Here is a 115,343-nt window from a genome sequence, read left to right on the forward strand (position 1 = left end):
GTCAGGCTAGTTGTCCGCTGCTCTACTTTTCTCTATTTTTCAGGTGGGCGGGATAGGACGATGACGTGGGATATTCGCAGGAACGCAAGACTGCGGTGCTGAAGCGGATGCTGCCTCCGAACAACATGGCCATTCGGCGCTTGTCGCAGGAGGAGGGGATTTCGGAGGCGACGCTGCACAAGTGGCGTGCTGAGGCGCGTGGCAAGGGCCAGCTTTTGCCCGATGCCGATGCCGGCCCTTCCGGTTGGGCATCGCGCGACAAGTTTGCGGCGGTGCTGGAGACGGCGGCGCTGAATGAGGCCGATCTGGCGGAGTATTGCCGCAAGCGCGGGCTGTTTCCCGAGCAAATCAAGGTATGGCGCGGGGCGTGCGAGCAGGCGAATGACTGGGACCGTACCAGCACGGCCAAGGTGAGCCAGGCGACGAAGGAAGAGAAGAAGCGGATCAAGGAGTTGGAGCGCGAGCTGGCCCGCAAGGACCGCGCCCTGGCCGAAACTGCGGCGCTTCTGGTGCTCAGAAAAAAGCTGGCGGCGATCTGGGGGGGCGACGAGGACGCATGATCAGCACCCCCACATCGCCAAACCGCCACGCTGCTGATCGAAGGGGCCGTCACCGCTGGCGCCCGCCGCGCCAAAGCCTGCGCTGAGGTGGAAATCAGCGAACGGACCTTGCGCCGCTGGACCAAAGGCGGTCAGGTTCACGCTGATCAACGTCCCTTGGTCCAACGGCCGGAGCCTCCTAACAAGCTCAGCGACGAGGAACGCGCCGCTGTTCTAAGCATCTGTAATTCTGCGGAATTTTCCAGCCTTCCACCCAGCCAGATCGTGCCGAAACTAGCCGATCAGGGGCACTATCTGGCCTCAGAATCCAGCTTCTACCGTATCCTGCGCGCAGATGGGCAACAGCATCATCGTAGTCGGTCCAAGTCGCCCGTCCGGCGCAAGCCTCCAACTAGTTACAAAGCCAGCGCACCCTGTCAGGTCTGGACCTGGGATATCACTTGGATGCCGGGGCCGGTCGCGGGCATGTTCTTCTACCTTTATCTGATCGTGGATATCTTCAGCCGCAAGATCGTGGGCTGGGAAGTCCATGAGCGCGAGGGTGCGGATCTTGCGGCGATGTTGGTGCAAAAGGCGGTCTGGTCGGAGGCCCGCATCGCGCGGCCCTTGGTGCTGCACGCCGACAATGGGAGCCCAATGAAAGGCGCTACGATGAAGGTGACGCTGGAAAAGCTGGGCATCATGGCGTCCTACAGTCGCCCGCGCGTCAGCAACGACAACCCCTTCTCCGAGGCGCTGTTCCGCACCTGCAAGTATCGCCCGGACTGGCCAACCAAGGGCTTCGCGACAAAAGCCGAGGCGCAGGCTTGGGTGAAATCCTTCACCAGCTGGTATAACGGGGAGCACCTTCACAGCGCCATCCGCTTCGTCACACCCAGCATGCGCCACGCAGGACAAGACCGCGATGCCCTCGCAAACCGGGCCTTGCTCTATGCAAATGCCCGCGCACAAAAGCCGGAACGGTGGTCAGGAAAAACCCGCAACTGGCAACCCGCCGGACCCGTCTGGCTGAACCCGGAACGCGATACCAGCGCCTCCGAAATCAGAGACGCCGCTTGAAATCGGCGGACAACTTGTTTGACAAACACCGCTGTTGAGATTCATCGAGAGTTGATGATAGCGGCGGCCAGATAGATTATTGAAGCGAAGCTCTGGTCTGTTTTACAGGCCCGCAGGGCTATACGTTTGAATTCCTTCAGTTTTTGAAAGTAGTTCTCAATCAGATGCCGCCATTTGTAACTATGGTTGTCGAACTCTGGCGGGAATTTTCGGTTGGATTTTGGCGGGATGACCGGAATAATTCCTGAAACACTCAGTGTTTCGCGCAGCCAGTTGGCGTCAAATGCGCGATCCGCAAGGAACATTTTGCAGGAAATACCCTCAATGATCTCCGCCGTTTCGCGCAGATCATGGACTTGCCCCGGCATCAGACGAAATGAAACCAGATTGCCGAGCGCATCAGTCAGGCCCAGAATTTTTGTGGTAATTCCACCGCGAGATCGCCCTATAGCCTGGCTTTGAGTCCCCCTTTTGCGCCCTGTCCGTGGCGGTGAACCTTGCAGATTGTGCCATCAATCATGACGCATTCCATGTCAGGATCACCCGACACGGCGTCAAATATCCGTTTGAAAACATCGGCTTTGACCCAATGTCGGAAGCGTTTGAAAATGGTGTTCCAGTTGCCAAATTCAGCTGGAAGATCACGCCACGGGGCACCGGTTCGGGCAATCCACAAAACCGCCTCCATGAAAACGCGACTGTCCCCACCCGTGCGACCGGGGTCACCTTTTTTGCCAAAACAATGCGGCTCCATCAAAGCCCACTGGGTATCGTTGATAACAAAACGCTCGCTCAACATCCAAACCTCCTTTTTTGAAGGAGTGAATCAGAAGTCAGCCAAATTGTGAATCCTGAATCTCAACAAGCCCTAAGAAAATAAAAAAATATTTCGCCAAGTCAAAATCGTACTCTAGAAGAGTAGGTATCAGCAAGAATCGTCCATCGCTAGACAACGGTGTATTCTCAAGCGCATAGCCTTGCTCGCGGAAAAAAAATAGGCAAATACCATGCTGTTAATGCTCACAAAGATCAGAGCAGCAACAACAGCCATTCTAATATTTTTGACGCCTCTCGTCCCCATACCAGAATCACCTTGTAAAGCCAAAATATAACATCTTTTTGAAGTATGGGGGGGCTGTCAAGTCCCTTTCGCGATCGGTGGGGTATTACTAACCGTGGAACACAACCCTCGGGCGTGTGTCGGCGCCGCGTAACAGGGCATTGTCTTAGCTTCCACCTTTGAGCCAACATGGCTCGATGTGGGGTCGAAAGCGTCTAGTCGACACCATCCTGTCTGTTTGCGGTCAGGACGTTTCACAATAGCTGTGTCAGCTTGGAGTGGGGTCAACCACGATCTTTCGCCTGCGCTGTTTGGCACGGTGAACATGGCCTTACCTCGGCCTGGAGCTGCGATTCAGATCCAGCTCAGTCAGCCGCTAATCCAACGACCGCCATCCCCGTCAAATGCCAGACCGCCGCCATCATGATCCCCACATTAAAGGCAAACTCATTGGCGCAGGACTGCGCAAAGAAGTCGCCCTCGAGGAACATGCAGGACCCTTTGCAGAGCTGGACAACCGGGCAGGACATGCATTCGGGCCGGAAAGCAAAATGCATCGCAGTGTTGATCGCGATGGCGTCGAAGTCATCGACATGACCAATCTTGTGCGCCCCCTTAGCACCGGTGTTCTGACAGGTCATAACATTGCCGCGCAGGTCGACCGCTATGGTATCTTCGCGGTCCATGCCGCATTTTTGGCCGAGGGCCTCGATGGGACGGCGGCGCTGGATGGAGGCGTAGAATTCGTCGATGCGCTCGCCTAGGCCGAAGGCGTTCGGATCTTCAACCAGGGCCTCGAAGATCGACCGGGTCAGACTGTTCAACCGCGTGGCGTCCGACGCCATGGCCTCGAGATAGAAGGTCATCTCCTGTTGGCTGACGCCTGCTTTTTCGAGTGAGGATACATAGAGCTGCAAAGCGTCGGCCCCCGAGAGCCGGGCGAACTGATCGGCGGTTACGCCCACGCGTGGGGCAGTGTTTTCGAAGAAGTCGGCCATAGGGCCGCCGCCCGTTTGCAGGAAGTCCCCCACCCGATCGTTCACGTCCTTCAGGATATCTGCGAGCTTTTCTTGTTCGATGCCCACTGTAGCCGACGCCGCCGACCAGCGTTGGAAGGCCTCAGGACTGGCATTGGCCACTTGGGAGAGCTGGCCGATCTCATTGGCTGCCGCAATAGTGGAGCGGGTCATTGAGGCGACGGCGGCGGCGAGAGCCGTGGCGGCAGCCGTTGCGGCAATCTTCGCCCGACACGCAAAACCCGCCATCCGCGCGTTCGCCAGTTCCATCTCGCGGCTCAGGCGGCCAAGACCACGCGCGCCGGCGTCGCCGACACCTTCCAGTTCCGCGCGCACCTGGCGTCCGCCGGTGGCCGACAGTCGGACGGAGACTTTCTTTTCAGCCATCGAAGTTCCTTGCAAGGCGTATCACGGCGTGATACATAGAATCATGATTGTCAGCACGCGTGGAAAGCTTGCCGCAGGAGCGGTCCAGGACCGTTTCGGAAAAGGCTTCCCGGCTGACTTGGTCAAACGAACGCGCGCTATGCTTTCAGCTTTGGACGCAGCAGTTGTATTGGAAGATTTGCGGTTTCCGCCGGGCAACCATTTGGAAGCCTTGAGCGGTGACCGTGTTGGACAACATTCGGTGCGCATCAACGGACAATGGTGCATCTGTTTCATCTGGACAGATATTGGCCCCTCAGAGGTCGAGATTCTGGACTATCATTAGGAGGGCCTGACATGAGCCTCATGACCAATCCATCCCATCCCGGCGAAGTGCTTGCCGAACTTTATCTCCAGCCAATGGATATGAGCGCGATTGCATTGGCGTCGCGGTTGGACGTGCCGCGCACCCGCGTTGAACGGCTTCTAAAGGGCCAGACCGCCATCACAGTTGATACGGCGATGCGTCTAGCCCGCTTTTTTTCAACCACCCCCGAATACTGGATGAACTTGCAGCGCGCCTGGGATCTGGCCCGCGCCCGAGAGACGACCGACGTCTCAAGCATCAAACCCCTCGAGGCCGCCTGAACCAGATTGCGCGGCCAACTTGCGCACCATCATGGCCTCAATGGGCGGCAGAAGTTCTGCGATGACGAGGGGTGACAAGCCCAAGGCGACACCCAGTTGCAAGGCCGCTCCCATATCCCAGCCGATAACGGCACCGCCGCTCATGCCGCCAGTGATGCGCATTTGCCCGCCAAGGCGCTGGACCAAATCCCAGACCTGCCAGCCCTCAAAGGTCGTTGGTGCATTCTGCTGTCTTGGACATTCTGGGCAAATGGAGGGACAGGCCGCGCAATAGTCACCGCCCCCGCCGAAGTCCCAATCGGCGAGAGCGGTCAGACGTTTTTTTCCGCGTCCAGGACAAGGGCGCCTGCGATGTAACGCGTCTGGAAGGCCTCGAAGATTGGCCAGATATCCAACAGGGCATCTATGCCGTCGGATGTCACCGAAAGCGGTTTGCCCTCTGCATCGCCAACGCCTTCCCAGGCTTTCACGACAATGCGCGCAACCGCCTTTGCCACGACAAGGGCAAGATCATCGTTTGAGAGAGTACCCTCGCTCTCAGCAGCCTGTGTGGCGACCAAGATTGTGGGATCGTTACGCGCAGCCAGCATAACGGCGGTCGTCAGAGGCTCGACAAACAGGCGAACACCGTGGCCGAGATCAAGCCATTGCGGCTCATTGGATAGGTTCAGGCGCAGCATTAATAGGTTCCTCTGTCATTGGTGAGCGTGACGGTGCACATGCGCCCCAGGCCTGCGTCGCTGGCCGCTTGCCAATCGAAGGTCGCCTGCACGCCTTGGGGTCCTGAGATTTCGATCCGAGGCCGAGGCAGATAAACTGAACCGCCCCGGTTTTACCGGAGGGTGATTTGTTCAACGACTAGGCGACCATATCGAGTGTGTTCAGGTTTGCATAGAAGGCCTCCTCTGCTTCTGCGGGCGGGATGTATCCGATGGGGCCGAGAAGGCGGCGGTTGTTATACCAGTCGACCTGTTAGCCGGTAGTCGATGCTTGCATCGACGTAAGGCCATTTCAGTGTTTCCCATTCGACTTCGCGCATCGATTTCCATGGCCCGATTTGGTTGATAACTTCCGTTTTGAACAAGCCGATGACGCACTCAGCCAGCGCATTATCATAGGCGTCGCCCACGGTTCCGACCGAGAGATCGATGTCGGCTTCAGCCAACCGCTCGGTATACTTTATCGACAGGTATTGCGACCCGCGGTCAGAGTGGTGAACCAAATCCTTGTTATCAGGCGTTTTTCTTTGCCATATTGCCTGCTCAAGTGCATCAAGAACAAATTGGGTCTTCATGGATGTCGAGGTGCGCCAGCTGTTACCCGAAAGGGATTTGCGTGCAAATCACGCAGGGCTACGATCCGCCTTGCGAAAACGTCGATGACAAACGCCACGTAAACTGTGCCAGACCATGTGGGCACATAAGTGAAGTCGCTCGCCATTGTTCTTGAACCAATGGCGTACAATTGCTCGCCCTACAGCTTGTTTGGCCGATCCGCCTTGAACAAGCGGTTCACCTTATCGTCTGGGCACGGCTGTGACGTGTCTGGCTGGGTCGTGATGACCTTTTTGCCCCCCACCACCCCTCTGATACCTAAGTTGCGCATCAAACGCTCAACGGTGCAGCGGGCGACATCTTCACCTTCCCGCCGCAAGACATGCCAAATCTTCCGCGCGCCATAGAGCTTGCGGTTGGCATCCCAGGCAGCGTCGATCTTGACGCTCAGGGCAGCATCGGACTTTGCCCGGGGCGATGCTCGCTCCGGATCACGTAAGATTGCGCGCCGGTCATAATAGGTGGAAGGGGCAAACTGCGTTCGCCGGTTCTCTCGAACCGGTGGCGTTCACCGGCTCACCCTGCAGATTGGCTCGACCCCGAGAGATTCACAGCTTTCCTCAATGAAAGCAATCATTTGCGAAACGGGCGGTCGAGCTCCCGCTGCCCGGCAGCGGTTTGACTTCAAACCGCGAGAGGGGCCTGGGCAAAATACGCTGATGCCTTACGCAAAATCTCATTGGCCTGCCGGAGTTCGCGGTTCTCGCGCTCCAACTCCTTAATGCGCGCCTTCTCTTCACTCGTCGGCCCCGGTCGTTCGCCGCCGTCGCGCTGGACCTGGCGGGCCCAAACGCGAAGGCTATCCGGCGAACAACCCAATTTGCCTGCAATCGCCGTCAGCGACGCAGCTTCGCTTTGATATTCATCGCGGTGTTCCATAAGCAGCCGAACCGCACGCTCGCGGAACTCAGGTGAATACGGCTTCGAGGTCTTCTGCTTTTGTGTCTGTTCCATAACGGGCAATTCTCCGAGAGTTTTGCCCTCCGGTAAACCCGGGCGGTTCACATCGCCGTTAGGCTCCCGATCTACGCCGGGCTGTCGTAGCATCTTCGCCTGCAGCAAGCGGAAGGGGTCGGGCATCTCAAGGAAGGGCGCACCATTGCGCAGCGCCCCTGGTTTGCGCTGAACGACCGCCAGATAATGCCGCCAATCATAGATGATGCGCCCAGGCTGACGATGGGATCGTTCAATGATCCGCTCATGCGTGCAGATCACATGCCCCTCGGCGACGTCACGCCAAAGGCGTGCTTCCAGCACGACGACCAACCGGTCGGGGTAAATGCGCAGGCTCACCGGCCGGTTCGCAAAGCTGGCGGGCACGGAATAGCGGTTGCGATCAAAGGTGATCAGGCCCCCTCTCGCGCATGCAAGCATGCGCTGCCGGGCAGCGGGTCGGTGAGACGCGCTTTCTCTCTTCGACAAAGCCATCAACATCGTGGGCAGGGGCATCAGGGCAGACCTCTCGGCCTCCCAAACGTCAGCAATGCTGCCAGGCAGTGCGCCATGTGCCGTCTCCGCCCACAGCAGCTTGCAACGATCTTCCAGCCATTCATTCAGTGCGAGCCAAGGTCTGGGAAGACAGGAGCGACCTGCCATAGGCGATGTCGGGCATCACGCACGCTCTTCTCAACCTGACCGCCGCCATTGGGCTTGAACCAATGGCGCACCAATGGCTTGCCCCAGCCCGCCGCCGGATTGCAGAACTCGGGATCGAAGACGTAGTGGCTGGTCCCTCCCGGCAGCATGCTGTGCATGCGCCTGCCGGGCAATGCATGGCCAGGAACCGCGCATTCACATCACGCTGTTTGCCGACGCCAACCCGGTCGACCGCGGTCTTCATGTTATCATAGATGCCACGCCCAGGGACGCCTTCGAAGACGCGGAATGCATGCCAGTGGGCATCAAACAGCATCCATTGCCCGGCAGTGCATTTCTGCAGGAAATGTCACGAGAGGGTCATGCGTTTGCAACAGATAGGCCCGCACCAAAAATGCCCGGCTGTGCGACAGCTTGATATGCGCGACCTGCAGCTTGATACGCTCGCCGCCGACATAGGCCCAGTCCTCGCTCCAATCGAACTGGAAAGCCTCGCCCGGCGCGAACACCAGCGGCACGAAAGTCCCACGATCTGTCGTGTGATGCGCACGCTGCCGGTCACCCTTCCATTCCCGCACAAAGGCCGCAACACGTTCGTAGGAACCGTCATATCCAAGCTTTACAAGATCGGCATGCATCAGCTTCGCCGTTCGGCGTTCCTTGCGTGATTTGCGCTGATCAGTCGTCAGCCACGCAGTAAGATGCTTAGCATAAGGGTCCAGCTTGCTGGGGCGATCTGGCACCTGAAATGCAGGTTCAACAATCCCCTCCCGCAGATACTTCTTGATCGTGTTGCGAGATACGCCCGTCCGCCGCGCGATCTCGCGAATAGGCATCTTATCCCGCAGTGCCCATTTCCGAATTACCCTCAAAAATCCCATGTCTATCACTCCATGCGCCCCCAGCTGATTCAAGCCGGGGCAAGGTTACACATGGGTCAATTCTCAATGACAATTTCTGCTGGTGCCGGGTCAGTTCTCAATGACAATCAACAGCATGGTTTTTTCCCGATTGCCCCGTGACACTTAACACTGGCCCTGCAGATCGCCGCCAAGATCCTTTTTTATCAATTCACTCGCTGTCTTGAGCAGGTCATGCTCAATCTGGAGTTCGCGGATGCAGCACTGCAGGGCTTCACGCTGACGTTCCAATTCTTCGATCTCTGGATCCAAGGGCGCCCTTTTCTTGCGTTTCATTGTGGCAGGAGCCTCCGGATCAAGGAACTGGGCCAAGGAGCTGGTTTTTCCAAGCATACAGCGTCGGCCTGCTAACTCCGACCTTTTTTGCCAAAGCCTGCGCACTTTCTTGACGACTATAAAGCCCAACCACAGCAGCTTTCTTCACGGCGTCAGAGTGATTTCCTGCTCCATATGCGACCGTGGAAACTGTCCCCGTCTCAGGAAAGGCCTCGCGCACCCAAGCAGTCAGCGTGGCCCGGCCAGGATAGCCCAAGGCACGCAGCGTCCATGAAATGCAGCACCCTTGGCTGGCATAATGCTCTACCGCCACCCGCCTTTGTGCCGTCGAGAATTTAGGCGGGCGCGGCACTGAACATATCGGCAAATCCTGCCGACGCTCATATTCTCGATGCCAACCCTTCAGGGCGTTCTTCGTTGCATACCCCAACTCACGGATGGTCGCCCGCAAGCGCTTGCCGAGCTTGATATAAAGCTCAACCGCGCGCATTCGTTCTTCGTAGCTACCCAGCGACCGCTTACCATTCATCGTCGCACCCGGCTTTAACGTCTTGGCAATGATCAGCGCCTTGACCTCGTCGGGCCAACGCCGCTGCCCATTCCCTCGTATCTCTATGCCATAATCCCTGAGAAACTCACCCGTAGTTGCCATCGCGAACCCCCCGCAGCAATCTTTGTCAGGTGCGGCATCGCAGGTCAGACTACAGGCTGGAAGGTGGGGGCAGGCGCCGCTTACCAGACTCATCGCTATTTCCTTCATTATAGCATGAGCAGGTTTTCACTGGGTCGATACAGACCCAGCACAGCGATGATCACATCGCCTTATGTGCAGGCGGTGGGCTGTACCCCCCTGTCCGAGAGGTAAGGAGCCCCAATTTGACCATGGCCTCGGCCAAGCCAACGGCGCAGGTCACCCCGTCAAGCACCGGCAAACCATGTTCTTTTGCCAAGGACTCGGCCAGATCGGCCATGCCGGCGCAGCCCAGCACGATCGCCTCGGCGCGATCTTCTGTCACGGCGCGGCCAATTTCGGCGCTGATGCGGTTGCAGGCGTCCGAGCCAGGATGCTCCAGCTCCAGCACCGCCACTTCGGATGACCGCACCCGGGCACAGCGCGCGATCAGGCCGTAGCGGTGCAGGTTATGTTCCAATGCCGGAACTGATCGTGCGAGGGTTGTGACCACCGAAAACTTGTTCGAGATCATTGAGGCCATGTGATAGGCGGCCTCACCGATCCCCAGTACCGGCTTGTCCGTCAGGCAGCGCGCGGCATCAAGACCGGTGTCGTCAAAGCAGGCGATGACCACTGCATCAAAGTCGGGGGTGGTTCGGATCACCTCCAACATCCCCGCCAGCGACATGGCCTCATCATAGAAACCCTCGATCGAGGCAGGGCCATTGGCTGAGTTCACGGCGATGATCTCGGTCCCCGCTGAGGCAACGCGCCGCGCCGCCGCGCCAATTTTTTCGGTCATCGAGGCCGTCGTATTGGGGTTCACAACCAGAATACGCATTTACATATCCCCCCCAAGATAGGCGGCCTTGATCCGGTCATCGTTCATCAACTCTTTGGAATTGCCGGTCAAAACCACCGATCCGGTCGACATGGCATAGGCCCGGCTGGAGATTGACAGCGCCATGCGGCTGTTTTGTTCCACCAGCAGCACGGTCACGTTTTCATCGCGGCTGATCGCCACAATGGCGCGGGCGATATCTTGCACCAGCTTGGGGGCGATGCCCAAAGACGGCTCATCCAGCAGCAGCAGCTTGGGTTTGGCCATCAGCGCGCGGCCAATCACCATCATTTGCTGCTCACCGCCCGAAAGGGTGCTGGCCTGCTGGCTGTAGCGTTCTTTCAGACGGGGAAAGCGGGTCAGGATGCTGTCAAGCGTTCTGGCGATATCGGCCTTGTCGGTGCGGGTAAACGCCCCCATCAAAAGGTTGTCCTTGACCGACATGAAGGGGAAAACCCTGCGGCCTTCGGGCACCATGGCGATGCCTTTTTTGACGATATCGGCTGCCGGGGTGCCATCCAGCCGTTCGCCCATGAAGGTGATGGACCCGCTCTTGATTTTGCGCAACCCGGTAATGGCCCGCAAAATAGACGATTTCCCGGCCCCGTTTGCCCCGATCAGCGCCACGGTTTCGCCCTGTTGCAGGTTCAGCGACACGCCTTTCAGCGCGTAGACATGGTCGTAATACAGCTCGACCTCTTTGAAGTTCAACATCTCGGTCATGGCCTACATTCCTATCGCTGCATCTTCGGAGCCGAGATAGGCCTCGATCACCTTCGGGTTGGCCTGAATTTCGGCCGGCGTGCCTTCGGCGATCTTTTCGCCAAAGTTGATCACCACGATACGGTCCGAGATTTTCATCACGGCAGGCATGTCATGTTCCACCAACATCACGGTCACGCCGCGCTCATCGCGCAAACGGCGCACTTGCGTCACCATTTTCATGGTTTCGTCATGGTTCATCCCGGCAAAGGGTTCATCCAGCAGCAAGACTTTTGGATTTGTCGCAAGCCCGATGGCCATGCCCAAGGCGCGCAGATGCCCCTGTGGCAGGTTTGATGCCAGCTCATGCCGGATCGCCTGAAGGCCAAGGAAGTCGATGATATCATCGGCGGATTTGCCAAACTCTGCCTCATCCGCGCGGGCCTGTTTGCTGCCGATGAAAAAGCCGAACAGCGATGCCTTGGACCGCAGGTGATGCGCTACAACGATGTTTTCACGCACCGTCATGGATTTGAAGATCGTGGTTTCCTGAAAAGTACGCACCACCCCCATCCGCGCCACGGTATGCGGGGCAAGGTTGCTGATCCGTTTGCCGCGAAACAACACCTCACCGCTGGTGGTATGCACAAAGGATGCAATCTGCTTGAACAGCGTTGATTTCCCGGCGCCATTCGGGCCGATCACCGATAGAATATCACCTTCATTCACATCAAAGCTGATGTCGTTATTGGCGGTCAGGCCGCCATAGCGTTTGGTGACGCCTTTGATTTGCAGAATGGGGCTCATTTTCCACCGCCTTTCTTGTCAAACAGGCTCAGCACGCCGTTCGGCAGCACCAGCATCAGCGCGATCATGGCGCTGGAGTAGATCAAAAGCTGGTATTCCTTGGCAACCGACAACAGGTCCCAGCCAAAGTAGAGCAGGAAGGTGCCCACCATTGGCCCGGTTACAAACCCCAGCCCCCCGACAAAACAATACAGCATGAAGTTGACGCTATCGGCCACGGCAAAGGACGACGGATAGATGGATTGTGAAATCGCCACAAACACCGCCCCCGCCAACCCGCCGAAAAACGATGATATCGCATAGGTCAGCACACGCAGATAGGCCGTGTTGACGCCGATGGACGAGGCCAGCTCCTCATTTTGTTGCAAGCTGCGGCATAGATGGCCAAACCTTGAATTCACGATCCGCCACAGCGCCGCATAAGACAGCACCATCAAACTCACCGCCAACAGGTAAAACCCCAACTTTGGGTTGGCCATGGTTGCAAAATCGGGGATGATGGTGATGCCAAATATCGACAAGGTGCCGGGCAGCGGAATGGATGTGATGCCTTTGGCCCCGTTGGTGATGGGCAGCGCCAGCGCGGTAAGGCGCATCACCTCGGTCAAGACCAGGGTGATCATAGCAAAATAAACCCCGCGCAGCCGCAAGATCGGCAGGCCGATCAGCACCGAGGTTGCGGCACAAAACAGCCCGGCCAAGGGCAGCGTCAGCCAAAACGACACGCCGAATTTTGTCATCAACACGGCTGATACATAGCCACCCATCAGGGCATAAGCCCCCTGACCGATATTGATCCGCCCGATGTAGAATGTCAGCCAAACCCCGGCAGAGGCGATCGACAAAAGCGCTACCGAAGTCAATGTGTAATACAGGTCCCAGCGCCCGCTGACGGCGATGAACACCGGCACCAGCACAAAGACCGCGATCAGAAAGGCCGCAAGGCCCAAGGTTGTTTTGTTCATGATTTCAACCCCAGGGCTTGCCCATCAACCCTTGCGGGCGGAAGGCGAGGAACACCATCAGCGATGCAAAGATGACAAGATATGTGATGTCGCCATAAACGGCCAAGACGGTAAGCCCTACGCTTTCCATCATGCCTAGAATGAACCCGCCGGCGATGGCCCCGGAAATGACCCCGGCCCCGCCGATCATGATCATCATGAATGCCTTGATCGAGGTTGGCCCGCCCATCCCAAGGTTAATTCCGGTGATCGTGACCAAAAGCCCGCCAACCAAACCGGCCAGCAACGCCCCCAGCGCAAAGCCCACCATCGAATACCGATCCACATCAACGCCCATCAACTGCGCCGCCATGCGGTCTTGTGCCAGGGCCCGCATGGCGCGGCCCGTCTTGGAATATTGCATGAAGGCGATAAAGCTTGCGATGATCGCAATCGCCAGAACCCCGATCAGGATACGGTCATAGGGCATGATCAGGCGGAAATCCCAGTTGAACACCCCATCCACGATTTTCGGCACGCCGCGCTGCTTTTCGCCAAACAGCAACAAGATCACCGCATCCAGAAAGAACGCGATCCCGGCGGCCAGCAACATCGTGCTTTCATCGCGTTTGGATTTTCGGATCACCGGGCGGAACAGGAATTTCTCTATCAAGGCCCCCATCACGGCCAGAATGATCGCCGAGGCGAACAGACCAACGATGAAAGGAAAACCCCATTGCGCAACAACGGTATAGGTTACAAAGCCGCCAAAGACATACATCTGTCCATGCGCAAAGTTCAGCACATTCATCAGTGAGAAGATCAGGGTCAGCCCCAGCGCAATCAATGCGTATTGGGCGCCAAGATACAACCCGTTTGCAAGGATCTGTTCCATCCAGGGCTCTCCGGTTTGTTGGGAAAAGGGGGCCACCGTTCCGGGCGGCCCCAAGCTAACGCCAGGGAGGAAGCGTCAGTCGACTTGTGCGACGAAAAGCGTCTCGAAAGCACCGTCTTTGTAGGTGTTCACCACCAAAGGCACCGAAACCTGACGCTTTTGGCCGAATGAGGCGGTTCCAACATATTTCAGCTTGGCGTCGCCCACCATATAGGGGTTTGCGGCCTCGAATGTGTCCATGGTTTTCTTGAACTCATCAATGTTGTCGATCGCGGCCGGATCGGCGGCCAGCGTGGCAAGGATATATTCCAACGCATAGACCTTGGTGTTCGATTCGTCGTTATATTCGCCGAACATCTTGGTATAGCGTTCAACGAATTCGCGCATCGCGTCCGAGGCCAGTTCAGGTGTCGAGGCGCCGCCAACAGAAATAAAGCCATTCGCCAGATCGCCCGCGCCTTCTTGCAGCACCGCGGCATCTTGCGCCGTTTCGGTCGAAATCAACCCGGTATAGCCTAACTCGCGCGCCGAACGGATCAGTTGCGGTGCGTTTGCCGGCGACACACCCGACAGCACCAGCAGATCCGGCATCGTCTTGATCACCGGCAGCAAAACCGGGGTGAAATCGGTGGTATCAACCTGATAAGTCACCGAATCCGATACCACCTCCAGCCCAAGGGTCTTGGCGGCCTCTACACCACCATCGCGCTGTGACAGCGGGTCGGATTCGTTGGCCGCGACAAAGGCGACTTTTTTGATTCCATTGTTTTCCATCAGGTATTTATAGATCGCGGGGCCGGATTGATAGTTTGCAACCATGCCCAAAATGGCATTCGATGCAGGGGCGACATAAAGCGATTTCGGAAAGGCATAGGGGAAATACATGATGTTGTTCTGCTCGGCCACCGGGCGAACGGCGGCGGCACCATCATCGACATTGGGGCCAACGACGTAATGAATACCCGCTTGCGCCATTTGCTCCATGCCGGCAATCGCGCGTTTGGGGTCTTTCTGGTCGTCGAACGATACGATTTCAATATCGTACTTTGTGCCGCCGATGTCATAGCCGCCGATCTCATTGATCCAGGCGGCGCGGGTTTCCATCGACCGCTGGTTCGAGGTGCCCCAGGCCGCAGCCGGGCCCGAAGTAACGCCGACGAAACCGATTTTCAGAACCGGGTTTTCGGCAAAGGCGGTGCCAAACATGGCAAGGCTTGCAACGGCGGCAAGCGCGGTGGTTTTCAACAATGAACGGCGAAGCATATGGCGAACTCCCTATGAGTCAAAAGGGTTGGAATCTCTGCCCCACTTGGCTGGGGCTCCTTGCGCACCCTGATCTGACAATACTGTTAACAATCCTGTCAACATAAATTTAGGTAATTATTAACAAAACTGCCGCTTGCTGCTGCAACAATTGCTAACTATCTTAGCCGGAATGCTCACAATCAGAACGGTTTACCTTAGATGCCGGCCACGCCCAACCAGATCCAAGAAATCGTTTCCGGCGACGAGGTGGCGGAAGAAGACATCGTGGAACGTATTTTCAACGCGGTTGTCGAGCAGAGATTGCCCCCAGGCACAAAGCTATCCGAATCGGCGCTTTGCGAGGCCTTTGGCGTGGGCCGTATGCGCATTCGCCGGGCGTTGCTGCTGCTGTCGAGCCGCGAAGTGGTGGAACTCCATGCAAATCGCGGGGCCTATGTTGCCTCGCCCACCGCCAAACAGGCCCGCGAGGTGTTCGAAGCACGGTTGACGATGGAACCGACAATCGCGCGCCTGGCGGTCGAACGCGCGACCGAGGCCGAAATCGTCAACCTCTCGGCGCATCTTGAAAGGGAACACGCTGCCCATCACCATGAAAGCCGCAATGAAGCCATCCGCCTTTCAGGCCAATTTCACATTCTGCTGGCGCAAATTGCATCGAATGCGGTGATGCTGCGGATGATGAAAGAACTCGTCACGCGCACGTCGCTGATTATCGGCATTTTCGGGGCGCCTAGCGTTACCAACTGCCGCGATGATGACCACGAAGCCATCCTTCATGCGTTCAAGGCGCGCGATGGACAGGCCGCTGCCAATCTGATGGCCGAGCACCTGCGGGTGATCGAAGAGAGTCTCGACCTTGGCAACAGAAATAGTGGTGCTGTTGATTTGGTAAGCCTTTTTTCAAAGAAACCTGCCTAGACGGCCATGCAAGGCTGTTGCGTTTGGTGGCATGAGGCGACCAAACTTTGTTGCGGGCTGCGGCTAGCCGCGCTTTGGTTACTACAGGCAGGGGGCTGTCAGGGCAAAACCAGCAGGGCGGTTTCTTAGCGTGGTCGGATGACAAAACCCAGCCCGAAGGCCATTATAAGTGAATGGCTCATCCAACATCCTCGCAAGGGTGATGAATCAGAAAAAAGCGCCCGTGGAAATTCGCAATGATTCAATCGGAAATGGTAACGCTGTATCGCCGCTTCCCAAGTAAAAACCACGCCTGCACTGGTGATCCGGGCGTTGGACATGGCTTTGGCCTTACAACAGCAGCGGCTTGGCGGGCCTTGGAAAAGGCGCACAGTCGTGTAAGGCCCTCTTTGAAGTCAGCGGATCGGCTTGTCATGCGGGCAACCGTTTGCACATGGACACCAACTGCCTGGTCGTATCACTCCTGATATTCGAGCCTCTTTCTTGCCACGAATTCTGCAAGCGCAGCAGCCTGATCACCTGGCATCGGGGGCTGTACATAATTGTCCAGAATGCGCGCGGCCTCAATCCGGCCGATTTCGTCGGCGGTTTTGGCCCCGTCTTCGAACCATTGTTCAAAGCTGTCATTGTTTTGCAGCGGGTTGATCTGCATCGGATTCTCGCGGGTGTGATCCGTGCCGAGGAAGTGCCCGCCCGGGCCGATCTGCGCCACATCCCCCAAAAGCGCATCAAGGTTTTCTTCTTTCAGTCCTGAAAAGAAGCGGTGGTAATTTTCCAACTGGCGCGCGTCCTGCGCCCATTTGGAATAGCTTACGGCAAGGGCCCCTTCCAAAAAGCCCGCAGAATGAACGATGAAATTGCAACCGGCCAGCAGCACCGGCCACATGCTGTTTGCGCTGTCGAAACCTGCTTGCAGATCAGGGGATTTAGAGCCGGTCCACATCGTACAGGAGCGCCACGGCAGTTTGTAATGCCGCGCCATTTGCCCGACCAGCAGGTTCATCAAGCCCGGCTCGGGTGAACCCATCATCGGTGCGCCGGTTTTCATCGACACCCCCATGATTGCGACACCCAGCACCATCGGGCAGCCTCGGCGGATAATCTGGGAATAGGCGATGCCTGCCAGCAATTCCGCAATCAGCAGGGTCACGCCGCCTAGTGGGCTGGCCGGCGCACTGGCCCCCGCCAGAACAAAGGGCGTCAGCAGGCACGGCTGGTTGGCGGCTGCATAAACGCGCAGCGATTCCAGCATCGTCTCGTCCCAGACCAATGGTGTGTTGCAGTTCAATAAAGAGGTCAGAACCACGTTTTGATCGACGAAATCCTCGCCAAAGACAATGCGCACCATGGCCAATGTGTCACGTGCGGCGGTCTGGTCAAGGACCGAACCCATAATCGGTTTGTCGGTCAATATCAGGGCCGATGAGACCAGATCCAGATGGCGCTGGGGGACCGGGATATCCTGCGGCTCCACGGGCAGGATGCCGGGGACATGCATGGCCTGGCTCATCTGCGCCATCTTGAAAAAATTATGCGCGTCGGCCAGTTGCGACGGGCGCCGCACACCGTCCAGCCCGTAAACAAATGGTGCGCCATAAGCGTTGGCAAAAATCGAATTGCGCCCGCCCACATCAATCGTGTGGCGTGGGTTGCGGGCATGCATCCGGTAACTGGGCGGCACGGTTGAGATTAAATCCATCAGCATGTCACGGCCGATGCGCACGCGGCTGCCCTCTACCTGCGCACCTGCCCGTTTCCAATCTGCCAAGGCGATTGCGTCGCGAAATTCAATCCCTGTCGTTTCAAGAATCGTCATCGCCGCGTTATGGATGCGGTCAACCCCGTCTTGGTCCAGCAAGTCTATCGGGCCAACATGCCGATCAAGCGTTGGCAGATAGATTGGTGCCGGATTGGTGCGGGCCAGTACCCGCGCGTTCCGACCGCTGCGGGCGCCTGCTGTTTTGATCTCGTTCATCGGAACTGCTCCTGGTCAGGCGCGCGCCCTTGCGCTGGTGGGATCGTAAAGACAGACGTCGACAACCTGCGCCTTGCGCATTTCGTTATGGACCTTGACATGCATTTCGGTGCCTTCGGTGGCAAGTTCCTGCGGAACCAACGCCATGGCAATGTCGTGGTTGCAGTAATAGGAAAACCCGCCAGAGGTCACCCGCCCGATCAACGCGCCATCCTTATAGACGCCTTCATCAGCGATGACCGAGGTATCGCCATAGGGCAGCCGCAACGTCACCAAGACCAAATGGCCGCCCGCCACTTGCTGTTTTTTCAACGCCTCTCGACCGATGAAGTCACGGCCTTCCATCGCGATAAAACGGTCCAGACCCGCCTCCAGCGGTGTGATGTCTTTGCGCAGTTCGCGATTGATCGCGCGATAGGATTTTTCCAGTCGCATCGATTCCAGCGCTTCCGCGCCAAAGGGTTTCACCCCCGCTTTCAACAGCAAATCGACCAGGTGACGGTTGTACCCAATGGGGTGATGCAATTCCCAGCCCAGCTCACCCGTATAGCTGACCCGCAAAAGATGAACATCTTTCGCATAACCCACCTCGCCTTTGCGGGCCGAGAGCCATGGGAAGGCGGCGTTGGACAGGTTCGTATCCGTCAAGGGTTGCAGGATGTCGCGCGATTGTGGGCCTGCAAGCGCAATGACGCCCATCTGCTCTGACACATCCGCCATCACCACCGAGCCATCCTGCGGCAGCAACCGGGACAGTTGATCCCAATTATAGACCTGCCCATTCGGCGTGCTGACCAAATAAAAGTCATTCTCGTCGTAGCGGACAAGCGTATATTCAGCGTCGACGCCGCCGCGTTCGTTGCACATGACCGAAAGCGTCATGCGCCCGATCTTGGGCAGTTTGTTGGCCATGAGGCTATCCAGCCATGCGGCGGCACCGGGACCGCGGACGGTAAACTTGGTCATCGGTGACATCTCGATGAAACCCGCTGTTTCGCGCGTGGTTCTCACCTCGGATTGCACATATTCCATATGATCGGTGCGGCGGAAACTGTGTTCAGGGACCGCCAGTTCGGGCGAGGGCGCGAACCAGCGGGGAAACTCGTACCCGTTGAATGTGGTCCAGACCGCACCTTGCGCGCAAAGCAGATCATAGGAGGGGACTGTCTTCATCGGGCGGGCGTGGGGCATATCCTCGCCCGGCGTGTGCGCGTCCATATGGGTGCCCCAGGTTCCGCGCACCTTGTCCATGGTCCAGCGCTTGGAGGCGAAATCACCAAACCGGCGCGGGTCTATTTGAGACATGTCCATTCCCGGATCACCCGTGACGATCCAGCGGGCCAGACGTTCGCCCATGGTGCCGCCCCAAAGGATACCGCCCGGCACGCCTTCGGCCAGCCACAGGTTTTTGTGACCGGGGGCCGGACCGCAGAGCGGCAGCTCGTCCGGGGTCATCTGGAACGGCCCGCGGGTGTTGGACTTGATCCCGACTTCGCCCAAGGCTGGAACCCGCTCAATCGCGCGCTCCCACTGGGTTTCAACCGCTTCGAAATCCTCGGGCAAAAGATCGGCACCGAAGGTTGGCGGCACGCGGTCCTCGGCAAACAGTTTCAGGTCTTTTTCGAACTCATAGGGCCCGAACTGAAAGCCGCCCACATCCTCGCGCAGATAGGCGCCGTAATCCTCGTCACGCAGGATCGGAAATTCCGGCAACCCCTCTTTGCGGCGGCGGATCAATTCGGGCACCGATTCAGTGGTCCAGTATTGATGCACAATCGGGATGCAGGGCAGGTCAAGCCCGACGCGCCGCGCATTCTCGCGGGCGTAATTGCCGGTGGCAAAGATCAGATGGTCGCAGGTGATCTCACCCTGATTGGTGACAACTTTCCACCCGCCGTCCGCCAGCGCCTCATAGGCGGTCGCTTCGGTGTTTTGATAGATGCTCGCCCCTTGATCGCGCGCCAGCTTTGCCATGCCCATGGTGATGTCGGCCGGGTTGATATAGCCATCCTGATCGTGCAAAATGCCGCCGCGGATATCCTTGCTTTGCACCAGCAGCGGGTGAATCTCGGCGACTTCTTGCGGCGTCAGCAGGCGGCATGGCACCCCGGCCGCCTCTGCAATCGAGATATAGCTTTGAAATTCGTCCCAGCGCTTTTCGGTATTGGCGACGCGCAACTGGCCCACCTGTCGCAACCCGACAGAGGTACCCAGCTTTTGTTCCACCTCGCCATAGATGCGGATCGTCTCGAGCGTCATTTTCGAGATGTTGTGCGACCGCACGAAGGTCACCAGCAGCCCCGCCGCATGCCAGGTGGAACCAGCGGTCAGTTGCGACCGTTCCAACATCACCGCATCGGTGCAACCATGCTGCGTCAGGCCATACAGGATCGACGCCCCGACACAGCCCCCCCCAACAACAACCACTTTTGCATGTGACTTCATTTTGCGATTCCCCTGAAACTCTCGTCGCAATCCTATCAAGTCGGTTGGCGTTTTGCCCTTCAAATAAATTGCTGGCTGGCATAACCTGTGGTTATGTTAAAGTTGCGCCGCATATTTCCATCCCTCAACGGTCTTTACGTGATCGACGCCGTTTCGCGGCACCTGAGCTTTACGGCTGCGGCCAATGAACTTGGCATCTCACAGCCTGCGGTCAGCAAGTCATTTCGGCAGCTTGAACAAAATCTGGGCGTTGATCTGGTCATGCGGCAGCACCGGGGTTTGTCGCTGACGCCCGAGGGAGAGGTTTTCGCCCTGCAGGTTCGTGCCGCCTTGACAGCGATTGATCAGGCGGCACAGCAGATTCGCACAAGCAGCGGTGGACAGAAGATCAGGATCAACGTCTCATCCAGTTTCGTCTCGATGTGGCTTGTCCCACGCATAGCCGAGTTCCGCGCGCAAAATCCCAGCATATTGTTCGAGATTACGGAAAATAATGGCGATCTTGATCCACAGACCTTTTCGCTATGCGATTTTACAACGCGGATCGGAAGGGGTGGCTGGGTTGATGCCACAAGCACGCGCCTTGCGCGCGAACGGCTTTTCGCGCTGGCGTCACCTGAATATGTGCGGGCGCATCCTGATTGTCTGCGCCTGGAGACGTTGCAGAAGACAAACTTGTTGCATGCGACCGAACCAAAACGCTCTCGGATGGGGTGGAAGGAATGGTTTCGGGCAACGGGCACATCTTTTGCCAGCGAACCGGACGTGCTGTTCTCGGACCATCATTCAGCGATCCACGCAGCTTTGGTTGGTCAGGGGGTGGCGCTTGGTTGGCAGCATCTGGTGGGTGGGTATCTGAAAAAGGGGCAGCTGGTCCGGGTCACAAACGCGGTGGTGCAGACCAGACAGCATGTTTACCTTGTTTCGCCGCTGGGCAGGGCGCTGCAAAACCACCACGATCTGTTCCGGACCTGGATTGTGGAGCAATTTCGCCAGAACGATCAGAGGCTGGGTCTTGGTGAGGTTTTCGAAAGCGACATCAGGTCGGGCGAATAGCAACGCAAGCTTTCACGGCAAGAAAGCAGTTTGCGATAGCCCTGTCAGTTTGGGTCAAGCCAGATTTGCACGGCATCGGAGCGATGAATCGGTTTATGCCGGTCACCGGTTGCCAATCGGGCGGCCCGAAATCCGACTGTGGGTAGTCGTTTCCCGGAAATTTAGTTCGCAAAAGTGACTGCTGCCGGGCCAAAAGATGTCCAAAGTTCGAGTCGAACCCTCATTCCAGCGGAGATTATTGATGAGCGACCCACAGCCGCGCCAAGGACGTAGCGGGGGGCGTAGCGCCCGCCAGGCCATCCGCTCTGCACCAGATTTCGGAATGCTTCCTGCGCTCAAGCGTAACCTGCCGTTATGTGAGCCAATGGACCCCGATCAGATCGCCCGCATCGACGATGCCTCTATGTCGATCCTTGAAGAGGTCGGCGTGGTGTTTCGCGATGATATTGCGTTGGCAGACTGGCGCAGGGTCGGCGCCGATGTCAGGGGCGACCGGGTGCATCTGGACCGCGCGCTGGTGCGCGAGCTGATCGCCAGCATCCCCGCAAGCTGGGCTTACCGCGCCCGCAACCCAGTGCAGAGCTTGCCGTTCGGCGGGGCGCATTCGATCTTTGTGCCGATGACAGGTGCGCCCTTTCTGCGCGATCTGGACGATGTGCGGCGCTGGCCCACGATGGCCGATCTGAACATGTTTCACAAACTGGCGCATATGTCGCCGGCGCTTCATTCCACTGCCCACCATATCGTGGAGCCGATGGACCTGAAGGTCAGCCATCGGCACCTGCATATCACCTATTCGTCGATGAAATATTCGGACAAGACCTTCATGGGCATGACCACCAGCGGCAAGAATGCCGAGGATGTCATGGACATGTGCGAGATCCTGTTCGGCGCGGATGTGATGGAGCAAACCCCCGTCGTTACGGGCAATTGCAACGGCAACTCACCGCTGGTCTGGGATGAAACCATGCTGAGCGCGATGCGCGCCTTTTGCAAGCGCAACCAGCCCGTGCTGTGTTCGCCCTTTGTGTTGGGCGGCGCGAATACACCCGCCTCTGTCGCCGCTTCTGTCGCGCAGCTGAATGCCGAGGCATTGTCGGCGCTGGCCTATACACAGGTCGTGCGCAAGGGCTGCCCCGCGATTTATGGTCACTACCTGTCGACGGTTTCCATGAAGTCGGGCGCGCCGATGGCAGGAACGCCGGAAATCAGCCTGATGAACTTCATGATCGGCCAGATGGCGCGGTTTTACGGCGTGCCGTGGCGCACCTCGAACACCCTTGGCGGGGCCAAGACATTCGACGCGCAAGCGGGGTATGAAAGTGCCACAACGCTGTCGGCGGTGCTGCATGCGGGCGCGAATTACATCTGGCATTCGGCGGGCTGGAATGAGGCCGGGATGCATTGTTCTGTCGCCAAATTCGTTGTCGATGCCGAACAATGCGCCATGGGCTACCGCATGGCCGAAGGTGTGCGCTGGGATGATTTCGATGAGGCGTTGAAGGCCGTGCGTGACGTGGGGCCGGGCGGGCACTATCTGGGCCATCCGCACACGCTGGAGAACTTTCAGCAGGCCTATTTCATGCCAAAACTGTTCGACAACAATTCGATTGAGCAATGGCAGGCTGGCGGCTCGGTCGAGATCACCGCGCGGGCGCTTGGGTATGCCCGAAAGCTGCTTGGTGAATATCAGGAGCCAAAGCTGGATGCCGGTATCAACGAGGCCTTGCTGGACTACATCGCCAGACGTGAACGCGAGATTCCGGCCGAAGATGCCTTGAATACCGAATATTGACAGTATCCGGGGCTGCTCCAGCCGTCGCACCGGTTCACATTGCAGGCAGAAGGAAAAAGTGCCGAAATGACCGTGCCGAATAAAATGGCCGCTGTGCAATTGACCGGCCATGGCGGATTCGACAGGCTCGAATACCGTACAGACATAGCGGTGCCGCAACCGCAGAACGGCGAGGTGCTGATCCGCGTGGCCGCCGCCGCTGTCAACAATACCGACATCAACACGCGAACGGCGTGGTATTCCAAACAGGTTTCCGGCGGAACCAATACCGCCGGAAACGCGGGTTTTGAGGCCGCCGATGCTGCGGATGGCAGTTGGTCGGGCTCCCCGCTGCACTTTCCACGCATTCAGGGCGCAGATGTCTGTGGCTATATTGTCGCGGTCGGTGCGGGCGTTGATCAGGGGCGGATCGGCGCACGCGTTCTGGTGCGCAACATGCTGCGCAGCTATACCGGATACCGGCCCTATGAATGTTGGACCATCGGTTCGGAATGTGATGGCGGTTTTGCGCAATTCGTGGTCGCGCCATCGCGAGAAACCTACAGGGTCGATTGCGACTGGTCGGATGCAGAATTGGCCACCATCCCTTGCGCCTTTTCCACGGCCGAGAACATGCTGCACCGCGCCGCTGTCGGCGCGGAAAAAGTGCTGGTCACCGGGGCCTCGGGCGGAGTGGGGTCGGCGGCGGTGCAGCTCGCCAAACGGCGGGGTGCCACTGTCATCGCCATCGCGGCCGCAGCCAAGGCGGAGGAGGTGCGCGCCCTTGGCGCAGATCGGGTGATAGAGCGGGACGCGAACCTGATTGCTGAACTCGGTGAGGGCAGTGTTGATGTTGTGGTCGACCTTGTTGGTGGCCCCGGCTGGCCGCAGTTGATGGCGGTGTTGCGCCGTGGCGGGCGTTACGCCGTTGCCGGTGCGATTGCCGGGCCATTGGCCGAAATCGACCTGCGCACGCTTTACCTTAAGGACCTCAGCCTTTTTGGCTGCACCTTCCAAGAGGATGAAGTGTTTGAAAACCTCATTTCCTACGTCGAGGCCGGAGAGGTTCGCGCCATTGTCGCAGGCACCTATCCGTTGAAAGATATTGTGCGGGCCCAGCAGGATTTTCTGGCCAAGAAGCATACCGGAAAACTGGTGCTGATTCCCCCGCAGGAGCCGGTCTGATGAAGTGCGCAAGGATCGAGCCTTGTCAGGTCGAACTGCCCTGTTCCGGCGGTGTTTACCAATTGTCGGGCGGGCGCGCATACCGCAGTTTTGACGCGCTGCTGCGCAATGGCGGCGTTCTGCTCCCGGCGGTGCCGGGGATCGGCACTACCTTCACACATGATACACTAGGCGAAGCCATCGCCGTCAGGAGTCACTGAATGAAAATCACCGAAATCCACGTCTATGCCCATGCGCTTCCAGTTCGCAACGGCCCCTATACCATGGCGAATGCCGAGGTCTGGTCGCTGGATACCACGCTGGTTAAAATTGTTTGCGACAACGGCCTGATCGGCTGGGGTGAAACATGTCCGGTTGGTCCGACCTATCAGCCGCAACACGCCAAAGGCGCGCGGGCCGCATTGGCCGAGATGGCGCCGGGGTTGATCGGGGCCGACCCGTTGCAGCCGGTGCTGCTGCGCCGCCGCATGGACAGCCTTTTGAATGGGCACCGCTATGCCAAGGCCGCGATTGACATTGCCGCCTATGACCTGATGGGCAAGCATTACGGCGCGCGGGTGGCCGATCTGTTGGGCGGGGCGGTGACGGACAGGGTGCCGTCCTATTATGCGACAGGCGTGGGGGCGCCCGATGACATTGCCCGCATCGCCGCCGAAAAAGCTGCCGAAGGCTATCCCCGCCTTCAGGTCAAGATCGGTGGCCGCCCGGTAGAGATTGACATCGAAGTGGTCCGCAAGGTCTGGGAACGGATTGGCGGCAAGATGCGACTGGCAGTTGATGGCAATCGTGGCCTGACAACCCGCGACGCGCTGCGCCTTAGCCGCGAATGCCCCGACATTCCCTTTATCATGGAACAGCCCTGCAACACGATCGAGGAAATCGCCGCAATCCGCCACCAGCTGCACCACGCGGTCTATATCGACGAGAGTGGCGAAGATCTGGCCACCGTTCTGCGCGTCGTCGGTGCGGGGCTTTGTGACGGGTTCGGGATGAAGGTCACGCGCATCGGTGGCTTGCATGCCATGGCCACATTCCGCGACATCTGCGAGGCGCGCGCGATGCCCCATACCTGTGATGACGCCTGGGGTGGCGACATCATCGCCGCTGCCTGCACCCATATCGGTGCCACCGTGTCACCCCGGCTGATGGAAGGGGTCTGGCTGGCCGCGCCCTATATCGAGGGCAATTATGACCCCGAAAACGGCCTTACGATAGAGGCTGGCCATATTCAACTGCCCAAAGGCCCCGGACTGGGCATCACCCCAGACGAGACATTGTTCGGCGCAGCCGTCGCCTCATACTGAAGGAAGACCCGAATGACCCGATTTCATGGAAAAACTGCGCTGGTGACAGGGGCGGCGGGCGGTATCGGCAGCGCCATTGTGCGGATGCTGCGGGCTGAGGGCGCGCGTGTGGCCGTTGCCGACCGCGATGTGTCGGGGGTAACGGCAGATGCGCATTTGCCCGGCGATCTTACCGATGCCCTCTATGTTGATGGTCTGGCACAGGCGGCATTTGATGCCTTGGGTGCCTTGGATATTCTGGTCAACAACGCCGGAATCATCACGCGGGGTGATATCACCAAGGCCAGTGACGAAGATTTCCGCCGCACCATGGCGGTCAATGTCGAAGCGCCGTTCCGCCTGTGCCGCGCGGCGGTGCCGATCATGGCGGCGGCGGGGGGCGGGGCCATTGTCAACACCTCGTCTTGCTGGGGCTTGCGTCCGGGGCCGGACCATCCGGTCTATGTGATGTCCAAAGCTGCCATCGCGTCGCTAACGCAATGTCTGGGCCGCGATCACGCGCATCAAGGTATCCGCGTCAATGCCGTTTGCCCGAACGAGGTGGACACCCCCATGCTGCGCACCGGCTTTGCCCTGCGCGGCTTTGACCCCGCGACGGCGATTGCCGAGCTGGACCGAACCGTGCCGCTTGGCCGGGTTGCCCAGCCCGAAGATATCGCCGAAGTGGTGCTGTTTCTCGCCTCGGACGCGGCACGGTACATGTGCGGCGCGCTGGTCGAGGTGAACGGCGGCAAGGCCGTGTCATGACCCGCTTTGCGGGCAAGGTGGCGCTGGTCACCGGCGGTCGCAGCGGCATTGGCCGGGCCATCGCCCTACGCCTGCGCGATGAGGGCGCGCAGGTCTTTACCGCGCAGCGCGGCGCGGATGCCACCTTTGAGGCGATAGCCGCTGATTTCGCCGATCCTGACTGCCCCGAACGGGTGGTCGCCGAGGTGATCACCCGCGCGGGCCGGTTGGATGTGCTGGTGAACAATGCGGGCGTGATGCAAGAGGCGCGCGTCGAAGACATGCCGCTGGACGATTGGCAGCGGAGCATGATGGTCAATCTGACCACGCCGTTTTTGCTGATCAAGGCCGCTTTGCCGCATCTGCGCGTCACACAAGGATCAATCGTCAATATCGGGTCAATCGAAGGGTTGGGCGCGAACCCGGGCCATGCGGCCTATTGCGCATCAAAGGCCGGGTTGCACGGGTTGACGCGGGCGGTAGCGGTGGATCACGGGGCCGAAGGCATCCGCTGCAACGCGGTTGCGCCGGGCTGGATTGACACCGAGTTGAACAATGATTTCATCGCCGCAATGCCCGACCCGGCAGCGTTCCGCCAGAACATTGGCCGCATCCACCCGGTAGCCCGCACCGGGCGCCCTGACGAAGTTGCAGCACTGGTGGCCTGGCTGGCCTCGGCTGAGGCCGGGTTCGTCACCGGGCAGGTCTGGACAGTGGATGGCGGGCGGATGGCAAAGCTCAGCCTGCCCTGAAGACCCCCGCCGCCCTGATAGGAGAACCGCCGATGGACCCCCTGCTGCAACCGTTTTCCCTGCGCCATCTGCATTTGCGCAACCGCATCATCAGCACGGCGCATGCACCCTCATTCGTCGAAGAAGGCCACCCGCGCGACCGATACCGGTTGTATCATGAAGAAAAGGCCTGGGGTGGCATCGCGATGACGATGGTGGGCGGTTCCACCAATATCGCGCCCGATAGCCCTTCGGTGTTCGGCCAGCTTTATGCGGGCGATGACAGCATCATCCCGTGGTTCCAAAAACTGACCAGCGGGGTGAAATCACATGGTGCGGCGGTGATGTGCCAGATCACGCATATGGGCCGCCGTACCGCCTGGGATGATGGCCATTGGATGCCGGTGATTGGCGCTTCGGGGCGGCGTGAACGGGCGCACCGATCTTTTCCCAAGGTGATGGAACCTGAGGATATTGAGCGCGTCATCGGTGATTTTGTCGCCGCAGCCCGCCGCTGCCAGGAGGGCGGTTTTGACGGAATCGAGATCCTGTCACATTCGCATCTGTTGGGCCAGTTTCTGTCGCCGCTGATCAATGACCGGACCGATGCCTATGGCGGCCCTTTGGAGAACCGTCTGCGGCTGACCTTTCAGGTCATCGAGGCGGTGCGCCGGGCGGTGGGGCCTGAAATGATCCTGGGCATGCGCATGACGGGCGATGAGTTGACGACAGGCGGGCTGACCGCCGCCGATTGTGTTGCCGCCGCGCAAGCGGTTGCCGCAACGAGGCAGGTCGATTTTCTGAATGTGCTGGCCGGCGCCCCGTATGATGATCTGGGTTTGACCTCTTGGGTGCCACCGATGGGTATTCCTGCGGCGGCGCATCTGAGTATTGCCGGGCAAATCCGGCGTTCGGTTTGCGTGCCGGTCTTTCATGCGGGCGGCATTGCCGATCTGGCTACCGCGCGCCATGCGATTGCGGATGGGCTGGTTGATCTGGTTGGCATGACGCGGGCGCATATGGCCGATCCGCATCTGGTGGCCAAATTGCAACGCGGGGATGAGGCCCGCATCCGCCCCTGTGTCGGCCTTGGCTATTGTGTCGATCGGGTCAATCAGGGCAAGGCCGCCGTCTGCGGCCATAACGCCGCCACTGGCCGCGAACAGGTCTTGCCGCATGTCATCCCGAAGGCCGCAAAACGCCGCAAGGTGGTGGTGATCGGCGGTGGCCCCGGCGGTCTGTCGGCCGCCCGCGTCTGCGCCGAGCGGGGGCATCAGGTTGTGCTGTTCGAGGCAGCGGATCGTTTGGGCGGGCAGCTTGTGCTGGCCGCAAAGGGCGGATTGCGCCGCCAGATCTGGGGCATCGCCGATTGGCTGATTGCCGAGGTCACGCTTCTGGGCGTCGATCTGCGGCTGAACAGCTATGCCGAAGCCGGTGACATTCTGGCCGAGGCACCCGATGCGGTGATCGTGGCCACGGGCGGCTGGCCCGAACCGCCGCAGATACCGGGGGGCGCGCTTGCCGTATCCAGCTGGGATGTGCTGTCGGGTGCGGTACGGCCCAAGGGGCAGGTGCTGCTGATTGATGAGATCGGCGATCAGCCCGCCGCCGTCACCGCCGATATGCTGGCCGAGTCAGGCTGCGCGGTTGAGATGGTCACGCCCGACCGTACCGCCCTGCAAGAGCTTGGCCCAACCACATCTGCCGTGGCGCTGCGCCGTCTGGCACAGGCCGGGGTCGGCCTGACCTGTTCGCAAGAACTGGCCGAAGTCAGTGCCGAAGGCAATCGCCTGCGCGCAACCTTGCGCCATGTGCTGACCGGGCAAACCCGGCAGCGACTGGTTGATCATGTGGTGGTCGAGCAGGGGCTGGTTCCGAATGACGCGCTGTATCACGCGTTGAAACCGGGGTCGGTCAATCTGGGCCAGTTGGATCAGCCTGCGCTGATTGCCGGGCAACCGCCTTTCGCGCAGCGCAACCCGGCAGCAACCTATGTGCTGGCGCGGATCGGTGATGCCGTTGCGGGGCGCAATATCCATGCGGCGGTGCTGGATGCCTTGCGGATCTGCAAGGATCTCTAGGCACTATTCCTTGCCGGCGCGGAATTCCTTCCACCGCAGAACCACATTGGCACCGATGGTTGAAATAGGCGGTGGCGGCAGCTTTTGCGGCGGGGGCTCGGCGGCGAAATGGCGGGTGATCGTGGTCTGCACCCCGCTGGCCAGTTCGGCCGCCCCCATGCCGGTCAAGGTGCCGCGCACGGTGCCAAGGCCGTTCTGGCAACAGGCGGCAAAAAGCCCGTCTTCCAGCTCTCCCGTGACCGAGACGCTGTTGCGGCTAAGGCACAGATGCCCGGCCCAGCTGTATTCCATCGCCGTGCCCGTCAGTGCCGGAAAACGATCGGCGAATTTCTGGTGGTGAATACGGGTGGCACGGCGCAGCGCGGCCGCGCTGGTTTCCATGTCGGGGCGAAAGCTGGCGCAGGTGCGGGTGATGATCCGGTTACCGCCCTGCGCCGTGTCGATCCGGCGCATGGTGGTGCCCATCGGGTCCGAAGGGGTGATCCCCCAGCGGGGGGCGCCGCCCAGCCGTTGCAACGCCTCGGCCCCCAGATCGACGGTCATCGAGGCGAAAAGGAATACATGCATCAGCCGGTTGCGGGCAAAGCCGAAGCTTTCCAGATGCCCGTTGGTTGCCATGATCACCCGCGCCGCGGTTACGTCGCCGCCAGCGGTGGCCAGCACCCAGTCAGGCCCCGCGCGGCGGATCTCGTGCACGGGGGTATTTTCACAAATCCGGATGCCGTCACGGCGCAGGCCCCGGCCCAAGCCGCGGATATAGCCCGCGGGCTGAATCATCACCGTGCCGGGGGTGAACAGCCCCGAGATGTAGTGCCGGCTTCCGGTCAACTGATGCATGGCGGTGGCGTCCAGCATCTCACTGGCCTCGCCCAGCGTGGCAAGATGGGCCGCATAGCTGCGGTTCAGCGCATCGCCACTTGCGCCAGCAGCGCCGTTTACTTTGCCTGCGGGGTCAAAATAGGCAGGGTCGATCGCATAATCCCGCACGGCATCGGCGGCGAAATCAATCGCAGACCGGTTCAGGGCAATGACCATATGGTCAGACCCGCCATGGCCCGCATAATCGCTGGATGACAGATCATGCGGCAGGTCGATCATGAAGCCGGAGTTGCGCCCCGATGCTGCCTCGGCCAGCCGCCCTGCCTCTAGCACCACGATGCGCGCGCCGGGGTTCAGTTGCGCCAGCCTTCGTGCGGCAGACAGCCCGGCAAAGCCGCTGCCGATGATGGCGAAATCGGCAGTTGCCGAACGCGTCAGCAGGTCAGGCGCATCTTGCCCCGGCAGGATGGCATTCCATGCTGCCGGGCCACGATGAACCGGAATCCTGCGGGCGGTGTGCGTGGTCAATCGACTGCCTCATCCGTGTCGTCGGTCAGGTCCACCCAGATGGTTTTCAACTGGGTGTATTGATCATGGGCGTGAAGGCCATTGTCGCGCCCGCCAAAGCCAGAGGCCTTGAAACCCCCGAACGGGGTAGAGATGTCGCCCTCGCCAAAGCTGTTTACCGTGACGGTTCCCGCCCGGATCGCCCGCGCGCCACGGATTGCGCGTTTGATATTGGCGGTAAAGAGTGACGCGGCCAGCCCGTATTCGGTGCTGTTGGCCAGTGCAATCGCCTCATCGAAACTGTCCACGGTCAAAACCGACAGCACCGGGCCAAAGATTTCTTCGCGGGCCTGCGGTGAGTCGCGCCCCACCTCCAGAATGGTCGGCTCGACAAAGCCATCCTTTGCCAGCCCCCCCAACAGCACCTTCGGCCCCTTGCCCAGATATGACGCGACCTTGTCGAAATGCGCCTTTGATACCAGCGCACCAACGCGGTTCGCCGGGTTCAGCGGGTCGCCCATCGGCCATTCGCGCGCATGGGCGATGATGCGGCCCAGCAGCGCGTCCTTGACCCCTTTTTGCACGATCAACCGAGAGCTGGCCGAACAGTTTTCGCCCATGTTCCAAAACGCACCATTGACGATATGGGCAGCGACGCGGTCAAGGTTTTCGGCATCATCCAGCACCACGGCAGGGTTCTTGCCGCCCATTTCCAACGTGACTTCCTTCAGGTTCGAGTCGGCAGCATAGCGCAGAAACCGCCGCCCCGTCTCGGTCGATCCGGTAAAGGAAATCATGTCCACATCCATGTGGCGGCCAAGGGGTTCGCCCACCTCTGGCCCAGTGCCGGGCAACACGTTGAACACGCCGGCGGGCACGCCCGCCTCGGCCGCCAATTCGGCCATGCGCAGGGCGGTGAGCGAGGTTTCCTCGGCCGGTTTCACGATCACCGAACAGCCCGATGCCAGCGCCGGGCCGATTTTCCAGGCCAGCATCAGCAGCGGAAAATTCCACGGCAGCACCAGACCGACAACGCCCACCGGCTCACGCACAATCATCGCGATATGGTTGTCAGAGGCGGGCGAGACCTGATCATAGATCTTGTCGATCAGTTCTGCGTGCCAGATCAGGCAGTTGATCGCATCGGGAATATCGACGGTTTCGCAATCATAGATGGTCTTGCCAGACTCGAGGCTTTCCATCACCGCCAGCTCACGCGCGTTGCGCTTCATCAGCTTGGCCAGCCGGATCAGCACCGCCTTGCGCTGCGCGGGATGCAGGCGCGACCAGCGGCCATCTTCAAACGCATCACGCGCCTTGGTGACGGCGAAATCCACATCCTCGGCGCCGCAGGCTGCAACCTTGGCCAGCACTTTGCCGGTCGCCGGATTGATTGTATCAAACGTCGCGCCTGAGGCGGCGGGGCGGAACGCGCCATTGATATAAGCCTGTGTCGGGAATTCCAGACCGGCGGCGATGGCCTTGTATTCCTGGGTTGTTGACAGATCGCTCATGCTGCTTTCCCTGCTTCGATATTTGCAATCGTTTGTTTCAGCACCCGAACCACCTGTTCCAATTGCCGCTTGTCATCCTTGTTCAGCGCCTTCAGGGGCGGGCGCGGGGGGCCGGCGTGAAAACCGTTCATCTCACTGCCATGTTTGATGCATTGAACAAATTTGCCGCCCTGTTCCAGCACCCGCATCAGGGGCAGCAGGGCCGACATGATGCGGCGGCCCTTGTCAAAATCGCCCTCAACAACGCAGGCACGATAGAGCGCCAGATGTTCGGCAGGCAAGAAGTTCGACCCACCACAAACCCAGCTGCGCGCCCCCCATGCAAAGAATTCCAACGCCTGATCGTCCATCCCGCAAGACATCTGCACATGCGGATAATCGCGTGCCAAAAGATGCACGCGGTTGATATCGCCAGAGCTTTCTTTGATCGCACAGAAATTCCGCGACCGGCCCACCCGGTCAAGAAATTCCTCGCCCATGTTGATGCCCATGCGGCCGGGATAGTTATACAGCATGATCGGCAGATCGGCGGCGCGGTCAATCGCCAGCGCGTTCAGCGCATTCTCCCGCTCGGTCGGCACGGCATAGGGGGGCGAGCCGACAAGAATTGCATCCGCCCCGACCTTGGCGGCCACCTCGGCCATGTGAAGGGAATCGGGCAGGCGGATTGCCACGGTCCCGATGATCAGGGGCACGCGTTTGCCGATAACCTGCGCGGCCAGCTGGGCCATTTCAACCCGCTCCTCCATCGACTGGGCATAGTATTCACCCGTCGAGCCGCCATTGATCAACCCATGAACGCCCGCGCCGATCAGATGCTCGATCAGCGCGGCAAAGCCGTCGCGGTCAATCGAGCCATCGTCGTGATGCGGGGTGATGACAGGTGTGTAGATGCCCTCGAACTTCATATGGCCTCTCTTTTGATGGCAGTGCCCGGTGCGCGGCCAAGCGAAATGTCTATTCCAATGGGGGTAACGAAATTTTCAATTTCGGCCCGCGACAATTCCCAATGGTCAATGGCAAGCGCGGCTGCGCCATCTTCGTCATGGGCTTCAATCAAGGCGATAAACTGGTCGTGCTGGTCGGCGGCCACGGCGCGTTGTCGGGCCATTCCTTGTTGGTGCGGGCTGTAAAACGTCATGCCGATTCTGGTGTGATCAATCAGCAGCCGCCGCAGGCTGGGGATCAGGAATTCGTTGTCGGCCATCTCGCCAATCACGGCGTGAAAGCGTTCATTCAAAAGGGCGCGCTCGGCCACATCGCCACTGACAATTGCGGCGCGAAATAGCCTCTGGGTGTTTTTCAGTTGCGTGACCTGCAGCTTGGTCGCGTGTTGCGCGGCAAGGCGGCTGACGGCGGCATAGATCATCGGGGCCGCCAGAAAGAAATTGCGCAGGGTCTTGTGCGTCATCGGCGCGACCTGCACGCCGCGATTTTCGTGCAAGACGACATATCCTTCGCCCGCCATCTGGCGCAGCACTTCGCGCAGCGGTGGACGCGAAATGGCGTAGGTCTCGGAAATCGAAACTTCGTCCAGATAACTGCCCGGCTCCAGTGCCTGTGTCAGTATCCGGCGCTTCAGATCTTCAAGACAAATGGCCTTTTTGGTCCTGCTGTCATCAGTCACGCGTCACCCCCTACATCGTTCGCGCCGGCCCACCCAGTCGCCCTTCAAGCAGATCTGATCTCATAGTGCTGGATAAAATACATATTGTCTATAATAAAAATATGTGCTTGTCTTTTGTAGCGGGAGGGCTAGATGGACAAAAAAAGCAAAGAGACCGTTATCTCGTGCGAGGGGATTTGGAAAATCTTCGGCGAAAAATCGCGCCATGCAATGGAGGCTGTGCGCAGCGAAGGCCTGTCCAAGGCCGAAATACACAATAGGTTCAACTGCGTAGTCGGCGTGCGGGATGCCAGCTTCAGTGTGGCGCGCGGTGAAATTTTTTGCATCATGGGGTTGTCGGGTTCGGGAAAGTCGACCTTGATTCGCCACATCAACCGGCTGATCGAACCCACTGCGGGCACAGTTTATATCGAAGGCCAGAATGTCAGCGCCATGTCGCAACGCGACCTGCGCGCCCTCAGGGCTGAAAAAATCGGCATGGTGTTTCAGAATATGGCGCTGATGCCGCACCGTTCGGTTCGCGACAACGTGGTCTTTTCGCTGGAGGTGCGCGGCATTGCCGAACAAAAGCGGGTCGAGGTTGCCCGCCGCGCCATTGATGCCGTTGATCTGACCGGATGGGAGATGAAATACCCCGATGAGCTGTCAGGCGGCATGCAGCAGCGGGTTGGCCTGGCCCGCGCCATTGCCGCTGATCCGACCATTCTGTTGATGGACGAACCGTTTTCGGCGCTGGACCCGCTGATCCGTCGGCAGCTGCAGACGACGTTCATGGCGCTGTCGGCAGAGCTGCAGAAAACCACCGTCTTTATCACCCATGATCTGGATGAAGCCATCCGCATTGGCGACCGTATTGCGATCATGAAAGATGGCGTTCTGGTGCAGACCGGCACGCCTGAACAAATTGTCACCGAGCCCGCCGATGATTATGTGGCTGATTTCGTTGCCGGAATTTCCAAGCTGGATCTGGTGACCGCAGCGCGGGTGATGCAGCCTTTTGCGCAGTTCCGCCAGATGAACGGTGAGACGGATATTGCAAGCTGGCCGATCGCGCGCCCCGAAGACAAGCTGAACGCGCTGGTTGATCTGGCGATCGGCACCGATCACCCCATTCTGGTTCAGGCAGATGGCAATAATATCGGCGTCGTGACCAAGCGCGCGCTGTTGCGCGGCATCCAAGGGCGTGAAGACGCCGTGAACGGAGGATTGTGATGGCCGATACACCTGCCTTCAGCCTGTTGAACCCTTTTGCCGCGATTGATCTGAATATCGACGGCCAAGCTGATGGGATCAAGCAATGGGCGATCAGCAACCGCGCCGCGATTCAGCCGATCAAGAACTTTTTCGATGCTATGATAACGGGGATCGAGAATGCGTTGCAGGCGGTGCCGCCGGGGATCATGCTGGTGCTGGTTGTGCTGCTTGCCTGGCAGGCGGCGGGGCGGCGTGTCGCCATTCTGGTCGCAGCCTGCCTGATTGCGCTGGGCCTGCTTGATCCGATTGCCTGGCCACTGGCGATGACCACGCTGGCCATTGTCATGTCTGCCGTGATCCTATGCGTGGTCATCGGCCTGCCGCTTGGCATCATTGCGGGCAAAAGCGACCGGTTCGAGGTGGCAATCCGCCCGGTGCTTGACACGATGCAAACCATCCCGGCCTTTGTTTACCTGGTGCCGGTGGTGATGCTGGTCGGCATCGGAAACGTCTCGGGCGTGATCGTTACGATCATCTTTGCGCTGCCGCCCCTGGTGCGGCTGACCTCGCTTGGTATTCGCGGCGTCAACCCCAGCGTGGTCGAGGCCGCCCGCGCCTTTGGGGCCACGCCGAACCAGATCATGTTCAAAGTTGAATTGCCGCTTGCAACCCCCACCATTCTGGCCGGGTTGAACCAGACCATCATGCTGTCACTGTCGATGGTGGTCATCGCGTCGATGATCTCGGTCAAGGGGCTGGGCAACGAAGTGCTGCGGGCCATGGGCCGCCTTGATGCCGGAAAAGCCATTGTTGGCGGTTTGGGCATTGTCCTTTTGGCCATCGTTCTGGACCGTATCACGCAAGGGCTTGGACGCTCGGCGCGCGAACGCGGCCATCGCCATTGGTGGCAGGGCGGCCCGGTTGGGCTGATCCTGCGCCTTTTCAAAGGGCCCACAAAAAGCCCGGTACAACCCACCTTGGAGGAGACGGAATGAAACACTTTATGATAACGACCGCGCTCGTGCTATCTTTTGGCGCGACACCGCTTTTGGCCAATGAAAAGCCGGGCGAGGGCGTGACTGTGCGCCCCGTGATCCAGCCCGCCTTGGAAGAGATGTTTCAGGCGCGCATCCTGTTCCGCGCCCTGCAAGATCTTGGCTATACCATTGCAGACCCACAAGAAGTGCTGGCGCAGACTGCCCATATCGCTGTGGGCGCAGGCGATGTCGATTTCTTCACCAACAGCTGGAACACGCTGCATGACCCGTTCTATCAAGAAGCTGGCGGCGATGCTGTGATGACCAAGGTCGGCACCCTGGTCGAAGGTGCTTTGCAGGGCTATCTGGTTGACAAGGCCAGCTATGATTCCGGCATCACCGATCTGTCGATGCTGAAAGATCCGGCGATTGCCAAGCGGTTTGACGCAGATGGCGATGGCAAGGCCGATCTGGCCGGTTGCGTGCCCGGCTGGGGCTGTGAGCGCGTGATCGAGCATGAGTTGACCGAATATGGCCTGCGCGACACCGTCAACCACAATCAGGGTGAATACAACGCCATCATCGCCGACTCGATTGCGCGTTTCCAGAACGGCGAGCCGATCTTTTATTACACCTGGACGCCCTATTGGGTGTCGGGTGAGCTGGTCCCCGGCCGCGATGTGGAATGGCTGACAGTGCCCTATACCTCGTTGCCCGATGGGGCCACTGGTGAGACGACGTACAAAGGCAAGAACCTTGGCTTTGCCGTCGATAACCTGCGCGTCGTTGCCCGGAATGATTTCCTGGAAGCGAACCCGGCGGCAAAGGCCCTGTTTGAGCTGGCCAAGGTCGACATCATCGACATTTCGGCTGAAAACAAACAAATAGCCGAGGGCGAAGACAGCTCTGCCGCGATTGATGGCCATGTTGATGCCTGGATCACAGCGCATCAGGCCGAATATGATGGTTGGCTGGAAGCCGCCCGCGCTGCTGCCAACTGATCCGATCCCCAAGGGGGCGGCACCCCGCCGCCCCCATTCTTTTTCCCAGATCGAAAGCCATGACCCAGACCGCACATTTCGTCTTTCTGTTGATCGAGAATTTCTCGCATCTCGCATTCTCATGCGCATTGGAACCGCTGCGCATCGCGAATCTGGTCTCGGGCAAACCGCTGTATCGCTGGTCACTGGCCTCGCCCGATGGCATCTCGGCGGCCTGCTCAAACCGCGCGGTCACCTTGGTTGATCGCGGGCTTGATCCGGTTGACCGCCACGACCGATTGTTTCTGATTTCGGGCATCAATGTTCAGAACCATGCAACGCCTGACATATTGTCCTACTTGCGCCGCGAACGTGCCCGCGGGGTTCGGCTGGGCGCGATCTGCTCGGGGGCCTATGTGCTGGCCAAAGCCGGTTTTCTTGATGGGGTGGAAGCCTCCATTCATTGGGAGTTCCACGATCTGTTTGCCGAAAGCTTTCCCGAAGTTGCCCTTGTTCGGAATGTTTTCGTTGCCAACCAGAAAATTGTCACCGCCTCAGGGGGCACGGCGGCCGCCGACCTGATGCTGCACCTGATCGCGGTCGAGCATGGCACGGATCTTGCCGTCGCAGTCGCTGACCAGATGGTCTATAATGCCGTCCGCGAAGGCACTGCCGCGCAGCGCGTCTCATTGCAGTCGCGGTATGGCATGCGCAGCGCGCACATGACGCGTGCCATTGAAATGATAGAGGAAAACATCGAAACGCCGATTGCACCCTTTGCAATTGCCGCCTGTTTGGGCATCTCTACCCGCCAGCTAGAGCGGCTATTCGGAAAGTATCTGAATACATCACCCAAGCGCTATATCGTCGAAAGGCGCCTGCATCGCGCAAAAAATCTGATTGCGCAAACCGAATTGCCCATCGCACAGATCGCTATGGCCTGTGGGTTCAATTCAACATCGCATTTTTCAAAGGTGTTCCGCAGCCAGTTCGGAAACTCGCCACTCAGCCGTCGCACGACGCTTGCGTGATTGATACAGGATAGCGGCAAGATCGCAGCGCGTTTGCTTCTGGCGCCACGTCTTTCCGGGTTTTCATTCTGCTCGTTCGATTGGGGCTTTATGCGCCTGAAGATCAACGATGTGATGCCGGGAAAACATGGTTTTTTCGGCTTTGATGATGCAACCGCCCCCGGTGGCATCTGTGCGCCAAGGCGGGGCACTTGGTATCCACAAAGAAGAGCGGCCATGTCAGAGATTGTCACGGTCGGGCTCGATCCGTTGGCTGACAGGCGAAGGCGACGCAATCGCCGACGGGCTGGCAAAGAATGTGCTTCAGTTTCATGGAGCGGGTGGTGCGGTGCTGCGCAGGAAGTGACGGCGGGCGCTGAAATCCTTCTTGCGCTTGGGGCTGTTGCACATGTTGCACAAGGGCTGACCGGGCTAAAACGCCATGGTCGCGGCCACGGCACGTTTCCACGCAGCATATTTCTCGGTTCGCAGGGCGACATCCATCGTAGGCTCAAATGTTCGCTCCAGCATCCAGTTCGCGGCAAATTGGGCCTGACCCGGATAAATCCCTGCGCGGTGACCGGCCAGCCATGCAGCCCCAAGTGCAGTTGTTTCCTGCATCACGGGGCGGTCCACCTTGGCGCCGATGATATCGGCCAAAAATTGCATCGTCCAATCCGAGGCCGTCATCCCGCCATCAACCCGCAGCGTCGGTTCCGTGCCGGTCGTCGCCCAATCGGCCTGCATCGCCTCCAGCAAGTCGCGGGTCTGATAGCCCACGGCCTCTAATGCCGCGCGCGCAATCTCTTCCGGGCCGGAACCACGGGTCAGGCCAAACATCGCGCCGCGACATTCCGCATTCCAATAGGGCGCGCCAAGACCAACGAAGGCCGGCACCAAAACCACGTTTTGCGCAGGGTCGGCGCGTTCGGCCAGTGGCTGCGTTTCCTTGGCATCGCGGATCATTTTCAGCCCGTCGCGCAGCCATTGCACAACGGCCCCCGCCATAAAAATAGACCCCTCCAGCGCATAGGTCGGCTTGCCGTCCAGTTGATAGGCAATCGTGGTCAGCAGGCGGTTCTTTGACACCACGGGCGTATCGCCGGTGTTCAGCAGCGCAAAGCAGCCGGTTCCATAGGTCGATTTCATCATTCCCGGTGTAAAACAGGCTTGCCCAACGGTCGCCGCCTGCTGATCACCGGCGACACCCAGAATCGGGATCGGACGGCCGAAAAGATCGGCCCGCGTCATGCCGAAATCAGCGGCGCAATCCTTGACCTCTGGCAGCATTTCCATCGGGATATCAAAGAGATCACAGATGGGCTTGCTCCACCGTCCCTTGTGAATATCATACAGCATGGTGCGGGCGGCATTGGTGGCATCGGTCACATGCGCGGCGCCGCCTGTCAGCTTCCAGATCAAAAAGCTGTCCACAGTGCCAAATGCCAATTCTCCGTTGCGCGCCCTGGCCCGCGCGCCATCCACATGGTCCAATATCCATTTCAGCTTGGTGCCGGAAAAATATGGGTCGGCCAGAAGCCCGGTGCGGGTGGTGATCAGTTTATCATGCCCTGCCTCGCGCAATTCACGGCAGTATTCGGCGGTTCTGCGGTCTTGCCAGACAATCGCGCGGTGCAGCGGTTCACCGGTTTTGCGATCCCAGACCAAAGTGGTTTCACGCTGATTGGTGATGCCGATTGCAGCGATGTCATCTGGCCCCAGACCTGCTTTTTCAATCACCGCCCGGCAGGTGCCTGCGGTCGTCGACCACAGATCACAGGGGTCATGTTCAACCCAGCCGGAGTTGGGGAAATGCTGGGGGAATTCCTCTTGTGCGATGGCTTTGATCTTCATCGCCGCGTCAAACAAAATTGCCCGGCTGGACGTGGTTCCTTGATCAATCGCCAGAATATGGCTCATCGCATCCTCCCTTGGCGCACGCAGTCTGATAAATCGCCAGAATAATGCCGGAAAACAGCATTTGCCGCCCCAGCGCATCCCACATCCGTTGGGAATGTAGCATTTCGTCAAACCATTCGAGGCCGGCCCAGAAAAACTTGTTGTGGCCAAGGGCATCTTGAACGGAATAATTCACCACTGTCATCAGGGGGATAACAGCCGAAAACGCGACCAGTAAAAGAACTGGCAGCACTAGAAACCACGCTTTTTGATTGACGGTCTTGTTCATGCCGCATCCTTTTCGCTTGGGGTCACGCGCCAATCGTCGGCGTAAATATTAATGCCTTCCGGGGCAAATTGAACGGCGTTTGCATCGGCAGGGATCACAGCACTTTCGCCCACGATGGCCGAGATTTCTTGGCCCTCTACATCCAGCCGCACAATCTTGTGGCGGCCTACATCCTCAACCCGGCGGATGCGCGCGGGAATACCGCCAGTGGTCGACAGGGTGACAAATTCGGGCCGCACGCCCAGTTCAATCTTGTCTTTGGCGGTATAACTGGCATCAAGATCAACGCTATGCCCCGCAACTTGCGCGACACGCCCCGCTACAGACGCGGGCAATACATTCATCCCCGGCGAGCCGATGAAATAGCCGACAAAGGTATGTGCAGGCCGTTCAAACAATTCCTGCGGCGTGCCGATCTGCACCACGCGCCCGTCATACATCACGACCACCTTATCGGCAAAGGTCAGCGCCTCGGTCTGGTCATGGGCGACATAGATCATCGTATGGCCGAATTCATGGTGCAGACGTTTTAACTGGGTGCGTAATTCCCATTTCATATGCGGGTCAATCACGGTCAGCGGCTCATCAAACAGCAGCGCATTCACATCCTTGCGCACCATCCCGCGCCCAAGGCTGATCTTTTGCTTTACATCTGCCGTCAGGCCGCGCGCCTTGCGCTTCAGCATATCCTCCATGCCGATCATCCGGGCGATTTCCTGCACGCGCTCGGCAATGTAGGCCTCATCCCGACCGCGATTGCGCAGCGGAAAGGCAAGGTTGTCGCGCACGGTCATGGTGTCATAGACCACAGGAAACTGGAACACCTGCGCGATGTTGCGTTCGGCTGTCGGGGCGTGGGTTACATCTTTGCCATCAAACAGAATACGCCCTTGGCTGGGGTGCAGCAGGCCGGAAATGATATTCAGCAAGGTAGATTTGCCGCAGCCAGATGCGCCAAGAAGGGCGTAAGCCTCGCCGTCCACCCAATCGTGATTCAGCTCTTTCAACGCATAATCATCTTCAGATTTTGGGTTGGCCAAATAAGAATGCGCGAGGTTATCAAGTGTGATCTTTGCCATATCTTATGCCGCCTTTGCATCGGAGGCGGCTGGTACCAGCGCGCCGTTTTCCGAAAAGATGTACACATGCGACGGGTCCAGATAGACGCGCAGGTTTTGCCCCGGTGTCAGGTCATGCACGCCATGCACCAACCCGACCCAGCGCGCGCCGTGGTGGGCCAGATGCACAAAGGTTTCCGACCCGGTGATTTCGGTCACTGTCAGTTGCGCATCGAATTCCATGGCCCCCCCCCCCGCCACATAGCGCCCATCGGCCAGGTCGGTCATGGCGCCGCGCGCCTCTACCGACTGATCGGCGCCAAAGTTCGATTTGCTCCCGGCCTTGACGACATCCAGAAAATTCATCGGCGGGTCAGAAAATACCCGTGCGGTGGTGGCGTCTACGGGGTGGCGGTACACCTGCGGCGTCAGCCCGAATTGCGTTACCCGCCCTTCCCACAGGGTCGCAGTATTGCCGCCCAGCAGCAGCGCTTCCTCTGGCTCGGTGGTGGCGTAGACAACGATCGACCCGGCTTCCTTAAAAATCTTGGGAATCTCGCTGCGCAATTCTTCGCGCAGTTTATAGTCAAGGTTGGCCAGCGGTTCATCCAGCAGCACCAGCCCTGCATCTTTCACCAAAGCCCGCGCCAGCGCACAGCGCTGTTGCTGACCGCCCGAAAGCTCTAGCGGTTTGCGATTCAGCAGCGACATCTTATTCCCCCGCCTTCATCAATTCCGTTTTATCGGCCTGCATCCACGCATCCAGTGCCGCGATTTGCGCTGCGTCCATTCGCAGCCCCAATTTGTTACGCCGCCAGACCACATCTTCGGCGCGGCGGGCATATTCGTGGGTCATCAGCCACGCCACCTCGCGTGCGGTCAGGGTTGCGCCAAAGTCGCGGCCCAGATCACCAGCTTCGCGGGCATCGCCTAAAACCTCAGCCGCCTCGGTGCCGTAGGCCCGTATCAGGCGCCGCGCCCAAAAGGCGGTCAGGAACGGATAATCCTGTCGCAGCCTGTCAATCAAATCCGGCACCCCGTCATGCGGAAAATCCCCGCCCGGCAGCGCCACCCCCGCCGTCCATTTTGCGGGCAGGCCAGGAAAGTGATCTGCAATCTTGTCCATCGCGCTTTCGGCAAGGCGGCGATAGGTGGTGATTTTACCGCCAAAGATGTTCAGAATGGGCGCGCCGCCATTGGCATCCACTTTCAAAGTATAATCCCGGGTCGCGGCTGTCGCGCTGCTGGCGCCGTCATCATATAAGGGCCGCACGCCCGAATAGGTCCAGACCACATCCGCGGCCATGATGTCTTGCTTGAAATACCTGTTCGCGAAATCAATCAGATAGTCGCGTTCCGCATCGGTGCAGACAGGCGCGTGATCGGGGCTGTCATGTTCGGCATCGGTCGTGCCGATCAGGGTAAAATCCTGCTCATACGGGATTGCAAAAATGATGCGCCCATCGGTTCCCTGAAAGAAATAGCATTTGTCATGGTCATACAGCCGTTTGGTCACGATATGGCTGCCGCGCACCAGGCGCACGCCTTCGGTTGAATTGATCCACAGTTTTTGCTGTATCACATCGCCCACCCAAGGGCCTGCCGCATTCACCAATACCCGCGCGTGACGCGTTTCGGTTTGGCCATCCCGGTCCAACGTGATTTCCCACAGGCCGTTTTTGCGCAGGGCCGAAATGACTTTCGTGCGAACCATGATCTTGGCCCCGCGCGCCTCGGCGTCGCGCGCGTTCAGGATGACCAGCCGGGAATCCTCAATCCAGCAGTCGGAATATTCATAGGCGCGGGTAAAACGATCCTCAATCGGGGCACCTTCCGGCGTGCCGGGCAAGGACAGGGTAACCGTTCCCGGCAAAATCTTGCGCCCGCCCAGGTTGTCATACATGAACAAGCCCAACCGGATCAGCCAGGCGGGCCTGCGCCCCTTCATCCAGGGCATCACAACACCCAACAGCCTGGATGTGGGCGTGTCGCCTTCAAACCGCATATCCTTATGATATGGCAGCACAAAACGCATTGGCCAGCTGATATGGGGCATGGCGCGCAGCAGGGTTTCACGTTCGATCAGTGCCTCACGCACCAAACGCACCTCCCAATATTCCAGATAGCGCAACCCGCCATGAAACAGTTTGGTAGAGGCGCTGGAGGTGGCCGAGGCGAGGTCGTTCATTTCGGCCAGGGCCACGGTTAACCCACGCCCCGCCGCATCGCGCGCAATGCCACAGCCATTGATGCCACCGCCGATGATGAACAGGTCCGTTACCGGATAAGATGGAGGTTGGGCTGTCATCCGGCCTCCCCGCCAAATGAATATTTGATACCCCTAACGAAACACGGAATGCGCGTTACTGCAAGAAATTTCTTCGAAATTGTTCTTTCTTTGCCTTGCGGCTGAATGGCGGCGCTAGGCCATTGATTTTCCATCGAGCCTTGAGCGGGCAAGGCCGCTTGCGAAGCCGCGGCGCAGCAATTAAAGCGAAGATTTACATCAAAATCATGGTTGTTCTTGAAAAAGCGAACATAAGGGAACAGTCTTGGGCAAGGAGGATTCGCAAGCGACCCTGCTCGTCAAAGCCGGTGGGTCTTATCGTTGATTGTTACGAAGATCTCGCCTGGGTGCCAGCACCAGTTTAAGGATGCAGGTATGGCGTTGCACAAACGGTCTGATTTAATAGGGGTAGTCCTTTCATGGTGGGCACAATAAACTAAAAAGACTTGAAGTCGGATACCAAGATTGCTTTTCAGCTCAATCCCGTTTGTCTTTGTGTTCTTGCCGATCAGCCTGATCGGCTTTTTTGCCATATCCACAATCGCCGGGCCAAAGGCGCGGCTTTGGTGGTTGGCGGCCTGTTCACTTTTATTTTATGGTTATTGGCGGATCGACTATCTGCCGATCCTGGTCGGTTCTGTCGCTGTAAACCATGTGCTGGCGCGGATCGTCCAATCACTGATCGCGCAAAATACCATGAGGAAACGGCGCGCATTTATGGCGCTTCTGGCCGGGATTACCCTTAACCTCGTCTTGCTTGGCTATTTCAAGTACACCGATTTTTCGATTGAAACCTTCAATGCCGTGACTGGCTTTTCGGTGCCGACGCTGAATCTTGTTCTGCCGCTGGCAATTTCGTTCTTCACGTTTCAGCAGATCACTTATTTGGTCGACAGCTACAAAGGGTATATCAAGCGCAGCGATTTTCTGGATTATCTTGTTTTTGTGACCTTTTTTCCGCAGTTGATCGCCGGGCCAATTGTTCACCACAAAGAGATGATGCCCCAATTCCAAGCCCGGTTTTTTGGCTTTGTGCGTTGGAAGTTCCTGCTTAAGGGCGCAATGGTGTTTTCGATCGGTTTATTCAAAAAAATCGTCATTGCGGATCATTTTGCAACCTATGCTGATCTTGGCTATGCCAGTGCAGAAGCGCTGACCATGGCGCAGGCTTGGATCACTACGCTGTCCTATACATTCCAGCTTTACTTCGATTTCAGCGGCTACAGTGACATGGCGATTGGCGCGGCGCTCATGTTTGGCGTTCGCTTGCCGTTCAATTTTTTCTCTCCGTACAAAGCAACCTCTGTGCGCGATTTTTGGCGGCGCTGGCATATGTCGCTTTCACGGTTCTTGCGAGACTATGTTTATATTCCGCTTGGTGGCAGCCGCCAAGGCGAGGCGCGCGTGGCCACCAATCTGATGACGACCTTTGTGCTTGGCGGTCTTTGGCATGGGGCGGGTTGGACCTTTATTGTCTGGGGGGCGATCCACGGCACGGCTTTGATTGCAGAGCGAGGGCTGTCCAAGCTGCGCGTGCCTCTGCCCAGGGTTTTGAAATGGGCGATGACCTTTTTGATCGTGCATTTGGGATGGGTCTTCTTCCGCTCTGCCGATCTGGCACAGGCAACACAAATGCTAAGCGCCATGTTTGGCGGGGCGGCAGAGGGAACAGGGATAATCGCAAGCAAGAATGCCGCGCGGAATGAGTTGCTATTGGCCTTTGTCGCTGTTCTTTTCTTTCCAAACTCTATTGAACTCACGCGCAATATCAATGCGCTGTGGAAAACCGTTGCGGCGGGCCTGCTCTTTGGTTTCGCCTGCATTGCTATGGTTGCCTCACGCAGCGAAGTTTTTCTCTATTTCAACTTCTGACAGGACGATCCATGCACCGCGCGCGCTTTATCTTATTTCTTCTCGTCGGGCTTAGCGTCTTTTCAAGTTTGCCGTTGATCAAGCTTTTGCCCCGCATCCTCTCGGGCGATAGTCTGGCTGCGGCGCTGTCAGCAGAACCCATCCGTTCGCTGTGGTCGGTTGATGGGCTGGAGGGGCGCCTGGCGTATCATTTGATCGACTGTTGCGAGATTTCAGTGAAGCCCAATGTCGTCGTCGCTGGCAAGCAAGGTTTTCTCTTTCTTGGCAACGACAGCGACCGTGTTATCGACAAGACCATCGGCATCTTTCGCCAACCTCGTCAAACAATTGACGCATGGACGCAGTCGGTTGCGCGCCTGCGCGACTTTGCCAAAAGCAATGGCGCAGAGTTTGCAATGATTATCGCTCCGAACAAACATTCGATTTACCCGGAGTTTCTGCCAACCCGCTATGTACCTGCCAAAACGAACGTGACCGATGACTTTTTGACGAGCGCCGCCGAAACAGGCCTGTCAGTCTTGGACTTGCGACCAATCTTACGCACCCACAAGGCCGATGGTCCACTTTATTATCGAACCGACACACACTGGACCCATATCGGAGCGGCAATAGCCCATGAAAATACGATGGCACATCTTGAACGACAAACAGGTTGGGTCCTTGAACGCCCAACCTATATCCAGCATGCCATCAAAGTCGGCTCTGGCGATTTGGCGAGACTTTTAAAGATCACGAGCAGCTTTGATGCCGAACATGAAGCGGATAGTAACTATGATTTTGGGGCATCATCCATTTGTCAGGGACAAATCAACACTGCAACTGACGAGCAAACTTCTTGCGAACCCACGCATTTTGGCGACATCTGGGTTAACTCTTCGGCCCTCATTGTAACGCGGGTTCCTGACGCCCCGAACCCGCAGTCGGTTTTGGCCTTGTGTGATTCATTTTGCACCGCGACATCGTCACTGTTGAACGCGAGCTTTCAAACTGTTTATCGCATTCCATGGGCCAACCTCAGCGAAACAGAATTGCGCGATGAAATTAAGCGCCTTAGCCCTGATATCGTGATGCTACAGGTCGTGGAACGCTTGTTGCTGTCGCCCCAAATTGGGCTGGCGTACCGGTTCAAAAGCTGACGCGGTCATAAGGTCGTTTATTTGCCAGAACCTATCCGACAATGCCGTGGCGGTGTCGGGTGAAATGGGATCGGTCAGGATCTACGCCAAGTCATAGATGACATCGCGCGGCGTTGCAGGCCAACCGGGTGTGCCAAGTCCACGGACAGTAAAGCAAATCCCAAATTCGATGCGCCGAATTTGTACGGTAGCGTTGCGCGGGCTGGCGGCGTTTAACTGGTGATATTGCGGCGGTGAAAATGCGCGCCGGGTTGCAGGCGCCATTGCCCGCGGCGCGACATTGGGGGGTGATACCGCCGGCGATCAACATGATCATCTATGGCGCGATCACCGACACTTCGATTGGCGGCCTGTTTATCGCGGGCATCATTCCGGGGCTGGGCCAGTTTGTCGGGCGGTATCGGGCAGGTGAGGGGCTTGTCATTCGGCCCGTCCAAGCTCACGAATTCGACAGGTGAATCGCTCAGGCCCAGGGTTGTGCAGCAACGCCTTGTTCTTGGCTGAATATTTTGTTTGCAGATTGACCTGATATTGATCAGATTTGTAATCATGACAAATTGGATGCCCGACCCTGCCTTGCTTCGCCGCCCCGCCTACTTTTCGTTGGCCGAACAATTTGCGCGTGCCATAGAATCGGGCGTGTTGCCGACAGGTGCGCGGCTGATGCCGCATCGCAAACTGGCTGACGGGCTTGGTCTTTCGGTGCAAACCGTCAGCCGTGCCTATGAAGAGTTGATACGCCGTGGTCTGATTGTCGGCGAAATCGGGCGAGGGTCATTCGTGTTGGGATTGGGGGCCGAAGCGCGCCAGCCCTATTTGCCAGAGCGTCCCGGTCAGGTGGTCGATTTGTCCATCCTCAAGCCGGTGGTCGAAGATATGCATCTGCTTCGAATACGAGAAGGGTTTGCGTGGCTGGCCGAGAATATGGCCGCAAGTTCAGCCCTTTCGTTCCGGCCGAATATGGTGATGCCATATCACCGACAGGTGGCGGTGAATTGGCTCGCCGGGCAGGGGATTGAGACAAACCCTGTCAATATTTCCATTACCAACGGCGCGACACCTGCAATAACGGCGGCATTGATGAGCGTGGCGCCCATGGGCGCAGGCATCGCCGTCGAGGCATTGACGCATCACTCTATCATGCCGCTTTGTAGCTATCTCGGGTTGCATCTGGAAGGGGTGGCAATTGATGCCGAAGGGATGCGCCCCGACGCATTGGATGCGGTGGCCCGGCATGGAGCGATCAGGTCAATTTACCTTCAGCCTAATGTTATCAATCCATTAGCGGCCCAAATGGGCCAGGATAGACGCAATGAGTTGGTTGAAGTCGCACGGCGCTATGACTTGATGATCATCGAGAATGATATTTTGAATGTGATGATCGCAGATCGGCCGCCCGCTTTTGCGACCCTTGCCCCTGAGCGGGTGCTGCACATCTGTGGTTTTACCAAAATCACACTTCCGGGCCTGCGACTGGCCTATCTGACCGCGCCGGCGCGTCTTGCGACAACTGTGGCAAACCGACATCTGGTTTCCAACTGGATGGCTACGCCGCCCATGGTGGATCTGCTGAGCCATTGGATCACCGACGGAACGGTAGCGCAGCTTGCCGCGTGGCAACGCACCGCCCTGGGCCAGCGGCATGCTGTGGCCAGCCAGGTTTTTGGCAAGGCCATGCCGCCCTGCCACCCTCACAGCCTGCATCTTTGGCTGCCACTGACGAACAACTGGGCCGAAGACGGCTTTGTTGCAAAGGCGCGCCAGCAAGGCGTTGCGATTGCCTCGGGTGGGTCATTCCGGGCAACCGAAAAAGGGCGGTATGAAGCGGTCCGAATCTCGCTTGGGTCAGCAGGTGAAGAGGAATTGCGCCGAGGATTGGAAATTGTCGCAACAATACTGGCGGATGAGCCAGAGGTGCTGATGACGCCTATTTGAGGCCTGCAAAGGGGATCAGATGGATTAATATTGTCATGATACTATTTATGAATTGACATGATTTATAGTCATGACAATGCTGTGGCCAACCAGACTTGGGAGCCGGAATTTTGACCTCGCCAATCATTCGCGTAAATGGCCTTGATAAATCCTTCGGGAAGCTAAAGGTGTTGGACGGCCTTAGTTTCGATGTCATGCCGGGTGAAAAGCTGGCGCTCATCGGGCCATCCGGTTCCGGCAAGACCACGATTTTGCGGATATTGATGACGCTGGAAACCATTTCAGGCGGCCATATCGAGGTTTGCGGTGAACAGCTTTACCATATGCAGAAGAACGGTCGCGAAGTTCCAGCCGACGAGGCGCATCTGCATCACATGCGCAATTACATCGGCATGGTGTTCCAGCATTTCAACCTGTTTCCGCACAAGTCGGTGCTGGATAATATCTCTCTTGCACCGATCCTGACCAAGGGAGAAACGCGGGCCAAGGCCGAAGCGCATGGCATGGAACTGTTGGAAATGGTTGGGCTTGCAGACAAGGCCGGCGCCATGCCCGCCCAGCTTTCAGGCGGCCAGAAACAGCGTGTGGCCATCGCGCGTGCATTGGCGCTCAAGCCTCGGATCATGTTGTTTGACGAAGTGACCTCGGCGTTGGACCCTGAACTGGTCGAAGAAGTGCTTTCAGTGATGAAACAGCTCGCGGTGGAAACCGATATGACGATGCTGCTGGTCACCCATGAGATGGGTTTTGCACATGAATTCGCGGATCGGGTGCTGTTTTTTGATCGCGGACAAATCGTCGAGCAAGGCCCGCCCGCACAGATTTTCACCAATCCAACGCACGAACGAACCCAAGCCTTCCTGCGCAAGATCATTGCCGCAGGGCACCGCGTTTGACCTTAACCAATAGAGAGGAACCACAGCTATGAACAAGACCCTTTTGACCATCGCTTTGCTGGCCATGCCGTTGCCTGCACTGGCCGACAAACTGGACAGCCTAAAAGAGCAGGGATTTGCGCGCATCGCCATTGCTAACGAGCCCCCCTTTACCGCTGTTGCCGCCGACGGTTCGGTTTCGGGTGCGGCGCCGGACGTGGCGCGAGAGATTTTCCAGCGATTGGGGGTGCCGGAGGTTGTTGCATCCATTTCGGAATATGGTGCGATGATTCCGGGGCTTCAGGCCCGTCGCTTTGACGTTATCACCGCCGGGTTGTTCATGAAGCCAGAGCGTTGCGCCGCCGTTGCCTATTCCGAACCGGTGCTTTGCGATGCCGAGGCGCTTTTGCTGCCCAAAGGCAACCCAAAGGGGTTCAAATCCTACGCGGATATTGCCGCAGACAGCACAGCCAAAATCGGCGCGCCGGGGGGCGGTACCGAAGAAAAGCTGGCCCTGGAAGCGGGCGTTCCGCGTGACCGTGTCATCGTTGTGCCGGATGGCCAATCAGGTGTGAAGATGCTGCAAGACGGTCGTATCGACGCCTATTCGCTGCCGGTTTTGTCGATTTCAGACCTGATGGCCAAGGCCGCCGATCCCAATCTTGAAATGTTCGCCCCGGTTGTTGGTGCGCCGGTTTATTGCGATGGGGCTGCGTTCAACAAGGATGATACAGCCCTGCGCGACGCGTTTGATGTGGAATTGGCCAAGTTGAAAGCATCCGGCGAATTCGCAGCGATTGTAGAGCCTTATGGCTTTTCGGCCGCCGCCGCGATCTCAACAAGCCGCGCCCAGCAATGCGGCGAGTGATCTGACCAACGGGGCGGTGCAAACCATGTGCCGCCCATATTGCTTTCCCAACAAGGGCGAAACCCGATGGCCGATTCAATCGGATATTTGACCCTGATCCTTCAGGGGGCGCTGGTGACGATCCAGCTGACGGTGATGGGGTCTGCCCTTGCCTTGGTGGTGGCCTTTACGGCAGGTTTGGGCCGGGTTTCGCCCTATTGGCCGCTGCGCTGGCTCGCGACCATCTACATAGAGTTTTTCCGCGGCACCTCTATTTTTGTCCAACTGTTTTGGCTGTATTTTGTTTTGCCCTTCGCAGGCATCACATTCTCACCGTTACAGGCAGGGGTGATGGCGCTGGGGCTGAATGTTGGCGCCTATGGGGCAGAAGTGGTCCGAGGCGCCATCCTGTCGGTTCCGCGCGATCAATATGAGGCCTGCATCGCCGTCAACCTGACCCGGTTTCAGCGCATGCGCCATGTGATCTTGCCGCAAGCCTTGCCGCTTATGATGCCGACGTTTGGCAATAACGCCATCGAGTTGCTTAAGGCGACCGCCATTGTTTCGCTGATTTCACTGTCGGACATGACCTTTCAGGCACAGGTGGTGCGGGCGCAAACCGGCGATACGCTTCTGCCCTTTGTTGCCATTCTGGTGCTGTATTTCGTGTTGTCATTGCTGATCTCCGCCGGGGTGCGTGCGATTGAACGCCGCCTGACGCGCGGCCTTGATGGGGTGCGCTAGGGTATGGATTGGGATTGGAATTTTGTTGCGCAGATCATGCCGACCTTGCTTTCAGGGTTGAAGCTGACGCTGATCATTTCCCTTTTGGCGGCAATTGTCGCGGCGGTGCTTGGGTTGGCCTTTGCCATTGTGCGCCGCTCGAAGGTGAAGGCGATATCGCTTCCGGTTTCGTGGTTTGTGGAATTCATTCGCGGCACGCCATTGCTGGTGCAGCTCTATTTCATTTTCTATGTGCTGCCGGATGCCGGCATTGTGCTGTCGCCTCTGGTGGCGGGAGTTATTGGAATGGGCTTGCATTACGCCACCTACACAGCCGAGGTCTATCGCGCCGGTATTGAAAACGTCGCCCGCGGTCAGTGGGAGGCTGCACGCGCCACCAACCTGACGATGCGGCAGACCTGGGCGCATGTGATCATCCCGCAGGCGGTGCCGCCAATGATCCCGGCGCTGGCGAATTACCTGATCGCAATGTTCAAGGAAACGCCGCTCTTGTCTGCGATCACGGTGTTGGAACTGATGAATCAGGCCAAATCGGTGGCCAATTCCAGCTATCGCTATGTTGAGCCGATAACGATGGTGGGGGTGATCTTTCTTGCGATGTCACTGGTTTCTGTGGTGATCCTGCGTTGGCTGGAATACCGTTTCGGGCAGGTCGCGCGATGACTGAAATTCAACAGAGCTCGCGTAAACCTCGACTTGATGATCGCCCGGTGGCGCATCGCATCGGCCTTGTGGCGCTTTCGACCGATCACACCAGCGAGGTGGATTATGCCCGCATGCTGGCCCCGCGCGGCATTGGCGTTTATGTCAACCGCATCCCCTATGCCAACCCTGTCACCCCCGCCACACTGGCCGCGATGGAGCCTGACTTGGCGCAAGGCGCCGCATTGATCTTGCCGGACGAAAGCCTTGATGCGGTGATTTACGGCTGCACCTCTGCTTCGGTTGTGATTGGTGAGGCGGCGGTGCAGGCCGCGATTTGGCGTGGCAAGCCGGGTACGCCTGTGGTGACCCCGATTTCCGCGACGCTGGCCGGGTTGCGTGCGATCGGCGCAGGGCGGATTTCGGTGCTGACGCCCTATTCGGTCGAAACCTCGACCCCGATGGCACGGCTGTTTGAGGCGGAAGGCTTCAGCGTTGATCGTTTCACCTGTCTGGGCATGGATGATGACCGTGCGATGGCCCGGATTGCACCGGATGAAATCGTGGCATTCGCCCGTGATGCGGCGGCCAAAACCTCTGACGCGTTGTTTGTTTCCTGCACTGCTGTACGGGCGGCAGGGATTATCGACGTGATCGAGGCAGCTACTGGCGTGCCGGCGCTTTCGTCAAATTATGCCGCTGCATGGAATGTGCTGCGGCTATTGAATGATCAGGGTGCTGCTGCTTCTGGGCATCTGATGACTTTGCCTTTGGGGGGATGATGGAACAGCTTGCCGTCACCCTTGCCGATATTCGGGCCGCTGAAAGCCGCATCAAAGGTTTGGTTCGCCACACGCCAATCCGGGAAGACGCGGTTTTGTCTGGGCGGCTTGGCGTGCCGGTCTTGCTGAAACAAGAGTATAAGCAAGACACCGGCGCGTTCAAACTGCGCGGGGCGACCAATGCAATATTGTCCCTGCCAGCAGAGGTTCTGGCGCGGGGCGTTGTCACCGCTTCCACCGGAAATCATGGCCGCGCGCTGGCCCATGCCGCAAGGGCGGCGGGCGTGCGGGCGGTGGTTTGCCTGTCGCGATTGGTGCCGGAAAACAAGATTGCCGCAATCCGCGATCTTGGGGCCGAGGTGCGCATCATCGGGGCCAGTCAGGACGAGGCGATGCAAGAAGTCGTGCGCGCGGTGCAGGCCGAAGGCCTGAGCGAGGTGCCTCCCTTTGATCACCCGGCGGTGATTGCGGGGCAGGGCACGTTGGGGCTTGAGATCGTGGCGGATTGTCCGCGTGTTGCGACACTTCTTGTGCCGCTGTCGGGCGGTGGCCTTGCGGCGGGGGTGGCGCTGGCGGCCAAAGCATTGCGGCCAGAGCTGCGCGTGATCGGCATCAGCATGCGCCGTGGCGCTGCAATGGGGGCAAGCCTTGCCGCAGGGCATCCGGTTCAGGTTTCCGAATTGCCCACGCTTGCTGACAGTCTTGGCGGTGGCATCGGCTTGGACAATCGCATCAGCTTTGATTTGTGCCGCGCCTTGCTGGATGAGGTGATCTTGCTGTCCGAGGCCGAGATTGCCGCTGGTATGCGCCATATCCACGCGGCAACCGGCGACCCCGTCGAAGGCGCCGCAGCCGTGGGGGTGGCGGCCCTGCTGGCGGGCAAGATAAAACCGCACGGCCCGATCGTCGCAATCTTGTCGGGGTGCAATGTCGCCCCCGATCTTTTCGCCCGCGTTCTGTGCCGCGACCCCGAACTGGAGGCCTGCTGATGCGCAACCCGATCACCATCCTGACCGAGACCGATCTGCGCCAACTGGTGCCGCTTGATCTGCGCGCAATTGACTGTATCGAGGATGCCTTTCGCGCCTTGGCGACAAAGCCCGTGGCAATGCCGCCGATCTTGCGGCTGGATATTCCCGAACATCGCGGCGAAGTCGATGTGAAAACCGCCTATATTCCGGGTGTGGACAGCTTTGCCATCAAGATCAGCCCCGGCTTTTTTGGCAATCCGGCGCTGGGCTTGCCTTCGACCAGCGGGCTGATGGTGGTGCTGTCGGCGCAGACCGGATTGGTGCAGGCGTTGCTGCTGGATAACGGCTATCTGACCGATCTGCGCACGGCGGCGGCGGGGGCGGTTGCGGCGCGGCATCTGGCGCGGGCGGATGCACAGGTGGTGGCAGTGCTGGGCGCAGGGATGCAGGCCGAAATGCAACTGCGTGCGCTGGCGCTGGTGCGGCCTATCACGGGCGCGCGGATCTGGGCGCGTGATGCAGCCAAGGCGGCGATGCTGGCGGCGCGGCTTGATCTTGGGTTTGCGGTAAGCGTTGCGGGCAGCGTGGCCGAGGCGGTTGATGGCACTGATATTGTCGTGACAACCACACCGGCAACGGCGCCGATCCTGCCCGCAGGGCGTATCGTGGCGGGCCAGCACATCACCGCGATGGGTTCGGACGCAGAGCATAAGAACGAGGTGGACCCACGGCTGATTGCCCGCGCGCGTTATGTGGCAGACCGTCTGGCGCAAACCCGCAGCATGGGCGAATTGCACCATGCCATTGCAACCGGAGTGATCGCGGCGGATGCGGTTTTCCCCGAACTCGGCGCGGTTATTGCCGGGCTTGCGCCGGGGCGATCTGGACCAAACCAGATCACCTTGGCCGATCTGACAGGCACCGGCATTCAAGATACTGCCATTGCTGCCCTTGCCGTCGCGCGCGCGAAAGATGCCGGGGCGGGACAGAGTTTTACCGTTTAATCGGGGCCAGGAACCCCAAGGAGGCAATGCTATGACTGATGTTCACCTAAGGTTCAGCCGTGCGGAGTTTGATGAACGGCTGCGCAAAACCCGTCTTGCGATGGAAAAGCAGGGGCATGATCTGTTGATCGTTACCGACCCGTCCAACATGAACTGGCTGACGGGCTATGATGGCTGGTCGTTCTATGTCCATCAATGCGTGGTCATTCCGCCGGTTGGCGAGCCGATCTGGTTCGGGCGTGGCCAAGATGCCAATGGTGCCAAGCTGACCGCCTATTTGCGGCATGAAAACATCATCGGATACCCTGACCACTATGTGCAATCCACCGAGCGTCACCCGATGGATTATCTGTCCGGTATCTTGGCAGACAAGGGCTGGGGCACGTCCCGCATTGGCGTCGAGATGGACAATTACTGGTTCACCGCGGCTGCTTTTGCCGCTTTGGTCAAACACCTGCCAAACGCCAGGTTCAGCGATTGCAACAGCCTTGTGAACTGGCAGCGCGCGGTGAAATCGCCGCAGGAAATCACCTATATGCGCAATGCCGCGCGCATCGTCGAGGCGATGCACGCGCGCATCGTCGACAAGATCGAAGTGGGCATGCGCAAATGCGATCTGGTCGCAGAGATTTATGATGCAGGCATCAGGGGTACGCCGGAAATCGGCGGGGATTACCCTGCGATTGTGCCGCTGTTGCCTTCGGGCCGCGATGCCTCGGCACCGCATCTGACATGGGACGACAAGCCGATGCAATCGGGTATGGGGACGTTTTTTGAAATTGCGGGTTGCTACAACCGCTATCATGTGCCGCTGTCGCGTACTGTGTTTCTGGGCAAACCGACACAGGCGTTTCTAGAGGCAGAAAAGGCCACGCTGGAGGGAATGGAGGCAGGCCTTGCTGCCGCCAAACCCGGCAATACCTGCGAAGATATCGCCAAGGGCTTTTTTGATGTGCTGGCCAAATATGGCATCCTCAAAGAAAACCGCACCGGCTATGGCATCGGCGTCAGCTATCCGCCCGATTGGGGCGAACGCACCATGAGCCTGCGCCCCGGCGACCGCAGCGTGTTGCAGCCGGGTATGACCTTTCATTTCATGACCGGTCTCTGGCTTGAGGATATGGGGCTGGAAATCACCGAAAGCATCCTGATCACCGAAACCGGAGTTGAATGCCTTGCCAATGTGCCGCGCAAATTGTTTGTGAAGGATTGAGGCGATGATGCATCAACAACTGGTGGCCTCGCCGATTTCGGCAACGGTGGATTTTGGCGCCGAGGGGGTGAATCACGGCTTTTTACGCTTGCCCTACAGCCGCGACGATGCGGCTTGGGGGTCGGTGATGATCCCGATCACCGTGGTCAAGAATGGTGACGGGCCGACCGCCTTGTTGACGGGTGCAAACCACGGCGATGAATATGAAGGCCCGATCGCCCTGTTCGATCTGGCCGCGCGCATCCGTGCCCAAGATGTCACGGGGCGCATCATCATCGTGCCCGCCATGAATTATCCTGCCTTTGTGGCCGCGACCCGTACCTCTCCGATTGATCGCGGCAATATGAACCGCGCCTTTCCGGGGCGGCCAGATGGCACGGTGACGCAAAAGATCGCCGACTATTTCCAGCGCGTTCTATTGCCGATGGCGGATTACGTTCTGGATTTCCATTCGGGTGGCAAGACGCTGGATTTCTTGCCATTTTGTGCCGCCCATATCCTGCCGGACAAGATGCAGGAGGCGCGGTCTTTTGAATTGGTTCGGGCCTTTGGCGCGCCCTATTCGGTCAAGATGCTGGAGATTGACGCGGTTGGCATGTATGACACCGCCGCCGAAGATATGGGCAAGATATTTGTCACAACCGAGCTGGGCGGCGGCGGCACCGCCAGCGCGCGCACGGCTGAAATCGCAATCCGTGGTGCGCGCAACTTTCTGATCGCCACGGGTGTTCTGGCGGGTGAGGTTACCCCGCAACCCTCGCAATGGCTGGATATGCCGGATGAGGATTGCTTCACCTTTGCCGAAGATGGCGGCATGATCCAGTTTTTGGCCGATCTGGGGGATGTGGTTGAAAAGGGTCAGCCAATTGCGCGCATCTTCCCAGTTGCGCGCACCGGTCTTGCGCCGGTCACACTGGCGGCACGGCGCAGCGGGCTTTTCACCGCAAGGCATTTTCCGGGGCTGGTCAAACCAGGCGATTGCGTTGCGGTGATTGCGGAGCAAGTTGAAATTTAGCGCCTTTCGGGGGGGGGGGGCTGCGGCCCCCCGAAAGGCAATTTCAAGATCGGGCCAAGCTCAGGCAAGCGCGCTTTTGACAAGCGCTACAAACATCGCGATCCCGCTTTGCAGGATTTCATCGGGGAAATCATAGTCCGGGTTGTGCAGATCGGGTCGGTTTTCCCCGGCCCCCAGACCAAACATCGCGCCGCAATGCCTTTGGGTAAGCTCGCCAAAATCTTCGCCCCACCGAAAGGGCGTCGCCTTGTCGATAAAGCCAAGGCCAAGCGTGGCGGCGGCCTGTCGGATCATATCGACCGGGATCTGCCCGTTGATGGTTGCCGCGAACTCTTCGTTGGTTTGAAGTTCCAGCGCCAACCCATATTGCGCCGCCTTTGCTTGTGCAAAATCGGTCAAATCACGCCACATGAATTCCACCGTTGCGCTGTCGGATGCGCGCAAAGTGAAATGGGCTTCCCCCTTTGCCGGGCTGATCCCCGAGGCTTGCACACCCATTTGGCAATAGACCGGAACAACAAGGGCATATCTGTCGGGCTGATCGTATTTCGCCTGAATATCGCGGGCCTTCAGCGTCACCTCTGCCAAGGCAAAAGCCGGGCTGGCCCCGGTTTCGGGCTGGGCGCTATGTGCCTCTTTACCGCTCAGTTTGATCGCCGCGTATTTCACATGCGAGGCAAAGGTGCCAAGGCGGCAGATCACCTGATCCTTTGGAAACCCCGGCAAGTTGTGCAGCGCAAAGACAAAATCCGGGGCTATTTGGGTAAAGTTCTCGTGCAAACAACATTGCCGCGCACCCGTTCCGGTTTCTTCATCGGGTTGAAACAACAAAACAACACGACCGCTTTTCGGCCGGATCGCAAGGCTTTGCGCGACGCCAGCCAGAATCGCCATATGCCCATCATGCCCGCATTTATGGCCGATTCCGTCACGGGTCGAGCGATAGGGCAAATCGGTGTTCAGCTCATGGATTGGAAGCGCGTCTAGCTCGCAGCGCAACAGCACGGTTTTTCCGGGCAGGGCTCCGTCATAAACAGCGGCAAAGCCGGCGCCGTCCAGGGGAATAATCCGGTCGGGCTTGGCATGCTCGGCCAGAAATCGGCGCATGTGCTGGGCGGTTTCCGTCTCATCGCGAGACAGTTCGGGATGGGCATGAAGCCAGTGCCGCAGGGCAATCAGCCTATCAAGATCAATGTCCACACGCAGCCCCTTTGCCCGATAGGCATCGCGCAGGGTGCGACCCCGCGCGATGCGGTTGTTCAGCCCAAGGTTTCGCGAACGGCGGTCTCGGTGTTAGAGATCACAATGTCGGCCTCGGCCTTGCTTAGACAGAAGGGCGGTGCAAAGCCAAGAATATCGCCCTGCGGCATCGCCCGCCCGATAACGCCTTTTCCGGCCAGGCAAGTCGCCACCTGACCGCCGATCCCCCTGGAGGGGTCAAAGAATGTGCGCCCGTCTTTTTTCTCTACGAATTCAATCGCAGCCAGCATCCCGACGCCACGAATATCACCGACATTGGGATGATCACCCAACCGCTCGCGCAACCCGGCGCGAAGATATTCGCCGGTAACTGTGTTGTTTTCAATCAGGTTCAAGTCGTCGATCAGCTTGAGGTTGGCAACACCCGCGGCGGCACCGATCGGGTGCGCGGAATAGGTCCAACCGTGGCCGATTGCGCCAAACTCATCGGTTCCCGCCTCCAGCACCTTCCAGACCCTATCGGAAATAATGGACCCCGACAAAGGTGCATAGGCCGAGGTCAGGCCCTTGGCGATGGAGATGAAGTCGGGCTCCATCCCGTAATGGGTTGACCCCATCATACTGCCAGTCCGGCCAAACCCGGTGACAACCTCATCGGCGATCAACAAAATATCGTGCTTTTTCAGAACCTTCTGAATGGCGGCCCAATAGCCTTCGGGCGGGGGAACAATGCCGCCCGTACCCAGGAGGGGCTCGCCAATAAAGCCTGCGATATTCTCTGCGCCCGCTTTCTCGATCAGTTCCTCAAGCTTTTGCGCGCAATGAGCGGTAAAGTCAGCCTCCGACATGTCAAGATCATCGCGGCGGAAGTAATAGGGCGCTTCGGTGTGAATCACCTGTTCAAGCGGCAGATCAAATTTCTTGTGAAACAGTTCCAGCCCGGTCATCGAGCCGGTCATAAGGCCAGAACCATGAAACCCGCGCCACCGCGAGATGATCTTTTTCTTTTTCGGGCGGCCCAGAATATTGTTGTAATACCAGATCAGTTTGACATTGGTTTCATTCGCGTCAGAGCCGCCCAACCCAAAATAGACCTTGGACATATTCGCGGGCGCGCGGTCCATCACCATCTTCGCCAGCGTGATAGAGGCTTCGGTGCCGTGACCGACATAGGAGTGGTAATAGGCCAGTTCATGCGCCTGCCTGGAAATCGCCTCGGCAATTTCGGTGCGGCCATAGCCGACATTCACGCAATACAGCCCCGCGAACGCGTCCAGCAGCTTTTTGCCGTCACGGTCCTCGATATACACGCCCTTCGCGCCAGAGATAACACGGGTCGGCATTTCGCCGCGGGCATGTTTGGCAAGATGGGTGGACGGGTGGAAAAAGTTTTCGCGATCCCATTTGCTCAATTCATCATTATACAACATTTTGTGCTCCTCAGCTCCAGTCGCGGCAGACATATTTCAGCTCGGTGAATTCTTCCAAGCCGTGGCGCGCCCCTTCGCGCCCCAGCCCGGATTGTTTGACCCCACCAAAAGGGATCGGCGCCCCGGTTATCGAGGTGCGATTGATCGCCACCATTCCGAATTCAAGCGCCTTTGACATCCGGTAAATGCGCCTGGGGCTTTGGGTATGGACATAGGCGACCAGCCCGTATTCGGTCTCATTGGCGCGCGCGATGACTTCTTCTTCGGTATCGAAAGGCAAGATGGCGGCAATCGGGCCAAAGGTTTCCTCAGAAACTATGACCGCATCATGCGGAACGTCAATCAAAACCGTCGGTTCAAAAAACAAGGGGCCGGCGGCGTGGCGCTTGCCGCCCAATGCCAGCTTTGCGCCTTTTGCCAGTGCGTCGGCAACTTGGGCTTCTTGCTTTTGGACCAACCGTTCATGCATCAAGGGGCCAATGTCGGGGTCATTCTTGCCCGCACCCACGGTTAGTTTGCGTGTCGCGGCGACAAATTTCTTGCAAAAGGCATCATAGATTTCGCGGGCGACGAAGATCCGGTTTGCCGCAAGGCAATCTTGCCCGCTGGTCGCAAATTTTGCCGAAATCGCCTCAGTCACGGCGCGGTCCAGATCGGCGTCACTGAACACTATAAACGGGGCGTGGCCGCCAAGTTCAAGAACCAGATGTTTCACAGTCTGCGCGCTTTGCCGGTAAATTAGTCGCCCGACTTCGGTTGAACCGGTAAAGGAAATTGCGCGAACCCGCGTGTCTTCGCACCACGGGGTAACAATCGTTGCAGCATCGCCAGCCAGCACGTTGAACACGCCCGCCGGAAAACCCGCATCATGCGCCAATTGCGCCAGCGCCAAGGCCGAAAGCGGCGTTTCGATTGACGGGTGGGCGACAACCGTGCAGCCTGCCGCAAGCGCCGCCGCAGCCTTGCGCGTCAACATCGCCGAGGGAAAATTCCATGGCGTGACAAGGGCCACAACGCCAATCGGTTCGCGCCACAGCTCCATCTCGGCGTTTTTCTTGTGACTGACAACGCCTTCGACGTTGCTGCGCTTGGCCTCCTCGGCATAAAATTCAACAAAGCTGGCGGCGTAATCAATCTCGCCGCGCGCCTCGGAAAGCGGTTTACCCTGCTCTGCAACCATGATTTGCGCCAACGCCTCATGATTTTCAACGATCTTTTCATGCCAGGTTTTCAGGATCAAAGACCGCTCTTGTGGCAGCAGATTTGCCCAGGGGCGAAAGGCTGTTTGTGCCGCTGTCACGGCATCGCAAGAGGCTTGCGCATCCATCGCATGCACCGATGTGATCCCCTCGCCAGTGGCCGGATCGGTAACGAGCATCATGTGGCCAGACTGTTTCCAGTTGCCATTGATATATCCCTTCGTCCGAATAAGGCAGGTCTGATCATGCTCTGCTGATGTCATGATATCGAGTGTTGACTGCATAGTGTTTCCCCCAGCGACAGGCTCAAACTTAAAAGGTTGTCGCAGAAGGTGTAGCTGAAGTTGCCCGCATTTGAGGATGATGCGTCTGCAAATCTCACAAAATCAAGATGATTCACCCAGAGTTTCAAAAAGTAGATGCAATGGTGGCCCTGGACGGCGCACGGTTTTTGTCACCACATAAGAGTAGTATCGTGCGACGTCGCCCGTTTTCTCAAGCACCTCCTCAATTAAATCCTGATAGGCTTCAATTGTCCGCGCGACGACCTGTATCAAATAATCATACCCGCCGCCAATTGCCCAACAGCCGGTAATTTCCGGATGCTCCGAGACGGTTTTCTCAAAAGATTGAAACCGTGCAACGGCATGGGAATCCAGCTCAATGGTGACAAAAACGGTCACAGCACCGGGCAGTTTGCGAAGGTTGATTTCGGCACTATACCCCGAAATCAACCCCGATTGTTCCAGCCGGCGCAACCGTTCCCAGCATGGTGACGCAGATAGCCCAACCTTCTCTGCAAGCGAAGCTTTTGAAATTCGTCCATTGCTGGACAAAACACGAAGGATCTGAAAATCAAGCTTATCAAGTTTTAACATAAAATACCGGCTCATTGAGTTGGGCATGGGGTGGCAGTAAACGCCGGACTGTCCGTCGTCAGGAATTCCGGAACCAATGGCCGCTGAATTCATGCGAGAGTTTGGCTCATCTGGATGGTTTCATTATGCAGCGCGCTGGCGGTGTTGCAAGCGGTGCCTTTGGTTTGCTTCTTGCCCTTTGTTTCAGAATGGCTTTGTCGCGGCCGAAGTCGCCGTTTGCGGCTGTGACGGTGTTCAGGCTCTGGTGGCCACCCGCTACGCCAACACTTCCTGCGAGAAAGTCATTGATGTTTCCATGACCGCCAAGTTCCAGATCGACGCCAAGCTGAAGCGCCTGAACGTGCTGCGCGACGACCATTTCGAGACCCACACGGATGAGATCAACCGGGGTAATGTCGGCACGCTGAACCACTGCGCCAGCCTGCTGCGCCAGACCAAGGGCAGCGCGGATCATGCCCCTTGATCCTGCCCAGCGCCATCAGACCGAACAAGACGCCCTGACCCTCACCGCCGCATGGAAGGCCGAGCGCCTTGCCGCCCCTGCTGCACGCGATTACCGATCTGGACTGCGCCGACCCGACTGCGCCGACCCGGACTGCGCGCCCGATGCGCGCAACGCTGGCTTTCACATCATTCCCATCTGTCCCTACATGTGCAAACAATCTGCCCATTATCGCACCGGGCAAAGGCCGGCAGGCCTTGTGCCGTCAAAGCGCGCCGATGAAGCCGGCAACGAAGGCGGCAAGCTGTTCGCGTGTTTTGGCATCCGTCAGATTGCCATCACCGTCAAAAAGTGGAGTCGCCCGCGAGACCATCAGCCGCCCCTCGACCCATGGCCGCATGCGCAGCGTGCGCAAAACCGGCATCCAGTGGTTTTGCGCAAGTATGGTGCCGAACCCGCCGGGCGAGACGCCGATCACGGCCACTGGTTTGCCCACAAACAGCTCCAACCCCGGCCCACGCGACATCCAGTCGATAGCATTCTTGAACACGCCCGGAATCCCGTTGTTGTATTCTGGCGTGACCAGCAACAATCCATCGGCGGCTGCCAGTTGTTCCTGCAAAGTCTGAACCGCTGCGGGAAGGCCTGATTCACCTTCCATATCGGCGTCATAGAGCGGCACGTCGCGGATTGAACCGATCTGGATTTCCACGCTATCGGGTACGCATTCAGATGCGGCGCGCAACAGCCCGGCGTTGAAGGACGCGCGGCGCAGGCTGCCTGAGAGGCCAAGAATAGTGGTCATAAGGTGCTTTCCTTTATTTTCGGTTCAATCGGCAACGGGTCAGCGCGGTCGCTACAAGAAGCATGGCGATGAATTCCATCGCCATTGGCATGGTCAATCCGATTAGCAGGATCAGACCGGCAATGACCAGCAGCAACCAGCCAGACAGGGCCAGCCAGATCCGCTGATGGTGAAACACCGCGCCGATGCCTGCAGCGCGCATGAGCGCGCCGAACATGATAAATATCGTCAGGATGCGGAAGGCCGGGGAACCATCGTCATAGGCCAAGGCGACCCACATGTCGGTCAACCATGCCAACCAGATCATGAAAAAGCTGGAAAGAAACCCGATGATGCCCGGAACAATATGCGCTTTTTGCACCGCATGCCAAAGACCATGTGCCGCTGCCGCGATGGCGATGACCGAGGCCAGATCGAAGATAAGCTCCTGTGACGTCGAGGTGCGATGCGTCGCGACAGGGTTGCGTGGCGTAAAACCGATGTGGAAGGCGCGTGTCATGCGAGTCCGTTTTGTGACTACGGCGGCTTTTTCGGAGTTTGCACCACGAATGCTGAATTGAACAGGCCTTCTCGCGCGCGTTTGCGACCCAACGGCAGCGCGCTGACTGGTCGGCTTACCGCTAAAACCGGCACGCTGCTTTTCGGTCATCACCCGGTAATGCTGGCTTTCACATCAAGCGACAGGCAAAACTTTGGCGTCGGCACCGCGATCCATGAGGTGATCGCGGTGCCGACGCCGTTTTTCAACGCGCTTTTAGAACCGGTAAATCGCGGCGATGCCTGTCTCTGTCGGCATCCGCTCTGGCGGAACGATAACCACGTCGCCGCCGGTTTTCAGCGTGTGCTCACCAAGATCATCAAGCACATCGTCGATGCCGGGTTCCTCGAGTCGGGCAAAGGTAATGGTGCCGGCCTTGGCGTCAAAGCGGCCGGGGACCACGCGGTCTGCGTCGATCAGCAAGGTTGCGATACGGCCAGCGGCCGCGGCTTTGGCGATCTCGGCCAGATCGGCGCTGCTGCGACCATCCGTTTTCGATGCGCCATATTGGTCAATCAACCCTTCAAGACGCTTCAGATAGAACGGCAACACCAGTTCCCAAGCGCGCGCGCGCAATTCATCGGGCGATATGGCTTTCGGGTCCACATCAATCGCCTCGGTCATCAAAAGCGGGTTACGGCTGACCTCTCGGAACAGATGATGGTGCTCTGGCAGGGCTGCCAACAAAAGCGGCATGCCCGAGGGGCGAGAGTATTGCGCAAGGACAGCCTCGTCCACCGCCCGAAAAAAGTGTTCGGTGTCGTTTTCCATGGCGTCTTGACGCACATTCATGCCGTGACGCGTGGTATGGCCTGCACCGGCCTTGCCATGCGCGCGCTTTGTCCGCTCCGGCTCTCCGTCATTGGCGTCAACCACGTCGCTCAGGATTTGTGGGAAGTCGTCGCCAGTCTTGACCTCGTCCAACGCATCGCGATTGCCCTCGAAAAGAGTGGCCTCGTGCCGGTTGATCCCAAGCACCTGATAGCGAGCCGCCGATTGCAAAATCCGCATAAGCGGTTTGGTGTGGAAGCTGTCAGCGGCGATTGCCAATTCGCGCACCGGGCGCTGCAATCTATACACTTTGAAGATATCCGGTGTTGCAAAAATTGCAAGACCGTCGAGGGAATGGTTCCAGAACTGGGCATCCTCGGCCAGCGCGTGGAACGGGCGCAGGATGGCCGCATTTTCGCGGTTGGCATATTGCCGACCCAGCGATTGTTCCAGTTTCTTCAGCAGATTGCCAAAACGGATCGGGTCCTGCTGCCTGTCGGGATAGGTGCGATGTGTCGGCTGGTAGAGCGAAATACACGGGCCGTTGTGATTGGCCAGCAGTACCGTATTGAAGTCGTGTTCTAGTGTATTCATGGTGTTCCTCTCATTCCGTACTCATCCGGCCTGCCCTGACGGGGCGGGCCGGTGCTGTTTTAAAACATTTTATATCAGGCGCTTGGCGGTGTGGTGCGTCTATTGGAATTCGCTCCAACGCGCATCACGCCACTAGGACGGTGCCCTGACCAGAATTTTGACCTGGGATTTTTCTGACGACAAAACGTCGAACCCCTCAGCAACGATATCATCAAGCTCGATCCGTTTGGTCACCAGCTTTTCCGCCTGAAAATACCCGCGCGTCATCAGTTCCATCACCGCGGGATAGACGTTGCGATAGCCGATGGTGCCCTTGATCTGGCGTTCGCTCAGCACAACGGTATTGGGCTGGAACGAGGCTTCGGTTTCCCAGATCGACACGATCAGGGCTTGCCCTTCGTGGCGCGTGGAATCGATCACCTGCGCCAGCACTTGCGGTACGCCCGTCACCTCGAACGCGACGTTGACGCCGCTGCCGGTTGCGGCGCGGATCTCGGCCACAACATCGGTATCGGTCGGGTCCATCGCGCGGGTTGCGCCCAGTTCCATCGCCTTGGCGCGGCGTTCCTCTGACGGCTCTACCACATAAATCTGCGCAGCCCCGGCGGCGCGCAAGGCCTCGACCACCAAAAGCCCGATGGGGCCTGCGCCAAAGACAGCGGCGGTATCGCCTGCCTTGATGGTGCTGACCCGCACGGCATGCAGGGCAACCGCGGCGGGTTCAACCAACGCCCCTTGTTCCAGCGACAGCCCGTCCGGCATCTTGTGGACCATGCGCGCCGGCACAACCGAATAGGCCGCAAAACCGCCCGCGCCACCCGACAGGCCAACAAAGCCCAGATCCTTGCACAGGTTGTAAATATCTTCGCGGCAGGCGTCGCATTTTCCGCAGCTATAGATCGGCTCGACGGCGACTTTATCACCGATTGCGAAACCCGTGACATCCTTGCCCAGTTCGACGATTTCGCCGCTATATTCGTGGCCCATGGTGATCGGGGCCTTGTCATGGCTGAGCGGATGGTTTTCGCCAACGGGAATGAAAATCGGGCCAGCAAGGTATTCGTGCAGATCGCTGCCACAGATACCTGTCCAGGCAACCTTGATTTTAACGCCATCGGGCGTGACCTGCGGCTCGTCGATCTCTTCGACACGAATGTCTTTGGCAGCATGCCAGCGTGCAGCTTTCATGATATTGCTCCTTTTTTGTATTCAAACATGTATCGCTTGAATGTTTTTCGGGGCAGATTGACGCCAGTGCCCCGCTTGGAACCGAACTTGATACATAGGTACTGCGGTGACCCGGATCAATGAGGCCGCCATTCGCATGGCAGCGCCCGCGCCAAACCCGCCTGGGTTGACGCGACAATCCGGTCACCGACGCAAAGCGTGGGGTGGGGCAGTGTTTTGCCAATACAAGCGGCAAATGACCTGGCCACATCCGCGCAAGCTGGACATCGGGTTTCATAATCAGCCATAAACATGAGTTCGGTGAAATAAGCAGACCTGCTACGGGCTGATCTTTGCCAAATGTTTGAAAACGCGTGTTTCGTTGAACATTCTGGATGCCAGAAAATCTTGAACGGAGGGATTGATGACCAAAACCAGCTTCGCGGACGTTTTGTTCAGGGCATTGGTAGACGATCCAAGCGGCGCAGGTGGCCTGTCAGCGGCACAAGCGCGGCATGAGCCTGCGAATTTCCTGCGTCACGCCGGGTCACTGTCGATGAGCAAGATCGCCGACGGGTTGATTGACCCCAAGCTGGTTCTGGCCTGGCTGCTGGCCCATTTGGGCGCGTCCTCGGTCTTTGTCGGCTTGCTGGTTCCGATCCGCGAGGCGGGCGCATTGCTGCCCCAGTTGTTTACCGCGCCGCGTGTGCAGGCCATGGCGCGCCGCAAATGGGCATGGGTCGCGGGCAGTATCGGGCAGGGCGTGGCCGCAGCGGGAATTGTGCTGGCCGCGCTGACGCTGACCGAGGCGATGGCGGGGGGTGTCATCTGCGCGCTGTTGGCGGTGTTGGCTGTTGCGCGCTCCATCTGTTCGGTCAGTTACAATGACATTTTGGGCAAGACCGTGGGCCAGTCGCGGCGAGGGGCGGCGACCGGGCTGGCCAGTTCGCTGGGCGCGGGCGCGGTGGTGATCTTTGCGCTGGTGCTGATGACAGGGATCGTGGACCGGGCAACGCTGGTGGTGGTGGCGCTTGCGCTTGCGGCAGTGCTGTGGCTGGCGGCTGGATTGATCTTCTCATCCCTGTGGGAGGAGCGCGCTGCGGGAATGGCGGGTGCCGCAGCATTGGGTCAGTTGAAGCTGCTGCGCGCTGACCCGCAATTGCGGCGCTTCATCTGGGCGCGCGGGCTTTTGACGTCAACCGCACTGGCCCCGCCTTATATCGTGCTTTTGGGGGCGCAGGCGGGCCATGGCACGTTTGACCGGCTGGGCGCGCTGGTTCTGGCCTCGTCGGTTGCGTCCTTGCTCAGCTCATGGGTTTGGGGGCGCATGGCCGACAGATCCAGCCGCAAAGTGCTGATGTTCTCTGCTGTCGCGGGATTTGTGGCCTTGCTGTCGGCGGTTGTGCTGGATTTGGCTGGCGCATCCGGCACGGTCTGGGCGCTGCCGCTGGTGCTGTTCGTGCTGATGATTGCCTATCATGGCGTGCGGCAGGGCCGATCAATCTATTTGGTCGATATGGCACCGAAGGATAACCGCGCCGCCTATACCGCCGTGTCAAATACGGTGATCGGTATCTTGCTGCTTGGGTCGGGCATTTTTGGCGCTCTGGCCTCGCTGGCAGGTGCCAAAGTAACATTGATGATCTTTGCTGCGATGTCTTTGGCCGCGATCTGGGTCACGAAAGGCCTGAACGAGATCGAGGGGTGAGTGCTTTCTGGTCTTGCCTGAACTTTGACTTCGAAGGCTTCTGCGCATGAGGCCCGAAAAGCGCAAGCGGCGGCTGGACGTTGCCTTTCACCGGGCTGTTGATGTGGCGCCGATCCGATCCGCGCACGGAGGGCCATGAGGGTGAAGGCAGGAGCATGCGGGGTTGAAGATGCGCTTTTCGACGCGCCCTTTGGTGGCGGCAAGCCCATGCTTTTCCCACGCAAAAGGCCCATTCCCGCGTTGCTTGCACGCCCTGCGCCTGTTTTGTCTGCCCGCATCATCAGAAACTTCAGGTGCGCGCACTGTCATGCTAACTATCGATTCTATGGGCGCCAATCAGGGGTAGGTTGTGACAAGAGAGGTGGGTTGCTGCAGCATCAGCGCGAAAATGGCCGGGCCGGGCGATAGCCAATATGAACGCGCGGCGCTGTCAATTCCGCCTGCGCCGCCCAAAGTGCAAAAAGAACTGCGTGCTCAACTGAAAGCAATTCCGGGCGGATTTTTTGAAATGGGTGCGCGAAAATCCCGATTTCCTGCAGACTTGGACAGCCCGCGCCACAAGGTGAAGCTTTCGCCCTATCTGCTGTCACCATATGCCATCTCCAATGCCGATTTCGCCCGTTTTGTCATGGCTACCGGTTATGAAACCGTGGCTGAGGTCGAAGGCTGGAGTTACGTTTTTCACCTATTCCTTGGAGATAAAGCGCAAAATTGGCGGAGCCCGCCGGGGCTTGATTGGTGGCGCGCGGTTGACGGTGCCTCATGGGCACAGCCCGAGGGCGCAGGGTCGGATTGGCGCGACCGGCAGGCCCACCCCGCCACGCATATTGCATGGTATGATGCCTTGGCATATTGCACTTGGGCTGGGCTTCGCCTTCCAAGCGAAGCTGAATGGGAACGCGCTGCCCGCGGTGGGCTAGAGCGGCGAAAGTTTCCGTGGGGCGATGTGCTTTTGCCTGAGGGTGCCTATCGAATGAACACATGGCAGGGCAATTTTCCGCATGAAGATACCGGAGATGACGGCTTTATCGGAACGGCCCCCGTGGGCGCATTTCAACCGAATGGCTTTGGGCTTTACAACATGACCGGCAATGTCTGGGAATGGGTGGCGGACCGTTTCGGCCGGTATCCCGCCAGCAAACGGCCTTTGGTTGACCCTCAAGGGCCAGCAGAGGGCCCAAACCGCATCCAGCGCGGTGGCTCTTATCTGTGTCACGACAGCTATTGCGACCGGTATCATGTGCATTCGCGTATGCAAAATCCGCCTGACACATCTTCGGGAAACCTTGGCTTTCGAGTTGCTGCCAGCGTTGAATGATACCGCGACGGCGAGCATTTGCCGTTTCAAGACATCCTGAAACACGCGGCCCGATGCCATCGCCATGGCTAAATAAACACTTATGAATCAATTTATTGGGTCGTTTCGTAACGGGTGCCCTTCCAACATGCTTGACCGAAGTCGATATTCATTTACTAAGTAAGGAAATAAAGGGGAATCAAATGACGTCCATCGGCGAAATCCTCAGTCTCTTGCGGGAAACCGGAGAGCAATCGCGCGCAGATCTTGCGCGCATGACGGGGCTTTCCTCTGCTGCGGCAACCAAAATCACGGCCAAATTGATTGAGGGGGGGTACATAGAGGAACGGCGCGCTGAGGCGTTTTCTGGCCTTGGCCGTCCGCCGGTCATGTTGGCCCTGCGCCCTGACGCGCGGCTGGTTTGCGGTATTCACCTTTCTGCCGGGCGTGTTGGCGTTGCGCTTGCCGATTTGCATTTGAATGTGGTTGCCGAGGATCGGTTTGAGTTTCCGCTTGATCAAGCTGCCGCAGAGGTGACGGCAAAAACCATTCAAGCCACGAACCGGCTGATCGAGCGTCACGGCGTCGCCCGTCAAGATATCATCGGCGTTGGCGTCGGTGTGCCGGGCCGGGTGGATACCGCGCAGCGCGTCAACACCCATGCTGTCGTGACTGGCTGGTGTGATGTACCCTTTGCTGATATGTTCGAGTTGGCTTTGGGCCTGCCTGTCGTGTTGCAACACAATGCCACGGCAATTGCGCTGGCCGAAAGCTGGTTTGGGGCGGGGCATCGGGCCCAGAGCACCTTGCACGTCTTTATGGGGCACGGCACCGGCGGCGGCCTCGCCTATGGCTTCGGGGCGCAAGGGCCCGCGCGGATCGGCGGCCCGATAGAGCTTGGCCATATCGTGATTGACCCGCAGGGTCGCCCCTGCGCTTGCGGCGGCCGCGGCTGCCTTGAAACGGTGTTTTCGGAAATGCCTTTGCTGGCCGTGCTGCACAGCGATACCGTTCCAGCCGAAGGGTTGATTGCGGCTGTCATGAAAACGCCGCAATGGCCCGAAATCTATGATGCATTTTTACGCGTCCTTGCCACAACCATCACTCTGATTGCCCCCGAAGCGGTGGTCTTGGGCGGGCATTTGCAAGCGGCACCGCCCGAGTTTCTGGCAGCATTACGCCATGATCTTTTTGCCCGGATCATGCCGCAACAGCGCGTCAGCCTGACAATTCAACCAACGCAGCTTGGCGCCAATGTCGGCGTGCGCGGGGCCGCCTGTGCGGGTTTGCAAAAGTTCTTTTATGAAGCTGGCCCAGAGCGCCAGCGCGTTGCCCGCCGCCCGATGAACGCCTGAAAACACCGACACCCTGCCCTGATGGAAGAGACGCCGATGACAATCGCCTCAGCACGCAAAACAGAACCGCAAAAACGCGCCGGCCAGCCGATGCACGCGTTGGTTTTGGGGACACTATCTTTTGTGTTCGGCATCGGGCTTTGGTGGCTTGCCACAAGTTCGGGCCTGTCCATCCTGCCCAGCCCGCCAGCGGTGGCGACAAGGTTTGTCGAGGTTTTGCTGAGCGGCCAGCTTTTGCACGATGCGGGCGCGTCGCTTGCGCGGGTTCTGACCGGCTTTGCGCTGGGGGTTCTGGTTGCGGTTCCAGTGGGCTTTTTGATGGGGTGGTATAAAACGGCGCGCGGGTTGATTGATCCCTGGATCCAGTTTTTCCGTGTGGTGCCGCCGCTGGCAATCATTCCTTTGGCAATTGTGACCATGGGCATTGACGAAACGCCAAAGATATTTGTCATCTTTCTTGCAGCCTTTCTGTCGTCGGTCGTGGCGACCTATCAGGGCGTTATCAGCGTCGATAAAACCTATATCAACGCGGCACGGGTGCTTGGGGCCTCGGATGGGGTCATTTTTACCAAGGTTGTGATCCCTGCATCTACGCCTTTTATCCTTGTTGGTTTTCGTATCGGTCTTGGTGCTGCCTGGGCGACGGTGGTCGCGGCGGAACTGATCGCAGCGCAATCGGGGCTTGGGTTTCGGATGCAGCAAGCGCAGCTCTATTACGATCTGCCGACGATCTTCGTCTCGCTGATCATGATCGGGGTTTTGGGATTGATCATGGATCGAATTGTGGTCTGGGCTGACACACACCTGACCTCATGGCAGGAAAGGATGTAATCATGGCCGCAACCGAGCCCAAAGTTCGCTTTGAAAAAGTGACCAAAGTTTTTGGCGATGGAGAGAGCGCTTTCACCGCCCTTCAGGCCCTTGATCTGGATATCGGCGATGGTGAGATTGTCACTGTTGTGGGCCCTTCAGGCTGCGGTAAATCCACGGCGATGAATATTGTCGCGGGCTTGCAAGACGTGACTTCAGGGCGCTGCCTTGTGAACGGGGTCGAGGTGCATGGCCCCGGCCCTGACCGTGGTGTCATCTTTCAGCAATATGCGCTGTTCCCGTGGCTGACCGTGCGCAAGAATGTTGAATTCGGGCTGAAGTTGCAAGGCATGAACAGCGTTGAACGCCGCAAACGGGCCGAACATTATATCGGCCTTGTTGGCCTGTCCGATTTTGCTGATGCTTTGCCCAAAACCCTATCGGGGGGCATGAAACAACGCTGCGCCATTGCACGCGCCTATGCGGTCAACCCCAATGTTTTGTTGATGGATGAACCTTTTGGCGCGTTGGATGCGCTGACGCGGGTGCGGCTGCAAGATCAGCTTTTGGAAACATGGTCGCGCGACAAACGCACCATCATGTTCATCACCCATGACGTGGATGAAGCGGTGTATCTGGCGCATCGCGTCGTGGTTTTGGCTGCCCGTCCGGGCCGGTTGCAAGAGATTATAGAGGTAGATCTGCCGTTTCCGCGCAATGACGAGATTCGCCTGTCGCAAAAGTTCACCGAAATCCGCAATCGGGTCTGGCATGCTGTCTATACCCGATCCAGCGAACAAACCGCATGATAAGGAGGAATCTCATGCACACAACCAAACGCAAGTTTCTAGGAATGGCCGCAGGCGTGTTTGCCCTGACCGCAAGCCTTGCCACATCCGCATTTGCCGAAGAGATGACGAAAATCCGCATGGGTTATATCGCTGATTATTTCGGGACCTCGATGGTCGCTATCGCCACCGAAAAGGGGCTCTGGGCCAAGAATGGCCTTGATGCCGAGCTCAAGATTTTCACCAATGGCCCGATTCAGGTGCAGGCACTCAATGCCGGTTCGTTGGATTTTGCTTATATCGGGCCGGGCGCTTTGTGGTTGCCTGCCAGCGGTCAAGCCAAAGTGATCGCTGTCAACGCCTTGGGCTATACTGATCGCGTGATCGCACAGCCGGGGATTGCAGACATGGCCGGGCTGAAGGGCAAAAAGGTCGGCGTGCCCGAAGGCACTTCGGGCGATATGCTGATGCGCCTTGCGCTGGAGCGTGCAGGCATGACGATGGATGATATTGAGGTGGTCAAGATGGACCCCAGCACGATCGTCACAGCGTTTGCTTCGGGCCAGATTGACGGTGCGGGGATCTGGTATCCTTTTGTTGATGTGATCAAGCAGCGGATCCCCGATCTGGGTGAGCTCAGCTCTAACGAGGATTTCTTTCCAGATATCGCTTTCCCGTCGACTTTCATCGTCAGCGATGCAAAATCCGGGGATGATGCGATGATCCTGAAGGTCAATGCCGTGATCAAGGAAGCCCTGGATTTTCGCCGCGACAATCTGGATGAGGCGGTCAGCATAACCGCGAAATTCCTTGGCGTGCCAGAAGGCCCGCTGAAGGCCGAAGCAGTGTTGGCAAAATTGCCGTCCAGCAAAGAGTTCGAAGACCTGACGCGCGAAGGCAAAGTTGATAATTGGCTCGACACGCTGGCCAAGCTTTATACCCAGTTCGGCAAAATCGAAAAGCCGCTGCCCGCGTCTGAATTTTATCTGGGCAAGCTTTACGCACAGTAATTCGTAAGGCCAGCCGCATCGTTTGCGGCTGGCCCCAACCACATCTCAGCCACGAGGATCGCATGACCCGCCCCAACATCCTGTTTATCATGTGCGACGATCACGCCGCCGCTGCAATTTCCGCCTATGGTTCGGGGCTGAATTCCACCCCACAAATTGACCGGATCGCACAAAACGGCATGCGCCTTGACCGCTGCTATGTGACCAATTCCATTTGCACACCCAGCCGCGCCTCTATCCTGACGGGGACATATAACCATGTGAACCTTGTCACTACGCTGGATACGCATTTGGACAATCGCTTGCCCAATGTGGCAAAGCATTTGCGCGCCAGCGGCTATCAGACCGGCATGTTTGGCAAATGGCATCTTGGCGAAGGGGCGGCGCACCAACCATCCGGGTTTGACCAGTGGGCGGTTTTGCCGGGTCAGGGTGAATATTTCGATCCTGTGATGATCAGCCCCAAAGGCGAGACGGTTGAGCCGGGCTATGCCACCGATATCATCACCGATAAATCTGTCGATTTCATCAAAACGCGCGACAAGGATAAACCGTTCTTCCTGATGTGCCACCACAAGGCCCCGCACCGGCCTTTTGTCCCACACCCACGCCATGCGCATCTTTATACCGAAGATCTGCCGGTTCCTGCCACCTTTGATGACAATTATGAGAACCGTGCCGCCGCCGCCGCCGCCGCTAAAATGCGGGTGCGCAGTGATATGAGCTATACCGATCTTGGCCTTTCGCAACCCGAAGGCGGGGCAGAGGTTGGTGAAATGGTGATGCCCGGCGCCGATCTGCGCAAGATACCCGACAATCACGAAGGATTGCGCTTGATCGACCGCGCAACGGGTGAAAACTATACCTTTGCCACCAAACGCGAATTGGATCTGTTCAAATACCAACGCTATATCAAGCGCTATCTGCGCACGATTGCGGCGATTGATGATAGCGTGGGGCGTTTGCTGGATACGCTGGATGCCGAAGGGCTGACCGACGATACCATCGTGATCTATACCTCGGATCAAGGTTTCTTTTTGGGTGAACATGGTTGGTTCGACAAACGCTTCATGTATGAGGAATCGCTGCAAATGCCGTTCCTCGTACAATACCCCAAGGCGATCAAGGCGGGCAGCAGCTCGGTTGATATTGCGATGAACGTCGATTTCGCGCAAACCTTTCTTGATTATGCCGAAACGACCGCGCCCAGCTATATGCAAGGCACCAGCCTGCGCCCGGTGTTTGAAGGCGCGGCAGGGCAGGATTGGCAAGAGGTGGCCTATCACCGCTATTGGATGCACAAGGACGATATCCACAATGCCTTTGCGCATTACGGCATCCGCAACCAGCGCTATAAGTTGATCTATTGGTATAATGAGCCGTTGGACCAGATTGGGGCCAATGCAGGTGATGAGCCGCCGGAATGGGAATTGTTCGATTGCGAGGCCGACCCGCATGAACTGCACAACCGCGCGGATGATCCTGCCTTTGCCCAGATTTTTGCCGATATGCTGGCAAAGCTGGATGCAAAAATGGCCGAAATCGGCGAAGAACCTCGCCACGATAGTCTGGCAATCCTTGCGTGAGATGCGCGGGCCTGGGGTGACGCGGATGCGGCTGTGAAACGCCCCCCGCGCGCCTTGCTATCCGTGGTTTTGTACCCGGTATGAAGCTTGGCAAGGGGCGCGCCCGACCGACGATGTGCCAGACCCGCGGTGCCTTTTTCCACCCCAAGGAAAAGAATGCACCATCAAGGGCCGGGGCTGAACTTCTGGCCTGCGCTGGCGGGGGGCAGGCCCAATTGATCAAAGGCGTCGTCCAGCCCTTGCCACGCCTCCAGGCGCAGCCGCACGGGAAGGGTCAAGACCCTGGGCCGAAAGGCGGGCGGCAGGCGCACGGCGTCTTTCTCGGTGGTGACAAGCTGCGCCCCCAGGTTTGTCGCTTCATGGGCCAATCGCCGCAACAAAGTGTCGGTCAGCGGCTGATGGTCGCTTAGCGCCTCGGTGCGCAGTACGTTGGCGCCTGTCGCGCGCAGGGTTGCAAAGAATTTTTCGGGGTGGCCGATGCCTGCAAAGCCCAGCACATCTTGGTTGGCCCAATCCATTCCCATCTGCAAAACCTCTAACTGGCCTTTTAGATGCGGCAGGTGCAACGCAGCGCCCCATAGGTTTGCAAACTGGTCCTGGGCTGCGGAATCGCCGATGGATAACAGCATATCCGCACGGGCAAGGCCAACGTGCACCGGTTCTCGCAGCGGGCCGGCGGGCAGGCAGCGGCCATTGCCAAAACCGCGCTGGGCATCAACAACGATGATCGACAGATCCTTGATTACCCCAGGGTTTTGAAACCCGTCATCAAGCAAGACCACCTGCGCGCCCGCATCTTGCGCGGCCTGCACGCCTGCCGCACGGTCGCGCGCGATCCATGTGGGGGTGAAGGCCGACAGAAGCAAAGCCTCATCGCCGGTGTCGGCCGCAGAGTGCTGGCGTTCATTCACGCGCAAAGGGCCAGAAAGCCGCCCGCCATGCCCGCGCAAGACGACATGCACGCCCAGCCCCCGCGCGGCAAGCCGTTCGATCAGGGCGATGGTCGTAGGGGTTTTGCCGGTGCCCCCGGCATTCAGATTGCCGATGCAGATGACTGGCACATCGGCCTTGAACGCGCCGGGCCTTCGCAGACGGCGGGCGGTTGCTGCGGCATAGGCCCAGCCCAAGGGCGCAAGCAGACGCGCGCGAAAACCGGGGCTGTTTGGGGGGGTATACCAAAAGGCCGGGGCCTGCATCATGCCTCCGCATCCAAAATCTTGCACAGTGCCGCAACGGTCTTTTCGGTCGCCTCGGCCCCGTCGGATTCTACCGCCCAGGCGGCCTGTGCAAACCGCGCTGCACGATCAGGTTCCATCAATTCACCCAAAGTGCTGGCAAGGTCAGCCGCACCCTTTACAAGGCTGGTCGCTGATCCTGCGGCAAGCCTGCCAAGGGCCGCGCCAAACTGCCCGCCGTGAGGCCCGTGAATGATGGCAGAGCCAAGGGCAGCCGGTTCCAACGGGTCGCGCGAAAGACCGACAGACCCCAGACCGCCACCGATATAGGTAATGGGGGCAAGCCGATACCACAGCCCAAACCGGGTATCGGGGTCAGCAATAAGCACCTGCACATCGGGGTCGGGTTTTTCGTCACAATTGCAGCGTGCGGTGGTCCAGCCTTCCTCTTGTTCCATCCGTGCGGCCAGCGCGGTTATGCGAGAGGGGTTTTTGGGGGCGATGATCAACAGCAGCCGATGCGCCAGTTTCATGCCTGCGCGATGCGCGCTGATCACGGCCGTTTCCTCGGCCTCGGGCACCCCCGCGGCAAACCAGACCGGGCGCGTGGCCAGTCGCGAGGCGAGGGCGCCACGTTCCGCCTCATTGCAGGGCAGCACGGCGCTGGGGTATTCCATCCGGCCTGTCACCTGCAGGTTTTTCATATCGGCCCCGGCGCGGCGCAGGGCGCGGGCAGCGACTTGATCGACAGCAAGTATCATGCTGAAACTGCCCAGAAGACCGCGCAGCAGCCCCGGCCACCACCCTTCACGCCCGCGCAAGATTGCCGGGCTGCGCGCACCTACCAACGTAACAGGGATGCGCCGTTCATGGCTTTCATGCAGCAAGGCTGGGCGCAACTCGCCTTCGGCAAAGGCGATCAGATCGGGCTTCCAATGGTCCAGAACGGCGCGCGCCTCGGCTGGATTATCCTCGGGCGGGGGTTGCCAGATGACGCCGGGGTGGGGGACGGCAGGCTTGGACGGGGTTGTCAAAAGGATGTTGAGGTTGTGGTCTTCCTCCAGCCTGGCGGCAAGACCCATCATTTGGGCAGCACTGTCCGGCCCCGGCGCATGCAGCCAGACCAGCGTGCCCAGCGGGCGCGCCGGGCGGTCTGCCTTGGTGGCGACCGCCGCACGGTTTGCAAGATTATAGAGCGTCAGGCCAAGTGAATAGGCCATGATACGCGATCAGGCGCCCAACTCTTCGGTTGCCGATGCCGCTTTGCTTTCATCACGCAGACGGTGAATATGGGCGATGAAATAGCGGGTCTGTGCCTCATCGACGGTGCGCTGGGCCTCGGCTTTCCAAGCCTTGAACGCCGAGTCGTAATTGGGAAACATACCGACGATATGGATGTTGTTGGGATCTTTGAATACGGTGCCTTGGGTGCTGACAAGCTCCCCTCCGAATACAAGGTGAAGGCGCTGGGTCATGGAAATCTCCGGTTAGGGTCGTTTAGGGTCAAAAACTGCGACTGGCGGCAATCTAGCCTGACTGGCGGGGCGGTGAAAGAGGAGTCTCGTCCTGCGCCATGATGCCGCGCGAAGGAAAAAAGGGTTCAGAACTGTGCGTTCTGTTGCGCGCTGTCAGGGTCTGTGCCGTTTGCAGCCGTGGGTTTGGTTTCAGGCGTGTAGATGCGGCGAACGTCATCGGCCCCACCGTATAAATCAAGCGGCCAGGTGCCGCGCGGCCAACGCAGCTCCATCTTGCCAAGACGGGGGCGGTAGACAGCCGTGTAGAGCGTGCCAAAGCCGCGATCAAATGCGATGGAATACAGCGGCGGGCGCAAAAAGGCCGAGATGAATTTTTCTTGCGGTTCAATATGGCCTGTCAGGCGTTGCAGCAAGAACCGCTCACGCTCTACCGAGGCGGTCATGCGGGCGTGTGCATCCCATTCCACCTTTTCCTGATGGTTGGTGGCAACGGCCGCATGGGTGATGCTTGTGGGGCGGTCGGGGGCCATGAAGGCGGTAAGGTAATTGCGCTTGGCATCGAGTACGGTGACATTATAGCTCATATGCGTGGGGATACGCGCAAGGGCGCGGCCGGCCTGTTCGGCTGTGGTGCAGGTTTGCAGCACATAGCGCAGGATCAGCGGAACGCCAAAACCATCCCCCACCACGCGCCGCCCGCCAAAGGTCAGGGATACGGCAAGGCCCGCGTCATTCATGCCATCAACCAACCCCCACAGCCCATCAGAGGAGCCGATGACGTTGCGGCCCTGCCAGCGGGTCTGTAGTACCACACGTTCAAACGCTTCGGGGTTATAGTCGTAATTGCGCACCAACATCGGCTCTTTGCCGGGCCAGATCGCCTGGCTACAGCCCGACAGATACGGTGGCGGGCGATAAAAGCTGAGGAAACGCGCGGCCAGATCCCCGCCACCGGCAAGGTCGCAAAGCTGCTCATACAGCGGTAAAATCTCGGGCATATGGGTTTTGATGGCAGACCAGCTTTGCCAATAGGTCGGGCGCGCGTCGACCCCTTCGCGCATCCACCAGGTTTTGTACGCAGGCCAGAGTTCAGCGAATAGCCCGGCCCATTTCGGGCCGGGCTCTGGCTCGGATATGCTGCGCCAGATCAGTTCCATTACATGATCTTGAAAGCCGGGTCCGCAAAGGCCGGACCTGCCTCGGACACGGGCAGCGGATCTGCCTTGAAGGCCGATTTGATGCCATGAATCCAACGTTTTGCCCGCTCATTCAGCTGGAAACTATTGGTCATGGACCGGCCACGCGTGACGAGGATGCCAAGATCAGCGCCTTCATAACGGTAGTCGCCGGTTTTGAGAATGCGCAGGAAAAACGCTTCATTTTCGGATTCAACTGCCCGACGGTGATAGTCAAAACGGTCAAAGACCACGCTGCCATCTTCCTTCATCTTGTAGATGCCGGTTTGCGGCGCCTCTGTCAGCCGGTCAACGCTGTCATCAGTGTGCTTGATGACCATCTGGCTCCAACTGTCGATCATGTTCGGGTTGGCCCAGCGGCTGTTCAGCTCATTCACGTCAAGCGTGAATTCTGCCTTGGAAAATTCCAGCAGGTGAAACAGGAACAAGGGCGCATCGGCATGGGCAAAGGCGGCGTGGTTGGTCATGGAACTGGCGCCGGTGATGCGGGGGTTCAATTCGCCCAGCCAGATATCGCCGGTCTTGCGGTCTATCAGGAAATCGAGTTCGAAATAGCCGCGATAACCTTCCTTGCGCAATTGCTCGCCGAATTTGAAGGTAAGGTCGCGGGCTTTTTGGCGGACTTTGGGCGGGAAGGCGGTGGATAGAATTTCATTGCCACACCAGCCGCCACGGTAAGGCGTCAGTTGCTTGAAGCCGACAAGCTCGGTCATCAGCGGGCCAACAATGGTGCCTTCTTTGGTGGCGCAGGCCTCAATGGCAGAGCCGCGGCAATCAATCCGCTTCATGATCTTGATCTCACCCTCGCCGATGATCTCATGTTCATGGCGGCGGAAATCGGCCTCGGATTTGATGAAGAACGTGGTGTGGCCGCTGTCTCCATATGCCGATTGCAACACAAGGTCATGGCCGATACCGGCCTTTTCACAGGTTTTGCGCAGATCGTCGTAGGATTTCACCTCGGCCAGCACGTTCGGCACCGATGGCACGCCCGCCTTGTTGCCGATGCGCACTGTCTCAATCTTGTTATCCATCTTGTTGCGCAGCTTGGCCTTGGGGAACCAGACATCGGCACCCAGTTCCTTGGACAGACGCTCGGTTTCCTCATCAAACATCAGGAACACAAACTTGGGCTTGCCGCCGCGGCGTTTTACAAGGTCGATGACATCCTTGTGCTGCAGCAGATAGTTGTTGATGTCTTCGATGCTTTGAAATTCTGCGTGCGGCTGCTCGGACGGGCAAAACACGTTGGGGTGACGGCCATCATAGCAATCCAGATAGCAGATATATTTGAAGTTTTTGCACCATTCATCAATGCCCAACAGGTTAAAGTTGGTCGCCGAGATGAAGTAGATCGGGTCTTCGTTGCGGTGAAAAAAGCGACGGATTTCGGAAATGTTGTTCAGTTTTTTACTGTTCATTTTTCTCTCCCTATTTTTTCATTTTTTCGCAGTATTTTTTGCAATCTGCTTGGCCAAGGCCTCGTCGGTGAACACGCGCAGGCCCAGATCGGCGCGATAGCCGTGGATTTCGCTGACATCCAGCGCCCGCATGAAGGCCAGGATTTCACGACTGACCGCCTGACCGGGCACCAGAATCGGGAAACCGGGCGGATAAGGGATGATGAAGGAAGCCGAAACCACCTCTCGGCCCTTGTCCAATTCCGCTTCTATATCGCCATCCAGTTCAAGGTAATCGCAGTTGTTTTCATCGTAAGACAAAAAGAACGGGGTACGAATATCGCCCTCGCCGGTGGCCGCATCGGGGCAGAAGGCCGCGTGGAAATGCGAAAAATCAGGCAGGGGTGGCAAATCCTGCATCAGGTTCTTGACGCGTTTCTCAAACGACAGACGTTCCATTTTCGACGCGTCATCCAGCTTTTCATCCAGATTCTTCGCGATTTCAACCAACACTTCAATCAGATAGGCGACCGAGGAGCGGGTGGTGCCGATATTGGTCATGAACAGCACGGTATTGCGCGAGGTCTTGTTGATCTGGATACCGTATTTATCCATCAAGATATCGGTTTTGAACGTGTCGCCATCCCACCCCGTGCCGCCAACCGCAAGGGTGACGCGGGTGGCATCCAGCACAAATTCGTCTTTTTCCCAGCAATGCCAAGTATCGGTCCAACCCTGTTCGGGGTCGTAATAGCTGGTCACACCACTTTCGCGATGTTCTTCGGGGATCATGTCACCCGCCGTCAACACCTTGAAATATTTCTGTAAAAGCGGATGGGTGGAAATCGCGCGGCGCATCGACATCGCCGCCTCGACCTGGCGCTGCACAAATTCAAAGCCTTCAAGTTCGACCTGACGGCGGCCAACATCAAGGCTGGCGATGATCTGATAGTTCGGGCTGGTCGAGGTGTGGGTCATATAGGCTTCGTGAAAGCTTTCCTCGACCTCGCCTTTGAAATCCTGATCGTTGACATGAATTCATCGACCCCTGCCGCAGCGACGTCAGGGTTTTATGCGTGGATTGCGTGGCATAAACTCGCACGCGGGCCTTTGGTGAGGGAATGAGTCGGGTTTTCAGCAGGGTCGCCTCATCGGCATCTTTCAGCTTTTCTTGCTGCTTGGCATAGGCCTTTTCGTGGTCGGGCGTCCGCAGTTTGGCCCGCAGATTATTGGCTGCATTCATGCCGGTGCGTTGGCGGTAGGTTGGGCCAAAGCGGGCAAAGGCAAACCACGCCTCATCCCACAGGAAAATCAGGTCGGGTTTGATGGCAAGGCATTCTTCCATCACACGTTCAACATTATAGACAATGCCGTCAAAGGTGCAGTTGGTCAGCAGCAACATGCGCACCCGGTCAAGTTTGCCCGCCGCCTTGAGTTTCAGCAGTTGCTTCTTGATGTCCTTCAGCGGCACCGCGCCATACATGGAATATTCGTTCAGCGGATAGCTGTCGAGATAGCAGACCTGCGCCCCCGAAAGCACCATGCCGTAATGGTGCGATTTGTGGCAATCGCGGTCAACGAGCACAATATCATCGGGGCGCACCAGCGCCTGCACCACGATCTTGTTACAGGTAGATGTGCCGTTGGTTGCGAAAAAGGTTTGCTTGGAGCCAAAAGCACGGCTGGCAAGCTCCTGCGCCTCTTTGATGGTGCCATGCGGTTCCAAAAGGCTGTCGAGCCCGCCGGATGTGGCCGAAGTTTCGGCCAGAAAGATATTGGGGCCGTAAAACGCCCCCATATCCTGAATCCAATGGCTGCGGGTGATGGATTTGCCGCGACTGATCGGCATGGCGTGAAAAACGCCCGTTGGTTGGCGCGAGTATTCCTTCAGCGCCGTAAAGAACGGGGTTTTATACCGGGCCTGAACGCCGCGCAGGATGTTCAGGTGCAGCTCCATGAAATCTTCCTGATTATAGAACACGCGGCGGCAGATGCCGAGATCAAGGCCCGCGATATCTTCGACCGAGCGATCCGTGACCAGATAGGCGTCAAGCTCTGGTCGCACCTTGGCGATCAGACGGCAGAGTTCCGGGCCAAGGTCTTGCGGTGAGATGTCGTCCATCTCCTCGGCGCTGGCTGCGGGGTTAAGATAGCGGGTCAGGATCGGCATTTCGACATCGGATTCGCGCCGCAGGCCGGGGCGCACGATAATCGCCTGAATGTTGTGGTTGAACAGCACCCCTATCAGCGCATCTTGCAGGCTGGGGACAACCACGGGTTCATAGATGAAATCATCCTCGGCGCGGCGCATCGAGGTCATATTGGCCTTTAGCCAGCGTTCCTGATGTTCATTCACATCATCAACGATCAGCACCTCAAAATATGGCTTGGCAAGCGCGCGGGCCTCGGGCGGCAACAATGACACTTCGTCCTGATCATCGTCGCCGCGCCCATCACGGTCCAGCGGAATTGTGCGGCGGCGGTAGGCCCCCGTGCTTAGCGCGCGATTGACGCGGCTGACGGAATGGGACAGTTCGTTCAGATGCTCGTTTTCGAACTGGCGGCGCATGGTTTCAAACGCTGCGGTCCCGGGAAAGGCCCAATAGCGTTCAATCAGTTGCAGCGATTCAAACAGTTTCGCGGCCTCGGCATGCACGGTTTTGATGCGGCGGCCATTGGGGTTGCTCACCAGAAATTCCAGCTTTTCGCGCAGACTGCTCCAGCGATCAGCGCGAAGCTGCACCGCGGAATAATAGTCATTCATTGACTGCATCGTATCGTCCCTTTCTTCCGGTAGCGTTGCAATTCAGGCAGCAGGCCTGCGCGTCGGTCAGCCGGTTATTGTTTTGCCCGATAGCGGGATATGAACCCCGTTCAGGGCCTGAGCTTCCATTTTTCCTCTGGCCAGCGGGATGCCAAGATTTTCATCGGCCTCGGCGGGCGCCGGCGGGTTTTTCTGCAAATCTGATCGCGTGCCCTGCTGCTGCTTTTTCAGCGCGCCCAGGCTGTGCAAATAGGCATCCGTGCCACTGGCCCGGTCATAGATCGAAAAATCGACAGGCCGGTCGCGGAAACTTTTCAAAACCTGCCCCAGGCCGCGCATACCCGCCGCACGCTGGCGGCGCACTTGGTCAAGATCAACCTCGATCGGGAACATATCCTCTTGTCCGGCGGATTGATGAATCACGGTCGAGGTCGGGTCCACAACGCAAGAACGGCCATTGCCGCCCGCACCCAAACCATTGACGCCAAAGACATAGCACTGAAACTGTGCGGCGGTCGCGCGGGCTATGGCAATCTCGGCGTCACGATCTGCGGTGCCTGTCAGGATCGGCAACAACAGCACCTCAACCCCTTGCGAGGTCAGTTGGCGCGTGGTTTCGGGGAACCAGACATCATAGCAGATCGACAGACCAAAGCGGCCCACATCCGGCACGTCAAAGATGCAAAACTCGGTTCCCGGCGATACGCCAACCTCATAGGGCAGGAAGGGAAACATCTTGCTGTAGGATTTGATGATCTCACCTGCCGGATTGATCACGACAGAGGTGTTCAAAATTCGCCCGTCTTCGGTTTTTTGGTACATGGAGCCGGGGATGAGCCAGATATGGTGCCTGGCCGCCGCCTGAAACCGCTCTATATGCTCATTATACAGGGGTTGGGCATGTTTGGTCAGCGGCCCGAATGCCGCCAGCTCGCTGAACATCACCATCTGGGTCCAGGGATAGACGTTCATCAGCACGTCAAGCCGCTGCAACATGCCATCGACATTGGGTTGCAGCGCATTGACGTACATTTGCACGCCGGCGATTGCGAATGGCGTCATTTGGCCTCCAGACCGGTTGTTGGCCGCCGTGCCATTCCCACATCGCCGTTCCGCTTGCGTGCCTTCACCGCACCACCAAGACAGAAACAGGTGAGTTGCGGACAACCCGGTCAGCGTTGGACCCTATCAGAAAATCACGCATCCGGTCGGGTGGGTGGCTGGCCATGATCACCATATCAGCGCCTATGGATTTGATGGCGGATAAAATCTCGGAATGAACCACGCCAACGCGAACATGGGCCTCGGCGTGCCGATCATCTGGCAACAGGGAATCAAGCAGGGTTTTCAGCGCCTCGCCGGTTTTGCGGATCGCCTTCTTCTCAAAATCGGGGGGAAAGAAACCTTCGACAATGGGCATGCGATAGGTTGGAACAACGGTCAGGACATGAAGTTTTGCGCCGCAATCGCGGCACAGTTCCAGCGCGGCGGGCAAGGCCCTTTCCCAGCTTGCCGGGTCGTTGATATCAATCGTCAAGAGGATGGATTTATACATTCTGCCCTCCTCAGGCGTTTACAGGGCGGTTTTTGGGTTCGCGCCGGCGTTGTAACATCACAATCAAACCTAACAGCAGCAGGGCGGGAATGAACATCCAGTATTTTGACGGAACCGAGATCGGGCGCAGCACGCGCAGCACCTCTTGATCCCAGTCAAGACCGGCAGTCTGGGCGGCGGAATTGTAAGCCACATCATCAATCAGCATGCGGTCGCCATCGGTGCGGAAGGCAAGGCCAGCGGCGGCCAGTTTCTCTTCGCCGGTGGCGGCATTGGTCATCGGGATCAGGGCGACAAATTCGATCGGGTCGCCCAGATCGTTGACGCCTGACACGCGGACCCGCAAATTTTCACCTGCCGGGGTGTTGTTTGCGGCTGCGGTGATTTCAGACGGGGATTCCTCTATATAGGGCGGGAAAGCCATATCCATCCAGAAACCGGGGCGGAACAGGGTAAAGGCCACAAGGATCAGGGCAGCGGATTCGTAAAAGCGGTTCTTGACCAGAAACCAGCCTTGCGTTGCCGCCGCAAACAGCAGCATGGCGATGGTCGCGATGCAGAAGACGAAGACGCCTTGATACCATGTCACATTGATCAGCAACAATTCAGTGTTGAAGATGAACAGAAATGGCAGCGCTGCGGTGCGCAGGCTGTAAAAGAACGCAATCACCCCGGTTTTGATCGGATCACCGCCCGAGACGGCGGCAGCCGCAAAGCTGGCAAGGCCGACGGGGGGCGTTACATCGGCCATGATGCCGAAGTAGAACACAAACAAATGCACGGCGATCAAGGGCACGATCAGCCCGTTTTGCTGGCCCAGGGTCACGATAACCGGGGCAAGCAGGGCCGAAACCACGATGTAGTTGGCGGTGGTGGGCAGCCCCATGCCAAGGATCAGCGACAGCACGGCGGTCAGCAGCAAGATTGCCATGATATTGCCACCCGACAACACCTCAACCACATCGGCAAGGGCAGAGCCGACGCCAGTTTGGCTGACCACGCCGACGATGATACCGGCGGTTGCGGTTGCGATGCCGATACCGATCATGTTGCGCGCGCCAGTTTCCAGCCCGTCAAGCAGATCGGTCACGCCTTGGCCAATGTCGTGCAGCAAATCGCTTTCGCCGCGCATGATCGCCATGATCGGACGTTGGGTCAGCAAGATGAACACCATATACATCGTCGCCCAAAACGCCGACAGCCCGGGGGATAGGCGATCTACCATCAAGGCCCAGACCAGCACGACCACGGGCAGGATAAAGTGCAGACCCGAGCGGATTGTGGGCCCCGGAAGCGGCAGTTTGGTGACGGGCGCGTTCGGGTCATCCAGCCCCAGCGGTTCCTCTTTCGAGGCGATGTAGAGCAGGCCGACATAGACCGCGGAAACGAAGGCAAAGATGATATAGCCCGCAACATTCGGGAAGGCCGGGCGAATCCAGCCCATGCCGTAATAGACGCCCAGCGACACGGCACAAATCACGGCGATGGTGAAGGCTATACCGATCAGGCGTTGCACGATGGGCTTGGGCGTATAGGCGCGGGGCAGGCCCTCCATCCCGGCTTTCATCGCCTCAAGGTGCACGATATAGACCAGCGCGATGTAGGAAATCACCGCAGGCAGGAAGGCATGTTTCACTACGTCAAAATAAGGGATGCCGACATATTCCACCATCAAAAAGGCTGCGGCCCCCATGACCGGCGGCATGATTTGCCCGTTGACGGATGACGCCACCTCAACCGCGCCGGCCTTTTCAGCCGAAAAGCCGACCTTTTTCATCAGCGGAATGGTGAAAGTGCCGGTCGTGACGACGTTGGCGATGGAAGAACCCGAGATCAGGCCGGTCATGGCCGAGGAGACAACGGCAGCCTTTGCAGGCCCGCCGCGCATATGGCCCATCAGGGAAAACGCCACCTGAATGAAGTAATTGCCAGCCCCCGCCTTATCCAGCAAAGAGCCGAACAGCACGAACAGGAACACGAAAGAGGTGGACACCCCAAGCGCGATGCCAAATACGCCTTCGGTGGTGATCCACTGGTGGTTCACAATTTCCGACAGGTTGTTGCCCTTGTGCGCGATGATATCGGGCATTTGCGGGCCAAGGACGGTATAGACGAGAAAGACCGAGGCCACGATCATCAGGGCTGGCCCAAGCGCGCGGCGCGTCGCCTCTAGCAAGATCATCAGGCCGATGACAGCGACCACGAAATCCTGGGTAATCGGTGCGCCAACGCGGGATGAAATGTCGCGGTAATAGACGAAAAGATAAAGGGCGGTTGCGGCCCCCAAGATGGCCAGCGCCCATTCCCAAACCGGAATCCGGTTTTTGGGCGAACCGAGTAGGACAACGCCGACCATGGCAAGCGAAACCAGCGGAATCCACCAAATCGTCGACCCGTCTTTAGCCGAAGAATAAAGCAGCGTGCCAAGGATAACGGGCACAGCAACGCCGAGCATGGTTTGGAATTTGGTATTGACGGCGGGAAAGGCCGCAAAGGCAAGGAACAGCGCGAAAGCCAGATGGATAGACCGCGCCTCGGTATCGTTGAACACGCCAAAGCCAAGTATGAACGGGATCGGCGAGGCAAACCAAAGCTGGAACAAGGACCAGATCAGCGCCACGATGGTAACAAACACGCCAACCGAACCTGTTGTGCCGCGCGCGCCGGTATCCGAGGCGGCGACGATTGCGTCAAGCTCGGTCTGGCTTAGCCCTACCTTTTCAGCGGCGGTCTTTCCTTGGTCAGTTTGTGCCATTGCATATCCCTGTTGGCCGCATGGCGGCGCGTCTTGTTGTTTGTTATATGTGCAATTCCGTCCGGCTGTATCTGGCGCGTGCCGGAAGCCGCGTAAAAATTGCCCGCGCGCCGGTGGCGCACGGGCAAGGGCCGGTTACATCCAGCCGCGCTCTTTGTAATATTTGATCGCGCCGGGATGCAGCGGGGCCGACAGGCCGTCCTTGATCATTTCTGCTTCTTTCAGCGTCTCAAATGCCGGGTGCAGCTTTTTGAACCGGTCAAAGTTGTCGAAAACGGCCTTGACCACCTCATACACCACGTCATCCGGCACATCGGCCGAGGTGACGAAAGTTGCCTTTACGCCAAAGGTTTCGACGTCATCGGGCGTGCCCGGATACATGCCGCCCGGAATAGTGGCCTTGGCGTAATAGGGGTTCTCATTGATCAGCTTGTCGATCTCTGGCCCGGTGACCGGCACAAGATGCGCCTCAACAGTAGAGACGGCCTCTTGGATAGAGCCGTTGGGGTTGCCAACGGTATAGATGATCGCATCGACCTTGTTGTCGCCCAAAGCTGCGGCCTGCTCGGCTGGCTTCAACTCGGATGCCAGAGCAAAATCGCCCATCGTCCAGCCTTTGGCCGCCAGCACAACCTCCATCGTGGCCAACTGGCCAGAGCCAGGGTTGCCGACGTTGACGCGCTTGCCCTTCAGATCGTCAAAGCTGTTGATATTGGCATCTTTGCGCGCGATGACGTTGAACGGTTCAGAGTGCACCGAGAACACAGCCCGCTCTTTGTCAAACTTGTCGCCTTCGAATTTGGCGGTGCCGTTGTAAGCGTGGTACTGCCAGTCAGACTGGGCAACACCCATATCCATATCGCCGGCCTTGATGGCGTTGATATTGGCGATGGAGCCGCCGGTCGATGGCGCGGTGCATTTCAGCCCGGTCTTGGGTGTGTCACGGTTGACGAGCCGACAGATTGACTGCCCGACAACAAAGTACACGCCGGTTTGCCCGCCTGTGCCGATGGTGATAAAGCGCTCTTCGGCGGTTGCTGCGCTGGCAAGCGCCATGGCCCCTGCGAATGTCAGGGTTTTAAGATAGCTCATGTGATACTCCCGTCACGTTATTTACGTTTTTATTTCCGCAGCTTTGCAGGCCGCAGTTTGCTGGTTTTCGTCGGATGGCCGAACACTCTGCACGCCTTGGCGGCGCAATGGCTCGGATCGTGGTCGCCTTGGCTGGGGCATAACCCGCAAGGCCCGGCCTGTTTGGCCCCCGTTCGGGCCAAGCAAAACCTTATCAGGCCGCTACAGTTTCCACTGCGCCCAAACGGTTGGAATTGGCGCCGTTGGCAGGTTGGTGGTCCCAACTTGAACGAAAGAAAGCTGACAGCCACGTGGCGCACCGCTGATCCCCTCCTCTCGCAAGGGTAAGCTTAGGCAGGATAATTACGATATTCAATAGGTATGATTCAAGAGAAAGAGGAGATGAATTAACATTCATAATCAGTTGGTTACAGGGCTTGGTGCGGAAAATGACGAATTTTTGGGGCTTTCCGCCTTGCCCATCAACCCGCAGAAAGCGCGGTGGTGCCTGCACAACTCGGGCGCCCAGAATTGGCGGTTGTCCGCGCTGCGGGGGGGCGTTGGTCAAGGTTTTCATGGACTCTGTGCGCGTTTGCGGGTAAGCAGCGCGCTTGGCCCAGAGAATTCCGGTGCTGGTGGGCGAGGAGGCCCATACCAGTCAGGGGTGAGCGGCCTTTGAACGGGCAAGAAAAACGCCCCCTGATAGGTAGAATATAATGGAAAAAATGGAAATCGCTGGGCCTTTGGCCGCGGCGCTGGAAGCCAAGGGCTATGCGTCCCTTACCCCCGTACAAGAGGCAATGCTGGCCCCCGAAGTGGATGGCCGCGATTTGCTGGTGTCGGCGCAGACGGGTTCGGGCAAAACCGTTGCCTTCGGGATAGCGATTGCGCCTGATCTGCTGAACGGGGCCGATCGGTTCTTGTTCGCCGATGTACCGCAGGCGTTGATTATTGCGCCAACGCGCGAACTGGCGCTGCAAGTTGCCCGCGAACTCGACTGGCTTTACGGCGAGGCGGGCGCGCGGATTGCAACCTGCGTGGGCGGCATGGATTACCGCACCGAAAAGCGCGCGCTGGACCGTGGAGCGCATATCGTCGTTGGTACGCCGGGCCGTTTGCGCGACCATATCGACCGCAAATCGCTGGATCTTTCGGGGCTGAAAGCCGCCGTGCTGGACGAAGCGGATGAAATGCTTGACCTTGGGTTCCGCGATGATCTGGAATATATTCTGGGCCAGGCCCCCGAGGAACGCCGGACCCTGATGTTTTCGGCCACCGTGCCAAAGGCGATTGCGGCACTGGCCAAGGAATTTCAAAACGACGCGCTGCGCATTCAAACGGCAGGCGAGGCCAAGCAGCACGTTGATATCGAATATCGCGCGCTGTCGGTGCAGATGCGCGACCGTGAAAACGCGATCTTCAACCTGCTGCGCTATTATGAGGCCCCCTCGGCGATTGTGTTTTGCAAAACGCGGGCGGCTGTTACCTCACTTATGGGCCGCATGGGCAACCGTGGGTTCAAGGTTGTGGCGCTGTCGGGTGAGCTGAGCCAGGCCGAGCGCACGAATGCCCTGTCGGCGCTGCGCAACGGGCGGGCGAATGTGTGTATCGCCACCGATGTGGCCGCGCGGGGCATTGACCTTCCGGGGCTGGATCTGGTGATCCATGCCGATCTGCCAAGCAATTCCGAGGTGCTGCTGCACCGTTCGGGGCGTACAGGGCGCGCAGGATCGAAAGGCGTTTCGGCGCTGATCGTGGTGCCGTCTGAATTCCGCAAGGCGCAGCGGTTGGTGCAGGGTGCCAAGCTGGTGGTCGAATGGGGCTCGGCGCCCTCGGCCGAAGAAGTGCAGGAGCGTGATGATCAGCGCATTCTGGAACACCCCGCCCTTGGACCCAATGACGGCGAAGACGGTGCCTTGGCCGCAATTTTGCTGGATCGTTTTGGCGCGGATCAAGTGGCGCAGGCCTTTGTGACGATGTGGCGTCAGGGGCGGTCCTCGCCCGAGGTGCTGTCGGACGTGGCAAAACCGGGCGAGCGGCCAGAGCCGAAACCGCGCGCAGAATTTGGCGCGTCGGTTTGGTATACGATTTCGGTGGGCCACACAGGCCGCGCCGAAGCGCGCTGGCTGTTGCCCAAGATTTGCGAAGCGGGCGGCATTACCAAGGACGGTATCGGGGCTATTCGCGTGCAAACCGACCTGACCTATGTGCAGATCGGCAAGGATGTGGCCGATAAGTTTGGTGCAGGTCTTGCGCTGGAAGAAGGCGTTGAAATGAAGCGGATGGACGGCGAGCCAGTCTTGGATCGCCCCGATCGCCCGGCCCGCGCACCCCGTGCCGAGCCGCGTGCGGAAAAGCCCGCGTACAAGCCCAAGCCTTCGCGCTTTGTCGAAGATGACGCCCCTCTCCCCGAGCGCAAACCCTATACCAAGCGCGAGCCTGCCGCAGCCAAGCCTGTGTGGTCTGCGGATGATGGTGCAGCCAAAGGGTTTGAGGCGCGCGATGGTGAAAAGCCAAAATATGCGCCGGCCAAGAAAGCCTATGCCAAAGCTGAAGGCGGCAAGACGCCTTATGCCAAGGCCGACACCGAGAAAAAACCCTATGCCAAGAAACCTGACGGCGAGAAAAAGCCTTGGGTGAAGCGCGAAGAGGGCGATGGCAAGCCGTGGGAAAAACGCGATACCGCCCCGCGCAAGCCCTATGTGAAAAAGGCCGAGGCGGTTGAGGGGGCAAAACCCTATGCCAAACGTGACGATAGTTCCAAGGCCTATGCGCCACGCGGCGCAAGCCCCGAAGCGGGCGGCGATCGTAAACCGCGCTGGAAGGCCGATGATGCCGGTGCCAAGCCGCGTTCGGCCGGGTTCAAGTCGCATGGCGGCAAGCCTGCTGCGGGTGGCGAAGGGCGGCCTGCGCGGTCGGCCGGGTTCAAATCGCATGCCGGTGAAGGCAAGAGCTTTGGCAAGCCGGGGGGCAAACCGGGGGCGGGTAAGCCTTTTGCCAAGCCTGCGAAGCCAAGGGCGAACCCTACCGACACCAGCAAACGCTTTGTGCCGCCGAAAAAAGGCTGAGGCGCGCTTGTCTTTGGGAATGATCGGCCCGGCGCAGTTGCGCCGGGCCTTTTTCATGCTGGCCAGGGCAAAGACCAAGTGCCCGCGCGAACCCCGGCTGTGCCGAGGCCGCCCGCTGCATTGATTTCGCCATGGCATCCCACGCACTATGCAACCTCGTCAGCCTGTGGCGCAGAGAGGCGCGCATTTTCAGGGCAATGGGCCAGTAAAACGGCTGTGATTGCCGATTTGCGCAAGGGCTTGGTCAGATATTGGTCGATTCCTGCGGCAAGGATTGACGTATCATCGCCATCCATCGCATGCGCGGTCAGCGCAACGATGGGTACATGGCCGCCGTTGGTGTTCTCATAGACGCGAATCGCGCGGGCGGCCTCTTTTCCATCCATTTCCGGCATTGAGATATCCATAAATATCAGATCAGGTTTGAGCTGTTTGAAATGATCAACAGCCTCGCGGCCATTGTCGACAAAGGTCAGGTCAAGGTTCAGGTCTTTGACCATTTTGCGAAACACCAACTGGTTTGTCCGGTTGTCTTCGGCGGCAAGCACGCGCATGGCGCGGTATTCTTTGGCCGGGGGGGGGCAACGTAGGGGCGGGGGGCGCCGGGACGTGCAGATCGCGCAAGCGGCGGTAAAGCTCTGATCGCAGCAGGGGTTTTTGCAAAACCGCTGCAAGGTTGGCATAGCCTTTGCCATCGCGTGCCGCGGCCGGATTGGATGAAAACAGCACGATCGGCAGATCATGCCCAAGCTCGCGTAGTTTTTCCGACAGCTGCAGCCCGCTCATTTCCGGCATTTCATGGTCGGTGATCAGCACATCATAGGCATTGTCGCGCGCCAGTTCGGTGATGACATCGGCGCCAGAGCGGCAGAGCGTAACCTGCATGCCGCACGTCACCAGTTGGCGTTCAAGGATGGTGCGGTTGATGAATTGATCATCGACCACCAAAGCCCGGCGCAGGGAAACGGGCACTTGAACCGGGCTTTGATCCTCGGCCACCGGCAGCAACAGCCGAAAACCAAAGCAAGATCCCTTGCCCAGCTCGCTATCCACCCAGACCGAACCTCCCATACGCTCAATCAGGCTTTTGGTGATGGCAAGGCCAAGGCCGGTGCCTTCGAATTTCCGGTTTGCCGCAGTTTCGACCTGATTGAACTCGCCGAAAACATGGTCAAGCTGATCCGCTGCGATGCCGATGCCGGTATCTTCCACCGAGATGTGCAATTGCTGGTTGCCCGGTTCGGTCTCAAGCCCGACGATCCGAATGAGGACATAGCCTTTTTCGGTGAATTTCACCGCATTGCCGACAAGGTTGGTCAATATCTGCCGCAATCGGCCGGCATCACCGATGAAACGCGTCGGCAAGAACAGGTCGTAGTCGATCATCAGGTCAAGCCCGCATTCGCGCGCGCGCGGTTGCAAAAGCATCGCAACCTCATGGATAAGGCGTTCCAGATCAAAGGGTTCCGGGTGAAGCGTCAGCCGCTCGGCCTCTATCTTGGAATAATCAAGGATGTCGTTGATGATAACCAAAAGCGCCTCACCCGAGGAGCGGATGGTTTCGGCAAACAGGCGCTGTTCTTCATTCAGGCCCGTATCGCACAACAGTTCGGCCATGCCGACCACACCATTCATCGGGGTGCGAATTTCATGGCTCATGTTTGCAAGGAAGGCGGATTTGGCGCGGTTGGCGGCCTCGGCGGCCTTGCGCGCCTCATCCAATGCGGCCTGTTGTTCCTTTTGATGGGTGATGTCAACGCGCAGGCCGACGCGGCCACCGTCAGGGGTCGGTTGCTCTAGAACGCGCAGCCAGCGGCCGTTTGCGAGGTGTTGTTCACGCTCTTCCGGGCCGTCAAGGGGTTGGCCGATGCGGGCCTCAAGCCACGCGTTTTCTTGTCCGATGGCGTCGATGAATATCCCGGCTTCAAGGCCCGTGCGCAGAATCGTCTCATAGCTGGTGCCGGGGTGCATGACAGACGCACATTCGGGATAGATTTCACGAAAACGCTGGTTGCAGGCAAGCAGCTTTTCATTGCGGTCAAACAAGACAAAGCCGTCAGGAATCGCCTCAAGCGCGGCCCAGGTGCGCATCTGTTCGGTGATGTTCAGGGCGACGCACACCATATCCCCATCGCGGGCGCGCCTGTCAACCAGCCGGAGCCATTGCCCCGAACTGGTGTGTACAACCTCAGGTTCGATCGGGTCCCCCTCCCACCGGGCAAGCATACGGTCGACCCATTCGCTTGGGCTGGCATCGCCGATATCTGCCATGCCCTCCTCGGCAGTCAGCTTCAGGAATTCTTTGTAGGGCGTTCCCTGGCCAACATTGTAATCCGCATAGGGGGCAAGATAGGCCCGATTGGCGACCAAAAGCCGGTGATCGGGGTCAAACACGGCAAAACCGTCATGCAAGGCATTGACGGAATCACGCAGCCTGCGTTCCGCCATGACGGCCGACGTATGGGCAGCCTCCAGATCAGATAAAAAGCGCGAGTTTTGGCCCTTGAGCATCTGCGCCTCGGACACGGCGGCCTTGGTGACGTGGCGCTGTTCGACGATCTGTGCCGACAGCGCGCGCGCGTGCAGCGCCAGCTTTTCATTGGCGGCAAAAAGTTCGCGTTGCTTATGTTCCAAAAGCCGCTCAGCCGCGAGCCGCCCCCGCCTTTCCTTTGCCAGCCTGTCCATTATTTCCATAAGCTGCCCAACCATTGCCCCAAGAATTCAGTGCATTGGGGCATTCTGCCCCTGCAACCTCCTGACATTCGCCCAACAAGATGAAGCGATGGTTAATCCGTAAAGGATTCGGCAGAATCCTTGCTATTGTGGAAAGCCTCGTGGCAGGATTGCAGCAAGATTGCGGGCTTTCTGTCCATGAAAAGCGGGCCCTGTGATGGGTTGCCGGGCGGGCAACTGCTAAACGGGCGTTTGTTGGAGGTTTTTAGGATGAGTTTTTTGAAAAATATGGGTTTTGGCGGTATTGTGGCTGCCTCGCTGGCGATGATGATGCCCAGCACTGTGGCGGCGCAAGACCTGATTCCCGAAAAGCGTTTTGTGATGTCGCGTGATGTGGATCTTCCGGGGGGTGATATTGCGTCTTTGTTCGATACGGTGCTGGAATCCTGCCAGAAAGCCTGTGCGGCGAACACCATTTGCACCGCATTCACCTTCAATTCTCGCAACGGATCGTGCTTTTTGAAGGCGGGCCCCGGCGCGCCTGTCGATTATGCCGGGGCGTTTTCGGCCTTTGTGATGCAAGCGGCACCGGGGGCGGCTGACAGGGCGCAAACCCGCGCGGCAGAGCTTGCGTTTCTGCGGCCGGGTGATGTGTCGCAAGCAACCGCGTTGGCGGCCGGGCTTGCGGCGCGGCATCTGACCGGGCCGTGGAGCGCGAAAGAGCATCTGGACGCGGCGGCCAATGAGGAATCGAAAGGCACCGTTTTGCGCGCCAGTGCCTTTGTCGGGGCGGCGTTGAATATCACCGATGCGGCGGGTGATTGGGCGGAATACGCACGCTTGCTGCGAAGGGCGGCAAACAGCAACCCCAATTCCAGAAGCGAGCTGCAGGAACGCGCGTTTAGCGCCGCAATCAACGGCTATTTGCGCACGGATAACGCCGGTCTGCGCCACAGTTTGCTGGTGGAAATGGCGGAACTGCTGGAAGAGCAAAAGCGGGGCAGCGACATGGTGTCTGCGCTGCGTCTGGCGCAAGAGGTTCAGCCGCGCACCGATACCGAGACAGCGCTGGACAAGGCGATTGCGAAATACGGTTTTCGGATTACCGAACATGATGTGCAATCCGATTCCGCCCGCCCAAGGATCTGCGCGACATTTTCGGATGATCTGGCCGCAACCGGCGTGGATTTTGAGAAATTCGTGCAGATGGACCAATCGGGCCTGACGGTTGAGAAGGCGGGTGATCAGATGCTCTGCGTTGAAGGGGTGACGCATGGCGAACGCCACAGCCTGACCTTTCGCGCGGGGATTCCGGCAGCGGATGGGCAGACCACGGTAAAGCCGGTCACGATCACCGCCTATGTGCGGGATCGCACGCCAGCGGTGCGCTTTCCGGGGCGGGCCTATGTGCTGCCCAAAGTGGGCAATGATGCGGCGCTGCCGGTGGAATCGGTGAATGCGGCAAAGGTTGATCTGACGCTGTACCGGGTCAGTGACCGCAACATTCTGCGCGCCATTCAGGGGAATTATTTCAGCGAACCGATCTCTTATTGGAGCGAGGACAACTTTGCACGGGGTGTGGGTGCCGAGGTTTGGAAAGGTGAGGCCGATCTGGCGGTTGAGGTGAACAAGGATATGACCACCCGCCTGCCGATGGCGGAACCGCTGGCCGGGCAAGGGGCCGGAATTTTTGCGCTGCGGGCGCAAATACAGGGCAAGGACGGCAGCGATTTTGCACCGGGCTGGCAGTGGTTTGTGGTTTCCGACCTCGGGATTACCTCGCTTGGCGGCATTGACGGGTTGCATGTGGTGGTGCGCAGTCTTGGCACGGCGGGCCCAAAGCCGGGGGTTGCGGTGGAATTGTTAAGCCGCAGCAATGAGGTGCTGGGCACGGTCGAAACCGATGCGCAGGGCTATGCGATGTTTCCGGCAGCACTGACGCGCGGGTCCGGGGCGTTGGCCCCTGCGATGGTGGTGGCCAAGGATGGCAGCGATGACTTGGCGTTTTTGTCGCTGACCGACCCCGAGTTTGACCTGTCAGACCGCGGGGTCGAGGGCCGAGAGCCTGCCCCGCCGATTGATGTCTTTCTGACCACCGATCGCGGCGCTTACCGCGCGGGCGAAACGGTTTATGCCACAGCCCTGTCCCGCGATACCGAGGCGCTGGCGATTGAGGGCCTGCCCTTGACCGCGATCGTAAAGCGCCCCGATGGTGTAGAGTATTCGCGCGCTCTGGCCGAGGATGCGGGCGGCGGTGGCCATGTGTTTGCCTTGCCTATCGCAGGCAGCGCCCCGCGCGGCGTTTGGCGGCTGGAACTGCGGGCCGATCTGGATGCAGACCCGCTTGCCGCCATGACCTTTCTGGTTGAGGATTTCTTGCCCGAGCGGATTGATTTCACCCTGGCCTTGCCCGAGGGTCCAATCCGCCTTGGCGATAGGCCCGATCTGACGGTTGATGCAAAATATCTGTTCGGTGCAGCCGGTGCCGATCTGGCGATAGAGGGCGATGTGATTTTACGCGTTGCCAAAGGGCTTGCTGCCTTTCCCGGCTATCAGTTTGGCCGCACCGAGGAGGAGTTTCATACGCGGGTTGAAGGCTTTGGCGGTGAAGTGACCGATAGCGATGGCCATGCGGTTGTGCCCCTGACAATGACCGATGTACCAGATCCGGCGCGCCCCTTGGAAATCATCGTGGTGACCCGCATTGCCGAAGGGTCGGGCCGCCCGGTGGAACGGCGCATCACCCGCGCCTTGCAGCCTGCCGCCGCGATGATTGGCGTAAAGCCGTTGTTTGAGGATGTGGTCGCCGAAGGTACAGACGCGCAGTTTTCGGTTGTGGCCGTGGGGCCAAATGAAGGCCCGATGCCGATGGCCGTGAAATGGGAACTTTCGCGCATCAACACCCGCTATCAATGGTATCAGGAATACGGAAGCTGGTATTGGGAGCCGGTGACCAGCCGCGAACGTATCGCCGACGGGCGGGCCGATCTTGGCGCTGCCCCTGTTACCCTTTCCGCCCCGGTGCAATGGGGGGAATATGAACTGGTGGTGTCGCAGGTGGATGGTGGCAATGCCTCTACCAACAGCCGCTTTTATGCTGGCTGGTATGCGCCCGCCGATGTGACCAGCACGCCCGATACGTTGGAACTGTCGCTGGACAAACCCGCCTACAAGCCGGGCGAGGTGGCGCAATTGCGGATCGTGCCGCGGGCTGCGGGAACGGCGCTGATCTCGGTGCTGTCAAACCGTTTGGTGACGATGAAAATGGTTGAGGTGGGGATGGGTGAGAATATCATCCCGCTGGAGGTGACTGCCGATTGGGGCGCGGGGGTGTATGTTACCGCGTCGGTGCTGCGCCCGATGGATGTGGCCGCTGGCCGGAATCCGGCCCGCGCCATGGGCCTTGCCCATGCCAGCATTGACCCCGGCGACAAGGCGCTGCGTGCGGTGGTCGAGGTTGCCGCCGAGGTCGCACCTCGCGGCCCGATGGAGGTCGCCGTCAAGGTTGATGGGGTGGTTGCCGGCGATACCGCCTATGCCACGATTGCCGCGGTGGATGTGGGTATTTTGAACCTGACCGCGTTCAAATCGCCCGACCCCAAGGGCCATTACTTTGGTCAGCGCAAGCTGGGCGTGGGGATTTGTGATGTTTACGGCCGTTTGATTGACGGGCTGAACGGCGCGCCGGGGGCCGTGCGCTCGGGCGGTGACAGTGCAGGGCAGGCACGGCTAGAGGCGCCGCCCCCGACCGAGGAACTGGTGGCCTATTTCACCGGGCCGGTGACAGTGGGGGCCGATGGTTATGCCCGCGCGACATTTGATCTGCCATCGTTCAATGGCACAGTGCGCGTCATGGCGGTTGTTTGGTCCAAACGCGGCGTCGGGCAGGCCGAGGCGGATGTGCTGGTGCGTGACCCTGTTGTCGTCACCGCATCCGTGCCGCGCTTCATGGCGCCGGGCGATGAAAGCCGGGTGCTGCTGGAAATCGTGCATGCCAAGGGGCCGGTGGGCCGCATGGGGCTGGATGTTACGGCGAACGGTTTGGCGCTGGGCGATGTGCCGTCGGGCTTTGATTTGGCGCAAGGTGGCAAGGCCGTGTTTTCGGTGCCTGTGGTCGCCGGGCCAGAGGGGCTGCAAAGCGTGTCCATTGCGCTGACCACGCCGGATGGCAAGGTGCTGACCAAGCAGTTGCAAATCCCTGTGCAACGGGGCGACCCTGAAATAGCCCGCACCACGCGGCTGGAACTGGCCGCAGGTCAGACCTTTACGCTGGATGAGACAGCGTTTGACGGGTTTGCGCCCGGCTCTGGCCTTGCCACCATGGCCGTGGGGCCGATTGCGCGGCTGGATGCACCGGGGCTATTGGCAGCTTTGGACCGCTATCCTTACGGCTGTACGGAACAGATCACCTCGCGCGCCCTGCCGTTGATCTATTTTGATCAGGTGGCGCAGGCGATGCAGTTGAAGGGGGCCGATAATATCAGCACCCGAATTTCTCAGGCCGTGGCCGAGGTGCTGACCAACCAGGGGTCTGAAGGTGGCTTTGGCCTTTGGGGGCCAAGCCAGGGCGATGCCTGGCTGGATGCCTATGTGACCGACTTCCTTAGCCGTGCCAAGGCGCAAGGGTATAACGTGCCCGATATCGCCTTCCGCTCGGCCCTGGATAATCTGCGCAATCGGGTGAATTACACTTCGGACTTTGATAGCGGCGGTGAGGCGCTGGCCTATGCGCTGATGGTTCTGGCCCGCGAAGGGGCGGCGGCGATTGGTGACTTGCGCTATTATGCCGATGTGAAACCCGACGCCTTTGCAACGCCGATTGCGCAGGCGCAACTGGGCGCGGCGCTGGCCAGTTACGGCGATCAGCGCCGGGCCGATGCGATGTTCAGCAAGGCGGGCGCGCGGCTTGCGTCGTTTGAAACCTATGATGACCCGCAGGTTTACCGCACCGATTATGGCAGCAGCCGCCGTGATGCGGCAGCCGTGCTGACGCTGGCGGTTGAGGCCGGGTCCAATGTGCTGGACCGTGAGGCGCTGGCGCTGGCCTTGCGGCCCACGGGGCGCAGCCTGTCAACGCAAGAGGCGACATGGACGCTGCTGGCCGCCAATGCATTGATAGACCGGCCCGGAACCGATGGCATCACACTCAACGGTGCGGCGGTCGATGGGCCTTTGGTGCGGGTGCTGAAGGCAGGCGATACGCAATCGGTGGCGGTGGCAAATGGGTCGGGCAAGCCCGCAACCCTGACGCTGACGGCCTACGGCGTGCCAGAGGTGCCGGGGCCTGCGGGCGGTAACGGCTATGCCATCACGCGCAGCTATTACACGATGGAAGGCGTGCGGGTCATGCTGAACAATGCCGTGACGGCGGGTGAGCGTTTTGTCGTCCTGCTGGAGGTGGTGCCGTTTGGCACAGCCGAGGCGCGGCTGATCATCGCCGACCCACTGCCCGCGGGGTTTGAGATTGACAACCCCAACCTGCTGCGTGGCGGCGATGTTGGCGGGCTGGATTGGCTCGACGTGCAAAATGATGCCGAACATACCGAGTTCCGCCAAGACCGCTTTATCTCGCAAGTGGATTGGAGCGGCAGCGACAAATTGCGGCTGGCCTATGTGGTGCGGGCGGTTTCGCCCGGCAGTTTCCACCACCCCGCAGCCTCGGTTGAGGATATGTACCGCCCCGATTACCGCGCGCAAACCGATGCGGGCCGCGTGATGATTACCGAGTGATGCTGCGCGTCCGGCCTTTCAGGGCACGGTCGCTTGTTGTGCTGGCCCTTGCCCTTTGGGTGGGGGCCATAGCACGCGATCAGGGCGACCTTTGGGTGGAGGCAACGGTGCTGCCCGGTCTGGGCATTGAAACCTCGGTTGAGGTTTTGGCCCGCGATGGCCGTCTGTTGCGCGCCTATACGGTCGCTGATGGGCGCTGGCGCATGGCGGCGGCGATGGGCGCGGTAGACCCGGGCTTTACCGCGATGCTGGTCGCCTATGAGGATAAGCGCTTTTACAGCCACGCAGGGGTGGACCCTTGGGCGATGGCGCGGGCCGTGGCGCAGGCGGTGCGCTATGGTCGTGTTGTCTCGGGCGGGTCAACCTTGACGATGCAGGTTGCGCGGTTGTTGGAAGCCAGCGGTACGGGGCAATTGGCAGGCAAGCTGCGCCAAGCACGCGTGGCACTGGCGCTGGAGCGGCGGTTAAGCAAGCAGCAGATTTTGCAGTTATACTATCAGATCGCGCCCTATGGCGGCAATCTGGAAGGGGTGCGCGCCGCGTCTTTGGCCTATTTCGGCAAGGAACCGCGGCGGTTGACCCCGGCGCAATCGGCCTTGCTGGTGGCTTTGCCGCAATCGCCCGAGGGGCGCAGGCCCGATCGCATGCCGCAAGCGGCGCGTGCGGCGCGGGAAAAAGTGCTGGCGCGGGCTGTTGGTGCAGGTGTGATTGCACCCGATCAGGGCCGCGCTGCGCTGCGCGAGGCGGTGCCGGTGGCGCGGCGCGATTTCCCGGCCCTTGCACCGCATCTGGCAGATAGGGTTGTGGCGGCAACCCCCGGTGCGGCGCTGATCCGCACGACGATTGACGCCAGCCTGCAAGCGCGGCTGGAAGGCCTGGCAGTTGAGGCCGTGGCCGCACATGGCGACCGGCTGCAAGTGGCGATTGTGGTGGCCGATCACCGCTCGGGCGAGATGCTGGCCAATGTGGGCTCATCTGCCTATCGCGCCGACGCCCGGCTAGGCTTTGTCGATATGACGCGGGCCTTGCGCAGCCCCGGATCCACCGTGAAGCCTTTGGTCTATGGTTTGGCCTTTGATGAAGGTTTGGCGCATCCTGAAACCCTGATCGAAGACAGACCGATGGATTTTGGTGGCTACGCGCCGCAGAATTTCGACAAGGTTTTTCGCGGGATGGTGCGGCTGCGTGAGGCTTTGCAATTGTCGCTGAACCTGCCGGTGGTGGCGCTGACCGATGCCATTGGTCCTGCCAAACTGCTGGCCGCCCTGCGCCGCGCGGGTGTGGAGGCGCAGGTGCCGGGGGGCAAGCCGGGGCTGGCGATAGCGCTTGGCGGCTTGGGCGTGACGCTGGAAGATATGGTGACCCTTTACGCCGCGATTGCGCGGGGCGGCGTGGCGCGGCCTTTGCGGGTAACGGGTGAGGCGGTTGAGGGCGCGCGGGTTCTATCGGCGGTCGCAGCATGGCAGGTGGGCGATATTTTGTCGGGCATGCCGCCGCCTGCGGGCGCGCCTGCAAACCGTCTGGCCTATAAAACCGGGACCAGCTATGGCCACCGCGATGCCTGGGCAATCGGGTTTGATGGCGCGCATGTGATCGGCATCTGGATGGGCCGCGCCGATGGAACGCCGGTGCCGGGGGCTTTTGGCGGTGATCTGGCTGCCCCGGTGCTGTTTCAGGCCTTTGCCCGCCTAAAGCGCGGGCTGGAGCCGTTGCCAGCCCCGCCTGCTGCGACCTTGATGGTGGCCAATGGCGCACTGCCACAGCCGTTGCGGCAGTTCCGGTCACGCGCCGCCGCCTTTGCGGTGGCGGATGCGCCAGCCGTTGCTTTCCCGCCTGATGGGGCCGAGGTGGAACTGATGGCTGACGGCTTGCTGTTGCGCGTACGCGGTGGCGTCGGGCCGTTTACCTGGCTTGCCGATGGGCGGCCTGTGGTGGTGGCCGCGCGCACGCGCGAGGCCGTAGTGCCAAGCCTCGGGCCGGGGTTTGTGGTTTTGTCGGTGATCGACGGAATTGGGCGATCCGCGCGCGCGAAGGTGCGTTTGCGCTAAGCGTCTGTGCCTTTGTCCGGCGCCTGGGGCCAGGGGGTTTCCCCCCCTTCCCAGGTGCCAGCCTCAAAGGAAATCCTGATTGTAAAAAGGTTTAAGGCGAAACGCTTTAGAGTCGTTCGATTGCGATAGCGATGCCTTGGCCGCCGCCGATGCACATGGTGACAAGGGCGATTTTGCCGCCGCTGCGGTCCAGTTCATAAAGCGCTTTGACGGTCAGGATTGCCCCGGTCGCGCCAACCGGGTGACCCAGGGCGATGGCGCCGCCGTTCGGGTTGACGCGGCTGGGATCAAGCCCAAGCGCATTGGTGACCGCAATCGCCTGTGCCGCAAAGGCCTCATTCGATTCGATCACATCAAAATCGCTGACCTTCAGCCCGGTTTTCTGCATTAGCGCCTTGACTGCCGGTATGGGGCCGTAGCCCATCACCTCGGGTCGCACGCCTGCGGTGGCATAGCCAAGGATGCGGGCGCGGGGTTTCAGCCCCGCCTTATCCGCAGCATCGGCGCGGGCAAGGACCAGCGCTGCCGCGCCGTCATTGATGCCCGAGGCGTTGCCCGCCGTGACAGTGCCGTCTTTCTTGAACGCCGCGCGCAGGCCTGCAAGCGTTTCAAGGCTGGAGGCTTTGGGGTGTTCATCGGTATCAAACACAGTCACGCCCTTGCGGGTTTTCACCTCGATCGGGGCGATTTGATCGGTGAAATAACCCGCCGCAATGGCATGCGCCGCGCGCGTTTGGCTTTGCACCGCAAACGCATCCTGATCGGCGCGCGAGATACCGGATTCGGCGGCGATATTTTCGGCCGTCACGCCCATGTGGCCGGTGCCAAAGGGGCAGGTCAGCGCCCCTGTCATCATGTCAATGGCCGAAGTGTCGCCCATCTTTTGGCCCCAGCGGGCAGCAGGCAGGATATGGGGGCTGCGGCTCATGCATTCCGCGCCGCCGGCCAGGGCGAAATCGGCATCACCCAGCATCAGCGCCTGTGTGGCCGAAACCACGGCTTGCGCCCCCGAGCCGCAAAGGCGATTGACGTTCATCGCCGGCGTCGTATCGGGGATGCCTGCGTTGATGGCCGCAACCCGGCTGATATACATATCGCGTGGCTCGGTGTTTATGACATGCCCAAAGACAACCTGACCGATTTGATCCGGGCGGATGCCTGCCCGTTCGATTGCGGCGCGGCTTGCATGGGCCGCAAGGTCGATCGGGGCAAAGCCGGACAGCGAGCCGCCGAAGGTGCCGATGGCTGTGCGGGCGCCGGAGAGGATTACAATATCGGTCATGGGATTAGCCTTTGGGTTGGTGGGTGTCAGGATGGGCAATTTGAACTGCCGTCAGGGATTTTCATGTGGGGGCAAAGATGCAGCCGCGCCCCGAGTCGAGATCAAGACTGCATCCTGGGCCATGCTACCGCAAGTCTTGTGATCAGGTGACGTTGCGCGACAGATCGCACAGCAAGCGCGGCTGTCGGGCCGTTTGTGTTCCAGGGCCCGGCAAGCGGTGGCGCAGTGGTTTTCAGGGCCCAGACTTTGCCCAGGCGTTTGCATGGTTTTGTCAGGGTCGGGTAAGGTGCTGTGGTGGCTTAATTTTGGTTCGACGCGCGCTGACAGAGGCGCTAGGGTGCAAGCTAGGGAGGCCCAGCATGACCTATTATGAAATTTTTGTTGTACCCGTGCCACGCGATAAACTGGACGAATATTTTGCGGTGTCAGCGCAAATGGTCCCCATGTGGAAGGCGTTGGGGGTCGGTGCTGTGTCGGTGGTGGAAACACGACCAGAGAATGTGCCGACGGGCAAGGTTACATCTTTTCCGCTTGCGGTGAAATGCGAGAGGGGCGAGCTGCCCGTCTTTGCGTTCATGACCTTTCGGGATCGGGCGCATCGGGATGCCGTGATCGAAACGGCGATGGCAGACCCGGCAATGGGGGCGTTGATGCGGCAAGTGCCAATGGACGCAAGGCGCATGATCTTTGGCGGGTTTACCGCAGAGATTGAAGCTTGAAGCGGTTCGCCTTGAACCGGGCCAAACCACCGCTGCCTGAAAGCAAGGATTTCAACGCGCTATGTGATGGGCTGTGTTTCAAGTTAAAGGCGAAACGGTATTACACAGAATTTTCGGGGTAAGGAGGGCAAGATGAATCGAGTGGTGCTATTGGGAACCAAGGGCGGGCCTGCCATTCGGGCGGGCGGGGCCATGCCCACCTCTAGCTTGCTGGAGCTGGACGGGCGGCGCGTGGTTGTGGATTGTGGACTGGGCGTGACCAAGGGGTTGGTCGAGGCTGGGATGGACCTCAAGACGCTGGATCTGATTTTCATCACCCATCTGCATTCGGATCATTTGCTGGAACTTGGGCCGCTGATCCATACGGCCTGGACCACCGGCCTTGGAACCCCTGTCACCGTGTACGGCCCGCCGGGCATTGAAGAGTATTGGGCAGGGTTCATGGCCTCGCTTTCCTATGACACCATGACCAGGGTGTATGATGAGGGGCGCAGGCCGCTGGAGGAATTGGTGACCGTGGCGGTCTATGACGAGGGCGTGGTCATGGCAGGCCCGTTGCGGGTGCAGGCCTTGCGGGTGCCGCACCCGCCGATCAAGGATTGCTTTGCCCTGCGGTTCGACGGCACGAAATCGGTGACGTTCAGCGGCGATACTGCCTATTTTCCACCGCTTGCGGTTTTTGCCCAAGGGTCTGATCTATTGGTGCATGAGGCGCTGTTGCCCGAAGGGGTAGAAACGATCATCGCCAAAACCGGGCTGGGTGACAAGCTGCGCAATCACCTCTATGCCTCGCATACCAAGGCCGAGGATGTGGGGCGAATTGCGGCGGCGGCGGGTGTGGGGCGTTTGGTGCTGAACCATCTGGTGCCCGCAGATGACCTGACTATCGGTTCGCAACAGTGGCTTTCGCAGGTGGCCCGTGAATGGAACGGCAGGGTTGATGTGGGCGCGGATGGAATGGAGATAACCCTGTGAAACGACTGCGATCATGGGATGAAACAGCGTAAATGAGCGCCGCTGTCATCGTTTTGTTGGGGCTGCAGGGTGTGGTCTTTTTGCTGTGGGGCTTGCAGATGTTTCGCTGCCTGTTCAAGCTGCGGGCGCGGGCCGTGGCGGAAACCGGCAGCTGCTATCCGGGCCTTGCCGCAACGCTTCGCAGCTTTGCCGCGTTTGTAACGGGGTCTGACTATCAGCGGGACCGGCATATTTTGGTGGGTTTGACAGTGCTTATGTTTGCGCTGACTGGCTTGGCCGCTCTGGTAATGTCGTAAAACCCGCGTTAAGTGCCTGCCATGCGCCAGACACTGACCGAAATCTACCAAACGAAAATCGCCGAGGGCAGCTTGCGGGCCGATCCGGCGCAGCAGGCGGTCTTGCCGCTGCTGGAGGCGTTGCGGGTCTGGGCCGAGGCGCAGGGAGAACGCAAGACCGGGTTGCTGGCGGGCTTGTTTCGCAAGGAGGCAGCACCGCCAAAGGGGCTTTACCTGTGGGGCGGTGTGGGGCGTGGCAAGTCGATGTTGATGGACCTGTTTGTCGCCGCGACCGATACGCCGGCCAAGCGGCGCGTGCATTTTCACGCCTTCATGCAAGAAATTCATCAGGGCATCTTTGCGGCGCGCAAACGCGGCGTTGATGACCCTTTGGAACCTGTGGCAGCGGCGATCATTCGCGATGTGCGCCTGTTGGCGTTTGATGAGATGCAGATCACCGATATCACCGATGCGATGATTGTCGGGCGCTTGTTTGAAAAGCTGTTCGCGGCGGGGGTTGTGGTTGTGACCACCTCAAACCGGGTGCCAGAGGATTTGTACAAGGATGGGTTGAACCGCGCGATTTTCCTGCCGTTTATCAGCCTGCTGCGCGAGCGGATGCAGGTTGTGGCCCTGGAAAGCCCGAATGATTACCGCCAACACCGGCTAGAAGGCGCGCAGGTTTTTTTCCACCCGGCGGGCAAGGCGCGGGACAAGATTGACGCGATCTGGGCCGACCTGTCGGGCGGTGGCGACGAGGTGTTGCGCCTGCCCGTGAATGGGCGCGAGGTGGAGTTGCCGCGCTTTGCCAATGGCGTGGGCCGGGCGACGTTTTGGGAATTATGCGCCAAACCCTTGGGCCCTGCGGATTATCTGGCGGTTGCACAGGCCGTGCGTGTGCTGATCCTGGAAGACATTCCGCAGCTTTCAGCCAGCAACTATAATGAGGCAAAGCGTTTTGTGACCCTGATCGACGCGCTTTATGAGGCGCGGGTACGGCTTATTGCATCGGCTGCAGATGAGCCGGAGCGGTTATATATCGAAGGCGCGGGCAGTTTTGAATTTGAACGGACGGCAAGCCGTTTGCGGGAAATGCAGGCGCATGACTGGGGCCAGTAGCGCCTGCTGCCAGATGGGGCCCTGCGGCACTGCACTGCAAAGCGCGAAACGTCATCGGCCTTTTCGCCAAGATCGAATCAGAGGTTAGACGAAATCGCTGACGGCGTAGCCTTGCAGATATAAAAGCGCCGTCAGATCGCCGTGGTTGATACGGATATCACATTGGGCGGCAACACTTGGTTTGGCATGCAGCGCCACGCCCATACCTGCAAGGCCCAGCATGCCCAGATCATTCGCGCCATCGCCAACGGCAATCACGTCTGACGGCGCGATGCCCATCTGTGCGGCGATGTCGTTGAGCGCCTGCACCTTTGCCTCGCGCCCCAAAATCGGCTCGGCGACGGTGCCGGTTAGCTGGCCGTTGTCAATATGCAGCGTGTTGGCGCGGTTTTCGTCAAACCCCAGTTGCGCCGCGATATGTCGGGTGAAATCGGTGAAGCCACCTGACACAAGGGCCGCATAAGCGCCATTTGCCTTCATGGTTGCCAGCAGCGCCGGGCCGCCGGGCATGAGGGTGATCCGGGTTTTCAGAACCTGACCAATCACTGTCGCGGGCAAGCCTTTCAGCAGGGCGACCCGTTCGCGCAAAGCATCATTGAAATCCAATTCACCATTCATTGCACGGGTGGTGATGCCTGCTACCTGTTTGCCAACGCCGGCCTCGGCAGCCAGTTCGTCAATGCATTCTTGCTGAATCATCGTGCTGTCCATATCGGCCAGCAGCAGGCGCTTGCGGCGATTCGCGCTGGGCTGCACGATCAGATCAATGCCCAAAGCCTGCATGCCCGCCCAGGCGTCCCACAGGTTTGCCGGCTTGGCCTCCAGCGGAAATTCGGCGGCAATTGCCGGATTCAGCCAAACAGCGTCACCGCCACCCCAGGCATTGCGCAGGGATTCAACGGTCGTGCGGTCCAGAACCGGGGTGTTGGGGTTCGTCAAAAGCGTGGCTGTAAACATGGAAATTTCCGATAGGGGAGGGCGTGTCGTTTTTTCCGGTCGATGCGACGCTTTACGACAGTTTTCCTGCTTGTGCCAGACATTCCGAAGGCGTAGATGCAGCAGTGGGACACCCTTCCCCAACGAAGGGCATTTATCTGTGAGGATACCACATGACTGGCACGACCCCGGCGCTTCGGCCTGCGAATCCACGATTCTCATCCGGCCCCTGCGCCAAAATCCCCAATTATTCCCTTGATATGCTGGCTGATGCGCCCTTGGGCCGTTCGCACCGTGCGGCTGTGGGTAAATCCAAACTGGCCGAGGCTATTGAACTGACCACCGAGATTCTGGGCCTGCCGGAAGGTTACCGCGTCGGCATCGTTCCCGGTTCGGATACCGGCGCTGTAGAAATGGCGATGTGGTCGCTGTTGGGCGCGCGTGGCGTGGAAATGCTGGCTTGGGAAAGTTTTGGTGAGGGCTGGGTGACCGATGTGGTCAAGCAGTTGAAGCTGGATGCGGTGGTGCGCAAGGCACCTTACGGCGAGATCGTGGATTTCGCGCAGGTTGATTTTGACAAGGACGTGGTGTTCACCTGGAACGGCACGACCAGCGGCGTGCGCCTGCCCAATGGCGATGCGATTCCGTCGGCTCGCGCGGGTTTGACGATCTGCGATGCAACCTCGGCGGCGTTTGCGATGGATTTGCCGTGGGACAAGCTGGATGTGGTGACGTTTTCCTGGCAAAAAGTGCTGGGCGGTGAGGGCGCGCATGGCGTGATCGTCCTGTCGCCCCGCGCAGTAGAGCGGCTGGAAACCTATACCCCCGCCTGGCCAATGCCCAAGATTTTCCGCATGACCAAGGGCGGAAAGTTGATTGAGGGGATTTTCAAGGGCGAGACGATCAACACGCCTTCGATGCTGGCGGTTGAAGATTACCTTGTGTCGTTGAAATGGGCCAAATCCATCGGCGGCCTGAAAGGGCTTATCGCGCGGGCCGATGCCAATGCGGCGGCGGTGGCAGATTTCGTGGCGGCGCATGATTGGATAGAAAATCTGGCGGTTGACCCGGTGACTGCCTCGACGACCTCGGTGTGTTTGAAGTTCGTGGATGCCCGCATCACCGATGGCGCTGCCTTTGCCAAGGCCGTGGCAAAGCGGCTGGAAAAGGAAGGCGTGGCGCTGGATATCGGCGCGTACCGCGACGCCCCTCCGGGCCTGCGCATCTGGTGCGGATCCACGGTTGAAACTGCCGATGTCGCTGCGTTGATGCCATGGATCGACTGGGCATTTCAGGCCGAAATCGCCGCCCTTTGACTTCTGCGTGGTGGGGCAGTGCCCCACCCCACACCGCCAATTCTTTATATATAGGAGCGCCGAACATGGCCCCCAAAGTTCTCGTATCTGACGAACTCTCTGAAACCGCTGTCCAGATTTTCCGCGACCGCGGGATTGATGTGGATTTCATGCCCAAGCTGGGCAAGGACAAGGAAAAACTGGCCGAGATTATCGGCAATTATGATGGTCTGGCCATTCGGTCCGCCACCAAGGTTACGGCCAAGCTGTTGGAAAACACCGACCGCCTGAAGGTGATCGCGCGGGCGGGGATTGGCGTTGACAACGTCGATATTCCGGCAGCGTCAAAGAAAGGCGTGATCGTGATGAACACGCCTTTCGGCAATTCCATCACCACCGCCGAACATGCGATTGCGATGATGTTTGCCACCGCGCGCCAATTGCCCGAAGCCAACGCCTCTACCCATGCCGGGAAATGGGAAAAGTCGCGCTTTATGGGGGTGGAACTGTTCAACAAAACCCTTGGCGTTATTGGTGCGGGCAACATCGGCGGTATCGTTTGCGACCGCGCTTTGGGCCTGCATATGAAGGTGGTCGCCTATGACCCTTTCTTGTCAGAGGAGCGCGCCAAAACCATGGGCGTGACCAAGGTAGAGCTGGATGAGCTGCTGGCCCGTGCCGATTTCATCACCCTGCATGTGCCCCTGACCGATAAAACCCGTAACATTCTGGATGCAAAGTCACTGGCCAAAACCAAGCCCGGTGTGCGGATCATCAACTGTGCGCGTGGCGGTCTGGTTGATGAGGCCGCACTGGCCGAAGCGCTGAAATCTGGCCATGTCGCGGGGGCTGCGTTTGATGTGTTTGAAACCGAGCCCGCCACCGACAGCCCTTTGTTCAACCTGCCAAACGTGGTTTGTACCCCGCATCTGGGGGCATCAACCTCGGAAGCGCAGGAAAATGTGGCGCTGCAAGTCGCCGAGCAAATGTCGGATTATCTGCTGACGGGGGCCGTGCAAAACGCGTTGAACATGCCCTCGGTCACAGCCGAAGAGGCCGCTGTGATGGGGCCGTGGTTGAAGCTGGCCGAGCATCTTGGCGCGTTCGTAGGCCAGATGACGGAAGAGCCGATCAAGGCGATCAACGTGCTTTATGATGGCCATGTCGCCGATATGAACCTTGCCGCGTTGAACTGTGCTGCGATCGCCGGCATCATGAAGGCCACCAACCCCGATGTGAACATGGTGTCCGCCCCCGTGGTCGCCAAGGAACGCGGCATCCAGATTGCCACCACCCGGCAGGAAAAATCGGGCACCTTTGATGCGTTCATCAAGCTGACCGTGGTCACGGACAAGCGCGAGCGCTCGATTGCGGGCACCTGCTTTAGCGATGGCAAGCCGCGATTCATTCAGATCAAAGGTATCAACATCGACGCTGAAATTGGCCGTCACATGCTGTACACCACCAACGAAGACGTGCCGGGTATCATCGGGCTGTTGGGCATGACCATGGCCAAGAATGAGGTGAACATTGCAAACTTTACCCTTGGCCGCTCTGGTATCGGGCAAGAGGCGATTGCAATCTTGTACCTTGATCAGGCGATAAATCCGAAAGTGGTTGACCTTTTGGAGGGGACCGGCATGTTCCAGCAGGTCAAGCCTTTGGAGTTTGATGTGGTCTGATCGCCGCAGATTTGTCTGGGTAGTATACTTCGGGGGGGCGCCCCTTGCTGTGCCATTGGTGCAAACCCAATGGATGCCCCACCGGCCCTTCCACATGGAAAGCCTATGATGCGAAGCTATGCGATTGGTGATATTCATGGCCATTTTGACCTGCTTCGCGCGGCCCATGCCCGCATTGCCAAGGATAAAGCGGCGTGTGGCGATACTGATGCCCCTGTCGTTCATATCGGTGATCTGGTCGACAGGGGCCCCGACAGTCGGGCGGTGATAGACTATCTTGCGCGGGGCATCGCTGCGGGTGAAAACTGGGTCGTGCTGAAAGGCAATCACGACCGCATGTTTTCGCTGTTTCTTGATAATCCGACCGCGCAAGACCCCGGACTGCGGGCAGAGTTTTCCTATCTGCATCCGCGTATCGGCGGCGGCCCCACCTTGGCCTCTTACGGGGTTGCCAATGCCAGTGACCGGCCTTTGGCCCCGGTTCATGCCGAGGCGGTCGCAGCGGTTCCTGCCGAACATCGCGCTTTTCTGGCCAGCCGCCCCGCCTATTATGCATATGCAGAGGCGCTGTTTGTGCATGCGGGTATCCGCCCCGGTGTTGCGATCAAGGATCAGGCCGAAGATGATCTGGTTTGGATACGCGATCCCTTTCTAGGCTATCGCGGTAGCTTTCCCCGGCTTTTGGTGCATGGCCATACGGCGCTTGCGGGCGCAGTCTATTATGGTAACCGCCTGAACATTGACAGTTCTGCCGGCTATGGCGGGCCGTTGACGGCGGTGGTCCTTGAGGGGCGCGCGGTGTCAATTCTGGCCGATGGGGGGCGCGCGCTGCTTTTGCCAACCCCCGACGCCCCGATCCGCTAAATTTCGCAGCAGGGCTTGCCCCCTGCGATACGATACCCCACCTATGGCAAGACCTTAAGGAGCCGTTTATGGCCGCGACATTTGCCTATTTTCGCTGGGCCTTCGGCTTTACGGCTGCCGGGCTGATTCTGGCGTTCTTTCTTGGCTGGTCCTATTCCGGCCATCTTGGCGGCGCGTTCGAGTTTTTGATGATCGGCTCTGTCCTCGCCGTTCTTGAAATCTCGTTGTCCTTTGACAACGCCATTGTGAATGCCAACAAGCTGCAACATATGACCCCCGAATGGCAGCGCCGCTTTCTGACCTGGGGCATCATCATTGCGGTGTTTGGCATGCGGATTGTATTCCCGTTGCTGATCGTGGTGGTTGCTGCGGGCATTGGCCCATGGCAGGCGATCCATCTTGCCGCCACCCAGCCCACGGAATACGCGCGCATCATTGGCGAGGCCCATATCGGTATTGCGGCGTTTGGCGGTGCGTTCCTGATGATGGTGGCGCTGAACTACTTCTTTGATGACGGCAAAAAGGTGCATTGGATTGCCATGTTGGAACGCCATATGGCGCGGTTTGCCAGCGTGCGCGGGCTGGAGGTGGCCTTGGTGCTCTGCGTCATGCTTGGCTTTTCCCAGATGCTGCCCGAGGAGAAACTGGGCGTGTTCTTACTGGCGGGCCTGTCGGGGTTGCTGACATTTCTGGCGGTCGAAGTGGTCGGCCATCTGCTTGACGCAAGTGAAGAGGCGACCGACCTGGCGGCCAAGGGCGGGCTGGGCGCGTTTCTGTATCTGGAGGTGCTGGATGCCTCGTTCAGTTTTGATGGGGTGATCGGGGCGTTTGCGCTGACGCAAAATCTGTTCCTTATTGCCATCGGGCTTGGTATCGGGGCGATGTATGTGCGGTCGATGACCATCATGTTGGTCGAGCGCCAAACCCTTGCTGAATTTCGCTATCTTGAGCATGGCGCGTTCTGGTCGATCCTGATCTTGTCGGTGATCATGTTCGCGCAAACCCTGATGCATATTCCCGAGGCCATTACCGGCCTGTTGGGGGCGGGGGTCATTGGTCTGGCGCTGCTGTCTTCGCTGCGTTATCGGCGGGTAGTGGTGGGCAGCTAAGCGCCAGCGCAGGCCGTGACCCTTCGTTTGAAGATGAGGGCAAGACAGAAGGGTAGTTCACAATGGCGCGCGGCGCGATTGATCGTGATCTGACGACAGGGGCAATCTCTGGCCATTTTCGCAGCCTGGCCTTGCCGGCTGCCATCGGGATGCTGTTTTCCACGCTGTACAACGTGGTGGACGTGTATTTCGCGGGGCAGATTTCCACGCAGGCACAGGCAGGGCTTGCTGTGGGGTTCCAGGCGTTTTTCATCAATATGGCGGTCGGTTTTGGCCTTGGTGCGGCGATGAGCGCGCTGGTGGGCAAGGCAAAGGGCGGCAAGGATGAGGCCCGCGCCCGCAGGCTGGCTGTGCAGGGCATTGGGCTTGGGGTGGTTTTGACGGCCGCTTTGATGGTGGTGGCGGTGTGGCTGGGGCCTGCGCTGATTTCGGTGGTGTCCAAGCCGGGTGCGTATAGGGATGCCGGGACCAACTATTTTGTCTGGCTGATCTTTGCCCTGCCGGGGTTCTTGTTGGCTTATGCGGGCAATGGCGTGTTGCAGGCGCGGGGTGACACAAAATCGCTGCAGCGCGCCCTTGTTGTGGCATTTTTTGCGAATGTGGTGCTGAATCCTTTGTTCATCTACGGGCTGCCAGGGGTGGTGCCCGGCATGGGGTTCAACGGTATTGCCGCGTCTACCGTGGTCAGCCAGACCGGGGTGATGCTGTATATCATGTACCGCCTGTTCGGTCGCGGGATCATGAAAGGGCTGAGTGGGACCGAGTTTATCCCCGATCCGGCACTCTATCGCGCGATTTTACGGCAGATGTTGCCGACAAGCCTGTCGATAGCGGTGATGTTCATGACCGGCTTTGTGATCCAGTTTTACCTTAAGGGGTTTGGCGGATCGGCGGTTGCGGCCTATGGCATCGCCTTGCGGGTAGAGCAGATTATGCTGCTGCCGGTTTTGGGCATGACCGGGGCATTGCTACCGATTGCGGCCCAGAATTTTGGCGCGGGGGATCATGCGCGTGTGCGCGAAGCGGTATTCTTTTGCTGGAAGCTGGGGTTTGCGATGATGGCGGTGGCCTGCCCGGTGCTTTGGTTTGGTGGGGAATGGGCGATGGGGGCCTTTACCAGCGACCCCGAGGTCGTTCGCGTCGGCGTCAGCTATCTGCATGTCGACGGGTTTGTCTTGCCGTTCTATATGATGCTGTTCTCGATCAATTCCTTGCTGCAAGCGCTGCAAAAGCCGATCTGGACGCTGTGGATCGGGATTTATCGCCAAGGTATTGCAGTTGCCCTATTTGTTTGGGTGTTCGTGCGGATTTTGGAATTTGATATCTGGGGCGTTTGGTTTGGTGTGGCGCTGGCAGTGATTTCGGGGTGGGCGCTGGCGATGTGGGTGGCGCAGCGGGTGGCGCGCGATGTCATCGGCGGGCTGTGGCTGCGCTAGCTGCGGGCCTGTGCCAGAGATGAAAGCATCTGGCAAAGCGGCCCTTGAAAGGCGCGACAAAAGCGCCTCTTTCGCGGTTTTTTTGCGTCAAACCTATTGAGGCCCTAGTGAAAGCGAACGGAACTTGATATTGTAATTTATGAATGTAAGCTGTCCCAACGAATACGAAAGGAATATACCAATGTCACTGGATCGCGTCATCTTCGCCTTTGCCGGCGCTATGGTTCTTGTCTCAGTTGCGCTGACATCTTGGGTTTCGCCCCATTTTGTCTGGTTCACCGTTTTTATCGGTGCAAACCTGTTTCAATCGGCGTTTACCGGTTTTTGCCCGGTGGCGCGGCTTTTTGCAAAATTCGGGGTACAACCGGGTAAGGCATTCTGAAAACGGGGGCCTGACGGTTTGCGGGTTTTGGCCCCTAACGTAGCCCCGAACGCAGTCCCGCCAGAACGGCTGGCGTGACAAGGTGGCAAAGCCTTGCAAAGACCCAAAACAGGCTGTGGTCGTGGTGGCGACTACAGCCAAACTAGGTTTTACGCATCTTTGAACGCGCGCCCCTGCGCCGCCCCGCATAGTGGCCCCCCTGCCCGATAGGCGGGGGCGAATGACCGGGCCCCAGAAATTCGCCGATCAGAATATATGTTTACTCACTTGAAATTCCAACCTACACATATGAGGGAATTGGGAAAGGCACCCGGGAGAGAGTGCTTATCCTGAGAAAAAAGCCCCTGCGTTGGTGGCTTTTTGTGCCGAGGTAGTGGGTAGTGTAGAGTAACATCTGGCTTGATAATCTGGGAGGATTGACGTGACAAATGCAATTAACATGGGCCGACGGTCATTTCTGCGGAAAACCGCGCTTGGCGGTGGTGCTGCGGGCATCGGCGCATTGGCGGCCCCGGCAGTTATGGCGCAGGCCCCGCGTGTGCTGAAGATGCAATCTGCGTGGCCATCGTCCAACGTCTGGCAAGAGATGGCGCAAGATTACGTCACGCGGGTTGAGGCGATGGCGGGTGGACGCCTGAAAATTGACTTGCTGCCGGCAGGGGCGGTTGTTGGCGCGTTTCAGGTGCTGGATGCGGTGAATGACGGCTTGCTGGATATTGGCCATGACGTGCCGGTATATTGGTACGGCAAGAACAAGGCCGCGTCGCTGTTTGGCACTGGCCCGGTGTTTGGCGGCTCGGCCACCACCATGATGAACTGGTTCTATGAAGGTGGCGGCAAGGCGCTGTATGATGAGCTGACGCGCGACATCATGGGCCTCGATATTGATGGTTACATGGCGTTTCCGATGCCGGCGCAGCCCTTTGGCTGGTTCAAGAACCCGGTTACCAGCGTGGCGGAACTTCAGGGATTCAAGTACCGCACCGTCGGTCTTGCTGCCGATCTGATGGCCAAGCTTGGCATGTCGGTGGCCCAGCTTCCGGGTGGTGAAATTGTGCCCGCGATGGAGCGGGGCGTGATCGACGCGTTTGAATTCAACAATCCGTCGTCCGACCGTGACTTTGGTGCGCAGGATGTGGCCAAGAACTATCTGCTGGCGTCATATCACCAAGCGTCGGAAAGCTTTGAATTCCTGTTCAACGGGTTGTTGATGGAGGATATGGAGCCGGATCTGAAAGCCATTCTGATCCATGGGGTCGAGGCCGTTTCGACTGCCAACACCGCCAAGGCTGCGCGCCGCTATTCTGCCGACCTGAAATGGCTGGAGGAAGAGGCGGGCGTGAACATCGTGCGCACCTCGAACGAAATCCTGGAGGCACAGATCAAGGCCTGGGATGAGTTGATCCCCGAGCTGGAAGCCGATCCCTTCATGAAGAAATGTCTGGACAGCCAGCGCGCCTGGGTCAAGGACGTGGTGTTCTATGAGCTGATGAACGCGCCGGATTATGCGCTCGCGTATAACCACTATTTCCCCGAGCGTCTGAAGCTTTGACGGTATCGCCCCTGCCCGCTGTGGCGGGGGCGGCCTTTCCTATCTTGGGGAATTTCTAATGTACAGCTATATCCGGTTCGCTGATGCGGTCTCCGCATGGTTCGGCAAAACCTTTGCGTGGCTGATCGTCTTTATGTCGGTTGGTACGGGCTATGAGGTCTTCGTTCGATATGTCTTGAACAGTCCAACCGCTTGGGCGTTGGACCTGTCCTTTATCATGTATGGCACGCTGTTCATGATGGGCGGGGCCTATACCCTGTCACGGCGGGGCCATGTGCGGGGCGATTTTCTGTACCGGCTTTGGCCAAATCGTTGGCAGGCGCGGGTTGATCTGGTGCTGTATTTCCTGTTCTTCTTTCCCGGTGTGCTGGCGCTGATTTTCGCAGGCTGGAAATACGCGGCGCGATCCTGGCAATATGGTGAGGTGTCGGTCAGCAGCCCGGCGGGCATCCCGATTTACCAGTTCAAGACGGTCATCGTGGTGGCCGGTATCTTGCTGTTGATCCAAGGCATTGCCGAGGTGTTTCGCTGCATTCACTGTATCCGCACCGGCGAGTGGTTGGAGGCAGAAGAAGACGTGTTCGAGACCGAAGACCTTTTGATGAAACAGGCGAATAAAGCCGAAAAGGACGCCCATCCATGACCGATCCACAGGTCGCCCTGTTCATGCTGGGGCTGTTTATTGTTTTTGTTTTCCTTGGCTTTCCGATTGCATTTACCCTGATGGCGATGGGTATTGGCTTTGGCTATTATGCCTATTTCGATGCGCGCCGGATGTGGCGATCTTATGATCGGCTGGACCTCGATACGACATCATGGTGGGATCAGGTCAACGCCTGGTGGGAGGGGCTGTTCAACAGTCGAATATTCGATC

At 58.8% G+C, this 115,343-nt stretch carries 91 protein-coding genes and 9 pseudogenes (1 of these 100 running past the window's edge); 53 read left to right on the plus strand and 47 right to left on the minus strand.

Translation table 11 applies throughout. The annotated features are described in order from the left end of the window. Window positions 1-65 precede the first annotated feature (65 nt). A pseudogene (locus VDP61_RS11485) lies at window positions 66-1,619 on the plus strand (IS3 family transposase). Window positions 1,620-1,660: 41 nt separating this feature from the next. On the opposite strand, the gene VDP61_RS11490 reads toward VDP61_RS11485, so the two are convergent. The 3 genes and pseudogenes from VDP61_RS11490 to VDP61_RS11500 form a co-directional block, all read right to left on the minus strand. Beyond that, window positions 1,661-2,418, minus strand: a protein-coding gene (locus tag VDP61_RS11490; RefSeq protein WP_323006441.1) for an IS5 family transposase whose coding sequence is annotated in 2 segments (ribosomal slippage) — window positions 1,661-2,082 and window positions 2,082-2,418 — 759 coding nt in all. Because the reading frame shifts where the segments join, the coding sequence is not laid out codon by codon here. Between the two features lie 626 nt (window positions 2,419-3,044). Next, on the minus strand, window positions 3,045-3,365 hold the full coding sequence (locus VDP61_RS11495) for an SPASM domain-containing protein (RefSeq protein WP_416236541.1): 321 nt from the start codon (window positions 3,363-3,365) through the stop codon (window positions 3,045-3,047). A gap of 117 nt (window positions 3,366-3,482) precedes the next feature. Further along, window positions 3,483-4,082: pseudogene (locus VDP61_RS11500) on the minus strand (phage tail tape measure protein); the annotation flags it as partial. Between the two features lie 28 nt (window positions 4,083-4,110). On the opposite strand from VDP61_RS11500, the gene VDP61_RS11505 reads away from it, so the two are divergent. Next, window positions 4,111-4,407 carry a type II toxin-antitoxin system RelE/ParE family toxin gene (locus VDP61_RS11505; RefSeq protein ID WP_323007031.1) on the plus strand — a complete coding sequence of 99 codons (297 nt, stop codon included), beginning with the start codon at window positions 4,111-4,113 and terminating at the stop codon, window positions 4,405-4,407. 11 nt (window positions 4,408-4,418) lie between these two features. Beyond that, window positions 4,419-4,709 (plus strand): HigA family addiction module antitoxin, encoded by a 291-nt coding sequence (locus VDP61_RS11510; protein ID WP_323007032.1) that lies wholly within the window; start codon window positions 4,419-4,421, stop codon window positions 4,707-4,709. Here the strand turns inward: VDP61_RS11510 and VDP61_RS11515 are convergent. The 11 genes and pseudogenes from VDP61_RS11515 to VDP61_RS11565 form a co-directional block, all read right to left on the minus strand. Continuing rightward, on the minus strand, window positions 4,680-4,895 hold the full coding sequence (locus tag VDP61_RS11515; protein ID WP_323007033.1) for a hypothetical protein: 216 nt from the start codon (window positions 4,893-4,895) through the stop codon (window positions 4,680-4,682). The genes VDP61_RS11510 and VDP61_RS11515 overlap by 30 nt on opposite strands. 125 nt (window positions 4,896-5,020) lie before the next feature. Continuing rightward, window positions 5,021-5,389, minus strand: a complete 369-nt coding sequence (locus tag VDP61_RS11520; protein WP_323007034.1) for a hypothetical protein — start codon at window positions 5,387-5,389, stop codon at window positions 5,021-5,023. A gap of 178 nt (window positions 5,390-5,567) precedes the next feature. Further along, window positions 5,568-6,997 (minus strand): annotated as a pseudogene (locus VDP61_RS11525) (IS3 family transposase). A 63-nt stretch (window positions 6,998-7,060) separates the two neighbouring features. Beyond that, window positions 7,061-8,520 (minus strand): annotated as a pseudogene (istA, locus tag VDP61_RS11530) (IS21 family transposase); the annotation flags it as partial. Window positions 8,521-8,679: 159 nt separating this feature from the next. Then, window positions 8,680-9,346, minus strand: a pseudogene (locus tag VDP61_RS11535) (transposase); the annotation flags it as partial. A gap of 301 nt (window positions 9,347-9,647) precedes the next feature. After that, window positions 9,648-10,349, minus strand: a complete 702-nt coding sequence (locus tag VDP61_RS11540) for an aspartate/glutamate racemase family protein (protein WP_323007035.1) — start codon at window positions 10,347-10,349, stop codon at window positions 9,648-9,650. Beyond that, the gene (locus tag VDP61_RS11545; protein WP_416236542.1) at window positions 10,350-11,063 is read right to left on the minus strand and encodes an ABC transporter ATP-binding protein; all 714 of its coding nucleotides are present in this window, start codon (window positions 11,061-11,063) and stop codon (window positions 10,350-10,352) included. Window positions 11,064-11,075: 12 nt separating this feature from the next. Then, entirely contained in the window at window positions 11,076-11,858 is a 783-nt protein-coding gene (locus tag VDP61_RS11550; RefSeq protein WP_323007037.1) for an ABC transporter ATP-binding protein, read from the minus strand. Further along, complete coding sequence (locus tag VDP61_RS11555) at window positions 11,855-12,823, minus strand: branched-chain amino acid ABC transporter permease (protein WP_323007038.1); 969 nt, start codon at window positions 12,821-12,823, stop codon at window positions 11,855-11,857. The genes VDP61_RS11550 and VDP61_RS11555 overlap by 4 nt, the downstream gene beginning before the upstream one ends. 4 nt (window positions 12,824-12,827) lie before the next feature. Continuing rightward, window positions 12,828-13,697, minus strand: a complete 870-nt coding sequence (locus tag VDP61_RS11560) for a branched-chain amino acid ABC transporter permease (RefSeq protein ID WP_323007039.1) — start codon at window positions 13,695-13,697, stop codon at window positions 12,828-12,830. A 75-nt stretch (window positions 13,698-13,772) separates the two neighbouring features. Beyond that, window positions 13,773-14,960, minus strand: coding sequence for an ABC transporter substrate-binding protein (locus tag VDP61_RS11565; protein WP_323007040.1), 1,188 nt, complete (start codon window positions 14,958-14,960; stop codon window positions 13,773-13,775). 201 nt (window positions 14,961-15,161) lie between these two features. On the opposite strand from VDP61_RS11565, the gene VDP61_RS11570 reads away from it, so the two are divergent. Further along, window positions 15,162-15,881, plus strand: coding sequence for a GntR family transcriptional regulator (locus VDP61_RS11570; RefSeq protein ID WP_323007041.1), 720 nt, complete (start codon window positions 15,162-15,164; stop codon window positions 15,879-15,881). A gap of 457 nt (window positions 15,882-16,338) precedes the next feature. Here VDP61_RS11570 and VDP61_RS11575 read toward each other — a convergent pair whose 3' ends face one another. Together VDP61_RS11575 and VDP61_RS11580 are read right to left on the minus strand one after the other, a co-directional pair. Then, window positions 16,339-17,856, minus strand: a complete 1,518-nt coding sequence (locus tag VDP61_RS11575; RefSeq protein WP_323007042.1) for a trimethylamine methyltransferase family protein — start codon at window positions 17,854-17,856, stop codon at window positions 16,339-16,341. A 15-nt stretch (window positions 17,857-17,871) separates the two neighbouring features. Beyond that, on the minus strand, window positions 17,872-20,301 hold the full coding sequence (locus tag VDP61_RS11580) for an FAD-dependent oxidoreductase (protein ID WP_323007043.1): 2,430 nt from the start codon (window positions 20,299-20,301) through the stop codon (window positions 17,872-17,874). Window positions 20,302-20,394: 93 nt separating this feature from the next. Between VDP61_RS11580 and VDP61_RS11585 the strand changes: the two genes are divergently transcribed. The 8 genes from VDP61_RS11585 to VDP61_RS11620 all read left to right on the plus strand — a co-directional run bounded on the left by VDP61_RS11585 (window position 20,395) and on the right by VDP61_RS11620 (window position 29,158). Beyond that, window positions 20,395-21,357, plus strand: coding sequence for a LysR substrate-binding domain-containing protein (locus VDP61_RS11585; protein ID WP_323007531.1), 963 nt, complete (start codon window positions 20,395-20,397; stop codon window positions 21,355-21,357). Window positions 21,358-21,598: 241 nt separating this feature from the next. Further along, window positions 21,599-23,152, plus strand: coding sequence for a trimethylamine methyltransferase family protein (locus VDP61_RS11590; protein ID WP_323007044.1), 1,554 nt, complete (start codon window positions 21,599-21,601; stop codon window positions 23,150-23,152). A gap of 66 nt (window positions 23,153-23,218) precedes the next feature. After that, the gene (locus tag VDP61_RS11595) at window positions 23,219-24,316 is read left to right on the plus strand and encodes an alcohol dehydrogenase family protein (protein WP_323007045.1); all 1,098 of its coding nucleotides are present in this window, start codon (window positions 23,219-23,221) and stop codon (window positions 24,314-24,316) included. Beyond that, entirely contained in the window at window positions 24,316-24,516 is a 201-nt protein-coding gene (locus VDP61_RS11600) for a hypothetical protein (protein ID WP_323007046.1), read from the plus strand. Before VDP61_RS11595 ends, VDP61_RS11600 begins: the two co-directional genes overlap by 1 nt. Beyond that, window positions 24,517-25,620 (plus strand): mandelate racemase/muconate lactonizing enzyme family protein, encoded by a 1,104-nt coding sequence (locus tag VDP61_RS11605; protein WP_323007047.1) that lies wholly within the window; start codon window positions 24,517-24,519, stop codon window positions 25,618-25,620. Window positions 25,621-25,632: 12 nt separating this feature from the next. After that, window positions 25,633-26,367 carry an SDR family oxidoreductase gene (locus VDP61_RS11610; protein WP_323007048.1) on the plus strand — a complete coding sequence of 245 codons (735 nt, stop codon included), beginning with the start codon at window positions 25,633-25,635 and terminating at the stop codon, window positions 26,365-26,367. Further along, window positions 26,364-27,098, plus strand: coding sequence for an SDR family NAD(P)-dependent oxidoreductase (locus VDP61_RS11615; protein ID WP_323007049.1), 735 nt, complete (start codon window positions 26,364-26,366; stop codon window positions 27,096-27,098). Before VDP61_RS11610 ends, VDP61_RS11615 begins: the two co-directional genes overlap by 4 nt. A 32-nt stretch (window positions 27,099-27,130) precedes the next feature. Continuing rightward, on the plus strand, window positions 27,131-29,158 hold the full coding sequence (locus VDP61_RS11620) for an NADH:flavin oxidoreductase (RefSeq protein WP_323007050.1): 2,028 nt from the start codon (window positions 27,131-27,133) through the stop codon (window positions 29,156-29,158). Between the two features lie 3 nt (window positions 29,159-29,161). On the opposite strand, the gene VDP61_RS11625 is transcribed toward VDP61_RS11620, so the two are convergent. Genes VDP61_RS11625 through VDP61_RS11640 form a run of 4 tightly spaced genes read right to left on the minus strand, consistent with a single transcriptional unit; the run spans window position 29,162 to window position 33,625 of the window. Continuing rightward, complete coding sequence (locus VDP61_RS11625; protein WP_323007051.1) at window positions 29,162-30,505, minus strand: FAD-binding oxidoreductase; 1,344 nt, start codon at window positions 30,503-30,505, stop codon at window positions 29,162-29,164. Then, window positions 30,502-31,998: an aldehyde dehydrogenase gene (locus VDP61_RS11630; protein WP_323007052.1), complete on the minus strand. Its 1,497-nt coding sequence runs from the start codon at window positions 31,996-31,998 to the stop codon at window positions 30,502-30,504. Before VDP61_RS11630 ends, VDP61_RS11625 begins: the two co-directional genes overlap by 4 nt. Then, on the minus strand, window positions 31,995-32,906 hold the full coding sequence (locus VDP61_RS11635; protein ID WP_323007053.1) for a dihydrodipicolinate synthase family protein: 912 nt from the start codon (window positions 32,904-32,906) through the stop codon (window positions 31,995-31,997). Before VDP61_RS11635 ends, VDP61_RS11630 begins: the two co-directional genes overlap by 4 nt. Beyond that, on the minus strand, window positions 32,903-33,625 hold the full coding sequence (locus VDP61_RS11640) for a GntR family transcriptional regulator (RefSeq protein ID WP_323007054.1): 723 nt from the start codon (window positions 33,623-33,625) through the stop codon (window positions 32,903-32,905). Before VDP61_RS11640 ends, VDP61_RS11635 begins: the two co-directional genes overlap by 4 nt. Window positions 33,626-33,757: 132 nt before the next feature. Here VDP61_RS11640 and VDP61_RS11645 point away from each other — a divergent pair, with 132 nt between their 5' ends. The 4 genes from VDP61_RS11645 to VDP61_RS11660 are packed head-to-tail and all read left to right on the plus strand — an operon-like array spanning window position 33,758 to window position 37,807. Further along, window positions 33,758-34,837: a glycine betaine/L-proline ABC transporter ATP-binding protein gene (locus VDP61_RS11645; RefSeq protein WP_323007055.1), complete on the plus strand. Its 1,080-nt coding sequence runs from the start codon at window positions 33,758-33,760 to the stop codon at window positions 34,835-34,837. Beyond that, complete coding sequence (locus VDP61_RS11650) at window positions 34,837-35,814, plus strand: ABC transporter permease (protein WP_323007056.1); 978 nt, start codon at window positions 34,837-34,839, stop codon at window positions 35,812-35,814. Before VDP61_RS11645 ends, VDP61_RS11650 begins: the two co-directional genes overlap by 1 nt. Beyond that, complete coding sequence (gene proX, locus VDP61_RS11655; protein ID WP_323007057.1) at window positions 35,811-36,797, plus strand: glycine betaine/L-proline ABC transporter substrate-binding protein ProX; 987 nt, start codon at window positions 35,811-35,813, stop codon at window positions 36,795-36,797. Before VDP61_RS11650 ends, proX begins: the two co-directional genes overlap by 4 nt. Window positions 36,798-36,856: 59 nt before the next feature. Continuing rightward, window positions 36,857-37,807 (plus strand): GlxA family transcriptional regulator, encoded by a 951-nt coding sequence (locus VDP61_RS11660; RefSeq protein WP_323007058.1) that lies wholly within the window; start codon window positions 36,857-36,859, stop codon window positions 37,805-37,807. Between the two features lie 411 nt (window positions 37,808-38,218). Here the strand turns inward: VDP61_RS11660 and glpK are convergent, their stop codons facing one another. The 5 genes and pseudogenes from glpK to glpD all read right to left on the minus strand — a co-directional run bounded on the left by glpK (window position 38,219) and on the right by glpD (window position 43,340). Beyond that, entirely contained in the window at window positions 38,219-39,706 is a 1,488-nt protein-coding gene (glpK, locus tag VDP61_RS11665) for a glycerol kinase GlpK (RefSeq protein ID WP_323007059.1), read from the minus strand. Window positions 39,707-39,737: 31 nt separating this feature from the next. Further along, window positions 39,738-39,974: pseudogene (locus VDP61_RS11670) on the minus strand (sugar ABC transporter permease); the annotation flags it as partial. Further along, the gene (locus VDP61_RS11675; protein WP_323007060.1) at window positions 39,971-41,053 is read right to left on the minus strand and encodes an ABC transporter ATP-binding protein; all 1,083 of its coding nucleotides are present in this window, start codon (window positions 41,051-41,053) and stop codon (window positions 39,971-39,973) included. The pseudogene VDP61_RS11670 and the gene VDP61_RS11675, both read right to left, overlap by 4 nt. A gap of 3 nt (window positions 41,054-41,056) precedes the next feature. Then, window positions 41,057-41,737 (minus strand): annotated as a pseudogene (locus VDP61_RS11680) (ABC transporter ATP-binding protein); the annotation flags it as partial. A gap of 7 nt (window positions 41,738-41,744) precedes the next feature. Further along, window positions 41,745-43,340, minus strand: coding sequence for a glycerol-3-phosphate dehydrogenase (glpD, locus tag VDP61_RS11685; protein WP_323007062.1), 1,596 nt, complete (start codon window positions 43,338-43,340; stop codon window positions 41,745-41,747). A gap of 444 nt (window positions 43,341-43,784) precedes the next feature. On the opposite strand from glpD, the gene VDP61_RS11690 reads away from it, so the two are divergent. The 13 genes and pseudogenes from VDP61_RS11690 to doeB all read left to right on the plus strand — a co-directional run bounded on the left by VDP61_RS11690 (window position 43,785) and on the right by doeB (window position 56,355). Beyond that, on the plus strand, window positions 43,785-45,191 hold the full coding sequence (locus VDP61_RS11690) for an MBOAT family protein (RefSeq protein ID WP_323007063.1): 1,407 nt from the start codon (window positions 43,785-43,787) through the stop codon (window positions 45,189-45,191). 11 nt (window positions 45,192-45,202) lie between these two features. Next, window positions 45,203-46,327, plus strand: a complete 1,125-nt coding sequence (locus VDP61_RS11695) for an alginate O-acetyltransferase AlgX-related protein (RefSeq protein WP_323007064.1) — start codon at window positions 45,203-45,205, stop codon at window positions 46,325-46,327. 244 nt (window positions 46,328-46,571) lie between these two features. After that, window positions 46,572-46,707: pseudogene (locus tag VDP61_RS17880) on the plus strand (TRAP transporter large permease subunit); the annotation flags it as partial. Between the two features lie 169 nt (window positions 46,708-46,876). Then, window positions 46,877-48,262, plus strand: coding sequence for a PLP-dependent aminotransferase family protein (locus VDP61_RS11705; RefSeq protein ID WP_323007066.1), 1,386 nt, complete (start codon window positions 46,877-46,879; stop codon window positions 48,260-48,262). Between the two features lie 110 nt (window positions 48,263-48,372). Next, entirely contained in the window at window positions 48,373-49,158 is a 786-nt protein-coding gene (gene ehuA / locus VDP61_RS11710; RefSeq protein ID WP_323007067.1) for an ectoine/hydroxyectoine ABC transporter ATP-binding protein EhuA, read from the plus strand. Between the two features lie 28 nt (window positions 49,159-49,186). After that, window positions 49,187-50,005, plus strand: coding sequence for an ectoine/hydroxyectoine ABC transporter substrate-binding protein EhuB (gene ehuB / locus VDP61_RS11715; protein ID WP_323007068.1), 819 nt, complete (start codon window positions 49,187-49,189; stop codon window positions 50,003-50,005). A 66-nt stretch (window positions 50,006-50,071) separates the two neighbouring features. Further along, window positions 50,072-50,728, plus strand: a complete 657-nt coding sequence (ehuC, locus tag VDP61_RS11720) for an ectoine/hydroxyectoine ABC transporter permease subunit EhuC (protein ID WP_323007069.1) — start codon at window positions 50,072-50,074, stop codon at window positions 50,726-50,728. 3 nt (window positions 50,729-50,731) lie between these two features. Next, the gene (gene ehuD, locus VDP61_RS11725) at window positions 50,732-51,391 is read left to right on the plus strand and encodes an ectoine/hydroxyectoine ABC transporter permease subunit EhuD (protein WP_323007070.1); all 660 of its coding nucleotides are present in this window, start codon (window positions 50,732-50,734) and stop codon (window positions 51,389-51,391) included. Further along, a complete protein-coding gene (eutA, locus tag VDP61_RS11730; RefSeq protein WP_323007071.1) occupies window positions 51,388-52,152 on the plus strand; it encodes an ectoine utilization protein EutA in 765 nt (254 codons plus the stop codon). Before ehuD ends, eutA begins: the two co-directional genes overlap by 4 nt. Next, the gene (eutB, locus tag VDP61_RS11735; protein ID WP_323007072.1) at window positions 52,149-53,141 is read left to right on the plus strand and encodes a hydroxyectoine utilization dehydratase EutB; all 993 of its coding nucleotides are present in this window, start codon (window positions 52,149-52,151) and stop codon (window positions 53,139-53,141) included. The genes eutA and eutB overlap by 4 nt, the downstream gene beginning before the upstream one ends. Continuing rightward, window positions 53,141-54,127 (plus strand): ectoine utilization protein EutC, encoded by a 987-nt coding sequence (eutC, locus tag VDP61_RS11740; protein WP_323007073.1) that lies wholly within the window; start codon window positions 53,141-53,143, stop codon window positions 54,125-54,127. The genes eutB and eutC overlap by 1 nt, the downstream gene beginning before the upstream one ends. Before the next feature lie 31 nt (window positions 54,128-54,158). Further along, on the plus strand, window positions 54,159-55,340 hold the full coding sequence (doeA, locus tag VDP61_RS11745; RefSeq protein ID WP_323007074.1) for an ectoine hydrolase DoeA: 1,182 nt from the start codon (window positions 54,159-54,161) through the stop codon (window positions 55,338-55,340). 19 nt (window positions 55,341-55,359) lie between these two features. Then, on the plus strand, window positions 55,360-56,355 hold the full coding sequence (gene doeB / locus VDP61_RS11750; protein WP_415233426.1) for a N(2)-acetyl-L-2,4-diaminobutanoate deacetylase DoeB: 996 nt from the start codon (window positions 55,360-55,362) through the stop codon (window positions 56,353-56,355). A 60-nt stretch (window positions 56,356-56,415) separates the two neighbouring features. Here the strand turns inward: doeB and VDP61_RS11755 are convergent, their stop codons facing one another. The 4 genes from VDP61_RS11755 to VDP61_RS11770 all read right to left on the minus strand — a co-directional run bounded on the left by VDP61_RS11755 (window position 56,416) and on the right by VDP61_RS11770 (window position 61,062). Then, window positions 56,416-57,555, minus strand: a complete 1,140-nt coding sequence (locus VDP61_RS11755) for an amidohydrolase (RefSeq protein WP_323007076.1) — start codon at window positions 57,553-57,555, stop codon at window positions 56,416-56,418. Between the two features lie 59 nt (window positions 57,556-57,614). Then, a complete protein-coding gene (locus VDP61_RS11760) occupies window positions 57,615-58,985 on the minus strand; it encodes an aspartate aminotransferase family protein (RefSeq protein WP_323007077.1) in 1,371 nt (456 codons plus the stop codon). A gap of 10 nt (window positions 58,986-58,995) precedes the next feature. Beyond that, window positions 58,996-60,468 carry an NAD-dependent succinate-semialdehyde dehydrogenase gene (locus VDP61_RS11765; protein ID WP_323007078.1) on the minus strand — a complete coding sequence of 491 codons (1,473 nt, stop codon included), beginning with the start codon at window positions 60,466-60,468 and terminating at the stop codon, window positions 58,996-58,998. A gap of 102 nt (window positions 60,469-60,570) precedes the next feature. Further along, window positions 60,571-61,062 (minus strand): Lrp/AsnC family transcriptional regulator, encoded by a 492-nt coding sequence (locus tag VDP61_RS11770; protein WP_323007079.1) that lies wholly within the window; start codon window positions 61,060-61,062, stop codon window positions 60,571-60,573. 76 nt (window positions 61,063-61,138) lie between these two features. Between VDP61_RS11770 and VDP61_RS11775 the strand changes: the two genes are divergently transcribed. Continuing rightward, window positions 61,139-61,525, plus strand: coding sequence for a hypothetical protein (locus VDP61_RS11775; RefSeq protein WP_323007080.1), 387 nt, complete (start codon window positions 61,139-61,141; stop codon window positions 61,523-61,525). 244 nt (window positions 61,526-61,769) lie between these two features. On the opposite strand, the gene VDP61_RS11780 is transcribed toward VDP61_RS11775, so the two are convergent. The 4 genes from VDP61_RS11780 to VDP61_RS11795 form a co-directional block, all read right to left on the minus strand. Further along, a complete protein-coding gene (locus VDP61_RS11780; RefSeq protein ID WP_323007081.1) occupies window positions 61,770-62,309 on the minus strand; it encodes an NADPH-dependent FMN reductase in 540 nt (179 codons plus the stop codon). A gap of 13 nt (window positions 62,310-62,322) precedes the next feature. Continuing rightward, window positions 62,323-62,958, minus strand: a complete 636-nt coding sequence (locus tag VDP61_RS11785; RefSeq protein WP_323007082.1) for a low temperature requirement protein A — start codon at window positions 62,956-62,958, stop codon at window positions 62,323-62,325. 105 nt (window positions 62,959-63,063) lie between these two features. Further along, window positions 63,064-64,212 (minus strand): hypothetical protein, encoded by a 1,149-nt coding sequence (locus VDP61_RS11790; protein ID WP_323007083.1) that lies wholly within the window; start codon window positions 64,210-64,212, stop codon window positions 63,064-63,066. Between the two features lie 132 nt (window positions 64,213-64,344). Then, window positions 64,345-65,400 carry a 2,3-butanediol dehydrogenase gene (locus tag VDP61_RS11795; RefSeq protein WP_323007084.1) on the minus strand — a complete coding sequence of 352 codons (1,056 nt, stop codon included), beginning with the start codon at window positions 65,398-65,400 and terminating at the stop codon, window positions 64,345-64,347. Window positions 65,401-65,803: 403 nt separating this feature from the next. Between VDP61_RS11795 and VDP61_RS11800 the strand changes: the two genes are divergently transcribed. The 7 genes from VDP61_RS11800 to VDP61_RS11830 all read left to right on the plus strand — a co-directional run bounded on the left by VDP61_RS11800 (window position 65,804) and on the right by VDP61_RS11830 (window position 73,933). Further along, window positions 65,804-67,087 carry an MFS transporter gene (locus VDP61_RS11800; RefSeq protein WP_323007085.1) on the plus strand — a complete coding sequence of 428 codons (1,284 nt, stop codon included), beginning with the start codon at window positions 65,804-65,806 and terminating at the stop codon, window positions 67,085-67,087. 349 nt (window positions 67,088-67,436) lie between these two features. Then, window positions 67,437-68,405 carry a formylglycine-generating enzyme family protein gene (locus tag VDP61_RS11805; RefSeq protein WP_323007086.1) on the plus strand — a complete coding sequence of 323 codons (969 nt, stop codon included), beginning with the start codon at window positions 67,437-67,439 and terminating at the stop codon, window positions 68,403-68,405. A gap of 182 nt (window positions 68,406-68,587) precedes the next feature. Further along, window positions 68,588-69,739, plus strand: coding sequence for an ROK family transcriptional regulator (locus VDP61_RS11810; protein ID WP_323007087.1), 1,152 nt, complete (start codon window positions 68,588-68,590; stop codon window positions 69,737-69,739). 36 nt (window positions 69,740-69,775) lie between these two features. Further along, window positions 69,776-70,570: an ABC transporter permease gene (locus VDP61_RS11815; protein WP_323007088.1), complete on the plus strand. Its 795-nt coding sequence runs from the start codon at window positions 69,776-69,778 to the stop codon at window positions 70,568-70,570. A 2-nt stretch (window positions 70,571-70,572) separates the two neighbouring features. Beyond that, complete coding sequence (locus VDP61_RS11820; RefSeq protein ID WP_323007089.1) at window positions 70,573-71,358, plus strand: ABC transporter ATP-binding protein; 786 nt, start codon at window positions 70,573-70,575, stop codon at window positions 71,356-71,358. Between the two features lie 14 nt (window positions 71,359-71,372). Continuing rightward, window positions 71,373-72,347, plus strand: a complete 975-nt coding sequence (locus tag VDP61_RS11825; RefSeq protein WP_323007090.1) for an aliphatic sulfonate ABC transporter substrate-binding protein — start codon at window positions 71,373-71,375, stop codon at window positions 72,345-72,347. Window positions 72,348-72,409: 62 nt separating this feature from the next. Continuing rightward, window positions 72,410-73,933 carry a sulfatase gene (locus VDP61_RS11830; RefSeq protein ID WP_323007091.1) on the plus strand — a complete coding sequence of 508 codons (1,524 nt, stop codon included), beginning with the start codon at window positions 72,410-72,412 and terminating at the stop codon, window positions 73,931-73,933. Window positions 73,934-74,097: 164 nt separating this feature from the next. Here the strand turns inward: VDP61_RS11830 and lpxK are convergent, their stop codons facing one another. The 10 genes and pseudogenes from lpxK to VDP61_RS11880 form a co-directional block, all read right to left on the minus strand. Then, a complete protein-coding gene (lpxK, locus tag VDP61_RS11835; RefSeq protein ID WP_323007532.1) occupies window positions 74,098-75,129 on the minus strand; it encodes a tetraacyldisaccharide 4'-kinase in 1,032 nt (343 codons plus the stop codon). Further along, window positions 75,129-76,328, minus strand: coding sequence for a 3-deoxy-D-manno-octulosonic acid transferase (locus VDP61_RS11840; protein WP_323007092.1), 1,200 nt, complete (start codon window positions 76,326-76,328; stop codon window positions 75,129-75,131). Before VDP61_RS11840 ends, lpxK begins: the two co-directional genes overlap by 1 nt. A 9-nt stretch (window positions 76,329-76,337) precedes the next feature. Continuing rightward, window positions 76,338-76,583 carry a DUF4170 domain-containing protein gene (locus VDP61_RS11845; protein WP_323007093.1) on the minus strand — a complete coding sequence of 82 codons (246 nt, stop codon included), beginning with the start codon at window positions 76,581-76,583 and terminating at the stop codon, window positions 76,338-76,340. Between the two features lie 125 nt (window positions 76,584-76,708). Then, on the minus strand, window positions 76,709-77,740 hold the full coding sequence (locus VDP61_RS11850) for a C45 family peptidase (RefSeq protein ID WP_323007094.1): 1,032 nt from the start codon (window positions 77,738-77,740) through the stop codon (window positions 76,709-76,711). Next, window positions 77,740-79,200 (minus strand): biotin carboxylase, encoded by a 1,461-nt coding sequence (locus tag VDP61_RS11855; RefSeq protein WP_323007095.1) that lies wholly within the window; start codon window positions 79,198-79,200, stop codon window positions 77,740-77,742. The genes VDP61_RS11850 and VDP61_RS11855 overlap by 1 nt, the downstream gene beginning before the upstream one ends. Window positions 79,201-79,218: 18 nt before the next feature. Next, window positions 79,219-81,952 (minus strand): annotated as a pseudogene (locus tag VDP61_RS11860) (aminotransferase class I/II-fold pyridoxal phosphate-dependent enzyme). A gap of 57 nt (window positions 81,953-82,009) precedes the next feature. Beyond that, window positions 82,010-83,005, minus strand: coding sequence for a carbon-nitrogen hydrolase family protein (locus VDP61_RS11865; protein WP_323007096.1), 996 nt, complete (start codon window positions 83,003-83,005; stop codon window positions 82,010-82,012). Window positions 83,006-83,069: 64 nt separating this feature from the next. Next, on the minus strand, window positions 83,070-83,498 hold the full coding sequence (locus tag VDP61_RS11870) for a universal stress protein (protein ID WP_323007097.1): 429 nt from the start codon (window positions 83,496-83,498) through the stop codon (window positions 83,070-83,072). 10 nt (window positions 83,499-83,508) lie between these two features. Further along, window positions 83,509-86,253 (minus strand): TRAP transporter permease, encoded by a 2,745-nt coding sequence (locus VDP61_RS11875; protein ID WP_323007098.1) that lies wholly within the window; start codon window positions 86,251-86,253, stop codon window positions 83,509-83,511. A gap of 135 nt (window positions 86,254-86,388) precedes the next feature. Beyond that, entirely contained in the window at window positions 86,389-87,345 is a 957-nt protein-coding gene (locus VDP61_RS11880) for a TAXI family TRAP transporter solute-binding subunit (RefSeq protein ID WP_323007099.1), read from the minus strand. Between the two features lie 695 nt (window positions 87,346-88,040). On the opposite strand from VDP61_RS11880, the gene VDP61_RS11885 reads away from it, so the two are divergent. Further along, window positions 88,041-90,392: a DEAD/DEAH box helicase gene (locus tag VDP61_RS11885; protein ID WP_323007100.1), complete on the plus strand. Its 2,352-nt coding sequence runs from the start codon at window positions 88,041-88,043 to the stop codon at window positions 90,390-90,392. A gap of 146 nt (window positions 90,393-90,538) precedes the next feature. Here VDP61_RS11885 and VDP61_RS11890 read toward each other — a convergent pair whose 3' ends face one another. Next, complete coding sequence (locus VDP61_RS11890; protein ID WP_323007101.1) at window positions 90,539-90,946, minus strand: response regulator; 408 nt, start codon at window positions 90,944-90,946, stop codon at window positions 90,539-90,541. Beyond that, entirely contained in the window at window positions 90,870-93,077 is a 2,208-nt protein-coding gene (locus VDP61_RS11895) for a hybrid sensor histidine kinase/response regulator (protein ID WP_323007102.1), read from the minus strand. The genes VDP61_RS11890 and VDP61_RS11895 overlap by 77 nt, the downstream gene beginning before the upstream one ends. 258 nt (window positions 93,078-93,335) lie before the next feature. On the opposite strand from VDP61_RS11895, the gene VDP61_RS11900 reads away from it, so the two are divergent. Both VDP61_RS11900 and pbpC read left to right on the plus strand, forming a co-directional pair. Then, window positions 93,336-98,795 carry an alpha-2-macroglobulin family protein gene (locus tag VDP61_RS11900; protein WP_323007103.1) on the plus strand — a complete coding sequence of 1,820 codons (5,460 nt, stop codon included), beginning with the start codon at window positions 93,336-93,338 and terminating at the stop codon, window positions 98,793-98,795. Continuing rightward, entirely contained in the window at window positions 98,795-100,843 is a 2,049-nt protein-coding gene (gene pbpC, locus VDP61_RS11905; protein WP_323007533.1) for a penicillin-binding protein 1C, read from the plus strand. Before VDP61_RS11900 ends, pbpC begins: the two co-directional genes overlap by 1 nt. 106 nt (window positions 100,844-100,949) lie before the next feature. Here the strand turns inward: pbpC and VDP61_RS11910 are convergent, their stop codons facing one another. After that, a complete protein-coding gene (locus VDP61_RS11910; RefSeq protein WP_323007104.1) occupies window positions 100,950-102,125 on the minus strand; it encodes an acetyl-CoA C-acyltransferase family protein in 1,176 nt (391 codons plus the stop codon). 359 nt (window positions 102,126-102,484) lie between these two features. Between VDP61_RS11910 and VDP61_RS11915 the strand changes: the two genes are divergently transcribed. The 4 genes from VDP61_RS11915 to zapE all read left to right on the plus strand — a co-directional run bounded on the left by VDP61_RS11915 (window position 102,485) and on the right by zapE (window position 105,213). Then, window positions 102,485-102,844 (plus strand): DUF1428 domain-containing protein, encoded by a 360-nt coding sequence (locus VDP61_RS11915; RefSeq protein ID WP_323007105.1) that lies wholly within the window; start codon window positions 102,485-102,487, stop codon window positions 102,842-102,844. A 132-nt stretch (window positions 102,845-102,976) separates the two neighbouring features. After that, entirely contained in the window at window positions 102,977-103,819 is an 843-nt protein-coding gene (locus VDP61_RS11920) for an MBL fold metallo-hydrolase (protein ID WP_323007106.1), read from the plus strand. A gap of 32 nt (window positions 103,820-103,851) precedes the next feature. Beyond that, window positions 103,852-104,115 carry a hypothetical protein gene (locus VDP61_RS11925; protein ID WP_323007107.1) on the plus strand — a complete coding sequence of 88 codons (264 nt, stop codon included), beginning with the start codon at window positions 103,852-103,854 and terminating at the stop codon, window positions 104,113-104,115. Window positions 104,116-104,136: 21 nt separating this feature from the next. After that, window positions 104,137-105,213 (plus strand): cell division protein ZapE, encoded by a 1,077-nt coding sequence (zapE, locus tag VDP61_RS11930; protein ID WP_323007108.1) that lies wholly within the window; start codon window positions 104,137-104,139, stop codon window positions 105,211-105,213. 84 nt (window positions 105,214-105,297) lie between these two features. Here the strand turns inward: zapE and serB are convergent, their stop codons facing one another. Continuing rightward, window positions 105,298-106,170, minus strand: coding sequence for a phosphoserine phosphatase SerB (gene serB, locus VDP61_RS11935; RefSeq protein ID WP_323007109.1), 873 nt, complete (start codon window positions 106,168-106,170; stop codon window positions 105,298-105,300). A gap of 152 nt (window positions 106,171-106,322) precedes the next feature. On the opposite strand from serB, the gene VDP61_RS11940 reads away from it, so the two are divergent. The 9 genes from VDP61_RS11940 to VDP61_RS11980 all read left to right on the plus strand — a co-directional run. Then, a complete protein-coding gene (locus VDP61_RS11940; protein ID WP_323007110.1) occupies window positions 106,323-107,465 on the plus strand; it encodes a phosphoserine transaminase in 1,143 nt (380 codons plus the stop codon). 65 nt (window positions 107,466-107,530) lie between these two features. Next, window positions 107,531-109,126, plus strand: a complete 1,596-nt coding sequence (serA, locus tag VDP61_RS11945; RefSeq protein ID WP_323007111.1) for a phosphoglycerate dehydrogenase — start codon at window positions 107,531-107,533, stop codon at window positions 109,124-109,126. A 108-nt stretch (window positions 109,127-109,234) separates the two neighbouring features. Next, window positions 109,235-109,990: a metallophosphoesterase gene (locus tag VDP61_RS11950; protein WP_323007534.1), complete on the plus strand. Its 756-nt coding sequence runs from the start codon at window positions 109,235-109,237 to the stop codon at window positions 109,988-109,990. Between the two features lie 68 nt (window positions 109,991-110,058). Beyond that, window positions 110,059-111,099, plus strand: a complete 1,041-nt coding sequence (locus VDP61_RS11955; RefSeq protein ID WP_323007112.1) for a DUF475 domain-containing protein — start codon at window positions 110,059-110,061, stop codon at window positions 111,097-111,099. A gap of 62 nt (window positions 111,100-111,161) precedes the next feature. Further along, the gene (locus VDP61_RS11960; RefSeq protein WP_323007113.1) at window positions 111,162-112,535 is read left to right on the plus strand and encodes an MATE family efflux transporter; all 1,374 of its coding nucleotides are present in this window, start codon (window positions 111,162-111,164) and stop codon (window positions 112,533-112,535) included. A gap of 181 nt (window positions 112,536-112,716) precedes the next feature. Then, entirely contained in the window at window positions 112,717-112,917 is a 201-nt protein-coding gene (locus VDP61_RS11965) for a DUF2892 domain-containing protein (RefSeq protein ID WP_323007114.1), read from the plus strand. A 439-nt stretch (window positions 112,918-113,356) separates the two neighbouring features. After that, window positions 113,357-114,469, plus strand: coding sequence for a TRAP transporter substrate-binding protein (locus VDP61_RS11970; protein ID WP_323007535.1), 1,113 nt, complete (start codon window positions 113,357-113,359; stop codon window positions 114,467-114,469). 58 nt (window positions 114,470-114,527) lie between these two features. Next, window positions 114,528-115,112, plus strand: a complete 585-nt coding sequence (locus tag VDP61_RS11975) for a TRAP transporter small permease subunit (RefSeq protein WP_323007115.1) — start codon at window positions 114,528-114,530, stop codon at window positions 115,110-115,112. After that, window positions 115,109-115,343, plus strand: the start of a protein-coding gene (locus VDP61_RS11980; protein ID WP_323007116.1) for a TRAP transporter large permease subunit. Its footprint extends 1,187 nt past the window's final position; only the first 235 of its 1,422 coding nucleotides appear in the window; the start codon lies at window positions 115,109-115,111; the stop codon falls past the right edge of the window. The genes VDP61_RS11975 and VDP61_RS11980 overlap by 4 nt, the downstream gene beginning before the upstream one ends.

The organism is Pseudorhodobacter sp. (assembly GCF_034675685.1).
GTDB lineage: Bacteria > Pseudomonadota > Alphaproteobacteria > Rhodobacterales > Rhodobacteraceae > Pseudorhodobacter.

Bases quoted from the DNA above. Each gene is read 5' to 3' on its own strand.
- VDP61_RS11850 (WP_323007094.1), bottom strand. From the start codon at position 77,740: ATGGAACTGATCTGGCGCAGCATATCCGAGCCAGAGCCCGGCCCGAAA.
- serA (WP_323007111.1), top strand. From the start codon at position 107,531: ATGGCCCCCAAAGTTCTCGTATCTGACGAACTCTCTGAAACCGCTGTC.
- VDP61_RS11890 (WP_323007101.1), bottom strand. From the start codon at position 90,946: ATGCGCGTGCTTGCCGCCGAAGACAACCGGACAAACCAGTTGGTGTTT.
- eutB (WP_323007072.1), top strand. From the start codon at position 52,149: ATGATGGAACAGCTTGCCGTCACCCTTGCCGATATTCGGGCCGCTGAA.
- ehuC (WP_323007069.1), top strand. From the start codon at position 50,072: ATGGCCGATTCAATCGGATATTTGACCCTGATCCTTCAGGGGGCGCTG.
- VDP61_RS11790 (WP_323007083.1), bottom strand. From the start codon at position 64,212: ATGAATACACTAGAACACGACTTCAATACGGTACTGCTGGCCAATCAC.
- VDP61_RS11520 (WP_323007034.1), bottom strand. From the start codon at position 5,389: ATGCTGCGCCTGAACCTATCCAATGAGCCGCAATGGCTTGATCTCGGC.
- VDP61_RS11575 (WP_323007042.1), bottom strand. From the start codon at position 17,856: ATGAACGAGATCAAAACAGCAGGCGCCCGCAGCGGTCGGAACGCGCGG.
- VDP61_RS11875 (WP_323007098.1), bottom strand. From the start codon at position 86,253: ATGGCACAAACTGACCAAGGAAAGACCGCCGCTGAAAAGGTAGGGCTA.
- ehuB (WP_323007068.1), top strand. From the start codon at position 49,187: ATGAACAAGACCCTTTTGACCATCGCTTTGCTGGCCATGCCGTTGCCT.
- glpD (WP_323007062.1), bottom strand. From the start codon at position 43,340: ATGACAGCCCAACCTCCATCTTATCCGGTAACGGACCTGTTCATCATC.
- VDP61_RS11885 (WP_323007100.1), top strand. From the start codon at position 88,041: ATGGAAAAAATGGAAATCGCTGGGCCTTTGGCCGCGGCGCTGGAAGCC.
- VDP61_RS11545 (WP_416236542.1), bottom strand. From the start codon at position 11,063: ATGTTGAACTTCAAAGAGGTCGAGCTGTATTACGACCATGTCTACGCG.
- VDP61_RS11590 (WP_323007044.1), top strand. From the start codon at position 21,599: ATGAGCGACCCACAGCCGCGCCAAGGACGTAGCGGGGGGCGTAGCGCC.
- VDP61_RS11770 (WP_323007079.1), bottom strand. From the start codon at position 61,062: ATGTTAAAACTTGATAAGCTTGATTTTCAGATCCTTCGTGTTTTGTCC.
- doeA (WP_323007074.1), top strand. From the start codon at position 54,159: ATGACTGATGTTCACCTAAGGTTCAGCCGTGCGGAGTTTGATGAACGG.
- VDP61_RS11965 (WP_323007114.1), top strand. From the start codon at position 112,717: ATGTCACTGGATCGCGTCATCTTCGCCTTTGCCGGCGCTATGGTTCTT.
- VDP61_RS11910 (WP_323007104.1), bottom strand. From the start codon at position 102,125: ATGACCGATATTGTAATCCTCTCCGGCGCCCGCACAGCCATCGGCACC.
- VDP61_RS11940 (WP_323007110.1), top strand. From the start codon at position 106,323: ATGACTGGCACGACCCCGGCGCTTCGGCCTGCGAATCCACGATTCTCA.
- VDP61_RS11540 (WP_323007035.1), bottom strand. From the start codon at position 10,349: ATGCGTATTCTGGTTGTGAACCCCAATACGACGGCCTCGATGACCGAA.
- VDP61_RS11950 (WP_323007534.1), top strand. From the start codon at position 109,235: ATGCGAAGCTATGCGATTGGTGATATTCATGGCCATTTTGACCTGCTT.
- VDP61_RS11920 (WP_323007106.1), top strand. From the start codon at position 102,977: ATGAATCGAGTGGTGCTATTGGGAACCAAGGGCGGGCCTGCCATTCGG.
- VDP61_RS11925 (WP_323007107.1), top strand. From the start codon at position 103,852: ATGAGCGCCGCTGTCATCGTTTTGTTGGGGCTGCAGGGTGTGGTCTTT.
- VDP61_RS11595 (WP_323007045.1), top strand. From the start codon at position 23,219: ATGACCGTGCCGAATAAAATGGCCGCTGTGCAATTGACCGGCCATGGC.
- VDP61_RS11695 (WP_323007064.1), top strand. From the start codon at position 45,203: ATGCACCGCGCGCGCTTTATCTTATTTCTTCTCGTCGGGCTTAGCGTC.
- VDP61_RS11555 (WP_323007038.1), bottom strand. From the start codon at position 12,823: ATGAACAAAACAACCTTGGGCCTTGCGGCCTTTCTGATCGCGGTCTTT.
- VDP61_RS11675 (WP_323007060.1), bottom strand. From the start codon at position 41,053: ATGGCAAAGATCACACTTGATAACCTCGCGCATTCTTATTTGGCCAAC.
- VDP61_RS11870 (WP_323007097.1), bottom strand. From the start codon at position 83,498: ATGTATAAATCCATCCTCTTGACGATTGATATCAACGACCCGGCAAGC.
- VDP61_RS11585 (WP_323007531.1), top strand. From the start codon at position 20,395: ATGTTAAAGTTGCGCCGCATATTTCCATCCCTCAACGGTCTTTACGTG.
- VDP61_RS11970 (WP_323007535.1), top strand. From the start codon at position 113,357: ATGGGCCGACGGTCATTTCTGCGGAAAACCGCGCTTGGCGGTGGTGCT.
- VDP61_RS11605 (WP_323007047.1), top strand. From the start codon at position 24,517: ATGAAAATCACCGAAATCCACGTCTATGCCCATGCGCTTCCAGTTCGC.
- zapE (WP_323007108.1), top strand. From the start codon at position 104,137: ATGCGCCAGACACTGACCGAAATCTACCAAACGAAAATCGCCGAGGGC.
- VDP61_RS11960 (WP_323007113.1), top strand. From the start codon at position 111,162: ATGGCGCGCGGCGCGATTGATCGTGATCTGACGACAGGGGCAATCTCT.
- VDP61_RS11580 (WP_323007043.1), bottom strand. From the start codon at position 20,301: ATGAAGTCACATGCAAAAGTGGTTGTTGTTGGGGGGGGCTGTGTCGGG.
- VDP61_RS11820 (WP_323007089.1), top strand. From the start codon at position 70,573: ATGGCCGCAACCGAGCCCAAAGTTCGCTTTGAAAAAGTGACCAAAGTT.
- pbpC (WP_323007533.1), top strand. From the start codon at position 98,795: ATGCTGCGCGTCCGGCCTTTCAGGGCACGGTCGCTTGTTGTGCTGGCC.
- VDP61_RS11615 (WP_323007049.1), top strand. From the start codon at position 26,364: ATGACCCGCTTTGCGGGCAAGGTGGCGCTGGTCACCGGCGGTCGCAGC.
- VDP61_RS11760 (WP_323007077.1), bottom strand. From the start codon at position 58,985: ATGTTGTATAATGATGAATTGAGCAAATGGGATCGCGAAAACTTTTTC.
- VDP61_RS11785 (WP_323007082.1), bottom strand. From the start codon at position 62,958: ATGACCGAAAAGCAGCGTGCCGGTTTTAGCGGTAAGCCGACCAGTCAG.
- VDP61_RS11795 (WP_323007084.1), bottom strand. From the start codon at position 65,400: ATGAAAGCTGCACGCTGGCATGCTGCCAAAGACATTCGTGTCGAAGAG.
- VDP61_RS11510 (WP_323007032.1), top strand. From the start codon at position 4,419: ATGAGCCTCATGACCAATCCATCCCATCCCGGCGAAGTGCTTGCCGAA.
- VDP61_RS11565 (WP_323007040.1), bottom strand. From the start codon at position 14,960: ATGCTTCGCCGTTCATTGTTGAAAACCACCGCGCTTGCCGCCGTTGCA.
- VDP61_RS11825 (WP_323007090.1), top strand. From the start codon at position 71,373: ATGCACACAACCAAACGCAAGTTTCTAGGAATGGCCGCAGGCGTGTTT.
- VDP61_RS11635 (WP_323007053.1), bottom strand. From the start codon at position 32,906: ATGAAGTTCGAGGGCATCTACACACCTGTCATCACCCCGCATCACGAC.
- VDP61_RS11705 (WP_323007066.1), top strand. From the start codon at position 46,877: ATGACAAATTGGATGCCCGACCCTGCCTTGCTTCGCCGCCCCGCCTAC.
- VDP61_RS11865 (WP_323007096.1), bottom strand. From the start codon at position 83,005: ATGACGCCATTCGCAATCGCCGGCGTGCAAATGTACGTCAATGCGCTG.
- VDP61_RS11775 (WP_323007080.1), top strand. From the start codon at position 61,139: ATGGCCGCTGAATTCATGCGAGAGTTTGGCTCATCTGGATGGTTTCAT.
- VDP61_RS11610 (WP_323007048.1), top strand. From the start codon at position 25,633: ATGACCCGATTTCATGGAAAAACTGCGCTGGTGACAGGGGCGGCGGGC.
- VDP61_RS11800 (WP_323007085.1), top strand. From the start codon at position 65,804: ATGACCAAAACCAGCTTCGCGGACGTTTTGTTCAGGGCATTGGTAGAC.
- VDP61_RS11895 (WP_323007102.1), bottom strand. From the start codon at position 93,077: ATGGACAGGCTGGCAAAGGAAAGGCGGGGGCGGCTCGCGGCTGAGCGG.
- VDP61_RS11840 (WP_323007092.1), bottom strand. From the start codon at position 76,328: ATGGCCTATTCACTTGGCCTGACGCTCTATAATCTTGCAAACCGTGCG.
- VDP61_RS11975 (WP_323007115.1), top strand. From the start codon at position 114,528: ATGTACAGCTATATCCGGTTCGCTGATGCGGTCTCCGCATGGTTCGGC.
- VDP61_RS11810 (WP_323007087.1), top strand. From the start codon at position 68,588: ATGACGTCCATCGGCGAAATCCTCAGTCTCTTGCGGGAAACCGGAGAG.
- VDP61_RS11570 (WP_323007041.1), top strand. From the start codon at position 15,162: ATGCCGGCCACGCCCAACCAGATCCAAGAAATCGTTTCCGGCGACGAG.
- lpxK (WP_323007532.1), bottom strand. From the start codon at position 75,129: ATGCAGGCCCCGGCCTTTTGGTATACCCCCCCAAACAGCCCCGGTTTT.
- VDP61_RS11845 (WP_323007093.1), bottom strand. From the start codon at position 76,583: ATGACCCAGCGCCTTCACCTTGTATTCGGAGGGGAGCTTGTCAGCACC.
- eutA (WP_323007071.1), top strand. From the start codon at position 51,388: ATGACTGAAATTCAACAGAGCTCGCGTAAACCTCGACTTGATGATCGC.
- VDP61_RS11630 (WP_323007052.1), bottom strand. From the start codon at position 31,998: ATGAGCGATCTGTCAACAACCCAGGAATACAAGGCCATCGCCGCCGGT.
- VDP61_RS11600 (WP_323007046.1), top strand. From the start codon at position 24,316: ATGAAGTGCGCAAGGATCGAGCCTTGTCAGGTCGAACTGCCCTGTTCC.
- VDP61_RS11660 (WP_323007058.1), top strand. From the start codon at position 36,857: ATGACCCAGACCGCACATTTCGTCTTTCTGTTGATCGAGAATTTCTCG.
- eutC (WP_323007073.1), top strand. From the start codon at position 53,141: ATGCGCAACCCGATCACCATCCTGACCGAGACCGATCTGCGCCAACTG.
- VDP61_RS11830 (WP_323007091.1), top strand. From the start codon at position 72,410: ATGACCCGCCCCAACATCCTGTTTATCATGTGCGACGATCACGCCGCC.
- VDP61_RS11815 (WP_323007088.1), top strand. From the start codon at position 69,776: ATGACAATCGCCTCAGCACGCAAAACAGAACCGCAAAAACGCGCCGGC.
- VDP61_RS11915 (WP_323007105.1), top strand. From the start codon at position 102,485: ATGACCTATTATGAAATTTTTGTTGTACCCGTGCCACGCGATAAACTG.
- VDP61_RS11620 (WP_323007050.1), top strand. From the start codon at position 27,131: ATGGACCCCCTGCTGCAACCGTTTTCCCTGCGCCATCTGCATTTGCGC.
- serB (WP_323007109.1), bottom strand. From the start codon at position 106,170: ATGTTTACAGCCACGCTTTTGACGAACCCCAACACCCCGGTTCTGGAC.
- VDP61_RS11880 (WP_323007099.1), bottom strand. From the start codon at position 87,345: ATGAGCTATCTTAAAACCCTGACATTCGCAGGGGCCATGGCGCTTGCC.
- VDP61_RS11900 (WP_323007103.1), top strand. From the start codon at position 93,336: ATGAGTTTTTTGAAAAATATGGGTTTTGGCGGTATTGTGGCTGCCTCG.
- VDP61_RS11955 (WP_323007112.1), top strand. From the start codon at position 110,059: ATGGCCGCGACATTTGCCTATTTTCGCTGGGCCTTCGGCTTTACGGCT.
- VDP61_RS11645 (WP_323007055.1), top strand. From the start codon at position 33,758: ATGGACAAAAAAAGCAAAGAGACCGTTATCTCGTGCGAGGGGATTTGG.
- proX (WP_323007057.1), top strand. From the start codon at position 35,811: ATGAAACACTTTATGATAACGACCGCGCTCGTGCTATCTTTTGGCGCG.
- glpK (WP_323007059.1), bottom strand. From the start codon at position 39,706: ATGAGCCATATTCTGGCGATTGATCAAGGAACCACGTCCAGCCGGGCA.
- ehuD (WP_323007070.1), top strand. From the start codon at position 50,732: ATGGATTGGGATTGGAATTTTGTTGCGCAGATCATGCCGACCTTGCTT.
- VDP61_RS11495 (WP_416236541.1), bottom strand. From the start codon at position 3,365: ATGGACCGCGAAGATACCATAGCGGTCGACCTGCGCGGCAATGTTATG.
- VDP61_RS11855 (WP_323007095.1), bottom strand. From the start codon at position 79,200: ATGAACAGTAAAAAACTGAACAACATTTCCGAAATCCGTCGCTTTTTT.
- VDP61_RS11650 (WP_323007056.1), top strand. From the start codon at position 34,837: ATGGCCGATACACCTGCCTTCAGCCTGTTGAACCCTTTTGCCGCGATT.
- VDP61_RS11560 (WP_323007039.1), bottom strand. From the start codon at position 13,697: ATGGAACAGATCCTTGCAAACGGGTTGTATCTTGGCGCCCAATACGCA.
- VDP61_RS11550 (WP_323007037.1), bottom strand. From the start codon at position 11,858: ATGAGCCCCATTCTGCAAATCAAAGGCGTCACCAAACGCTATGGCGGC.
- VDP61_RS11780 (WP_323007081.1), bottom strand. From the start codon at position 62,309: ATGACCACTATTCTTGGCCTCTCAGGCAGCCTGCGCCGCGCGTCCTTC.
- VDP61_RS11765 (WP_323007078.1), bottom strand. From the start codon at position 60,468: ATGCAGTCAACACTCGATATCATGACATCAGCAGAGCATGATCAGACC.